At 65.1% G+C, this 94,670-nt stretch carries 81 protein-coding genes and 1 pseudogene; 34 read left to right on the plus strand and 48 right to left on the minus strand.

Translation table 11 applies throughout. From position 1 onward, the window contains the following. Nucleotides 1-206 precede the first annotated feature (206 nt). The 3 genes from ACIBJI_RS29610 to ACIBJI_RS29620 form a co-directional block, all read right to left on the minus strand. A complete protein-coding gene (locus ACIBJI_RS29610) occupies nt 207-1,214 on the minus strand; it encodes an alpha/beta hydrolase (RefSeq protein WP_364348920.1) in 1,008 nt (335 codons plus the stop codon). Between the two features lie 411 nt (nt 1,215-1,625). Next, a complete protein-coding gene (locus ACIBJI_RS29615; RefSeq protein ID WP_364348917.1) occupies nt 1,626-3,581 on the minus strand; it encodes an acyl-CoA dehydrogenase family protein in 1,956 nt (651 codons plus the stop codon). 274 nt (nt 3,582-3,855) lie between these two features. Further along, the gene (locus ACIBJI_RS29620) at nt 3,856-5,037 is read right to left on the minus strand and encodes an ATP-binding protein (protein ID WP_364348914.1); all 1,182 of its coding nucleotides are present in this window, start codon (nt 5,035-5,037) and stop codon (nt 3,856-3,858) included. A gap of 93 nt (nt 5,038-5,130) precedes the next feature. Here ACIBJI_RS29620 and ACIBJI_RS29625 point away from each other — a divergent pair, with 93 nt between their 5' ends. The 3 genes from ACIBJI_RS29625 (at nt 5,131) to ACIBJI_RS29635 (ending at nt 6,927) form a co-directional block, all read left to right on the plus strand. Next, a complete protein-coding gene (locus ACIBJI_RS29625; RefSeq protein ID WP_364348911.1) occupies nt 5,131-5,397 on the plus strand; it encodes a hypothetical protein in 267 nt (88 codons plus the stop codon). Nucleotides 5,398-5,851: 454 nt separating this feature from the next. Continuing rightward, nucleotides 5,852-6,454, plus strand: a complete 603-nt coding sequence (locus tag ACIBJI_RS29630) for an NlpC/P60 family protein (RefSeq protein ID WP_364349097.1) — start codon at nt 5,852-5,854, stop codon at nt 6,452-6,454. Between the two features lie 53 nt (nt 6,455-6,507). Next, complete coding sequence (locus ACIBJI_RS29635) at nt 6,508-6,927, plus strand: RNA-binding S4 domain-containing protein (RefSeq protein WP_364349094.1); 420 nt, start codon at nt 6,508-6,510, stop codon at nt 6,925-6,927. A 65-nt stretch (nt 6,928-6,992) separates the two neighbouring features. Here ACIBJI_RS29635 and ACIBJI_RS29640 read toward each other — a convergent pair whose 3' ends face one another. From ACIBJI_RS29640 to ACIBJI_RS29655, 4 genes are all read right to left on the minus strand, one after another. Beyond that, a complete protein-coding gene (locus tag ACIBJI_RS29640; RefSeq protein ID WP_364348908.1) occupies nt 6,993-8,141 on the minus strand; it encodes a cation:proton antiporter in 1,149 nt (382 codons plus the stop codon). A gap of 97 nt (nt 8,142-8,238) precedes the next feature. Further along, nucleotides 8,239-9,918 (minus strand): fatty acyl-AMP ligase, encoded by a 1,680-nt coding sequence (locus ACIBJI_RS29645; protein WP_397086779.1) that lies wholly within the window; start codon nt 9,916-9,918, stop codon nt 8,239-8,241. Further along, a complete protein-coding gene (locus ACIBJI_RS29650) occupies nt 9,915-16,562 on the minus strand; it encodes an SDR family NAD(P)-dependent oxidoreductase (protein ID WP_397086781.1) in 6,648 nt (2,215 codons plus the stop codon). The genes ACIBJI_RS29645 and ACIBJI_RS29650 overlap by 4 nt, the downstream gene beginning before the upstream one ends. Then, on the minus strand, nt 16,559-16,876 hold the full coding sequence (locus ACIBJI_RS29655) for an acyl carrier protein (RefSeq protein ID WP_364348899.1): 318 nt from the start codon (nt 16,874-16,876) through the stop codon (nt 16,559-16,561). The genes ACIBJI_RS29650 and ACIBJI_RS29655 overlap by 4 nt, the downstream gene beginning before the upstream one ends. Before the next feature lie 168 nt (nt 16,877-17,044). Here ACIBJI_RS29655 and ACIBJI_RS29660 point away from each other — a divergent pair, with 168 nt between their 5' ends. After that, complete coding sequence (locus ACIBJI_RS29660; RefSeq protein WP_364348896.1) at nt 17,045-17,998, plus strand: MBL fold metallo-hydrolase; 954 nt, start codon at nt 17,045-17,047, stop codon at nt 17,996-17,998. 19 nt (nt 17,999-18,017) lie between these two features. Here the strand turns inward: ACIBJI_RS29660 and ACIBJI_RS29665 are convergent, their stop codons facing one another. Both ACIBJI_RS29665 and ACIBJI_RS29670 read right to left on the minus strand, forming a co-directional pair. After that, the gene (locus tag ACIBJI_RS29665; RefSeq protein WP_364348893.1) at nt 18,018-18,656 is read right to left on the minus strand and encodes a Uma2 family endonuclease; all 639 of its coding nucleotides are present in this window, start codon (nt 18,654-18,656) and stop codon (nt 18,018-18,020) included. 149 nt (nt 18,657-18,805) lie between these two features. After that, on the minus strand, nt 18,806-19,780 hold the full coding sequence (locus ACIBJI_RS29670) for a nitronate monooxygenase (protein WP_364348890.1): 975 nt from the start codon (nt 19,778-19,780) through the stop codon (nt 18,806-18,808). Nucleotides 19,781-20,116: 336 nt separating this feature from the next. Between ACIBJI_RS29670 and fadD5 the strand changes: the two genes are divergently transcribed. Further along, entirely contained in the window at nt 20,117-21,688 is a 1,572-nt protein-coding gene (gene fadD5, locus ACIBJI_RS29675) for a fatty-acid--CoA ligase FadD5 (protein WP_364348887.1), read from the plus strand. A gap of 267 nt (nt 21,689-21,955) precedes the next feature. Here the strand turns inward: fadD5 and ACIBJI_RS29680 are convergent, their stop codons facing one another. Beyond that, nucleotides 21,956-22,564 (minus strand): TetR/AcrR family transcriptional regulator, encoded by a 609-nt coding sequence (locus ACIBJI_RS29680; RefSeq protein WP_364348884.1) that lies wholly within the window; start codon nt 22,562-22,564, stop codon nt 21,956-21,958. A 120-nt stretch (nt 22,565-22,684) separates the two neighbouring features. On the opposite strand from ACIBJI_RS29680, the gene ACIBJI_RS29685 reads away from it, so the two are divergent. Further along, entirely contained in the window at nt 22,685-23,389 is a 705-nt protein-coding gene (locus ACIBJI_RS29685) for a methyltransferase domain-containing protein (RefSeq protein WP_396958777.1), read from the plus strand. On the opposite strand, the gene ACIBJI_RS29690 is transcribed toward ACIBJI_RS29685, so the two are convergent. Then, nucleotides 23,390-25,762, minus strand: a complete 2,373-nt coding sequence (locus ACIBJI_RS29690; RefSeq protein WP_364348878.1) for a lysylphosphatidylglycerol synthase transmembrane domain-containing protein — start codon at nt 25,760-25,762, stop codon at nt 23,390-23,392. Between the two features lie 266 nt (nt 25,763-26,028). On the opposite strand from ACIBJI_RS29690, the gene ACIBJI_RS29695 reads away from it, so the two are divergent. Next, nucleotides 26,029-26,865 carry an SDR family NAD(P)-dependent oxidoreductase gene (locus tag ACIBJI_RS29695; RefSeq protein ID WP_364348875.1) on the plus strand — a complete coding sequence of 279 codons (837 nt, stop codon included), beginning with the start codon at nt 26,029-26,031 and terminating at the stop codon, nt 26,863-26,865. 1 nt (nt 26,866) lies between these two features. Here the strand turns inward: ACIBJI_RS29695 and ACIBJI_RS29700 are convergent, their stop codons facing one another. After that, nucleotides 26,867-27,634 carry an SDR family oxidoreductase gene (locus ACIBJI_RS29700; protein WP_364348872.1) on the minus strand — a complete coding sequence of 256 codons (768 nt, stop codon included), beginning with the start codon at nt 27,632-27,634 and terminating at the stop codon, nt 26,867-26,869. After that, nucleotides 27,618-28,430, minus strand: a complete 813-nt coding sequence (locus ACIBJI_RS29705; RefSeq protein WP_396958781.1) for a 2OG-Fe(II) oxygenase family protein — start codon at nt 28,428-28,430, stop codon at nt 27,618-27,620. The genes ACIBJI_RS29700 and ACIBJI_RS29705 overlap by 17 nt, the downstream gene beginning before the upstream one ends. Before the next feature lie 82 nt (nt 28,431-28,512). Between ACIBJI_RS29705 and ACIBJI_RS29710 the strand changes: the two genes are divergently transcribed. Then, nucleotides 28,513-29,106: a GDSL-type esterase/lipase family protein gene (locus ACIBJI_RS29710; RefSeq protein WP_364348866.1), complete on the plus strand. Its 594-nt coding sequence runs from the start codon at nt 28,513-28,515 to the stop codon at nt 29,104-29,106. 191 nt (nt 29,107-29,297) lie between these two features. On the opposite strand, the gene ACIBJI_RS29715 is transcribed toward ACIBJI_RS29710, so the two are convergent. Next, complete coding sequence (locus ACIBJI_RS29715) at nt 29,298-30,662, minus strand: AarF/ABC1/UbiB kinase family protein (RefSeq protein WP_364348863.1); 1,365 nt, start codon at nt 30,660-30,662, stop codon at nt 29,298-29,300. Nucleotides 30,663-30,891: 229 nt separating this feature from the next. Between ACIBJI_RS29715 and ACIBJI_RS29720 the strand changes: the two genes are divergently transcribed. Then, nucleotides 30,892-31,671: a GntR family transcriptional regulator gene (locus ACIBJI_RS29720; protein WP_396958782.1), complete on the plus strand. Its 780-nt coding sequence runs from the start codon at nt 30,892-30,894 to the stop codon at nt 31,669-31,671. Nucleotides 31,672-32,071: 400 nt separating this feature from the next. Next, nucleotides 32,072-33,022, plus strand: a complete 951-nt coding sequence (locus tag ACIBJI_RS29725; protein ID WP_364348857.1) for an oxidoreductase — start codon at nt 32,072-32,074, stop codon at nt 33,020-33,022. A gap of 327 nt (nt 33,023-33,349) precedes the next feature. On the opposite strand, the gene ACIBJI_RS29730 is transcribed toward ACIBJI_RS29725, so the two are convergent. From ACIBJI_RS29730 to ACIBJI_RS29750, 5 genes are all read right to left on the minus strand, one after another. Then, the gene (locus tag ACIBJI_RS29730; RefSeq protein ID WP_364348854.1) at nt 33,350-34,474 is read right to left on the minus strand and encodes a nitronate monooxygenase family protein; all 1,125 of its coding nucleotides are present in this window, start codon (nt 34,472-34,474) and stop codon (nt 33,350-33,352) included. A gap of 217 nt (nt 34,475-34,691) precedes the next feature. After that, nucleotides 34,692-35,432, minus strand: coding sequence for a methyltransferase domain-containing protein (locus tag ACIBJI_RS29735; protein ID WP_364348851.1), 741 nt, complete (start codon nt 35,430-35,432; stop codon nt 34,692-34,694). Between the two features lie 49 nt (nt 35,433-35,481). After that, complete coding sequence (locus tag ACIBJI_RS29740) at nt 35,482-36,831, minus strand: wax ester/triacylglycerol synthase family O-acyltransferase (protein ID WP_396958784.1); 1,350 nt, start codon at nt 36,829-36,831, stop codon at nt 35,482-35,484. Nucleotides 36,832-36,973: 142 nt separating this feature from the next. Continuing rightward, nucleotides 36,974-37,624: a class I SAM-dependent methyltransferase gene (locus tag ACIBJI_RS29745; RefSeq protein WP_397086785.1), complete on the minus strand. Its 651-nt coding sequence runs from the start codon at nt 37,622-37,624 to the stop codon at nt 36,974-36,976. A gap of 19 nt (nt 37,625-37,643) precedes the next feature. Then, complete coding sequence (locus tag ACIBJI_RS29750; RefSeq protein WP_397086787.1) at nt 37,644-38,267, minus strand: hypothetical protein; 624 nt, start codon at nt 38,265-38,267, stop codon at nt 37,644-37,646. A 55-nt stretch (nt 38,268-38,322) separates the two neighbouring features. Here ACIBJI_RS29750 and ACIBJI_RS29755 point away from each other — a divergent pair, with 55 nt between their 5' ends. Further along, nucleotides 38,323-38,799: a MarR family winged helix-turn-helix transcriptional regulator gene (locus tag ACIBJI_RS29755; protein ID WP_397086789.1), complete on the plus strand. Its 477-nt coding sequence runs from the start codon at nt 38,323-38,325 to the stop codon at nt 38,797-38,799. A 6-nt stretch (nt 38,800-38,805) separates the two neighbouring features. Here ACIBJI_RS29755 and ACIBJI_RS29760 read toward each other — a convergent pair whose 3' ends face one another. Further along, on the minus strand, nt 38,806-39,693 hold the full coding sequence (locus ACIBJI_RS29760; protein WP_397086791.1) for a DMT family transporter: 888 nt from the start codon (nt 39,691-39,693) through the stop codon (nt 38,806-38,808). A gap of 154 nt (nt 39,694-39,847) precedes the next feature. On the opposite strand from ACIBJI_RS29760, the gene ACIBJI_RS29765 reads away from it, so the two are divergent. Beyond that, a complete protein-coding gene (locus ACIBJI_RS29765; RefSeq protein WP_397086793.1) occupies nt 39,848-40,264 on the plus strand; it encodes a DoxX family protein in 417 nt (138 codons plus the stop codon). A 132-nt stretch (nt 40,265-40,396) separates the two neighbouring features. Here ACIBJI_RS29765 and ACIBJI_RS29770 read toward each other — a convergent pair whose 3' ends face one another. The 4 genes from ACIBJI_RS29770 to ACIBJI_RS29785 form a co-directional block, all read right to left on the minus strand. Further along, nucleotides 40,397-42,055: a cutinase family protein gene (locus ACIBJI_RS29770; protein ID WP_364348830.1), complete on the minus strand. Its 1,659-nt coding sequence runs from the start codon at nt 42,053-42,055 to the stop codon at nt 40,397-40,399. A gap of 477 nt (nt 42,056-42,532) precedes the next feature. Next, nucleotides 42,533-44,311 (minus strand): alpha/beta fold hydrolase, encoded by a 1,779-nt coding sequence (locus tag ACIBJI_RS29775; protein ID WP_364348827.1) that lies wholly within the window; start codon nt 44,309-44,311, stop codon nt 42,533-42,535. Next, a complete protein-coding gene (locus ACIBJI_RS29780) occupies nt 44,311-44,901 on the minus strand; it encodes a TetR/AcrR family transcriptional regulator (RefSeq protein ID WP_396958786.1) in 591 nt (196 codons plus the stop codon). The genes ACIBJI_RS29775 and ACIBJI_RS29780 overlap by 1 nt, the downstream gene beginning before the upstream one ends. A 239-nt stretch (nt 44,902-45,140) precedes the next feature. Further along, nucleotides 45,141-46,406 carry an MFS transporter gene (locus tag ACIBJI_RS29785; protein WP_397086795.1) on the minus strand — a complete coding sequence of 422 codons (1,266 nt, stop codon included), beginning with the start codon at nt 46,404-46,406 and terminating at the stop codon, nt 45,141-45,143. Between the two features lie 112 nt (nt 46,407-46,518). Here ACIBJI_RS29785 and ACIBJI_RS29790 point away from each other — a divergent pair, with 112 nt between their 5' ends. After that, a complete protein-coding gene (locus ACIBJI_RS29790; RefSeq protein WP_364348818.1) occupies nt 46,519-47,466 on the plus strand; it encodes a LysR family transcriptional regulator in 948 nt (315 codons plus the stop codon). Here ACIBJI_RS29790 and ACIBJI_RS29795 read toward each other — a convergent pair. Continuing rightward, nucleotides 47,442-47,873 carry an alpha/beta fold hydrolase gene (locus tag ACIBJI_RS29795; RefSeq protein WP_397086843.1) on the minus strand — a complete coding sequence of 144 codons (432 nt, stop codon included), beginning with the start codon at nt 47,871-47,873 and terminating at the stop codon, nt 47,442-47,444. The two genes, ACIBJI_RS29790 and ACIBJI_RS29795, sit on opposite strands and share 25 nt — an antisense overlap. Nucleotides 47,874-47,931: 58 nt before the next feature. On the opposite strand from ACIBJI_RS29795, the pseudogene ACIBJI_RS29800 reads away from it, so the two are divergent. Continuing rightward, a pseudogene (locus ACIBJI_RS29800) lies at nt 47,932-48,033 on the plus strand (CGNR zinc finger domain-containing protein); the annotation flags it as partial. Between the two features lie 185 nt (nt 48,034-48,218). Here ACIBJI_RS29800 and ACIBJI_RS29805 read toward each other — a convergent pair. Continuing rightward, nucleotides 48,219-48,812: a TetR/AcrR family transcriptional regulator gene (locus ACIBJI_RS29805; RefSeq protein ID WP_364348812.1), complete on the minus strand. Its 594-nt coding sequence runs from the start codon at nt 48,810-48,812 to the stop codon at nt 48,219-48,221. A gap of 67 nt (nt 48,813-48,879) precedes the next feature. Here ACIBJI_RS29805 and ACIBJI_RS29810 point away from each other — a divergent pair, with 67 nt between their 5' ends. Beyond that, entirely contained in the window at nt 48,880-49,719 is an 840-nt protein-coding gene (locus ACIBJI_RS29810; protein ID WP_364348809.1) for an SDR family NAD(P)-dependent oxidoreductase, read from the plus strand. A gap of 59 nt (nt 49,720-49,778) precedes the next feature. Here ACIBJI_RS29810 and dnaB read toward each other — a convergent pair whose 3' ends face one another. The 5 genes from dnaB to rpsF form a co-directional block, all read right to left on the minus strand. Then, complete coding sequence (gene dnaB, locus ACIBJI_RS29815; RefSeq protein WP_397086836.1) at nt 49,779-51,518, minus strand: replicative DNA helicase; 1,740 nt, start codon at nt 51,516-51,518, stop codon at nt 49,779-49,781. Nucleotides 51,519-52,299: 781 nt separating this feature from the next. Continuing rightward, complete coding sequence (gene rplI / locus ACIBJI_RS29820; RefSeq protein ID WP_364348803.1) at nt 52,300-52,752, minus strand: 50S ribosomal protein L9; 453 nt, start codon at nt 52,750-52,752, stop codon at nt 52,300-52,302. Between the two features lie 16 nt (nt 52,753-52,768). Next, nucleotides 52,769-53,020 (minus strand): 30S ribosomal protein S18, encoded by a 252-nt coding sequence (rpsR, locus tag ACIBJI_RS29825; RefSeq protein WP_040697505.1) that lies wholly within the window; start codon nt 53,018-53,020, stop codon nt 52,769-52,771. An 89-nt stretch (nt 53,021-53,109) separates the two neighbouring features. Beyond that, the gene (locus ACIBJI_RS29830) at nt 53,110-53,652 is read right to left on the minus strand and encodes a single-stranded DNA-binding protein (protein ID WP_364348799.1); all 543 of its coding nucleotides are present in this window, start codon (nt 53,650-53,652) and stop codon (nt 53,110-53,112) included. A gap of 83 nt (nt 53,653-53,735) precedes the next feature. Beyond that, a complete protein-coding gene (gene rpsF, locus ACIBJI_RS29835; RefSeq protein ID WP_040697500.1) occupies nt 53,736-54,023 on the minus strand; it encodes a 30S ribosomal protein S6 in 288 nt (95 codons plus the stop codon). Between the two features lie 304 nt (nt 54,024-54,327). Between rpsF and ACIBJI_RS29840 the strand changes: the two genes are divergently transcribed. Next, nucleotides 54,328-55,719: a hypothetical protein gene (locus tag ACIBJI_RS29840; protein WP_364348795.1), complete on the plus strand. Its 1,392-nt coding sequence runs from the start codon at nt 54,328-54,330 to the stop codon at nt 55,717-55,719. 140 nt (nt 55,720-55,859) lie between these two features. Here the strand turns inward: ACIBJI_RS29840 and ACIBJI_RS29845 are convergent, their stop codons facing one another. Then, nucleotides 55,860-56,396: a CGNR zinc finger domain-containing protein gene (locus ACIBJI_RS29845; RefSeq protein ID WP_364348792.1), complete on the minus strand. Its 537-nt coding sequence runs from the start codon at nt 56,394-56,396 to the stop codon at nt 55,860-55,862. Nucleotides 56,397-56,485: 89 nt separating this feature from the next. Here ACIBJI_RS29845 and ACIBJI_RS29850 point away from each other — a divergent pair, with 89 nt between their 5' ends. Beyond that, on the plus strand, nt 56,486-57,406 hold the full coding sequence (locus tag ACIBJI_RS29850) for a DMT family transporter (RefSeq protein WP_364348789.1): 921 nt from the start codon (nt 56,486-56,488) through the stop codon (nt 57,404-57,406). A gap of 97 nt (nt 57,407-57,503) precedes the next feature. On the opposite strand, the gene ACIBJI_RS29855 is transcribed toward ACIBJI_RS29850, so the two are convergent. Together ACIBJI_RS29855 and ACIBJI_RS29860 are read right to left on the minus strand one after the other, a co-directional pair. Beyond that, nucleotides 57,504-58,613, minus strand: coding sequence for a DUF475 domain-containing protein (locus tag ACIBJI_RS29855; RefSeq protein WP_364348786.1), 1,110 nt, complete (start codon nt 58,611-58,613; stop codon nt 57,504-57,506). Nucleotides 58,614-58,821: 208 nt separating this feature from the next. Next, nucleotides 58,822-59,397 carry a TerD family protein gene (locus ACIBJI_RS29860; RefSeq protein ID WP_063042648.1) on the minus strand — a complete coding sequence of 192 codons (576 nt, stop codon included), beginning with the start codon at nt 59,395-59,397 and terminating at the stop codon, nt 58,822-58,824. Nucleotides 59,398-59,575: 178 nt separating this feature from the next. On the opposite strand from ACIBJI_RS29860, the gene ACIBJI_RS29865 reads away from it, so the two are divergent. The 7 genes from ACIBJI_RS29865 (at nt 59,576) to ACIBJI_RS29895 (ending at nt 66,892) form a co-directional block, all read left to right on the plus strand. Further along, entirely contained in the window at nt 59,576-60,793 is a 1,218-nt protein-coding gene (locus tag ACIBJI_RS29865) for a hypothetical protein (protein ID WP_364348782.1), read from the plus strand. A gap of 48 nt (nt 60,794-60,841) precedes the next feature. Next, the gene (locus ACIBJI_RS29870) at nt 60,842-62,053 is read left to right on the plus strand and encodes an HpcH/HpaI aldolase/citrate lyase family protein (RefSeq protein WP_364348779.1); all 1,212 of its coding nucleotides are present in this window, start codon (nt 60,842-60,844) and stop codon (nt 62,051-62,053) included. Further along, the gene (locus ACIBJI_RS29875; protein WP_397086798.1) at nt 62,050-63,606 is read left to right on the plus strand and encodes a phosphoribosyltransferase family protein; all 1,557 of its coding nucleotides are present in this window, start codon (nt 62,050-62,052) and stop codon (nt 63,604-63,606) included. Before ACIBJI_RS29870 ends, ACIBJI_RS29875 begins: the two co-directional genes overlap by 4 nt. A gap of 50 nt (nt 63,607-63,656) precedes the next feature. After that, complete coding sequence (locus ACIBJI_RS29880) at nt 63,657-64,766, plus strand: cysteine protease StiP family protein (RefSeq protein WP_397086839.1); 1,110 nt, start codon at nt 63,657-63,659, stop codon at nt 64,764-64,766. A gap of 56 nt (nt 64,767-64,822) precedes the next feature. Beyond that, nucleotides 64,823-65,614: an HAD family hydrolase gene (locus ACIBJI_RS29885; protein WP_397086800.1), complete on the plus strand. Its 792-nt coding sequence runs from the start codon at nt 64,823-64,825 to the stop codon at nt 65,612-65,614. 61 nt (nt 65,615-65,675) lie between these two features. Continuing rightward, on the plus strand, nt 65,676-66,032 hold the full coding sequence (locus ACIBJI_RS29890; RefSeq protein WP_364348770.1) for a MerR family transcriptional regulator: 357 nt from the start codon (nt 65,676-65,678) through the stop codon (nt 66,030-66,032). Further along, nucleotides 66,029-66,892, plus strand: a complete 864-nt coding sequence (locus ACIBJI_RS29895) for a TIGR03619 family F420-dependent LLM class oxidoreductase (protein WP_364348767.1) — start codon at nt 66,029-66,031, stop codon at nt 66,890-66,892. The genes ACIBJI_RS29890 and ACIBJI_RS29895 overlap by 4 nt, the downstream gene beginning before the upstream one ends. Before the next feature lie 44 nt (nt 66,893-66,936). Here the strand turns inward: ACIBJI_RS29895 and ACIBJI_RS29900 are convergent, their stop codons facing one another. From ACIBJI_RS29900 to ACIBJI_RS29915, 4 genes are all read right to left on the minus strand, one after another. Then, entirely contained in the window at nt 66,937-67,683 is a 747-nt protein-coding gene (locus ACIBJI_RS29900) for a hypothetical protein (RefSeq protein ID WP_397086802.1), read from the minus strand. Between the two features lie 106 nt (nt 67,684-67,789). Beyond that, complete coding sequence (locus tag ACIBJI_RS29905; protein WP_364348761.1) at nt 67,790-68,557, minus strand: AIM24 family protein; 768 nt, start codon at nt 68,555-68,557, stop codon at nt 67,790-67,792. Nucleotides 68,558-68,561: 4 nt separating this feature from the next. Next, a complete protein-coding gene (locus ACIBJI_RS29910) occupies nt 68,562-69,257 on the minus strand; it encodes an AIM24 family protein (RefSeq protein WP_364348758.1) in 696 nt (231 codons plus the stop codon). An 11-nt stretch (nt 69,258-69,268) separates the two neighbouring features. Beyond that, nucleotides 69,269-69,892, minus strand: a complete 624-nt coding sequence (locus tag ACIBJI_RS29915; protein WP_364348755.1) for an AIM24 family protein — start codon at nt 69,890-69,892, stop codon at nt 69,269-69,271. A gap of 184 nt (nt 69,893-70,076) precedes the next feature. Here ACIBJI_RS29915 and ACIBJI_RS29920 point away from each other — a divergent pair, with 184 nt between their 5' ends. Together ACIBJI_RS29920 and ACIBJI_RS29925 are read left to right on the plus strand one after the other, a co-directional pair. After that, nucleotides 70,077-71,462, plus strand: coding sequence for a TerD family protein (locus ACIBJI_RS29920; RefSeq protein WP_364348752.1), 1,386 nt, complete (start codon nt 70,077-70,079; stop codon nt 71,460-71,462). A gap of 33 nt (nt 71,463-71,495) precedes the next feature. Next, nucleotides 71,496-73,109: a TerD family protein gene (locus tag ACIBJI_RS29925; protein ID WP_364348743.1), complete on the plus strand. Its 1,614-nt coding sequence runs from the start codon at nt 71,496-71,498 to the stop codon at nt 73,107-73,109. On the opposite strand, the gene ACIBJI_RS29930 is transcribed toward ACIBJI_RS29925, so the two are convergent. From ACIBJI_RS29930 to ACIBJI_RS29940, 3 genes are all read right to left on the minus strand, one after another. Then, a complete protein-coding gene (locus ACIBJI_RS29930; RefSeq protein ID WP_364349088.1) occupies nt 73,106-74,797 on the minus strand; it encodes a glycosyltransferase 87 family protein in 1,692 nt (563 codons plus the stop codon). The genes ACIBJI_RS29925 and ACIBJI_RS29930 overlap by 4 nt on opposite strands. Nucleotides 74,798-74,868: 71 nt before the next feature. Beyond that, nucleotides 74,869-77,013: a transglycosylase domain-containing protein gene (locus tag ACIBJI_RS29935; protein WP_396958824.1), complete on the minus strand. Its 2,145-nt coding sequence runs from the start codon at nt 77,011-77,013 to the stop codon at nt 74,869-74,871. A gap of 733 nt (nt 77,014-77,746) precedes the next feature. Continuing rightward, entirely contained in the window at nt 77,747-78,166 is a 420-nt protein-coding gene (locus ACIBJI_RS29940) for a DUF5318 domain-containing protein (protein WP_364348740.1), read from the minus strand. Nucleotides 78,167-78,325: 159 nt separating this feature from the next. Here ACIBJI_RS29940 and ACIBJI_RS29945 point away from each other — a divergent pair, with 159 nt between their 5' ends. The 6 genes from ACIBJI_RS29945 to ACIBJI_RS29970 all read left to right on the plus strand — a co-directional run bounded on the left by ACIBJI_RS29945 (nt 78,326) and on the right by ACIBJI_RS29970 (nt 83,952). Then, nucleotides 78,326-79,414, plus strand: coding sequence for a DUF1707 domain-containing protein (locus tag ACIBJI_RS29945; RefSeq protein ID WP_397086805.1), 1,089 nt, complete (start codon nt 78,326-78,328; stop codon nt 79,412-79,414). Between the two features lie 7 nt (nt 79,415-79,421). Then, nucleotides 79,422-80,222, plus strand: coding sequence for a DUF1707 domain-containing protein (locus ACIBJI_RS29950; protein WP_397086807.1), 801 nt, complete (start codon nt 79,422-79,424; stop codon nt 80,220-80,222). Nucleotides 80,223-80,840: 618 nt separating this feature from the next. Continuing rightward, a complete protein-coding gene (locus ACIBJI_RS29955) occupies nt 80,841-81,800 on the plus strand; it encodes a DUF6924 domain-containing protein (RefSeq protein ID WP_364348728.1) in 960 nt (319 codons plus the stop codon). A gap of 66 nt (nt 81,801-81,866) precedes the next feature. Continuing rightward, nucleotides 81,867-81,959: a DUF397 domain-containing protein gene (locus ACIBJI_RS29960; protein WP_396958825.1), complete on the plus strand. Its 93-nt coding sequence runs from the start codon at nt 81,867-81,869 to the stop codon at nt 81,957-81,959. A gap of 345 nt (nt 81,960-82,304) precedes the next feature. Then, complete coding sequence (locus tag ACIBJI_RS29965) at nt 82,305-82,859, plus strand: PadR family transcriptional regulator (RefSeq protein ID WP_327094951.1); 555 nt, start codon at nt 82,305-82,307, stop codon at nt 82,857-82,859. Continuing rightward, on the plus strand, nt 82,852-83,952 hold the full coding sequence (locus ACIBJI_RS29970) for an inositol-3-phosphate synthase (RefSeq protein WP_364348720.1): 1,101 nt from the start codon (nt 82,852-82,854) through the stop codon (nt 83,950-83,952). The genes ACIBJI_RS29965 and ACIBJI_RS29970 overlap by 8 nt, the downstream gene beginning before the upstream one ends. Before the next feature lie 621 nt (nt 83,953-84,573). On the opposite strand, the gene ACIBJI_RS29975 is transcribed toward ACIBJI_RS29970, so the two are convergent. From ACIBJI_RS29975 to ACIBJI_RS30000, 6 genes are all read right to left on the minus strand, one after another. Further along, complete coding sequence (locus ACIBJI_RS29975; protein ID WP_364348717.1) at nt 84,574-84,999, minus strand: GyrI-like domain-containing protein; 426 nt, start codon at nt 84,997-84,999, stop codon at nt 84,574-84,576. An 8-nt stretch (nt 85,000-85,007) separates the two neighbouring features. Then, nucleotides 85,008-85,466 carry an effector binding domain-containing protein gene (locus ACIBJI_RS29980; RefSeq protein WP_364348714.1) on the minus strand — a complete coding sequence of 153 codons (459 nt, stop codon included), beginning with the start codon at nt 85,464-85,466 and terminating at the stop codon, nt 85,008-85,010. Between the two features lie 446 nt (nt 85,467-85,912). Then, nucleotides 85,913-88,174, minus strand: coding sequence for a transglycosylase domain-containing protein (locus ACIBJI_RS29985; RefSeq protein WP_396958796.1), 2,262 nt, complete (start codon nt 88,172-88,174; stop codon nt 85,913-85,915). 112 nt (nt 88,175-88,286) lie between these two features. Next, nucleotides 88,287-89,162 (minus strand): carbohydrate ABC transporter permease, encoded by an 876-nt coding sequence (locus ACIBJI_RS29990; protein ID WP_364348709.1) that lies wholly within the window; start codon nt 89,160-89,162, stop codon nt 88,287-88,289. After that, nucleotides 89,162-90,106, minus strand: a complete 945-nt coding sequence (locus ACIBJI_RS29995; protein ID WP_364349082.1) for a sugar ABC transporter permease — start codon at nt 90,104-90,106, stop codon at nt 89,162-89,164. Before ACIBJI_RS29995 ends, ACIBJI_RS29990 begins: the two co-directional genes overlap by 1 nt. Nucleotides 90,107-90,228: 122 nt before the next feature. Further along, on the minus strand, nt 90,229-91,530 hold the full coding sequence (locus ACIBJI_RS30000) for an ABC transporter substrate-binding protein (protein WP_364348706.1): 1,302 nt from the start codon (nt 91,528-91,530) through the stop codon (nt 90,229-90,231). 200 nt (nt 91,531-91,730) lie between these two features. Between ACIBJI_RS30000 and ACIBJI_RS30005 the strand changes: the two genes are divergently transcribed. Together ACIBJI_RS30005 and ACIBJI_RS30010 are read left to right on the plus strand one after the other, a co-directional pair. Next, nucleotides 91,731-92,570, plus strand: coding sequence for a DUF2786 domain-containing protein (locus ACIBJI_RS30005; protein WP_364348703.1), 840 nt, complete (start codon nt 91,731-91,733; stop codon nt 92,568-92,570). A gap of 82 nt (nt 92,571-92,652) precedes the next feature. Further along, the gene (locus tag ACIBJI_RS30010) at nt 92,653-93,165 is read left to right on the plus strand and encodes a TIGR04338 family metallohydrolase (RefSeq protein WP_396958798.1); all 513 of its coding nucleotides are present in this window, start codon (nt 92,653-92,655) and stop codon (nt 93,163-93,165) included. A gap of 188 nt (nt 93,166-93,353) precedes the next feature. On the opposite strand, the gene ACIBJI_RS30015 is transcribed toward ACIBJI_RS30010, so the two are convergent. Then, entirely contained in the window at nt 93,354-94,316 is a 963-nt protein-coding gene (locus ACIBJI_RS30015; RefSeq protein WP_396958799.1) for an o-succinylbenzoate synthase, read from the minus strand. Nucleotides 94,317-94,670 lie beyond the last annotated feature (354 nt).

The following is a 94,670-nucleotide window of genomic DNA, read 5'->3' on the forward strand; positions in this document are numbered from 1 at the left end:
CAGACGAACTCGATGGGTGGCGGTTGGTTCCATGGTTTGCCTGGTGAACGCGCTCTATCGAGTCGTGTGACTCACCACACAACGTGATCTTTAACACAGTACGTGAGGAATTCGATTTTGGCTCGTCGCGCCACAATTTTGGTGATCCGCCCAAGGATTGCCGTGGGTTGCCTACCTGGCCGTTGTGGATTCCGACAAGTGTCCGGTCAGCTGGCGGTGGCGTACCCGGGGCCATGACCTTGCATGGCTGTGATGACCCGGTCGACCAGCGCGACGATGGACAATGCCACCTCCTCGGCCCGCTCCAGATGCACGCTGTGTCCCGCGCCGTCGAGCCGCACCAACTCCGAGCCCGCCAGTTGCGAGGCCAGTACCACCGAATGCACGAAGGGCACAACGATGTCGGCCGAACCGGCCAGGACCAGCGCCGGAATGCCGCCGAGTCGATGCAGCGACGCGGTCTCGTCGAAGGTCATCAGCGAGGTCAGGAAGCTGGACATGGTGAGCAGCGGGGTGTCGTTCATCATCGCCGCGGCCACCGCGACCATGCGCGGGTTGGTCCGCTTGGTGCCCATATTCGCCTCGCGGGTGAGCGGCTCGAGGATCCGGCGGGACAACCGCTTGGAGGCCTGCATGAACCGGGGCGCGCGCTGCACCACGAGCTGCAACGAGTTCACCGCACGCCGATTCAGGAAACGGCCGAGTCCGACCTCGGTGATGCCATTGGCCGCACCGGCGATCAGGCCGACGCCGACCACCCGGGTGCCGATGGTCGCGGGGAACAGCCGGGCGTAGGCGAGGGTGACCATCGCGCCCATCGAATGTCCGATGAGGATGATCGGGCCGGTCGGTGCGACCGAGCGCAGCACCGCGTCGAGGTCGTGGCCGAGTTGATCGATGGTGTAGGTCGAGTGATGGGCGACGCCCGACTCGCCGTGTCCACGGTGGTCGTAAAAGACCATCCGTACATCCGAACCGCTGTACTTATCCGCCTCGCCGACTTCGTCGGCTGCCATTCCCAATTGGCGCAGCAGTTGATCGCGCAGAAATGACCAGGACTCGGCGCGCAGGCAGTGACCGTGCACGAAGACGACGGTCAGCTGGGCATCGTCGGCGCCGAAGGTGCGGACCGAGATCGGGGTGCCGTCGTCGGCCGATACCGTGATCCGATGGCCGTCGTGGTCGGCGGCTCGGCGGGCAGTCGTCGTGGACATGACGATTCTCCTGTGTCTGGTAGGACACCCGGTTCGGAGCGTTCTTGCCCGGTTGTCGGGCAGAATTCCCGCGCCGTTAGCGCGCCATACCGTCCGTTATGTACGCGTTGTCCAACTGACGCCGCCGATCGACCTGACCCCGGGCACGCGAGCCCGTGGATTGGTGAATCTATGAATGGGTAGGTCAGGCGCTAGATTCCGGTAGACATCCATGATCGACCCGCCGGCATTGCCGTCCATCGGGCATTCGATCGGATCTCCTAGAGTCCGCTAGAAATTGTTATGGAACGGTAACCATACGCTGATTATCGGAAATATGTCTATATCTAGAAACTTCCCGAGATATCCGAATACTCATCACGCAACGAGCCGTCACCCAACCATGGGTGACGGCTCGTAGCGGCTTCGTGCCTAGGTGCCCACGTGGCCACGCGTCGACGGCAGGAACGGTCGCAGCAGGTTGGCCTCGGTAGAGGGACCCATCTGCCATTCCGCGATCCACGGTCCGGTGCCCTCGCTCGGATCGAAGATGCCCTCCTCCAGCCACTCGTAGCGGCCGTCGAGGACGTTGCGGGTGAGGGTGCGATCGTCGTCATCGGTGTTGTCCCACAGCGCGTCGAACAACTTCTTCACCCGAATCCGCGACTGCCTGCTGAAGGTATCGGCCAATTCCTCGGCGGCCTTGGCCTCCGGCGCGCCCGCGGTCCGCAGCGCCTGCGCGCGCACGCAGGCGGCCGAGATCGCGAACAGTTCGGCGCCGATATCGACGATGCGTCCGAGGAAGTTCTGCCGGTACTCCAGGCCCGCCTGCCATCGCGCCATCGCGTACATCAGCGATCTGGCCTGCTTGCGGGCATTGCGCTCGACGAAACGCAGATGCCGTGCCAGCGGCCCGAATTCGGCATAGGTCGCGGGCACCGTACCCGCGCCGACCGCGAGCTGCGGGAACCACTTGGCATAGAAACCACCCGCGCCGACCGCGGCCTTGGCTTTGTCCTTGAGCTCGGAATTCCGATCTACCAGCGCGCCGGCGGCGGCCATATGGGCATCGGCCATCTCCCTGGCGACCAGCAGCCGCATGATTTCGCTGGAGCCCTCGAAGATGCGGTTGATCCGCAGATCGCGGACCAGCTGTTCGGCCCCGACGGCGCGCTCACCGCGGGCCCGTAGCGAGGCCGCCGTCTCGTAACCGCGCCCGCCGCGGATCTGTACGAGTTCGTCGGCGATCTGGCAGCTCATTTCACTGGCCCAGAGCTTGGCCAGGGCCGCCTCGATGCGGATATCGTTGCGGGCCTCGTCGCACATGGTGGCCGAAAGGTCGAGCGCGGCCTCGAGTGCGTAGGTGGTGGCCGCGATGAAGGAGATCTTCTCCCCGACCGCCGCGTGCTCGCCGACCGGCCGACCCCACTGCACCCGCTGCGTGCACCACTGCCTGGCGATCTTCAGCGACCACTTCGAGGCGGCCGTGCACAGTGCCGGGATGGCGAGGCGACCCGCATTCAGCGTGGTCAACGCGATTTTGAGGCCGTCGCCCTCGCGACCGACCAGATTGCGCTTGGGCACACGGACGTTGTGCAGGCGCGTGACCCCGTTCTCGATGCCGCGCAGTCCCATGAACGAATTGCGCCGCTCCACCGTGATGCCGGGCGAATCGGCCTCGACGATGAAGGCCGAGATGCCGCCCCGGTGTCCCTCGCTCTTGGGAATCCGGGCCATGACCACCAGCAGTTCGGCGACCACGCCGTTGGTGGTCCACAGCTTCACGCCGTTGATCTCGTAGGCCTCGCCGTCCGCGGTCGGGGTGGCGGTGCTGGCCATGCGGGCCGGATCGGAGCCGACATCGGGCTCGGTGAGCAGGAACGCGCTGACCGCGCCCGCCGCACAGCGGGGCAGGAATTCGGCCTTCTGTTCCGGGGTACCCGCGAGCTTCAGCGGTTCGGGCACGCCGATCGACTGGTGCGCCGAAAGCAGGACCCCGAGGCTGGGGTGCGCGGAGCCGACCAGCATCAGGGCCCGGTTGTAGCCGACCTGGGACAGGCCTTGGCCGCCGTACTCTTGCGGGATCTTCAGGCCGAAGCAGCCGAGTTCGGCCAGACCTTTGACGTACTCGTCCGGAATCTTGGATTCCGCCTCGATGACGCTGCCGTCGAGCGATTCGCAGAACGGCCGCAGCCTGGCCAGATAGGCCTCGGTGCGCGCGGCGTCCTCATCGCTGGGCTGGGGACAGGGGTGGATCAGATCGAGCCGGAATCGTCCCAGAAACATCTCCTTGGCGAACGATGGTTTGGCCCAACTGGTTTCCCGGGATTCCTCGACCAGTGCGCGGGCCTGCTCTTCGGTGGCGTCGACTTTCGCGGTAGTCGCCATGATGTCCTCCTCGGACGTGATCAGGATCACATAAGAGTGTAGGAGGGTTTGTTACTGGCCGGTAGATGTCGAGGTAGAGCGTTATCAATCAATTGGTGGTCAGGGATACCCAACGCTGGCCGCACAGGTTGGCGCGAGTGGTCCGGGCGCCGCGTCGTCTTGCCGCGTTGACGGCTGTCACGGCCCCAGTTGTGGCTGCACTCGCGGCCTCAGCACATGCCGAGGTCGGAGTACCTGGCGTCGATCGAGCAGTGTCCGGCGGCCGAGCCGACACTTACACGCTGCGCAGATAGCGACCGAAGTGCGGCACCGTGAACCCGATGGTGCCGCGCTCGGCCGAATAGATCAGACCCTTCTTGATCAAACCGTCGCGGGCGGGGGAGAGGGAAGCGGGTTTGCGGCCGAGTTCATTGGCCACCGCCGCAGTCGGCACCGGACCGTCGTCGCCCGCCAAATCGGCCATGGCACGCATATATTCGCGTTCGGCGGGGGTGGCGCGCTCGTACCGGGAACCGAAGAATCCGACGGCCAGTTCCTCTTCGGCGCTCGGTGCCGCCACCTCGACATCCTCGGCGGTGATCGGGCTCTCCGGCGCCTGATCCCAGGCGGCCTTGCCGTAGGCCTGCACGAAGTACGGATAGCCATCTGCCCTCTGGTATAGAGCATCCAGCGCTTCCTCGGTGAACTTCACCTCTTCGCGCTCGGCCGGTGCGATGAGGGCTTGATCCGCCGATTCGCGGTCCAATCGGTCGATCCGGTGGTAGCTGAACAGTCGCTCGGAGTAGCTCTTCGAGGCGGACAGCACCGCGGGTAGGTGCGGCAGTCCGGCTCCGACCACGATCAAAGGCGCGGTGTCCTGGCTCAATTCGTGACAGGCCCCGCAGATCGCAGAGATATCGTCGGGGCCGAGATCCTGCATCTCGTCGATGAAGACCGCGATGCCGACACCGATATCGCTGGCGAGTGCGGCCGCCTCCTTGAGCAATTCGATCATATCGATCTCGATATCGCCGGAATCCGCACGACCGGTGACCGCTGGCACGTCGATACCGGGCTGCCAGCGCTCCCGCATCCCCTTATCGGCGGTGGAGCGCAGCGCGAAAGCCTTGAGTATGCCGAGGAAGTCGTCGACGCGCTCCTGGTTGCGGTGCGCCATCGCGATCGCGCGCACGGCCATATGCAGTGCGGACGACAGTGGACGGCGCAGTTCCTGATCCGGGCGGGCCTCGATTTTGCCTGTGCCCCAACCGCGTGAGCCAGCGGCCGAGCGAAGTTGGTTGAGCAGCACGGTCTTTCCGACACCGCGCAATCCGGTGAGCATGACGCTGCGTTCCGGCCGACCACGCGCGATTCGCTCCAACACAATGTCGAAGGCTTTGAGTTGCTTGTCGCGCCCGGCCAATTCGGGTGGGCGCTGTCCGGCTCCGGGAGCATACGGATTCCGCACGGGGTCCATGCCCACAAACCGTAGCGTGTTTCGTCAGCTAAATCTGGCCATATATAAGGCGCGTCCTAGATATTGCTAGCGAACTATCGCATGCTGAGGGGCATGCCCACCGAACCACTTCCCACCCTCGCCGAGTTGGTCGAATCCTGGAAAGTTCCCGCCGAAGCCCCTGTGGCCGGCCACATCCGGTCCAACATCCTGCAGGCGATCGAAGGCGGTCTCGACGATCCGCAACTCGTCGCGGATATAGCGGTGGGGCCGCTGGTGGTGGCGCTCGGACGGCTGGAGGTTGGCCTGGCCGATGCACGGCGGCGGATCGATGAGCTGGAGCGGGCACTTGGTCAGCGCATCGGCGGAACTGATGGGTAGGAGTCGTGAATCCGGTGGGCGCAGTGTCACTTCCGGTCGGGACCTCGGTTCGATAACGCACGGCCGGACATCGATACCGTGTCGTGACCAACTGGGCGTGTCGCAATTGCGCCGCTCGTCCTGGGATTTTTCGATTATCCGCGAAGAGGCTGGTCTGTGGGCTGGACAACACCGCGTCCTGGCCGTAATCTCTTCGTGACCCAGTGGAGTCTGTCGGTTCGGAAGAGAAGCGGCGCCACTGAGTTACCGCCAAAACGGCTGTCGGGGCCACCAAATCCGGCTGCCGTACCGGGACCCAGAGATTCAACTGGGAGTTCGGGCCGTTCTGCCGGTCCGAATTCGACAGCTGACCCGGTCGGCGGAAGAGCAGAAAGATCGGAGACTCGGCTCGGTGGGTAAACACAGCTTGCAGCGGGAATCGCGGCTACCGAATTCCGTCAAGGGTGCGCTCGTCATGGGCGCGGTTGCCGCCACTACTGGTGCGATGCCCGCGATCCCCGCGATGGCAGCCACCATCAACGTTCCGGGGATCGGCGACTTCGACGTCCCGGTTCCACCGGAATTCGATCAGCAGGCCCAGGATTTGGGTAAGCAGCTCACCCAGGCGCTCGCCTCGATGCCCGCCGCGCCCGCCCCGGAGGCCGTCGCCCCGCAGGCCGCGCCGTCGCTCCCCGGCTTGTTCGCCCCGGCCATGCCGCAGATGTTCCACAACACCGCCAGTGACGTCGCGCTGGACGCCGCCAAGAGCAAGGTCGGCGCGCAGTACTCCTGGGGTGCCTCCGGCCCGTTCAGCTTCGACTGCTCGGGTCTGGTCCAGTGGGCCTACAAGCAGGCAGGTATCGAACTGCCGCGCACCAGCTTCGAGCAGTCGCACGTCGGCGCTCCGGTCGCGTTCGAGGACCTGCAGCCCGGCGATATCGTGGTGACCAACGGCGGCGGCCACGTCGGCCTGTACGCGGGCGACGGCAAGCTGCTCAATGCGGTCCAGTCCGGTCAGCCGGTGTCCTACACCACCCTGCGCCCCGACATGGTTGTGACGGCACGCCGTATGGTCTAGGGGTGGCACCCGCCCAACCGACCACCAAGAACACCGCCCCGACCCAGGCCCGAGTGGACTCCTGGACGTGGGCGGTGCGTCTTTTCAAGACCAGGTCCGCGGCCGCGGAAGCCTGCCGCGGCGGCCACGTCCGCGTGAATGGTGTTGCGGCCAAACCGGCCCAGCATGTTCGCCCCGGTGACGAGGTCCGCATCCGAGCCGGTGGCATCGAACGCATCGTCATCGTGGAGCGCGTCATCACCAAGCGCGTCGCCCCTCCGATCGCCGCACAGTGTTTGATCGATCGCAGCCCGCCACCGCCGCCGCGCGAGATTGTCGTATCCATGCCGCGCCGCGATCGCGGCTCCGGTCGACCCACCAAACGAGAACGTCGCGAGACGGATCGCCTGCGCTCCCCCGCCTCCCCGAATATTTTTCCGGTCGTCGGTGTCGAGCAACCGCCGTCGCGGTCTGACCGTTGGGGTTCTGGCTGAGTTTTGAGCGTGCCCGACGAGTCCGAACCAAGGCTTGATCCGGCAGAAGCTATCTGGACACGGCACTAGCTTGCGCGCTTATCGGGCCGCGCGCCGACGGTTGCGATTCGGCTGGCTGCGAGTGCGGCGGCGGCGATGGTGCACAGGGCGCCGAGCATCATCGCGGATGCTTCGCCGGGCACCAGGACGTGTAGTTGTGAGCCGACGGTGACGGCGGCGACCGGGACACCGACCTGGGCCGCGGCGAGGGCGCCGAAGGCGATTGGCTGTCGCGTGACACGGGCGCTCAGGTGTACCAGCACCGCGCCGATACCGAGTGCGAAACCGAGCCCGATCAGCCGCGGGTGGTCGCCGAATTCGCGCAGGTCGAGTCGGGCGCCCAGCCAGATGAAGAACAGTGGGCCGAGGAAGCCGTCATTGATGGCGAAGAGTTGGCGGGCCACCCGCCGCGGCTCCCCGATTCCGGCGACCGCGAGTCCGGCCGCGAATCCGGCGAGCATGATCGACACCCGAGTCTGGGTTGCCAACGTGCACAGGGCGAACAGCACCGCGAGACTGACCCGCAGTTCCAGGGCGAATGCGCGCTTCTCGGACAGCCGATGCACCCGCCGCCGCCGACCCGACAGCTCCAGCTTGCGCAGCACCAGGAACAACACCATGGCGGCCGCCGCCACCGCGACGGCGCCGACTGCCGCGCGTCCCGCATTCGCCGGATCGATTACCAGCGGCAGCGCCACCACGCAGGCGGTATCGGCGATCGCGACCTGGGCGGTGAGGGCGAGTACCGGTTTACCCCGCAGGTCGAGCGAGTCGATGATCGGCAATACCAGTGCCGCCGAGGAGGACGCCATGAGCACCGCATAGACCGCACCGTGGCCGGTACCGAACCAGCGGGCCAGCCCGAATCCGGCTGCCACTGCCAATAATCCGACCAGGACGGCCCGTATCGCGCCCTTCCCGAGCGCGGAGCGTACGGCCGGATCACGCACTGGAACATGGGTTCCCGCGACGAACATGACGACCGCGAAACCCATATCGGCGAGAAAGGTGAAGATCGGGTCGGCGGTGTGCAGGACGCCGAATCCGGTGGTGCCGAAGACGATGCCCGCGAGCAGTTCACCCACGATCACCGGTATGTGCGAGTTCTGCCGCAGCGTGAGCAGCGGTCCGCACAGTCCGAGCGCGATGACCAGGGCGAGGGTGGCGAAGGTCATCGCAGATCTTTCCATCTCACGGGAATGCTTGCGCTCGCCATTGGCACATCATCGCGCCCGGTGTGGGCGAGCAGGGGGAGGTCGGCGGGTATTTCCGCTACGGCTGGGACAGGTGGCCCGCGCGGTAGAGCGCTCGGCATTCGCCGCGGCGCAGTTTGCCGCTGGAGGTCTTCGGAATCCGGCCCGGCTCGACCAGGACGACGGCTCCCGGTGTCACCTCGTGGGCGGCCGCGATGGCATTGCGGATGCGGTGGGCTAATTCCGCTGATCCGGTGGCCGCCGTGTCGGCGAGTTCGGCGACGACGACCAGATCCTCGCGATGGCCGTCATCGTCGCCGAAAGCGGCTACGTGGCCGACACGTACTTCGGGTGCGCAGTCCGAAACCGTGGATTCGATATCGGCCGGATAGTGGTTACGGCCGTCGATGACGATGAGATCCTTCAGCCTGCCAGCGATATAGAGCTGGTCTTGGTTCCGGAATCCGAGATCGCCTGTGCGCAGCCATGATTCGTCACTTCCGACCAAGGTGGCGCTGAACGCCGCTGCGGTGGCGATCGGGTTGTTGTAGTAACCGGCGCAGACATTGGGGCCGCAGACCCAGATCTCGCCGACGGTGCCCGTCGCGACCTCGGTGTGCTCATTGGGCTCTACCACCGCAACCCGCTGGCCTGCGGGTACGCCGCAGCCGACGAGTGGCACACCTTCTTGTGCGGTTTGTGCGCGGCCCTGTGCCAAGGCCGTCCGGTCGAATCGATGGGTGACGGGGTCGTTCGACTGATCGCATACGGTGACAGAGAGCGTGGCCTCGGCCAAGCCGAAGCCCGGTGTGTGGGCGTGGTGCCGGAATCCGTAGGGGGCGAAGGTTTCGGTGAAGTCGGTCAAGGCTTGGGCACGGATCGGTTCGGCACCGTTGAGCAGTGCGTCGAGGTGGGATAGGTCCAGGCCTGCCCGTTCTTCGGGCGTGGTTGCCGCGACGGATAGGGCCAGGCCGAAATTGGGGCTGCCGGTGGTTCCGGCGCGGTAGTCGCTGAGGGCGCGCAGCCAGCGGATGGGGCGTTTCACGAATTCGGCTGGCGCCATGGTGATCCCGTGTACGCCGGAGTAGAGCGGTAGTGAAAGGGCCAGGATCAAGCCCATATCGTGGAAGAACGGGAGCCAGGAAACGATGGGTTCGGTGCGCACCGCGGGTACTGCGGTCCACAATTGATCCAGTGCCGCAGCGAGATTCGCGTGGGTTACTTGGACGCCTGCCGGGGTCCTTGTCGATCCGGAGGTGTACTGGAGATAGGCCGTCTGGGTCCGATCGATGATCGGGTCGGTTGCTGTGGTGGTGGTGTGCGGTGAGAGTTTCAGCACTGGGCCTAGTTCTGGTCCGAGGATCTCGCTGGTAGTCGTGTCGGTCGGCGAGATCAGGCTCAATGCGGGTCGGGCATCGGTGAGTACACCCTCGAGCCGGGGCCGATTTCTATTGCTCGTCGGCGGAAACAGAGGCACTGCGATGCGATTGCTGTAGAGGCAGGCGAGAAAGGCTATGGCGTAGTCGATTCCGTGCGTGCATAGAATCGCCACCCGGTCGCCGGGATCGGTTGTTGCCCTGAGTCTTCGGGCCTGTGCACCTGCCGCGTGGTGCAGTTGTTCATAGGTGAGCGTGACAGGAACGCAATCCCGTCCGCGATAACGCAATTCGGTGTACGCACTGTCACTGGGCTTGGTTTGCGCCCACTCGGCAACCCGGGCGGCCAGAACGTTGGTCTGCCCCGTATACGGCGAAGTCACCGCACCCCGTCGGGTCTGACGGCGGCGACTCGGTCGGCCAAGGCGGCACCGAGTGCGGTGATGGTCGGGTGTTGGAACAGTTCGGCGGTCGAGATGCGGATATTGAGAAGGGTTTCGAGGCGGCGGCGCATTTCTATGCCGAGCAGTGAGCTCAGGCCCAATTCGTTGAAATCGGCTTCCGGGTCGAGATGGTCCGAGGTCAGGTCGAGAGTGGCGGCGAGAGCGGTGCGAATGGTCGTGGTGAGTGGTTCTATCGGATGTTGCTGCTGGGGTGCCGGATTCGGCGGTGCGGTGTCTGCTGTGGACGGTTGGTCGGTGAGCAGATTTCGCAGGCGGGTGGCGACTGGTTCGGGATCAGTGCTCGGCGTGTAGTCCAAGGCGAGCAGGTAGGGCTCGTTGTAATACATGGTCTGGGTGAGTAATTCGGTGCCGCGCGAAATATCGAATGCGGAGATTCCGGCGCGTCGCAGATGTTGTGCACCCCCCGCGCCCGCTGCGAGGCCTGAATTCCATACGCCCCAACCGATGCTCAACACGCGCCGCCCTGGATGGGATTGGGCGAGCGCGTCCATTGCGGCATTCGCGCTGGCGTAGGCCGCCTGTCCGGGTGCGCCGAGCGCCCCGGTGGCGGAGGAGAACAGCAGCACGAAGTCGGTTGGATCGGCGGCGGTGAGATCGATGAGATTGCCTGCGGCGATGGGTTTCGGTGCGAACATGCGGGCGAGTTGGCGGGTGGTGACGGCTTCGAATGCAGCGTCTTCGAGTGCGCCCGCGGCGTGGACGACGCCGCGGATGGTGGAGCCGCATTCGCGAACATCGTCGAGCGCATTGGCGAGGTCGCTGCGGTCCGCGGCGTCGCAGCGCACTACGACTATCCGGTCTTCCAGTCCGTCCAGGAGTGCGGGCACTGGTCTGGGTGCGCGAGTGAGCACCACGACGTCGTGTGCACCCGCATCGAGTAGCCAACGCACCGCGACCGAGCCGAGCGCACCCAAACCGCCGGTGACCACATAGGTGCCGTTGGGGTCGATCGAAGTTGGGGTGGTTGACCGCGGGCGGGAATGCACGAAACGGCGGGTGGTAATGGTGTCGGCGGAGATTCGCAGCTCATCGGGGAGTGGGGTGGCGATGAGTTCTTGCAGTCGGGACAGCGCGGTCGGAGACCTGTCGGTCCACACGAGTCGCACTTCGCGGCCCGATTCGAGCTGCATCGATCGCACCAAGCCGGCGATCGCCATCGGCATGTCCTGTCGGCTCCGGGCGGACGGTTGCCGACCGGTCGCGCTGGGGGTTGGGAGGATGATCGTCAAAGATGCTGTGGCGTGTTCGGATTGGACGCGTTGCAGCAGATCCAGCACTCGCCCAGTGGTGGCGATGACACTGTTCGCGGGCTCGGTCGCGTGATGTGTCGCGCCGGATTCGGCGGGCCAGATCACCACAACTGCCGTAGTCGCGGTGCCGGTGCGTCCGGCGAGTACAGCGGAGACGATCGGGCCGGCGGCATCCGGTTCGCGGGCGACGCGTTCGGTGGGCAGGGTGCGGTCGAGTTCTCTGGCCAGTCGGATGGCGAGTTGAGATTCGCCGATAACCAAGGCGCGTTGCGGTTTGGTCCTGATTCCGCGCTGGGGACTGTGCTGGAACGGTATCCACGTTTCATGGCGGAAAGGGCCGACCTGCGTTGTGGATTCGACCGTGGCGAAACGGATGCGGACACCCGAGAGCGCGAGCACCGGGACGCCGTGCTGATCGGTGCCGATGACGTCACCGGTCAGTCCAGTCGTCGATCGATCACGCACCAGCGCATGGGCTTCCAGCAGCACCAGGTCCGGTTCGGCGGACAGCCAGGCGGACTCGATGCCGATCGGCAATGCAATGGCATCGGCGGGCAGGTGGTCCCAGCTCGCGGCGGCGAGCAGATGCAGACAGCTATCGAGGGTCGCCGAGCGCTGTAGCGGGGCGGCATCGAACGATCCCACCGCACAATCGGGCCCGGCCTCGATATTGTGCAGCACGCGGAAACCGGGACCGTAGTCGAGTTGCCGTGCGCGCAACGAGTCGTAGAAAACATCTGGCGCGAGCACTCGCATCCGCCGACGCACGGCCCGATTTGCATCGACCACCCGCATCCATGCGACGATATCCCCGGGTGTGGGGTCACCGGCCAACCGTGCCGAAGCCAGCGTCCCGGCGCCTGTGACCTCCGCCTGCAACCTTCCAGCACCACCGGCCCGATAGGTGACAGCGGACAGCGCGGCGAGCCCGGTCCGCTCGTGCACCACGAAATCGGTGATCGTCCGCCCGTTTTCAGCCAGTTCGAGCAGCCTGAGCAGCCAGAACACCGCGGGGACGGTTGGTACGCCCTGCACCACGTGATCGTGGAGATCGTCTGCGGGGAACTCGGATTCAAAGACTCCGGCCGCGCTCGAATCGGTGGCATCTCGTCCGCGGCTGATCCTGGGACCGGTGGTTGTGTTCGTGTCGTAGTCGTCGCGGCCGCCACCGATGTCGAAACCTGCAGCTGCGCCCTGGCCCTGGGCATTTCGGCCGCGAGGAGCATCGAGCTGGGTGGTTGTATTCGGGTCGCGCGTATCTCGACCGTGAATGGAGTCGTGTTCGGTCGTGTCCGGGCCGTAGGCATTTCGACTGCGGACGGCATCATCTCCGATGGCTGCGCCGAAATCGGAGACCGAAGAATCGTTGACGGTGCGGCCGTTGATAGCGCGTTCGGTGGCACTGCGATGGGCGGTACCGGGCGCATTCGCAGCGACATGGCTTTCGCTGGGCCCGGTTGCGGCGTCGTGGATGATGCCGCAATTGGTGGCGGTGTCGCATGCGGTGCGGGGCTCTATGGGAGTGGTGGTCGAGGTGCCAGGCTCGGTGGCGGCGTCTCTGATGGTGTCGGATTCGGTGGTGCGGGTGTCGTCGGTGGTGTCGGGCCTGGTGGCGGTGTCGCATGCGGTGCGGGGCTCTGAGGGAGCGACGTACGAGGTACGTGGCTTGGTGGCGGCGACATGGATGGTGCCAGGCTTGGGGGCGGCGTCCCGGTCGGTGGGTCGCTTGATGGTGTCCGGTTCGGCGGTGGCGCCGGGATCGAGGCTGGTGATCAGTGGGAACCGTCGGTGGATCCATTGACGGGGTGGGGGTGGGGCGGTGAAGGGGCCGTTGGCAGCCCAATTCAGCGGGCGCCCTTCGAGGTAGAGGTTGCCGAGGCAGGTCAGGAAGGTTTTGGCCTCGTCGTCGCGGGTGGTGACCGGGTGGGTGGCGTCGGCGAATTCGGGGAACTCGCGGATTGCGGGTGTCAGTACGGGATGGGGTGTGAGTTCCAGTACCGTTGCGAATCCATCGTCGGCTGCTTGTCGCAGTGCGGCAGCCAGTTCGACGGTCCTCGAGGCATTTTCGGCCCAGTAGTCGGCATCCATCGCGGCCGTGGTTATCGTTTCGCCTCGACGCGCCGTCGAGTACACCGGGACGCGCGGCACCTGCGTGGTGAGTCCGTCGAGTGCGTCGACGAATTCGGGCAGGAGTGCGCCGACTTGCGAGCTGTGGGCGGCGAAGTCGACGGCGATCCGCTGCGCGAATATCTGCCTGCGCTTGGCACGGCGGACCAGTGCGTCGATGTAGCGTGGCGCACCGGAGATCACCACCGAACGCGGTCCATTGACAGCAGCGATCGCTACCGTCGCGTGCAGTGGCTCGACCAGCCGCGCCGCCTCATCCGCTGTCGCCTCCAGCAGCGCCATCGCACCGTGTCCGTCGAGGCGCGCCAGAATCCGGCTGCGCTGCACCACGACTCGGGCCGCATCCGAAAGCGATAACGCGCCGCTCACCGCGGCCCCGGCCACTTCGCCGAGACTGTGCCCCACCACCGCATCCGGTTCGATGCCCCACGCGGCGAGCAGTTCGGCGAGCGCCACCTGGAATGCGAATATCGCCGGTTGCACGAGTTCCGTCGCGCTGGTCCCGTTCGTCGCACCACTGAGCGCGAACCCGTTGCGCGGCGTCCACACTCGCCGGCCGCCCGCCACCGCAATCGCATCCGCGGCAGCGGTCACCGCATTCGCGAAGACCGGATAGCGAGCCGCAAGACCTCGCCCCATCTTGGAATACTGCCCACCCTGCCCAGAGAACAGGAAAAGCAGGCCACCCCGCCGCCGCACCGAACCAGCGCCGATCACCCCACCCCCGGACTGCCCACTTGCCACCGCACGCAACTGGTCCACGGCATCATCCAGATCCCGCGCAACCACTGCCGCCCGGGCATTCTCGGGTATCAACCGCGCCGCAGCAGCCGCGAAATGCCGAAGAATTTCGCGATCGCCACTCCCTGCGCCCAAGTAGCTCGTCACAATCGCCTCGGCCGCCGCACCCATGCCTTCGTTTGAGCTGCTGCTTGCGTGCTCGTGTGGGCTGCTGTTTGTGGGTTCGTGTGGGCGGCTGCTTGCGTGCTCGTGTGGGCCGCTGTTTGTGGGTTCGTGTGGGCGGCTGCTCGCGTGCTCGTGTGAATCGCTGTTTGCATGCTCGCGTGAATCGCCGCTAGTGCCCTCGCGGGAACCACTGCTTGTGCCGTCGTGCGAGTCGCTCGTGCGCTCGAGCAAAGTGCGAAACGTGCCCTCGGCCCTGCGGTTGCTGGTTTCGTCATGCGAGGCGCTGCTTGCGCCTATACCTGAGGCGGTGCTCATGTGATCGTGCGTGGCGTTGCTGGGTGAGTCGCCGCTCATGTCCTCGCCCGCGCCGCTCGTGTCCTCGCCCGAAATGCGCTTGATAGCCGCGCGCCGCGGGGTAGTGGTGTTGTCTCGCGACGCGCTGCTTGCGCCGTTGTAGGGAAGGACGCTGGTGTTGTCGCGTGATGCGCAGCTGGTGCTGTTGCCCGAAGCGGTGTTCACGCGATCGTGCGTGGCGTTGCTGGGTGAGTCGCCGCTCGTGTTCTCGCCCGCTCCGCTCATGTCCTCCCCTGACATGCGCCTGGTAGCCGCACGCTGTGAGGTAGGGGCGTCGTCTCGCGATGCGCGGCTGGTGCCGTTGTCCAAGGCGGTGTTCATGTGATTGTGCGTGGCGTTGTTGGGTGAGTCGCCTCTCGCGTTCTCCCCCGCACTGCTCATGCTCTCGCGCGACATGCGCCTGGTGGCCGCAGGCTGTGGGGTAGGGGTGTTGTCGCGCGACGAGCTGCTGGTGCCGTGGTCCGAAGCGGTGTTGTCGCGCGATGCGCTGCTGGGCATGCCACGTGAAACGTCGCTTGTGCCGCCTGACGACAGATTGCTTGCGCCGACACGCTCGAGCAGCTCGCCCCACCGCAACGCGTGCGAGCGCAGCTCCGCCATGTCGCGACCGGTGACTGGAAGCAGCACGGGCGGTTCATAACTCCGGTGACGCGCTGCCTCGAGACCGCGCAGCACCACGTGCGCATTCGTCCCGCCGAATCCGAATGAGCTGACTCCGGCAAGCCGCGCTTCCAGCGGTTTGTCGGTCCAGTCGATAGGTTCGATCGGCACGCGCAGCCCATGCTCGGCGAGTTTCAGCAGCGGATTCTCGGTGTGGAAATTGATGGTCGGCGGGATTACCCCGTGCCGGATGGACAGCGCCGCCTTGACCATTCCGGTGACTCCGGCGGCCGCCTCCAGATGCCCGATATTGGATTTGAGCGAGCCGATCCAGGTCGGTTCGGCCTCGCTTCCGACTACCGCGGCGAGCGCGCCCACCTCGACTGCATCACCCAATGGTGTTCCGGTGCCGTGACATTCGATGTACCCGATCGCACGCGGATCGAGACCTGCCAAGGCAGTACGAATAACCTCCTGCTGGGCCCGTCCGTTCGGCGCGTACAGCCCGTTGGACCGCCCGTCCGAACCGACTGCCGTGCCGAGGATTTCGGCATATACCCGATGTCCGTCCCGCAGCGCATCGGCGGTGCGCCGCAGCACCACTACGGTGCATCCATCACCGCGGGTATATCCGTCGGCCGCGGCATCGAACGGTTTGCACCGTCCATCGGGCGCGAGGAACCCGCCTTCGGCCAGGTACGCCGAAGTATGCGGCAGCAGTGGGAGATTCACCCCGCCGACGATCGCGAACGGCACGGAGTCATCGGCCAGCAGGCGCACCGCGAGATCCACGGCGGCCAGCGAGGACGAGCAGGCGCTGTCCACTACCAGACTCGGTCCGTGCAGGTCGAGGACATAGGACAGCCGGTTGGCGATGATGCTGAGCGCCGATCCGGTGACCGCATACGGCGCATCGTGCCCATCGCGGCCGAGCACCGCGATGCCGTGATCGTAAGCGCACGCACCGAACACCACCGCAGCCCCGGAACCCCTGGTGTGATAGCCGATTCCGGCATCGTCGAGCGCCTCGATCGCGACCTCGAGCGCCAGCCGCTGCTGCGGATCCATCAGCGCGGCCTCGCGACCGGAGATGGCGAACCAGTCGTTGTCGAATGCATCGATATCGGCGAGATATCCGGCGTGCCGTGTGCCCGGTCGACCGGGCGGCGGCGCTCCGGTGGCATCCCGGCCATCGCACAGCATCCGCCAGAACTCGGGCACGCTCGAAGCTCCCGGCACCCGGCAGCCGATGCCCACGATGGATACCGGCGGATACGGCCGGACGGAGGCGGGCTGGCCTGTCCGATTTGTGGGCAAGCTGTTCATCGCATCGCGAGATACTCGACAAGCTGCTCGATGTCCGGATGGTCGTATAGCGCGGTGAGCGAAACCTCGACTCCCATGGCATCTTCCAGATGCGCTGTCAGCCGCGCCAATTGCAGCGAGCTGAGGCCGAGATCGCTGAACGGTGCATCGGTCGAGACCGCTGCGGCATCGACATTCAGCAGGTCGGCGATGGCGGCGGTGGCAGCGCTCAGTAGCGCGGCACGTCGCGAACCGAATATGTTCGAAACACCGTCGGCGACTGTTCGCAGGTCGCTCGAGACAACACCCTGCCCGTCCGGAAGATCAGGCCCCATCCGTCCTCCTCCCGTCGCCGGAGGGCTGCTGCCCCCACGCCGGTACCCCTGCCGATTATGCCGTAGATATCGGCGCGATCAAGGTGTCCCTCAGGCGGGTGTATTGTCCGGAATTGTCCTGCATACCCGGCTCTTTCGCCGTCTACCATGATCGCCTACGGTGGCACTGTGCCCGAATCCGGAACCGAGCGGACGCCCACCCTGCCGACCGTGCTGCGCTGCTGCGCCGCCCTGGCGGCCACACCTGGTCGACTGCTGCGCCCGCGTCGCCCCGATAGCGTGTTGCTGGCCGGTCTGGAGCCGGTCCCGCTGCCGCAGACCAAGGTGACTGTCGGACTCACCGTCCTGATGCAGGCCCGTATGGCCGCCCCCGCCACGATTGTCGCTGAGGGCGTGCGCAGCCTGCGCGAATTGCCGATGACCATGTCGGCCTATCTGATCGAACATCCGAAGGCGCGATTCCTGGTCGATCCGGCCCTGTGCGCGGGGGTGCACGATCGGGTGCTGCCCGAGCTGCCGTTCCCGATTCCACTGTTGGTCGCACCCGATAAGCCGGTGCTCGGCCTCTCGGACGCACTGGCCGCCCGCGATATCGCCGTCGATGCAATCGATTTCGTACTGCCGACCCACCTGCATTGGGATCACGTCTCCGGCCTGCTGGAGCTGCCCGATTCCGTGTCCATCCGACTACCCGCCGTCGAACGCGCGTGGGCACTCGACGGCCCGCATGCCCCCGTCGGCGTTGCCCGAGGCCCGCTGCGCGGGCGCACCTTCGACACCTTCGAACTAGACGGACCGCCGGTGCTCACCTTCCCGCGCAGTCTGGACCTGTTCGGCGACGGTTCGGTGCTGCTCGTCGACCTCGCCGGACATACCCCGGGCAGTATCGGCGTCCTGCTCGCGGTCGACGACGGCACCCGGGTGCTGCTCGCGGGCGACGCGGTGTGGAACAAACTCCAGGTCGAGCTGATCCGCGAAAAGGCTCCCATGCCCGGCCAACTCTTCGATGCCGACCGCGATGCCACCTTCGCCACCATCCATCGCCTACACGCCCTACCCGACGGCATCGAAATCGTCGCCGCCCACGACTACTCCGCGGTCGAGGCACTGGCGGCGAGATAGGACCTGGTCTGCGCGAAATTCAGTCGATGCCCTCGTCGAGTTGCTGCCAAGTGGCGTGCACCTCGAACGGCACCAGCGAATCGATCGCGCTGGCAGAACGGTCCGATCGGGTGTGATGTCCAGCCGAAACGTACTCCCCGGCCGAGTTGAGCGTCAGCATCTCGATCGAAACCGCGGGACCGTCCTCATTGGCCATCCGGACGATCCAGTAGTGCTGTATCTCGAACCGGGCATATTCGGCACGATTGTCGACCAAGTCAGCAGTGATCGTGGTCGGCGAGACCACCTCGACCACCAGCACGGCGTCCGCGGCTGTCGGCTTCATCCGCCACTTCGGTCGAGGCTCATCGATGCAGCGGTAGACGATGACGTCCGGCCGCTTGTAATGGAAGGGGACCTCCGAGACCAACATGTCCACATCCCGGTTGACCCGCAAGCACGGCTCCGCTGAACCGCGCTTGGCATGGCCGTCCAGCAGTGCCCGTTCGATATTTCGGGCTATCGCATTGTGATTCGGCGAGGCGGATTCACAGTGGATGATCATCCCGTCTCTGATCTCGACATTGCGCGCCATGTCCTCTGGCATGGACAGGTAACCGTCTATATCCACCGGCAGGATGTAGGTCTTCGGCAGAGACCAGTCGAACGCTTCCGACACGGATGACCGTCCTTTGGCTGGTAGTCAACGTCATCGTAGGTCAGCTTGTCGACTGACCTCGGTCGCGGTAACCCCCGATGGAGTGCGACGGGCCTGGTTCGACTATGGGACGAGCCCTGGCGCTCGGTCCAGGGTTTCGCAACGAGTCCCTAGGCGACTACCTTCTCCGCGAGGCGCGCGGTGATCAGCTCCTCCGCCTCGGCGACCATCCGGCTGATCAGTTCGGCGCAGGACGGGATGTCGTGGATGAGACCCTGGGCCAGGCCCGCCGACCAGATGCCCGCATCGAGATCGCCCTCGTCGAAGACGCGGCGTCCGCGCGCACCCGCGACCAGATCGCGGACATCGTCGAAAGTGCCACCGGCCTTTTCGATTTCGACGACCTTGCGGCTGATTTCGTTATCCGCGACGCGCGCGGTGTTGCGCATGGTCCGGAAGATCAGCTGGGTGTCGAGTTCGGAGTTGGCGACGATCTGTTCCTTGACCTTCTGGTCGATCGCCGATTCCTGCGTGCACAGGAAGCGCGTGCCCATGTTGACGCCGTCGGCACCGAGCGCGAGGGCCGCGACCAGTCCTCGGGCATCGGCGATACCGCCGGAGGCGATCATCGGAATGTCGAGCACCCGTGCGGCTGCCGGGATCAGGATCAGTCCGGGAATATCGTCCTCACCCGGATGTCCGGCACATTCGAAACCGTCGATGCTGACACCGTCGACGCCGATCTTCTGTGCCTTCAACGCATGCCGGACGCTGGTGCACTTGTGCAGCACCTTGATACCGGCCTCCCGGTAGTACGGCAGGAAGGGCTCCGGATTGCTGCCCGCGGTCTCGACGATCTCGATGCCGCTCTCGATGATCGCCTGCACGTATTCGGCGTACGGCGGCGGATTGATCGACGGCAGGATCGTGACGTTCACGCCGAACGGCTTATCGGTCAACGCCCTGGTCCGCGCAATCTCCTTGCGCAGGTCGTCGGGGGTGGGCTGGGTCAGCGCGGTGATGAAGCCGAGCCCGCCCGCGTTGGCGACGGCCGCGACGAGGCCGGCGCGGCCGACATGCATCATGCCGCCCTGCACGATCGGGTGTTCGACGCCGAATGTCTCGGTGAACCTGGTACGCAGCATTGCGCTTCTCCTATGCGTTGCGGGGCGTGCCAGTGGCGCCCTTACGCAGTGATGGTGACACGGGAATCGTCTGCTGTTCAACTCATAAGTGAGTCGGGATTCGCATAGTATTGCCGTCGGAACGGGTGTGTAGGTGGGCAGCAACTATCGAGATAGTCGGCGAATATGCAGCTAGGAGCGATTTTCGCTGTGCAAACCCGACCTCGGAACGATTAACAGCGATTCGTGACCTAGTGTCTTGCTGCCTGAATAAGTTAGTTGTTATTCTGCTCTCAGTTCAGCCCGTCGACGCCGTCGGATACACCGGCGTCCGTTCGACGGTCCGAGAGGAGTGGCATGACCACCGGTGCACAGGCGCTCGACGAGCCGATCAGGTCGCGGCGCAACCACTGGAACAACCAGATCGCATCGCATGCGCAGATGCGCCCGGACGCGGTGGCCGTGCGGTTCCGTGGTGTGGACACCACCTGGCGGCAGCTGCACGAGCGTTCGCTGAAGTTCGCCGACGCGCTCGCCCGCCGCGACATCGGCTTCGGTGACCGGGTACTGATACTGGCGCTGAACTATCCCGAATATCTCGAGGCCGTCTTCGGCATCAACGCACTCGGCGCCATCGCGGTCCCGGTGAACTTCCGGCTCACCCCGCCCGAGGTCGCCTATATCGTCAGCGATTCCCGCGCCAAGGCGATCGTCACCGACACCATGCTGCAGCCGTTGGCCACCGCCGTGCAGGGCGAGGCGACCGAGCTCGCGACCTGCATCGTGATCGGTGGCCAGACCACCGATTCGGTGCTCGGCTACGACGAAGTGCTGGCCGAGGGCGGCGAACCGCATACACCGCTGGACATTCCCGAGGACACCCCCTCGCTGATCATGTACACCTCGGGCACCACCGGCAGCCCGAAGGGTGCGGTGCTCTCCCACGCGAACATGAATGCCCAAGCGCTGACCAGTATTCGGGCCACGGATATCGGTCCCGACTCGGTCGGCTTCTGCACGTCACCGCTGTTCCATATCGCCGGACTCGGCAGTCTCGCACCGTATTTCATGCTCGGCGGCAAGATCGTGCTGCATCCACTCGGTGCCTTCGATCCCACCGAATTCCTCGAGGCCGTCGAACGTGAGCAGGCCACCACCGCCTTCTGCGTGCCCGCGCAATGGCAGATGATCTGCGAGGAGCCGACGGTCAAGCAACGCAAGCTCGCGCTGAAGGTGCTCAGCTGGGGTGCTGCCCCGGCCTCCGATACCGTGCTGCGGGCCATGGCCGACTGTTTCCCGGACGCGGTCAATGTCGCGGTCTTCGGTCAGACCGAGATGTCGCCCATCACCTGTGTGCTGGAGGGTAAGGACGCGATCCGCAAGCTCGGTTCGGTAGGCAAGCCCATTCCGACCATCCAGGCCCGCGTCGTCGACGACGAGATGAACGATGTCGCGCCCGGCGAAATCGGCGAAATCGTCTATCGCGGACCGACTCTCATGCAGGGCTACTGGAATAAGCCGGAGGCGACCGCCGATGCCTTCGCCGGTGGCTGGTTCCACTCCGGTGACCTGGTCCGTGCGGACGAGGAGGGCTTCCTCTGGGTGGTGGACCGCAAAAAGGACATGATCATCTCCGGCGGCGAGAACATCTACTGCGCCGAGGTGGAGAACGTGCTCTTCGCACATCCGAAGATCCGCGAGGCCGCGGTGGTCGGACGGGTGCACGAGAAGTGGGGAGAGGTGCCGGTTGCCGTTGTCGCCCTTGCCGATCCGGATGCCGAGCTCACGCTCGATGACCTGGCGCCGTTCCTCAACGAGAACCTGGCGCGCTACAAGCATCCCAAGGATCTGGTGATCGTGGCCGAGTTGCCGCGCAATGCCAGCGGCAAGGTTGTGAAAGTTCAGCTGCGCAAGGACTACTCGTCCTGAGCTTTTGCCGAATCGAAGACATCGGCGGTGCCGACGCCTCACGATCCCGCATGGTGATCCGACGCATCCGGGCCGCCGTACTCGCGGTGCACAGGCAGGTGAATGTCATTGGACCTGGAGGGTTCCTCGGGCCGATGCCGGCCGGTCCGGTGGCGAAGGGCGGGGCGGTGGCGCGGTCCCGCCGAGCAGGCGCTCGAGCTGATCGGGCACATCGGTATTAACGGGAGGTGGTCAGGCAGACTCAGATCTGTTTCGAGGAGTACCCGATCAGTGGCCGGCGCGGCTGACCCGTCCGGTATGTGACACCCGGCTCGTCAGGCCTGGTCCGACCAGAACTTCGAGGCGACGGTAGGTTTCGGCCGCGGGCAGCGGCGGTTCCGCGTCCGCGATCGAGCCGAGCAGGCCGACGACACCCCAGGACAGGAAGGTCATCGTCACCGCGAATTCGTCGTCGTCCATCTCGAGTCGACCCGAAAGTTGTTCGGTGAGAATTTCTTCCACCATGCGTCGGGTCGAGCGCAACAGCACTCCGGTCGCCCGGCGACCCAGTAGCGCGCGGTAGACCTCCGGATTCGCCGACGCCAGCCGGAACAGCGTGTACAGCGGTGCGAGCGGTTCCGAATGTTGCGGTGCATCAGGATCATTCGCGGCCGATTCGACATCTGCCACCGCCGCGCGCAGGTACTCGGTACTGCTGACCAGCAGCAGATCGTCCTTGTCCCGGAAGTGCGCATAAAAGGTGGAGCGTCCGACATCGGCGCGATTCAGGATGTCCTGCAACGTGATCCGGTCATAGCCGCATTCGATCATCAGCTCGATCAGCGCCCGGTGCAGCAGGCTCTTGGTGCGGCGCACCCGACGATCGGTGCTGGTCATCGGCATCCTCCGAACGCGAAGACCGCGTTGTCGTACAGATAGTGCGAATCCGTTCGTAACGGCACGATATCCGCACTTTTGCTTCTGGTCTATCCGGTCATCTGGTCCGATTATGAACTCATGACCGGAAACGCACAACAGTCCACTAACACACATGCTGACCGGAACTCCGAGATCGGCATTCTCATCACCAAACCACGCGGCTATCTCGCTGTGAAATCGGCCTTCTTGCTCGGCCGGGTCGGCAGCCTGAACGCTCGCCTCGTCGAGCTGACCGGTGCCGCCGCGGGCGATCATGCGGTCGATATCGGTTGCGGCCCGGGCCAACTCGTTCGGGCCCTCGCCGATCGAGTCGGGCCGTCCGGTCGAGTGATCGGTATCGACCCGTCCCGGGAGATGATCGATTACGCGAGCGGTCGCGCCGCCCCCCACTGCCGTTTCGAAGTCGGCGCCGCCCAGTCGCTGACCCTGCCCGATGCCTCGGTCGATGTGGTCACCTCGACCTTTGTCATGCATCACATTCCGGAGGCCCAGCGCATCGCGGCACTGGGACAGATGTTCCGGGTGCTCCGCCCGGGTGGCCGACTGCTGCTCGCCGATACCCACCCGACCGGAAAAGTCCTTCCCGCGGCGGTTCGCATCATGTCCCGATTCGCCGCCCGTCGCACCGACGACCCGCACGCGCCCGGACACCACGCGGACCCGCTGGCGGCCATCGATATCCGCCGCTATCGAGAAGCCTTGCGGACGGCCGGATTCGGGACGGTGGACTTCACCGCGATCCCACCGACGACCGGCGTGCTGGTGGCAACCAAGGACGCCTGATCAGATCAGGTCCTTCGATGTCATCCAGCGCATGCAGAACCAGCCGCAGAACACTGGCAGCCAGCAGGTGAGCACGCGGTAGAGCAGCACCGACGGCACGGCGATGGTCGCGGGCAGGCCGAAGGCGGCAAGGCCACCGATCAGTGCGGCTTCGACCGCGCCGACGCCACCGGGTGTCGGCGCGGCCGCGGCCAGGGTGCCGCCGATCATGGTGACGATGGTGAGGGTGATGAACGACGCGCCACCACCGAACGCCTCGACGCTGGCCCACAGCGCGAGCGCCAGGCCGAGTGTGATCGCACCACAGCCGAGCACGATCACCAGGAAGCGCTTGGGATCCCGGGCCAGATCGCCGAGTTCACCGAGCACCTCCTGCAACTGTGGGCGCACCGAATTGTTCAGCCAGCGACGCAGTTTCGGCACGAACATGAAGGCGCCGATAATGCCGACGCCCACACCGGCCGCTAGATAGAGCACGGTGGCGTCGGGCACGAAATGCGACAGATTCGCCGAAGTGCCCGCCGCGACACTGAACAGGATCAACAGGCTGATGTGTGTGATCACCTGTACGGCCTGCTGCAGTGCGACGGCGGCGGTGGCCCGCACCGCGCCGAGTCCGGCCTGCTGCAAGAAGCGCACGCTCAAGGCCAATCCACCGACACCCGCGGGTGTTGTCGTGGCGGCAAAGGTATTTGCGATCTGCATGATCACCAGATTGCGGAAGCTGACCAGGCGCGTGGCGCAGGCCCACAGTGCCGCCGCCGCACCGATATACGTCAGCCCCGAGAATGCGAGCCCGAGCAGCGCCCACCACCAGTTGGCGCTCCACAACTGCGAGAAGAAGGTCGGCACCGCGCTGATGAACGGATAGGCGACATAGACCAATCCGATCAGCAACACCAACTGGATGATCTGATTGCGGCTGAACCGGGTGATCTGCTCGGCCTCGATTTTGTCCTGGCCGGTCTGCTTGCGCACCTCATCGCGGGCCGAGGAGACCACCTCGCCCCAGTCCGGAATCGACTTCTTGATCCCGGCGGGCATGGCGGACTTGGTGAGTCGGCTCGCCGCGGTCAGCACCGTCTGCTCGCCGAGCGTCTCGATGGCGGTGCGCACCGCCGCTTCCTTGCCGAAGACCGCCGTGGTCGAGACCAGCAACTGCGCGACATCGGACTGCCGCTGGTTATCGGACGCGCCGAATTCCGCATTGATGAATCCGCTGAACAGCGTGGTGCCGTTCTCGATTCGGATCTCGGCGGGTCGCAGATCGCCGTGCGAGATCTGGCCGCAGTGCAATGCGGACAGCGATCGCCATACCCCGGCGAGCTCGTGATCGGAGGTTTCGTCGAGCGGCCTACCCCGAGGCATGGTGTGCGCGTACAGCATCCAGCCGCGCTCGAGTGCCGCGACGGCGACCTGCTGCACGGCGGCCAGACCCATTTCGCCGGCGGCGATGGCCACCAGCGCGCGGTGCTCGACGGCGCGGTGCATCGAGCCGTGCAGTGCCGCCGTTTCGCTGGTGCGGAAGGTGAGCCAGCGCCACAGCTGGCGCAGCGCACCGAAGCTGCGCTGGTTCTTGCCGAACAGCTCTACGGTCAACTCGCGCTCCGGACCGTCGATGGTCGCGGCGAGCACCAGCGGACCACGCCCGGCGGGATGCAGCACGGTGAATGCGGTGACGGTATGTCCGCGCCTGGCCAGCACCCGCACCGCCGCCTCCAACGGCACCTCCAGCGCCGGTGTGCCGACCACCAGCATGATCACCGCGCCGACCAACCAGCCGACCGCGAGTCCGAACATGGCCCGCGCGGGCACCACCGTGCTGACCACCAGGTGGATCGGTGCGAACGCCAGCAGCAGGAACCACAGCCAGCGCCGCGGTCGGGTCGGCAGCCATGGACTGGATAGGGTCAGCACGGCGGCGAGCATGGCGATCCAGCGCGGATCGTCCAGGAACTGCGAAAGGAAGGTATCGAGCCGGTCCGGCACCTGCAGATGCCATTGCGGCGCGGACAATCCTGTTCCGGTGATCGATAGCAGCAGGCCCGCGACCAATCCCGCGGCCGCGTAGCCCGCGAGCAGCTTCCACTGCCTGCTGATGATCAATTCGATGAGGATCGCGAACGGCAGCGCCAGAATCGCCGTGCCGTAGACCAGGTACACCAGATTGGACTGGTCCGGATTGAGGAATCCGACGATATTCGAGACCGAACGCTCCAGTGCCAGCCACTCCGGCCGGGTGATCAGCGAGGCGGCGACGATCACGCCGACCCACAGTGCCGCGAGTACGACACGGATGATGTCACTGGTCCGCCGGATCAGCGGTTGCAGCAGGCTCCCCGTGACCGGGATATCCCGCCCGTCAACTCGCATCTCATGGCCCTCCGCTCCTCCGCCTCCCCGGGCCTTTTGCCGGTCGTAGGTGAGTCCTAACGTACCGTCGCGGGCCGACGGTTCCCGGAGTGGCTGAGTTCTGGGCGTCCCCGGCGAGCTACCCATGTTCGTACTAGATCAACTGTTGCGTTGGCAGCACGATACACAGCAGTCGGTTCCCACCGACCTACCGGTTGGTAGACGGTCTTGCCGAATCCGTTCCGGCCGATGAGGATCAGCACGAATCAGCCGACGGAAGGCAGGACATGGCAGCACAGGATCTATCCGGGAAGACGGTGGTGGTGACCGGCGCCAGCTCCGGCATCGGCGCCGAGGCGGCGGCGAAGCTGGTGGCGCACGGCGCGACCGTCGCGGTGGTCGGGCGCTCGCCGGAGCGCACCGCCGCGGTGGCGGCGCGGATCGGCGCGGAGTCGTTCATAGCCGATTTCGCCCGCTTCGACGAGGTGCGCAAACTCGCCGATCAGCTGCTAGATCGCTATCCGCGCATCGATGTGCTCGCCAATAACGCCGGCGGCGCGTGGGCCGAACGCACCGTCACCGATGACGGCAATGAGCTGACCTTCCAGGTAAATCACCTGTCGCCGTTCCTGCTGACCGCCCTGCTGCTGGATCGGCTGGTGCAGTCGCAGGCCAGGGTCGTCAATACCGCGAGCATGACCTACCGGATGGCGAAGCTGGACCTCGACACCGTCAACGCATCGACCGGCTCGTTCAACCAGCTGGGCGCCTACGGCACTTCCAAGCTCGCCAACATCATCTTCACCAGGGAGCTGGCCCGCCGCACCGAGGGCAGCGGGCTGGTCACCGCCGCATTCCATCCGGGCGCGGTCGCCACCCATGTCTACGACAATGCTCCGCTCGGACTCGGCGCGTTCATCCGTTCGCCGCTGTCACGGCCCTTCTTCATCCGGGCAGATAAGGGCGCGGATCCACTGGTGCACTTGGCGACTACGTCGGAGGAGATGAACGGCAAGTACTTCCACCGGTTCAAGGAGGAACAGCCGCGGAACAGGCGGGCCGTGGATGCGGAACTCGCGCAACGGCTTTGGACCATGTCCGAGGAGATCACCGCAACGGCGTAGGTCAATGGGCGTCCGCACCGAGTGCGTGACGCCCAACCTCGGCCGCCACCGCGACGGTGAAGATTTCGCCGGTCATCTCGCCTCGATCGAGTTCGACAATGGCCCGCACCACCTGTTCGGTGGACACCGTCGCGGGAAAATCGTTGGGCGCGATGGCATTAGCCCGCACCCCGAACTCCTCGAATTCGGCCGCGATATGCCGGGTCAGGTGGTTGAGCGCCGCCTTGGACGCCGCGTAGAGCGCCTGTCCGCCGGGGTACACCCGCGAACCCGCAATGCTGGAGACATTCACGATATTGCGATTACGGGCCCGGTTCTCGTCTCCGGCGTGCACCCAGCTGCGCTGCGCCAAGCGCGCCGACAAACGCAGCGGCACACCGACATTGACCGCGAAATGCGGATCGAATTCGTCGAGCGCGGCGTCACCGTCGACGATACCGCGCGGCTGAAATCGGCTGTGCGCGGCATTGTTGACCAGCAGATCGATATGCCCGAAGCGGGCAAGTGCGATATCGATGACGCGCTCGACTTCACCCGCTTCGGTGAGATCGGCCTTGATCACGAATATCCGCGAAGCATTCTCCGGCACGGGCATTTCCGGTTCGAAGGGATCGACGAACCATTCGAGCTGTGACGGTGCCGCCGGGGTGCGATTGCGACAGACCGCGATGATGTCGTAGTCGGTGTACAGGCCGCGGCAGAAGGTATCACCCAGGACGCCACCCGCCCCGGTGAGCAGGCACACCCGGCGTTCAGTGCCACTGCGCAATGCTGTCTCCTCCCCAGCGCCGCACCACGTCTTCCTTCGGCCGGTGCAGCCACATCACCACGCTATTGCGCGCGGCGGCGTTATTGCCGACGAACGTATGCCAGGAGCGCGGTGTGCACTCGAACAGCAGCAGCGAGTTGTTCAGGGGCGGAATCGTCAGTGCGGGAACCGGGTTCGCGCCGATATGCGCATACAGCGCGGTCTCGCCGCCATCGCCCGGCTGCCAATCCGGATTGCCGAAATAGAACAGCACCGCGACGGCGCGCACCGTCTCCCGCGCGAAGACCTCCGGCGTCCGCGGGCCGATCTTCAGATCCACCTCCGGATCCACGGTCCTGACCTCGCCCGGCCCAGGCGCCACCCCCTTGAACCAGGCCGGATTCAAATCATTGTGCGGTGACCCCGACGGGCTCCCCGGCCGATGATGGTGCACCGACCCCTCGACATCACCGGTGGTAGCCACCCCAGCTACCCGCGCGATCAGGTCATGCCATTCCCGCGAGAGAAACAGCGCCAACGGCCCGTCCCGCAGTCCGGCCAGTGAGGCCCCGACCGCACCGTAATCGGCCGCCACCGTTCCGAACGACTCCGGCCGCTCGCGGCGCACCCGCGCCAACTCATCGGCCAACCGCCCATAGAACTCGGGCACGAAAACATCCCGGGCATATACATGCGGAAACGGCTCGACCCGGCGAATCCAGCGGCGATGCGCGAACAAACCCGTGAACCACGGCGGCGCCGCGGCCACTGTGGATTCGGCTACCCCTGTCAACTTCAATCCCTCCCGAATGACCACAGCGATCCTAACGGGCACGACCGGAGTCCGTGCGGCGGTAGCCGGGCCCTGCTCCGCGGCGAGCAGTTGCGAAGATCGCCGGATGTGGAACGACCTTCGCGTGTGCTGCATCGGTGATTCTTTCGTCGCGGGTGTCGGCGACGCGCAGTGCCTCGGGTGGGTCGGTCGCCTGGCCGCCCAGACCTACGCGAATGGCCAGCCGCTCACCACCTACAACCTGGGTGTGCGGATGCAGACTTCGACCGAGATCCTCGGCCGCTGGCAGACCGAATGCGCCCCACGATTTCCCGACGGCTGCGATGCCCGCCTGGTTGTCTCGTTCGGCGTCAACGACACCACCATCATCGACGGACAGCCCCGAGTGGCTCCCGAACAATCGGCGGCCAACCTGTCCGAGCTGCTCACACAGGCCGCCGAGCTGCCGGTCCTGGTCGTCGCGCCGCCGCCCATCGATGACATCGACCACAACGCCCGGACCGCCGCGCTCGACGAACATTTCGCCGAGATCTGTGCTGCCGCAGCGGTCCCGTACGTGCGCGTCCATCGACCGCTGCGCGACAGCGCGGTATGGATGCGCGAGGTGCGCGCGGGCGACGGCGCGCATCCCGGCGCGGGCGGTTACGACGAATTGGCCGCCCTCATCCGGCCGCACTGGCGAGAGTGGTTGGCACGCTGACCAATCCGGGCGCGTGGCCGTGAGCCTGGCGGCGATGAGCCGATCGAGGGCCGCGATGATCGGTATCCACCCATCGCCGAGAAGTCGGAATCGTCGGTGGCGGGAAGTTCGGCGCGCGAATCGCTCTGTCTGAGACGCAATGTCTCGGGTTGGTGTCTCGGCGGCGTCGGGGCAGGTCAGCGCGGTTGGGCTCAGCCCACAGACATGCGCCGCGCATCCGCTTCGGCCCGCTTGCGCCGAGCCACCGCTAGATCGACCGGCACTGCGTCCTGCTCCGCGGGGCGAGTCACCAACTCGTGCAACGTCGGATGCCACCGCCCGACTTCGTCGCGGAACGAACCTTCGGTCTCCAACTGACCGATCGCACCGATCAGCGTGAGCATCGATCGCGCGAACGGCGTGAAGCGCGCGGGCATAGTGCCTTGACGCAGGGCATTCGTCAACCGCGGATTCGTCACCCGCAGTACCTGTTTGCGCAGCCAGCGCATGGTGAACCGGTAGTTCGCGTGCCGGAAAGGTTCGACGCACGGCGCGACCACATGGAACAGATCCTCGGCATCGAGTACCCGGCCCGGTTCGCAGAAACCGTGCCGTCGTACCGCCGCCTCCAATTCGGCAGGCCCGCCGTTGAACAGCGCATCGCAGTAGTCGAAGGCGAATTCCTCGAAACCCTCGGTCGGCCACGGTGTGCAGGCTCCGAAGTCCACGACGCCGAGTCGCCCATCCGGCAGCACCCGGAAATTGCCCGGATGCGGGTCGCCGTAGAGCAGACCGCTGCGGATCCAACTCGATGCCATGAACCGCACCAGCTGCATACCGACCCGATCCCGCTCGGCGCGCGTACCGGAGGCGATGACGCGCGGCAGCGGCGTACCGTCCAGCCATTCGGTGACGAGCACGTCGCCGCGTTGTTCGATCACCCGCGGAATATAGAAATCCGGATCGTCGGCATAGGCCGCCGCGAAGATCCGCTGGGATTGCGCCTCGGCCGCATAGTCGAGTTCGTCGAGCACACAGGCGCAGACCGCCTCGGTCACCCCCTTGACATCCGCACCGGGCACGAAAACCGTTGCCAGCATGGAGATCCGGCGCAGCTGATCCAAGTCGTTCGCGACCGCCTGCTTACCGCCGGGATACATGATCTTCACCGCGACGGGCGTACCGTCACGCCATACCGCGCGATGCACTTGGCCGAGCGAGGCCGCGGCCGCGCGCCGATCGTCGAATTCCCGGAAATGCCAACGCCAGTCCTCCCCCATGCTGGCGGCCATCGCCGCGTGCACCGAACGCGGCAGCATCGTCGGCGCGGAATCCTGCAACCGGCTCAGCGCGACTTTGTATGGCTCGGCGAGTTCCGGCGGCAGTGCGAGTTCGTAAATGGCAAGCAGCTGACCGAGTTTCGCGGCACAGCCTTTCAGTTCGCCGAACACCTCGAAGATGTGCTGTGCGGTGCGCATTTGGATTTCACGATTGACCTCGGCGGCCGGTCGGCCGAGTGCGCGCTTACCCACACCTGCGGCCTGACGGCCGGCGAAGGCGACCGGCAGCGCCGCCAATTTCGCATTGCGAACTGCCGTACGAACTGGAGGTTTACCGTTCGACCTCATCGCGAAAATGCGTGCATGTCTAGTTGTCGAACTCTCGGCCGATCGACCGTCGCCACGCTGAATTGTCATGACTCACCTCGCACCGCACACTGACCAGTGTTACACAGGTGCAGTCTCGCACAGGAGAGCATAGACTGTCTGGGACGTATTCGGAACCGAGTCGAAAGGTGGCATCTCGATGGGATCCCAAACGGTAGTCGCCGACGTTGCCGATGAGCTGGCACGCCGGGTTGCCGCGGGGGAATATCAGCCGGGGGATTTGATGCCGTCGGTCCGTCAGGTCGCGGAGGAGTTCGATATGAACCGCGCGACCGCGCAGTTGACCCTCGGTCGGCTGGAATCGTACGGATTCGTCGAGGCGCGACGCGGTAAGGGGTTCACGATCCGCGATGTCCGTGAGGCGGGCGGTCTCGATGTGTATCGGCACCTGTTCAGGTTCTCGGTTCCGATGCCGGATGTGGCCGTCGAGATGTTCCACGACATCGTCGAGGTGGAGCGCGGCATCGTCATGGAGGCGCTGCTCGCCTACACCAGCAGCGAACAGGAGATCGATCCGGCCGAACTCAAGGCCGCGATCGATCAACTGGAATCGCTTGCCCGACAGGAGGTCCCCGACTTCCAGCAGATCCTCGCCATCGAGATCGGTCTGGTCCGCCGGTTGCTCACCGCACTCGGGCTGAGCATGCAGCGCGCGATCATGAATTCCATCGGCGAGATGGTGCTCGAGGTGCCCGAGGCCGTCGAGGCCTTCTTCGCGGGCGCGGCCGATCTGCATGTATTGGTATGGCGTGCGCTGGTCGCGGTGTGGGATTCCGGTTCCGGCCCGTCCGACGCCCAGCTGGCGCTGTTCGAGGATCTGTTCGGGCTGTATCACAACAAGGTGATCGCCCGATTCGAGGAATTGCTCGACGTCGGGGCCGAGGACCAAGAGGATGCGGAGCAAGCGGCGACCGCCTGATCCTGCTCGGTCCTTCCGAATTCACTGTCTGAGTCATCAATTGGTCCGTGCCGCTCAACGCCGTCCGAGAGGCGTACGGTTGCCGCTGTCCGGCAAGATCGTCGCATTTGAATCTCTGTCTGGGACGGCTCGGGATTTTTGTCCTCGACCAGGCCGCCGATGGGGTGTTCGCGGCGAACTCGAGGCCAGCGCCATGCAGCTCGGGCAGGCGCTGATCGTGGCCGAGTCGAGCATGAAGCCCGACGGAGCTCCCAGAGCTGGCCATGCTCGGCCGGGTCTTCGGTGGCATCGTCGGGGTCTGCGCGCAGCTCGATGGAAGGTCCGTTCGTCGAGTTGGTCGAGCGATGGCTGCCCGGCTGCACGCGACGACGAAGCGGTCTAGATCAACCAGGAGTTCTCTGTGACATCGGTACCAATCCTGCCGCGCCGCTGGACCATTGCGGATATCGCGGACCAATCCGGAAAGACAGCCGTGGTCACCGGCGCCAATAGCGGCCTCGGCCTGCGCACCGCCGAGGCATTGGCGAGCAAGGGCGCGCATGTGCTGCTGGCCTGCCGAAATCCGCAGAAGGCCGCGACCGCACTGGATGCGGTAACGGCAGTGTCAATCGGGCCGAAACCTGAAGTGCTGCAGCTGGATCTGGCCGATCTCGCCTCGGTCGGACGCGCCGCCGAGCAGATCAACGACACCGTCGGGCGGATCGATCTGCTGATCAATAATGCGGGTGTGATGGCGGTGCCGCGCTCACGAACGGCCGATGGGTTCGACGCCCAGTTCGGCACAAATCATCTCGGGCACTTCGCATTCACCGGCGGCGTACTGCCCGCTCTCTTACGCGCCGAACAGCCCCGGGTGGTGACCGTATCGTCGGTGGCCGCGTGGGTCGGCGTGATCAACTGGCTCGACCCGAATTGGCAGCGGTTCTATCTGCGCTGGCCCGCCTACAGCCAGTCCAAATTGGCGAATCTGCTGTTCACCGCGGAACTCGAGCGCCGCGCCCGCGCGGCCGGATCCGACCTGCGTGCGGTGGCCGCGCATCCCGGAGTGTCGGCGACCCATCTCTACGACCGCGACGGTGAGAAGGGTGTGAACGGTATCTTGGCGGCGATCCCGCAGGCGATCCTGTTCGCGCTGGCCCAGTCCGACCGCATGGGCGCACTGCCGCAGCTGTATGCCGCCACGGTGCCGGCGGTACGCGGAAACTCCTATGTGGGACCGGGTTTCGAGTTCGCCGGATATCCGCGGCGGGCGCTGCGCAATCCGCTTGCCTATCGTCGCGCGACCGCGCGCAAACTGTGGGAGCTCAGCGAGCAGTTGACCGGTGTGCGTTACGACTTCTCAGTGACCTAGGTTGATATCAATGCGGTGCCGCGGCGAAGGCGGCGAGCACGAGCGAGCTGACGATCGTGACGGCAAGTACAGCCAGCACCACCAGATTTCGCCGTTGCGGCAGATCGGCATGCATCAGATTCGGACACTCCGGCTCATTATGTCCGCGACTTCCGCACCGAGGGTTGGTGCAGGGATACATGCCTACCTCCCGAAACTGACGCGAGCGCTCGCACTGCAGCAGTGCGAATCACTTGTATACCGCGTGCGCCGCCGGACGGCTACCCAGCCACGGGAGTACGACGACGCCGCCCCAACAGGTCGGTCGAGGCGGCGTCGAAGAGTTTGCTACAGCGCGCTATTGAGCTTGTTCAGGCGGTCGCATGCCTCCACGTACTCATTGATCAGCCGGGCGATCACATCGGCGGAACGCTCCACCTTGTTCATCATGCCGACGACCTGACCGACCGGATTGAAGTTCACATCCTTGGCGGCTTCGGGATAGCGGTGCCCGCGCTTGACGCCGTCCAAGGCCACCATCATCTGCAGCGGCATGGGCAGCGGATCCGGGTTCTCCGGCGCCTCCCAGGCCTCGGTCCAGTCGTTCTTCAGCATGCGGCACGGCTTACCGGTCCAGGATCGCGAGCGCACGGTGTCGTGGCTGGAGGCTTCGATATAGGTCTGCATCTGCGCGGGCGGCACATTCGCCTCCTCGACAGTCAGCCACAGCGAGCCGGTCCACGCACCCGCCGCACCCATCGCCATGGCCGCGGCGACCTGGCGACCGTTGCCGATACCGCCGGCGGCCAGCAGCGGCATATCGCCGATGGCGTCGACCACCTGCGGCCACAGCACCATCGAGGAGATCTCACCGCAGTGCCCGCCGCCCTCGGTGCCCTGGCAGACAACGAAATCCAGACCGGCGCGCTTGTGGTTGAGCGCATGCTTCACCGAACCGCACAGCGCCCCGATGAGCCGTCCCGAACCCTGGATCTGCTCGACCACATCCGGCGGCGGAGTGCCGAGGGCATTGGCGACCAGCTTGGCCTTGGGATGGCGCAGGATCACCTCGATCTGCGGCGCGACGGTGGTCGCGGTCCAGCCGAGCAGCTGATTGTGGTGTTCACCGTCGGGCAGACGCGGGACATTGTGCTCGTTGAGGAGTTTCTCCGCGAAGTCGCGGTGCCTCTGGGGAACCAGTTCCGCCAGTTTGGCTTCCAGCTGTTCGGGGGTCAGATCATCGATCCCCTTGCCCTCGTACTTCGACGGGATGACGAGGTCGACGCCGTACACACCGTGTACATGGTCGTCCAGCCAGGCCAGTTCGACCTCCAATTCCTCGGCGGTGAAGCCCACCGCACCGAGCACGCCGAGTCCGCCGGCATTGCTGACCGCGGCCGCCACATCGCGGCAATGGGTGAAGGCGAAGATGGGGAATTCGATCCCCAGCCGGTCGCAGATTTCGGTACGCATGGCGTGCTGGTCTCCCTACTTGCTCAGCAGCCGGATCGCAACGGCTGACGAGTGCTGGAACGGGTTGCATATTTGGTCACCGGCCCGCGCTGCCGATTCGGCCGACTGTCGCAGATATCGCCATGACGCGGCGGTAGCTTCGTCGACAGGCGCGGACGCCTGACTTCGAATGTAACACGTTCTAGTTTTCTCGGGGTAGCTGTTCTCCTCGACTGGATCAGAGTTCCGCGGTGAGGAGCCGGTAGCCCAGGTCGAGGTGGGATTTCCCGAGTAGCTCGGCATTACGCCTGGCCCACCTATCGGTGGTGAGATCGTCGTGGAGCCGGTTCAGTCCGTCCTGCAGTAGCGCGGCCGGGGTCAGCGCAAGCATCGACATGCCCGCGCGCACGGTTTCGTCCAGGTACGCCTCGGGTCGCCGCCAGTAAGCGCCGCCGAACCCGTCTACGCAATCGTGTGGGATCGGGATCGACGTGATCGATACTTCGCCGAGTAGGGCGGTCAGGCGCGGGAGTGCGACCGCCAAGCGCGCATCGGTTTCGGCCGCGGCGGGCAGATAGTCACGGACCAGCCAGAATTCGCGGAAGACGGTGTGGTCCCAGGTCAGGATGATGATCCGGCGGCGGGCGATCCGTTTCAGTTCGGCGATGCCGCGATCGAGGTCGGTCCAGTGGTGCACGGTCAGGACGGCCAAGGCGGCATCGACCGCGTCTGTGCGGATCGGCAGCTGCTCGGCGACCGCCTTGACCGCTGGTGCGGCAGTCGGTGGGCGTTGGGCGATCATCACCTGGCTCGGCTCGACCGCGATCACGGTGCCCGTCGGTTCATAGGATCCGCTGCCCGCTCCGACATCGGCGATCGATTCCATGCCACGCACCGCGTCATCGACAACTGCGGCGAAACGCGGATCCGGTTGCCGGGTCCGCGTATACGTCCGTCCGGTGTGGTCGTAAAGAGTCATGGTCGCCAGCTTCAGCCTTATTTACTGGCGACGTAGGCGATTCGACGGTTCAGGAGGCCGCTTGCTCCAGTTCGGCCAGCGAATTCTCCAGGTGGTCGAGCAGGCTGTGCAGTCGCGGCACACTACGGCGGCAGCCGACGAGCCCGAAGTCCAGACTGTCCACATTGGTGGTGAGGGTGATGTTTACGGCTTGGCCGTCGAACGGAATCGACATCGGGTACGAGGCGTCCAGACGGGCCCCGTTCCAGTACTGCGGTTCCTTCGGGCCCGGCACATTCGAGATGACGATATTGAACGGCGGGTTCGTGAACGACAGCATGCCAGGCAGCAGAGTCAGGGCGAGCGGGCTGAGCATCAATCCGGATAGCGCCATGGTCTGGATGGGGGAGAGCGAGTTGTAGACCTCTTTGCTGCGGCGCATCGATTCGCTCACCACACGCAACCGTTCGATCGGATCGGCGATATCGGTGCCGAGATTGCACAGGATCGCGCCGACCTTGACGCCACCGACCTCGTCCTCATCGTCCCGCAGCGACACCGGAACCATGGCGATCAACGGCTTGTCGGGCAGGGCATGCTGTTCGATCAGATATGCGCGCAACGCACCGGCCGACATCGCCAGCACCACATCGTTGACGGTCGTGCCGGTGGCCTTCTTGACCTGCTTGACGCGTTCCAGCGGCCAGGACCGGACCGCGCACCGCCGAGCGCCGCCGATCGGCACATTGAACATCGAGCGCGGTGCCTCGAACGGCATCGTCAACTGCTGCTGCACCAGTGCCGCCCGTGCCACCCGCAGCGCGGCGGGCCCGGAATTGACCGCCGACCGGAGATTTCGTGCGAGCCCGCCGAGCAGCGAGCCCGACGGTTCGCTCTTGCGAGGCGAACGGGGCAGGTTCCACGGCACGCGCGTTTCGGTCGCGGTCGGATCGTTGGTGAGCGTTCGCTGCAGCACTCGCTGCGCGGTGACGCCATCGATCAGCGCGTGATGCATCTTCGAGTACAACGCGAAGCGGCCGTCGTTCAGCCCTTCCACCAAGTGGATCTCCCACAGCGGGCGGTGGCGATCGAGTAGAGCGCCGTGCAGGTGGGAGGCCAGTGCTAGCAGTTGATCGAAGTTACCCGGACTCGGCAGCGCCGATCGGCGCAGGTGATAGGCGAGTTCTACCTCCTCGGCCTGGGTCCACGCCAGCTGGGGCGCGCCGAGCCAGGTTGCCGGGCGCTTGCGGAAGGTGGGGTGGAATTCGTTGTCCGCCAACAACTTCTCATGGGTCAGCCGAGCGAAATCGGGCCCGGCGTCTTCCGGCGCCTCGAATAGTTGTAGCGAACCGACATGCATCGGGTGCTCGCGGGATTCGGCGAGCAGGAATACGGCATCGATCGGAGAAATGAGCTCCATGGTCTGTCGCCCCCTGACGACGGTGTGGTGCTGAGGTCTTTGGTGAAAGGAAAACGACCACGATGTCGATAAGGGTTCGCACAGCCATGTCCCCTGTGCTGTCCCCAACCTTACTGAAAGGTGCGGATTCGCGTTCGCCGAATCAGCGATCCTTGACCAGGAGCAGGTAGGCCTGGCGGCCGCGCTCACCGGGATCCGGTTCTCGGATCAACCGGGCGGTCGGTGTGAAACCGGCCTGTTCGGCCAGCGTGGCGAGCCGATCCGCTGACCATCGGTACGCGGTTATCACCTTGTGGTCGAACGGTTCCACATCCTGGACCTCCGGTGCCTGGAAGAACGCGAGCAGTGCGTGCCCTCCTGACTCGAGTATCCGATGAAACTCTGCCAACACAGCGGGCATTCGTTCGGGCGGCAGATGGATGATCGAGTACCACACGAGAATTCCCGCGAGAGCGGCGTCACCGATATCGAGGTGCTCGATGGAGCCCTCGTCGAATTCGAGTGTCGGATACTGTGCTCGCGCCAATTCGAGCAGTTGGGGAGACAAGTCGATCCCGAAGATATCGAGCCCGAGCCCGGCCAGGTGTGCGGTCATTCGACCCTCACCACAGCCGAGATCGGCCACCCGACCGCCGGCCCGCACCAGTTCCGCGAATGTGCCGAGCATGGCGCGGTCGAATGGCTGGGTTGCGAGGTGATCCTTGACGAATTCGGCATAGCGGATGGCGATATCGTCGTAGGCGGCACGGGTGTGCGCCACATCCGCGGGATCGGTTCGACTGTTCGTTGTCACTCGGACATCATGCCCTCCGTCACCGCTCATCGAGTCGCGCCGCGACGCTGGATTTCATTGCGAAGCCCGTGACAGGCATGCGGCGCAACAGTTTGTCGAGGTTCAGGGCGGTATCGCAGATGCCGAGAAGCGCGGCGCCGCCCGTCACGACAAGGACGCCGTACGAACACATTTCGTCGAAGCCGACCGATGTCGACATGGCCGCCGCGAAGACGATCAATACCGCGGTGGCGGCGCGTGCGGTGAGTTTCGCGGCGACGCCGAGGATCAAGCCGATGGCCAGCAGGGTTTCCGATGCGGTCGCGATGACGGCGAGGGCCGGCACCGACCAATCCAAGGCCTGTGGTGTGAGCGTGCGGGTGTAGTCGGTGAACGCGGAGTAGTCGCCCCAGGAGACACCGTCCGCGCCCGATGCACCGAGCAGGCCGAATCGGTCCGCGACCGAACCAGCGAACAACGCGCCCAGCAGGATTCGCACCGTCGTATTGACGACCACGGACCGGCCAGCGGTCACCGTGAGCACCGCGACGCTCGCGAGCACCACCGCGGTGATCGCCCCGACCGATCCGTCCGCGAAGGCCAGCCAGCCGAGTTCGATCATCAAGGCCAGCGCTGCTAGTCCGACCACAACCTGTCTAGTCATGTGCACCATCCAAAAGTAGTAAGGTTCCTGACTAAAGGTACGAAGGAGCTCCGGAATGGTCAAGAGCCTGACTAATCCATTGGCTGATCGGCCGCCGCCGCTCGGGAATCTGCTAGGCGCCGCGGCGCGAACGCTTGCGGCCGAACTGGACGCGGGCCTAGCGGCGGCCGGATTCACCGATCTGCGGGCCGCGCATGCGCCGGTATTCCAGGTCATCGATCCCCAAGGCACGCGACTGATCGATCTCGCCGGACGCGCGGGCATGACCAAGCAGGCGATGGGTGAGCTCGTGCGGCACCTGGATTCGCGCGGCTATGTCGAGGTGACGCCCGATCCAACCGATCGACGGGCGCGGCTGGTTCGCCTCACGGCGCTGGGCTGGTCCGTGGTCGAGGCGGGGCGGGATGTGGTCGAGCGATTCGATGCGCACCTCGACGCGATCATCGGAGCGGCCGAGGTGGATCGGCTGCGTGCGGTGCTGCTGAAAATTATCGGCGGCGCCGGTCTGACCTTCAGCGCCGCCGCAGACTGAGCGCGCTCAGGACTGGGTGACGGGCGCCGCCGCCGGTTTCTCGGCGGTGCGTGCACGCGCGGTGCCGAGGATCGAGCCGAGAATGACCAGCGGGAAGCCGATGCCCATGCCGATGGTCAGCGGCTCGTCCAGCAGGGTCACGCCGAGCAGGATCGCCACCGCGGGATTTATGTAGGTGATGACCGTGGCGCGGGCCGGGCCGACCTCGCTGATCAGCGCGAAGAACACCAGGAATGCTGCGGCCGTGCAGATTACAGCCAGTCCGAGCACCGACCACGACGCGTCGGCGGTGAAATGTGTCGGCCAGCGGAGCGCGGCGAACGGGGTGTAGATCACCGCCGCGAGAACCAGTGATCCAGCGACCACGCCGAGCGGCGGCAGATCGGCCAGTGCGCGATTGATGATGATCGGGCCGACGGCGTAACCGATGGTGGTCAACCCGATGGCGCCGATAGCGGCGGGCTGGGTCAGGTCGATATCGAAGCCGACCAGTGCCGCCACACCCGCGAATCCGATGATCAGGCCGATGGTGCGGCGGGCATCGAAGCGATCGTGGCCGAGTTTGGTCACGATGACCACGGCGATCAGCGGAACGGCGGCGATCAGCAGCCCGACCGTCGAACTGTTCAGCGTGGTCTCGGCGTACCCGATCAGAAACCACGGTCCGGTGATCTCGACCAGGGTGTACAGCAGCAGCGGACGCCAACGCCGGAACACCGGTGCGAGGGCTTTGGTGTAGAGCGCGATCGGCAGCAGGATCAGCGCGCCGAGGAAGGTCCGGCCGAATGCCACCACGATCGGGTCGAAATCCTCGACCGCTATCCGGATCATCGCGTAGGGCACACCCCAGATGACACCCATCGCCAAGAACAGCACCCACCCGCGCTGCGTCATCGCTTCACCATCTCGCCCTGCTCGCTTCCGATCGAATCGGAGCCTATACGAATACATCCCATCACGGGATGGCTGAAGGCCCGATGAATTCGGTGATCGGGTCTCGTCTGTATGGGTGCAACATCCGATACACGTCCTTGGAAGGACTCGAACCATGACCGCTGAGAACACCGCTGAGGTCGGCGCGGGGCCCGGTCGTTCCCTCGATATCACCCTGTGGGTGCTGCAAGGCCTGCTCGCCGCGTTCTTCGCATTCGCCTCCGCTGCGCCGAAGCTCCTCGGCGAGTCCAGCGCTGTCGAAGGCTTCGACTTGATCGGCGCTGGCGGCTGGTTCCGCTACTTCGTCGGCGCCGTCGAGTTGGCCGGTGCGATCGGCCTGGTCATCCCGCGCCTGTCGGGACTGGCCGCGATCGGCCTGAGCCTCACAATGATCGGCGCGTCCTACACCAATGCCTTCGTCGTCGACGGCTACTGGCCGGTCTACACCCCGCTTATCCTGCTGGTGCTGTTCGTTTTCATCGCCTGGGGCCGCTGGTATGAGACCGAGCGGTTGTTCGGTCGAGGCGTCTAGACGTCTCAACCGCTGAAACCGCGGCCGACATGTGGAGCGATTCCGCACCTGTGTCCTACAAAGGATGTAGGCGCAGGCCCGCGACGGCGCCAGCCGTGCGGGCCTGCGTGCGCCAGCCGCGATGGCGCCGGGTCAGGGCTGAGTCGACTTGGTTGTGGTCGGTGTCGCCGGTGGCGCTGTCGTGGTGGTTGGTTCGGTGGTGGTCGGCTTCGGGGGCTGAGTGGTTGTGGTGGTCGAAGCCGGTGGTGTAGTTACCGCCGGTGTGCTCATCGGCGGCGCGGTTGTCGTGGGCGGCGCAGTGGTCGTCGGCTGGCCGCTGACCTCCGTCTTCGCCGGGGCGGCGGTGGTGGTCGTCGGAGCCGCGGTCGTGGTCTTGCTCGGTTCGGGCGTCTTGGTCGTCGAGGTCGCTGCCTGGTAGGCGGCGGCGAGATCGGCCGACTCCGGCTTGGCGGTCGTGTCGACCGGCTGACCCGCCTGTGCCTGTTGGGCCAGATGGGTGAGCCAGGCGGCGGCGTACTCGGCGGATGTCAGCGGCTTACCGTTGTTCGGGTCGGCGTCGCGCCAGTAGTCGAAGTGGTGACCGCTCGCATTGGGGCCGAGCGTCTGCTGGTAGGGGTCACTCAGAATCACCGGGATGGTGTTCTGGTTCGTCACGATGAGACCGATGATCTCGTTGAACACCTTCTGCGGCAGATAGGCCAACGGCGACATCTCATTGGTCGAGATCGACTCGGCCTTGGTCGGAGTCGTCGGCGTCTGCCCCGGCTTGTATTCCGGATCCGAAACCCTCAGCAGCACTTGGAGAAACGTCTCATCGCTTTGCATCCAGTTCGGCTGTGACTGGATATCCGCGAACGCCGCCAACGCGATCCGGCCGAGGACAACGGCAACATCCTGCCCGGTCGCGGGGGTGAGCCCGTCGCGTTCGAGCGCGTCGACATTCAACTGCCGCCCCACATTCACCGCCAATTGCAGCAGTGAAATGTTCTGCGGCGCCGAGCACGTGAGATCGCCATCGGAGCAGAACGAGGCGATCTTGCCGTTCAGCGCACCGAAGTCACCGCTGGTACCGGGTAGTGCGCCCTGGCCGGACGCGGTTTTCGTGCCGTTCTGATACTTCTGGTCGAAGCCGTCGGGATTGCTGTACGGATCCTTGGCGCCCGGGAACGGACCGTCACCCGCCGAACGTCCGGCATCGGCGAGGATGACGACACCGACGACATCGGCTGGATCCACGATGCCATAGCCACCATCTTGATCGGCGGTCTGATGTCCGACCGTCATGGCGACGCGGCGTACCACATCGGCGCCCTCGCTGTAGCCCACGATCGAGAACTTGGTGTCCGGGCAGGCCTGTGCGATTTCGCGCATCACCTGTTCGGTATTCGCGACGCCCGCGTTGACGGCATCCTCGTAGCTGTCCATATTCGCCGGGTACGCGATGTAGACAGCGGCATATGAGCCGGGATCGACATTGTCGGCCGGTGCGTTGACGACCGGATCGACCCATTGGCTGCTGTAATCACCGGACAGCGCGGCGGGCAACTCTTCACCGTTGGCCCCGACCAGCAACTTCGTGGTGGCGGCATCCGGTGTATCCCGACGACCGGCGACTGAAATGGTCACCATGTCGTGGCATTCGGTAACCGATGCCCGCAGGCGTGTATCGACGGTTTCGTGCGTCGATGTCATCGCCACCGAGGCAGTGACGATCGCCACCACCCCCAGCGACGCGGGCGCCACGATGGCCGAAGCCATTCGATGGCGCGCGAAGAACTCCCGAAGAGCCATGTCCCGTTCCCCATTCATAACCGACAAGTGGACGGACAGGCCCCCCGACAGGCCATGTGTCTTGAAGGACGTCGGGTTCGACGGCCGAATCGTTACCACGGGGGAGAAATGGTTACGCTCGAGTCGAGGTATATCGCTGTTCCACGGCACGCTTGATCTAGTTCCGCTAGTTAACGGCATGATGTGGCGGTCCTGCGGTGTCAGCGCCTCGCTCATCGGGAATCTGTAGGTGAGCGATGCGTGTGGAACTCAGGGGCCCGAGAACCGTCCGCCGGAATGGGTGCCGCTCACGGCCACGAGCGCGGAGGTCGCCGTATCCGGCCGATGGCTGGAGACCATGGACCATTTGCTGCCGGGGGCAGCCGCGCTGGCTGATCGGCGATGTCGATGGCAGCCGCAGGTCGGATTGCCCGCCCGACTGTTCGAAACCGCGCCCCGCGCGGTGGAGCACAAGAACTCCCTGCTCATCGCGCGTCCTTATCCGCCGATAGCACGCACCAATTCGTCGGGGTGTGTCAGTTGTGGATGATGGGCGGCTCGGTCGATGGTGCTGAATTCGATTCGGGGCAAGAGTGATTCGTGCAGGCCAGGACCGAGCGCGTCCTCGCTTCCGGTGATCACATGGATCGGTCCGGGATATTGCGCGAGCTTGGCGGTGAGTTCACGGCGCCAGCGTGCATTCGTCGTTGCGGCGAACAGTGTGGCGACATTGCCCGCGACATTCGCGCGACGCAGATCCTGCACGCTCGATTGCAGCACCGACGCGTGCTCGGGTGAGCCGGTGAGCTTGTCGGACAGGGCATTCGGACTCAGTCGACGCAGATACCACCGCGTCAGAGGTGTGGCCAGTGCCGAAATCCCAGCGCTCGGCTGGAGAAAGAATGGGGCGACTAGCGTGATCGATCCGACCTTGTCCGGATGCGCGGCCGCGGCCTCGACCACTGCGGCGGCACCTACCGAGTGACCGACAAGATGCGCGCCAGGTGTCCGTTCGAGCAGCGTCTCGAGCCATGCCTGCCAGTCACCTCGACCGCCTGCGGACATCCCGAGGCCGGGCAGGTCCAGAACCTGGGCGTGGCCGATGGCTGCCGCGACCGGAGCCCAGGTGTCGGCATTGACCGGCAGGCCGGGCAGTATCACAGTGGGTGCTTCGGGCTCGCCGATCCGGAACGTTCGGACTCCAGCGAAATTATCGAAAGTCCTTGCCGCACTTTTTGTTTGCGCATTTCCGAAGCGGTGCGCCGCGAGATGGTCGGCCCATCGCAGGATCGTGCGTGTGGTGTCGGGCAAGTCGAGTCCATGCTTGCGGGCGAGTTCGTGTGCCGAGTCTGTGGGATAGCGGTCGGTGGACAGGAAGGTCAGGGTTTCGGGATCGGCCTTCGTCAACCACTGCGGTAGCCGCTTCACCAGTGCGACCGGGATGCGTGTGCGCGGTACCGGTACCCGATAGTGCCGACCGACCTGCGACAGTAGCGTCGGCAGTGCGGGCGTCGCGTCGTCGAGCACCCAGTACGCCACACCGGCTGTGACGGGATCCGTTGGGAGCAGGGTCATGAAGCGAGTCAGATAGTCGACCGGGATCACCGGCACGAAGGTGCGGGAGTCGCCTGGCAATGCAGTGACCGTCCCCTGCCAAAGCTCTTTCAAACTCGCCGCGAGGCCCAGTTGCTGATCGGATTCACCGGTGCTGCTGAGCCCGATTACCGTGGGCGGGTTGACGATCGACCACGGCACGCCGAGTTCATCGGCGACGGCCTGAAATACCGCATCCCCCTCCACCTTCGACGCCTCATAAGCGCCCAGACCGCGATGGGTTCGTTCCACCCGCTCCGGGCTCCACGGAACGGTAGTCGGGTCCTGACCGCCTACTCGGTAGCCGGAGACATAAACAAGCCGGGACAGCTGAGGCAGTTGCGCGGCGAAGGACACCACCGAGCGGACGCTGTCGACATTGCCGTGCCGCGCCTCGTCCTTCGTCATACCGAATCGGTAAGCGCCGGCGCAGTTGTAGACCTCGGTGACATCCGTGCACGCCGAATCCCCGCCCTGGACAATGGGTTCGGTGTCGAAATCGACGATCAACTCCGCCGGAGTCGTCCGGCACCCGTGATCTCCCAACCATGCGCCCAGCCGCGCGAACGATTCGCGGCTGCGGACCGCGGCGGTGACGCGGACTCCGGCCTGGTCCAGGGTGAGAATCAGATTGCGGCCGATGAAGCCGGTGGCTCCGAATACGAGCGCGTGGCGGGTGGTCATCACACCACCGTCCCGGGCTGGTCGAGCAGAGCTGCCAGCATCTGTGCCGTGCTGTGCAGCGGTTCCACATCGCGTTTGGCGCGCGCCACGATCACCGCGCCCTCGACCGCACTCACCGTCGCCGTCGCCAGCGTGCGCGCCGCCGCCTCCGAATGCCCTGCTGCGACCAGGTATTCACGCACCGGCACGATCCACGATTCGAACGCCGCCGCACACACCTCACGCAGTCGTTCGCTGTGCGCACCCATCTCGAGCGTGACTACCGAAACCGGGCACCCGAGCTGAAAATCGCTGTCCGCGACCAACCCGGCCAGCACCTGCACAACCCGCCGAATCACCTCCCCCGGTGACGCCCCGGCCACCGCCGTTTCGTCCAGCAAGGTCCGAAACCGCTCGGCTGCCAACTCGATCGCCTTCTGCCCGAGCTGCTCCTTTCCCTCCGGAAAGTGAAAGTACAGCGACCCTTTCGGCGCCCCCGCATGCTCCACAACCGTGTTCAATCCCGTCCCGCTATACCCCCGCGCCTGGATCAACTCCAGCATCGACTCCACCAACTGCCCACTCGTCTGAGCGCCCTTGGACGTAACCATGGTCCCAGAATAGACCGGTCTATAGATTTTGCAACCACGTCCGAGTCGCGCTCGACGGCCGCCAGCCCTGAAGCGACCGACCAGTGCCGCGTCCAGATACCTTCTGCCGTACCGAGCCTTCGTTCGGAGGGTTCCGTCGAACGCAGTCGAACGGTGGACGCCCATGCCGCATCGACCGCTGAATGACTACGCTCGGCGAGCAGCAAGCTATCTGGACGAGGCACTGATATGTGGGCGGGTCACGCTCCCGCGCTCTCACGGGAGAGAACCGGCTCTTCATTCGACGGGATCGGTTCGGGCGTGGCGATTCGGCGCGGCAGCAGCAACGGCGTGGCAAGCAGGAGGATCCCGGCCAACGCGATAGCCGCACGAGGGCTGGTGAGTTGTGCCAGCAGACCCCACGTCACGGTGATTGCCGCGATGCTGATGCTGCTGGTGATCGACCACGCGGCGAGGACTCGGGCATGGCGATCGATCTCGGTGTTGTTCAACCGATAAGCGGCGAAGACGGCGTTGAAGATGCTTATGCAGATGATCAGCCCGAACTCGGTGACCATCACGATCACAAGCCCGGCCGGGCCCGGCCGAATGAACGCCAGTCCGAGGGGCCAGCAGGCGCGCAATGTGCCGAAGACCCGCAGCACCGTCTGTTCGCCGAAGCGGGAAGCGACGCGGCGGGCAAGTCGTGACCCGATCAGGCCGCCGATACACGGAACAGCGAATGCCAGCCCGTACTCCCAGAGCGGGAACCGCAAATGGGCGAGCATCAGCACCGATAACAGCGGCTCCCCGGCCATGATCAGCCCGTTGACCAGCATGGTGTTGACGAAGAACCGACGCAGCGTGTGGTGGGTGAGGATGTAGCGCCACCCTTCGACGATGTCGCTGCACCGATGCGCTCGGGCCTTCCGTGGGGGCGCGGGCTGTTCGGGTTCCCTGATCGCGAGAATGCCGAGTGCCGAGAGGAGGTAGCTCACCGCATCGGCGACAACGGTGGTCACCGGTCCGAGCAGCCCGATGACAGCGCCACCCACGGGCGGTCCGATGACCGTGGCCGACCAGGTGGTGGACTCGAAACGACTGGTGGCCACCAGCAGGCTGTCGGCCGGAACGATGGTCTTGAGGTAAGCGCCGCTGGCGGCGGTGAAAGCGATCTTCGCCGCCGCGGTGACGATGCAGACCACCAAGAGCTGCGCGAAGGACAACCCACCCATGCAGTAGGCGAGCGGTATGGATGCCAGCGCCGCGAAGCGGATCAGGTCCGTGGCTATCATGACCGGTCGCTTGGCACGAAACTCCATCCACGGCCCGAGCGGAATCGCAAGCAGCGCCCCGATCGCCAGCCCGGATGCCGACAAAGTCGCCACTTTGACCGAACTAGCGTTCAGAACAGTGATGGCGACCACCGAAAATGCCCCGAACCCGAGTCCGGTCCCGTAGGCGCTGACCGCGTAGGCGGCCCACAACCACCCGAACGCCCGATCCGGCTTCGCTCTCCGCCACATATCGGCACTCCCTCTGTTGTCAGGGAGATTGAAGCCGGACGATGGATGCTGACACCAACAACGAATCGAGCGGAGTGTCACAACTTTTCGTTGTGAGAGTAGGTTTCGGCTCGTGGATCTCGATGCGGTTCGTACCTTCGTCGCGGTTGCCGAGACCGGCCAGTTCCAAGCCGCTGCCGACGATCTGCGAATCACCCAGCAGGCAGCGTCGAAACGAGTAGCCACGCTCGAGCGAGAACTCGGAGTTCAACTGTTCGCGCGGGTTGCCAGAGGGGTGCGGCTGACCGTCGACGGGCAAGCACTGCTCCCGCATGCCCGAGAGCTCCTACGTGCCGCAGAACGCGCCACCGCGGCCGTGACACCGGGGCGCCGGGCCCTCCGGATCGATGTGGTGGCCCGCAGGATTGCGCCCTCCACCATCCTTCATGCCTTCTACCAGCAGAATCCGGATATCGAGCTCGATGTTGTCACCCTGACCAACTTCGACGCGGAGTCGGCGCTGGCCGAGATCAGTGCGGGCACCATCGACGCCACCTTCAGATCCCTACGACACCTGGAGGTCCCGAGCGGAGTCCGGGCATCGCGCGTCATCGACGACCGACACGAACTGCTCGTCGGCCCACGGCATCCACTGGCGAACGCCAAGACGGTAACGCCAGCCGAACTCACCGATCACCCCATCTGGATGCCGGGCATGTCCGACGCCGAACCGATCGGCTACTACAAGGATCTGGCGACAGCGTTCGGACTCACCATCGACACGATCGGCCCGAGTTTCGGCATCGAGGCGCTCCTCGCCGAACTCGCGGATTCCACCCAACTCGCCACCTTCGTCGGCGAAGGCTCCCGATACCTCTGGCCGGAAAGCTACGACCTGCGCCGAATCCCCGTCGTCGACCCGACCCCGGTCTATCCACTTTCGGTGATCTGGCGAACAGACAATGCACACCCCGTCCTCGCAAACTTCCTCGAGTACCTGCACGCCAGATACAAAGCGACATCCAGCGACGACATATGGACCCCGGACTGGGCGCACTATCCGAAGAAGTCGCACAGGTGAGCCGCGACGAGCTCGGGCTGTTCCTCGGCGAGATAGTGGCCGCTATCGGGGATCTCGATGGCGAGCACGTCGGTTGCTCGCTCGGCGAGACTGTCGAGGATGTCGGTGTGGTCCGGAAAGTGCAGTGCGGCAACGGGTATCGTCAGTTTCGCGTACGTCCGGCCGTCCTCGATGTCCTGGGTGAAACTCTGATACCAACCGTTGGCGGCGCGGATCGACTCGGGACGGGAATAGGCGCGTGCGTACACCGCGTGGGACTGTTCGTCGATGGCGTTGGGATTGCGCAGATTTCGATGGCACAGGTAGTCGACGAGTCTCGACCGGCGCGGGGAATTGCAGTGGACCGCGCCCGACCCGATCGCGGCGGTCCTGGCGACGGTCGCCCGGGATGCGCTAGATCTGGTCACCTCGCCGACCGCCGCGCGCATACGGCGATGCGCGGGCGACAGCTGCCGGGCCTACTTCGTCGATCTGTCCCGCCCGGGAAACCGACGCTGGTGCTCGATGGATACCTGCGGCAATCGGGCCAAGAAGCGAAACCTGCGGGCCCGGGAGATGTCGGCGTAGCAGCGGCGCCGCTCGAGTCGGGTGGCACGCTTGTTGTGCCGGTTCGTGTCGCCGCGGGTGTGGTCGATATCGCGGTCCGTCAGGGCTGGGTGATCCTTCCAGAGTTCAATCACGATTACGCGGATTGAACGTAGGCCACCTCGATTTCGTGATCTTGCTTCATCCGCACCGCGCTCCGCTGGGGTTCAGGTTCGGAGGATGGGGGACAGTGCCTCGATGAGCTGGTCGGCGTAGGCCGGGTCGACTGGTGCGCCGCTGATCAGGAGCCGGTAGTAGAGGGCTCCGTAGATGAGGTCGATGAGGATGTCGGCGTCGAGATCGGTGGGGAGCTGACCGTCGACGATTCCGGTGGCGATGAGTTCTCTGACGCCGGCTCGGCGGGTGTCGATGAACCGTTCGCGTAGGGCCGCAGCCAGTTCGGGATCGTGCTGGGCCGCTGCGACGAGTGCGACGAACGGGAGGCGGGCCTCGGGGGTGTTCATCAACTGTGCGACGCGCCGGAGCTGAGTTTGCAGCCGGGTCAAGGAGTCGCCGTCGTCCGGAGCTTCCATCTGCTCGGCGAAGGTGTCGGTGAAGGCGTCCATCAACACTGCCGCCTTGGTCGGCCACCAGCGGTAGATCGTGTTCTTGCTCACGCCGGCGCGGGCAGCGATGTCGTCCATGTTCAATCCAGGCAGCCCCCGGTCGGTCAGTAGTTCTCGGGCTGCGGACAGCACTGCTCGGCGTGATCGTTCGCTGCGCGGTCGTCCTGGTCCGCGCGCCTGTGTGGACTCAGCCATGGCATAAGTCTACATGTTTCGATACGATACGGTCAGTATTAGAATTATGGCCTGCTGAGGAGTTGAGATGCAGAACGAACGGGTGTGGCTGGTGACAGGTGCGTCGTCGGGATTCGGTTACGCGATGAGCCGGGCGGTAGCGGCGGCCGGTGGTCGGGTGGTTGCAACAGTTCGCCAACCCGAACGGGCACAGTCCTTGCAGGATTTGGCCGCGACCCATCCCGGTCGTGTCCTCGTTCTGCCCTTGGATGTCACCGACAGCGGGCAGGCCGAGCAGGCGATGGCACAGACCATGCAAACGTTCGGCCGGTTGGATGTGGTGGTGAACAACGCCGGTTACGGAATTTTCGGTGCGCTGGAGGAGATTCCGGACGATGCGGTGCGGAAGGTGTTCGAGACGAACGTGTTCGGCTCGCTCAATGTCATTCGCGCGGCACTGCCGGTGTTGCGTGAGCAGCGGCACGGGCACATCGTGCAGATCTCGTCAGTGGCTGGTGTCGCCGCCCCGTCACCGGGATTGGGGCTCTATGCGGCTACTAAGTTCACGGTCGAGGGCATGTGCGAGGGTCTGGCCAAGGAGGTCGCCCATCTCGGTATCGGCGTCACCATCGTCGAGCCGGGTATGTTCGGCACGAATTTCGTTGCAGCACTGGATATCACGCCGGTACAGCACGCTGATTACACCGCTAGTGTCGAGGCCGCGCACGAGCGCCTGAACCAGCTCGATCCGAGCGTCTACGGCGACCCGGATCAGGCCGCGCAGCAGATCATCGCCGTCGTCGAATCCGCCGCGCCCCCACTGCGGCTGCCGCTCGGACGCGACGCCGTCACCGCGATCCGAGCCAAACTGACCAGCGAACTCGCCGCGCTCGACGCCCGGGAGCCCGGTGTCGCCGCCGCGGAATGATTGCTTCGTATACGAAGTGGACACGAAATCATTCGTGAGGTTCGAAACACGCCGACCAGCTAGCCGCGGGCCATATCCACGAACCGACTCAAATGCAGTTGGTGCGCAACGGTAATCGTGGCAGTTGGACCATTACGGTGTTTACCGACGATCAGGTCGGCTTCACCACCACGCGGGTCGTCCCGCTCGAATGCATCGGGCCGATGCAGCAGGATGACCATGTCCGCATCCTGTTCGAGCGAACCAGATTCGCGCAGGTCAGACACCATGGGCCGCTTATCTGTTCGCTGTTCGGGACCACGGTTCAGCTGACTGATGGCGATGACCGGAACTTCCAACTCCTTAGCCAACAGCTTCAGATTTCGCGAGAAATCCGAGACTTCTTGCTGTCGGGATTCGACCTTCTTGCCCGAGGTCATCAGCTGGAGGTAGTCCACCACAACGAGTTTCAGGTCGTGGCGTTGCTTCAACCGCCGCGCCTTGGCGCGAATCTCCATCATGGTCAGGTTCGGCGAGTCGTCGACGAACAGTGGTGCCTCGCTGATCTCGCTCATACGGCGAGCCAGTTTGGTCCAGTCGTCGTCGCTCATGCGGCCCGAACGCATATCGCCCAACTTGATTTTCGCCTCTGCGGAGAGCAGGCGCATCACGATTTCCGTGCGGCTCATCTCCAGCGAGAAGATGACGCTCGCCAGACCGTGTTTGATCGAGCAGCTTCGCATGAAATCCATACCGAGCGTCGAGTTGTGCGTGGGCACCATCGACTCGCCGGCGAGGTACAGATGCTCGGCGTTGTCCACCTCGACGCATCGCACGGGGACGGTGTCGATCTTTCGCACGTCCACGATGTGCCTGGCGGCCGAACGAGCGGTCGTCGGCACGAGATGGTTCGGGCTGTCGTCCGCGAGATGCACGCTGTGGACGATTTCGCCAGTTGTGCGTACGGCAGCGACACGAGCACCCGCTGCCCCGGCAATGGTGAGCCACTGATGTTGCTCGTCGGCGACGATCACTGTGCCGTCGGAGAATTCGACCTCGTAGCACGGCCGTTCGGTCAGCACCTCGGTCGCGGCGAGGACACGAGTGGGACGGCCCTCGGCGTCGAGAAGTTCGTCACCGCGGCGGACCTCGCCCATGGTGGTCCAGCCGGTGGGGGTGGGTAGGGGCGTGGCCAGGGCCAGGGCCTTGCCAACACCGGGGCGCGCCGCGACGATGATCATTTGGCCGGGGTGCAGGCCGTTGGTGAGTTCGTCGAGTTCGGTGAAGCCGGTGGGGACGCCGAGGGAGATGCCGCCGCGGGAGGCGATGGAGTCGATTTCGTCCATCGTCGGCTGCAGCAGTTCCTCGAGCGGGAGGAAGTCTTCGGTGGTGCGGCGTTCGGTGACCTCGTAGACCTCGGCTTGGGCGCGGTCTACGACCTCGGCGATGTCCTGGCCGTCGGCGCCCGCGTAGCCGTACTGAACGATGCGGGTGCCCGCTTCGACGAGGCGGCGCAGAATCGCCTTCTCGGCAACGATTTCGGCGTAGTAGCCCGCATTGGCGGCGGTGGGGACGGTCTGGGTGAGGGTGACCAGATAGGGCGGGCCACCGATGCGCTTGAGTTCGCCGCGGCGGTCCAGGCCCGCGGAGACGGTGACCGGGTCGGCGGGTTCGCCGCGGCCGTATAGATCGAGGATGGTGTCGTAGACCGCTTGGTGGGCCGGGCGGTAGAAATCGCCGGGGCGCAGCACCTCGACGACGTCGGCGATCGCATCCTTGCTCAGCAGCATGCCGCCGAGCACGGACTGTTCGGCCGCCATATCGTGCGGGGGCTGCCTGCCGAAGTCCTCACCGGGCGGTTCGGGCGGATAGTCCGTATGCCCGCGGCCATCGGTGGTGGTCACCAGACTCGACCGTCCTCTCTCGCCACTTGCAGGCCGCTCGAAAATGCCTACCCGCCGACCCTATTGATCACTCGTTGTACTCCCGGGCTACGACACATTCGGCAGCGCACCGCGGCTGAGGGACCTCACTAATGGGGCCTCACCTGCGGTTCCAGCAAACCGCCGTGGCGGGTGCCGAACCATGCCGTTCCGGGTGGTGCGTGCATGATGTTGCGATGAACCTAGGCGACCCGATAGGCAGTCGCCAAACCGCAATGTGCACACGCCTGTGGATAAGTTGGGGACTGTTTACCTAGCGTTGTGCACCCCCTGTGTACAACTTGGGGAAAACCCAGGTCGCGCCGCTCAAACACGCTGATAGATATCGATTTCTTAAGCTATCCACGTGTGGATGAATGAGTGTCGGCGTGTCGGTCTAGATGAACAGCCGGGCGTGTTGAGGGTAAACAGCACGTTTGGTGTCTATGGCGTAGATCACATGGCGTCCGGTTGGTTTTCTCGACGATCCACAAGGCGAATAACTGGCGGTAGAGCCGATAGCGGCAGGTTGCCGAGAATGACCCAGATCACCGCTTCGGCTAGCTCGCAAATATTTGGCTATTTTCCCGAACGGTATAGCTCAGCCAGCACATGGATCGATTCGGCACAGTCGAAGGCCACCCTCGTGCCGAAACACAAGAGTGGCCTTCGAATGAACTCAGTTCGCGGCGACCTGCAAGTCGAACTTCGCGACCACATCGGGGTGCAGGTGCACCACGACGTTGTGCTTGCCGACCGTCTTGATGTGCGACTTCGGCAGCTCGATGCTGCGCTTGTCGACGACTGGCCCACCGGCCGACTTGATCGCGGCAGCGACGTCGGACTGGGTGACCGAGCCGAACAGCTTGCCGGTGCCGGCGGTCTTGACCGACAGCGAAACCGCCGCCAAGCCCTCGATGGCCTGCTTCAGCTCATTGGCATGATCCAGGTCGCGCACCTTGCGCGCGTCCTGTGCCCGACGGATGCCCTCGACCTGCTTCTGCGCGCCACGGCTGGCCACGATCGCCAGGCCGCGCGGCAGCAGGTAGTTGCGGCCGTAGCCGTCCTTGACCTCCACGGTGTCACCGGGGGTACCGAGGTTGTCCACATCAGCAGTAAGAATCAACTTCATTGCGATGTCTCCCTTCTCAGCGAGCCGTCGACACGTAGGGCAGCAGGGCCACCTCACGCGAGTTCTTCACGGCAACGGCGACGTCGCGCTGGTGCTGCACGCAGTTGCCGGTGACCCGGCGAGCGCGGATCTTGCCGCGATCACTGACGTACTTCCGCAGCAGGGCGGTGTCCTTGTAATCGATATTGACGGTGCCGGACTTGGCTTCCTTGCAGAAGGTGCAAGCCTTCTTCTTCAGCACCTTTTCGCGCGCGGGCGCTTTAGGCATGGTTACTCCGTAATCAATGATGGGCTGATCGTTTCGAGCGACCTACAAGCAGTCGCTACGGAATCAATTCAGGCCGATGTGAGCCGTTCTCAGAACGGCGGTTCGTCGTCTGCGCGGCCGCCCCCGAAGGAGCCTGCCGCGGGTGCGCTGCCCCACGGGTCGTCGTCGGCGCCGCCGGAACGGCTGCCGCCACCACCACCGGCAGGAGCGAAGTTGCCACCGCCGCCACCGGAACCGGAACCGAAGCCGCCGCCACCCCCGCCGCCGCGGCTGGCCTTGGCGACCTTCGCGGTGGCGTAACGCAGCGAGGGACCGACCTCGTCGACCTCGAGCTCGACGACCGTGCGCTTCTCACCCTCGCGGGTTTCGTAGGAGCGCTGCTTCAGTCGTCCGCTCACGATCACGCGGGCACCTCGGGTCAGGCTTTCTGCGACATTCTCCGCAGCTTCACGCCAGATGTTGCAGCGCAGGAAAAGCGCTTCGCCGTCTTTCCATTCGTTCGAATTACGGTCGAACACGCGGGGAGTCGATGCGACGGTGAAATTCGCCACCGCAGCGCCCGCGGGCGTGAATCGAAGTTCGGGATCGGCCGTCAAGTTTCCGATGACGGTGATGACCGTGTCGCCTGCCATGTGGTTCCTCCTGCTCGGTATGCAGTCCGCAGTGCACTCGCTTTGCGCTAGAGCCTAGAGACAGGCACCGACGCAATCGAGTGTCACTTGCCGTGGCGCAGAACCTTGGTGCGCAGCACCGACTCGTTGAGACCCAGCTGGCGGTCGAGCTCGCTCACGGTGGCGGGCTCGGCGGTCAGATCGACCACGGCGTAGATGCCTTCGGCTTGCTTGGCGATCTCGTAGGCGAGCCGGCGGCGGCCCCAGATGTCGACCTTGTCGACCTTGCCGCCATCGGTCTTGACGACGCTCAGCATGTTGTCCAGCGACGGACCAACAGTGCGCTCGTCCAGGCTCGGATCGAGGATGACCATCACTTCGTAATGACGCACGGACCAATCACCTCCTGTGGACTAGGAAACGGCCACGGACGGTCCGTGGCAGGAGGGTCGTTGCGTCAGCAACCCGACAAGGCTACATGAACGCCCGCTGAGCAGCGAAAGCTGCCCCGTGATTACCTTCGCAACATCTGATTTCGTACGCATATGGGTAACTCACCGGGTACGTCCAGCACTCGATCCAGCGACCGACCGCCGGTCCGCGACGCGACCAGCAAAGCTCCTACGACCGGCAAAAGGCTCGCGGAGGCGGGGGAGCCGCGGGCGCGGTCTGCGTCGGCCACCTAGGCTGGTCGACATGCCGACCGGACTGGCCGCCAGCGACTCGATCGCGGGCCGCGTGCAGCGCAGCACAGCGCTGGCCGCGGTGGTGGTGTTGCTGTGCGGGCTCACGCTGGCGTTCGCGTATGCCAACAAGGCGCGGTGTGCCGGTGCGCCGTTCGCCGAGAACGGTCGCAGTGCGATCTTCGATGTGATCAAGGATTCGGATGTCTGTTATTCCGATATCCAATTCCTCTGGCTCGGGCGCGATATCGATCAGCACGTCTTTCCGTATATCGATGGCGGCATTACCGGTGACGGCATGCTGACGGGTGGCGCGGTCGAGTATCCGGTGCTCAGTGGTGTGCTGATGTGGCTCGGCGCGGTCGGCGCCGATAACGACGCGGAATTCCTGCTGCATTCGGCATTGCTGTTGGCGCCGTTCGCCTTGTTGACCGCCTGGCTGCTGGTCCGGCTCGCGGGGCGGGCGGCACTGTTGTGGGCGGCCGGGCCGCCGCTGGTGCTCTACGCATTCCACAACTGGGAGCTACCCGTGGTCTGCATGGCGGTCGCCGCGGTGTACGTGGTGACCGCGCTGACCCGATATTCATTGCGTACCAGGGGAATTCTGGCCGCCGTGCTGCTCGGTATCGGGTTCTGTCTCAAGTTGTATCCGGGCATTTTCGTGCTGCCGTTGCTCGCTTATGTGCTCACCGGTGGTCAGCGCGATATGGATGATCCGACGCCGACCCGGTTCGATGTGCGCGGTGCGCTGCTTACCGCCGCCGCGGCCGTCGGCACGGTGGTCGTGGTGAATCTGCCGTTCGCGCTCGCTGGTTACGACGGCTGGCGCGCATCGATCACCTTTCAGCAATTGCGCCAGGCCGATATCACCACGAATTCCATTTGGTACTGGGGACTTCGACCGCTGTTCGCTCAGGATGCCGAGGGCGAGAGCGCATTTCAGCACGCCGTCTCGGTCGCCTCGCCGACGTTGGTGCTGGCCTCCTTCGCGCTGGCGATGTGGCTGGGCTGGAAGCGGTTCACGATGACCGGCACCTTCCCGTGGATCGGGGTCAGCGGCGCGATGCTGTGCGGATTCCTGCTGTTCCACAAGGTGCATTCGCCGCAGTACACGCTGTGGTTGGTGCCGTTCATGGTCTTGCTCGAGGTGCCGTGGGCGGCGATCGGTGCGTATCTGATCGCCGATGCGGCGATCGGGATCGGCGTATTCCGGTATTTCTATTCGATCGGATCCGGTAACTCGGTGGATTCGATGGAGAATGTCGTGCAATTCGGTGTGTGGGGACGAGCAGCGCTGCTGGTGGTGTTCTTCTTCCTATTCGTGCGTGCGATACCGCGCGGAACCCGACTCGTGCCCCCGCCGATACCGCGGTTCGCCCCCGGCAGCCTCGTTCCGGTCGCCTAGTACGGGCCCGCCGCCTCGGCCTCGGCGGTTAGCAACCCACGCCGGCGCACCGGCTCCGGGATCGGCCCGCGCAACTCGCACGCTGTCGCGCCGCCGCCACGGAGCAACCGCCATCGCTGACCGCCGGCGATACCGCCGGATCAGTCGGCATGTCTGGCACGGAATGCCGCGCTCTTGGCGCGGTTACCGCAGATGGTCATATCGCACCAGCGCCGCGACTTCCCGCGTGAGGTATCGAGATACAGCCGAGTGCACTCGTCGCGCCCGCATTCCTTGATCAACCCCCGCTCGGGACCACCGAGCATTTCGATTGCGGACCGGGCGATCGCGGCGAGTGCCGCATCCGGACCGCCGTGGCGAGTGATCGTCGCATCGGATCGCAATGTCAGCCTGGGCAATTCACCGCCCGCCAGCTCGTTGACGATCTTGCGGTCCGCATCCGCGAACGGTTCGTCGCCGGCCGCGGCCAGGGCCAGTCGGTAGGCCGCCTCGCGCAGTCGCACCGCGCGGTCGAGTGTCGCGGCATCGCAGTGCGGCGCGGTGTCGAGGAGGTAGGCGGCGAGCAGCCACTCGTCCAGATCCGCCGGAGTGGTGAGGAAGTCGTCGAACGTCGTGGCACGGGCCTTGACCGTGCCTGCGAAGTCCAGGGCGAGGTTACCGCTCACGAAGGCGAACACACCTCGATAATAACCGCCTTGACAGGTTACTTACGAAAATGCGAACGTAGTAACCGTCTTAGGCGGTTATCCGTTATCGAGGAGGGCACGTGAACTTGGACCCGCTGTTTCGAGCGACCGGCAAGCCATCCCTGGCGGCGGGCATGCAACCACTGTTCGTCGTGCTGTGGAGCAGCGCCTTTATCGCCGGAGTCATCGGCGTCGGCGCGGCACCGCCGATGACGGTGCTGTTCGCGCGCTTCGGCATCGCAGCGATACTGCTCGCGGTGTACGCCGTCGTGATTCGCGCGAGTTGGCCGAGCGCGGGCCAGCTCAAACATGTCGTCATCGCGGGTCTGCTGATGCAGATCGTGCAGTTCGGCGCGTTCTACACCGCGATGAGCCTGCACGTCTCGGCCGCCATCATCGCCCTGGTCCAGGGACTCAATCCGGTCGTCATCGCCTTGCTGGCCGGGTTCATCGGCGAAACCGTCACCGCGCGACAGTGGTTCGGCTTCGGCATCGGCGGTATCGGCGTCGGCTTGGCGGTACTCGACCAATCGAGCATGTCACCGGTCGGCCTGCTGCTGTGCGTGGTCGGCTTGCTTGGTCTCAGTGTCGGCACGATCTATCAGAAACGTTATGTGCCGCAGGTCGATTCGCGTGCCACCACCGCCATTCACATGGCCGCGAGCGCGCCGGTCGCGGGTGTATTGGCTTGGAGCACCGGCCAATTGCATATCTGGGATGGGACGCGGTTCGCGGAATCGCTCACCTGGATGGTGCTGGTCAATTCGATGGTCGCATTCCTACTATTGAATGCGATGCTGAAGCGTTGGGAGGCAACGCGAGTCGGGCGTTTGTTCTTCGCGACTCCCGCGGTCACCGCCGTGCTGGCCTGGCTGTTCATCGATCAGCCGCTGCGGCCCCTCGCCGCGGCCGGACTCGGCGTCGGACTGATCGGCATGGTGTTCGCCTCGCGCCGCCCGACGCCCGCAATCGATCAGCGGCAACCGGTGCCCGTCCGCTGAAAAGAGAAGCGGCAGCGGCTGGAAGCCGCCGCTAGCGACTGCTTGCAGGTCGCTCGAAAAGATCGGCCGCTCGAATTCTTCGGCTACTCGCCGGAATTCAGGCCACCGGGGTGACCTCTCGTTCGCTCTCCACTTCGTCGGCGTCATCGCGCCGATTCCGAATGATGCTGGTGATGAATGCCGCGCCGATGAAGGCCACGCCGACGAGACCGGTGACGATTTCGTTGATGTGTACGCCGATCGAGACGAACAGGATGACCGCCAGCGCGCCGATCGCCCAGTGCGCGCCGTGCTCCAGGTACACGTACTCCGACAGCGTGCCCTTGCGCACCAGGTACACGGTGATCGAACGGACGAACATGGCGCCGATCAGACCGAGGCCGAGCGCGATGATGATCGGGTCGGAGGTGATGGCGAAGGCGCCGATGACACCGTCGAAGGAGAACGACGCGTCGAGCACCTCGAGGTACAAGAACAGGAAGAACGCCGCCTTGCCCGCGGCCTTGACCAGCTGGGACGGACCGCCGTCCGCGGATTCCTCGAACTCCTCGGTATGGAACAGCGAGCCGAGTCCGTCGACCACGATGTAGGTGATCATGCCGAGCAGACCGGCGACCAGGACGGTGGCGCGCTCTTCGTCGGTCGCGATCAATTCGGCGGTGAGCACCAGGCCGACGCTCGCGACGACCACGGAGAGCATATCGAGCTTGCCGAGCTGGGCAAGCGGCTTCTCCAGCCAGGACAGCCAGGTGGTTTCGCGTTCCTCGAAGATGAAGTTCAGGAACAGCAGCAGCAGGAACATGCCGCCGAACGCGGCGATCTGCGGATGTGCGTCGGTGAGCAGCTTCTCGTAGCTGGGGCTGCCGTCCGGGAATACCAGCGCGTCATCTGCGGGCGGGTTCAGCGCAAGGTCGAAAGCCTTCACCGGGTTCAGGCCCGCGGTGATCCAGACGATCGCCAACGGGAAGACCAACCGCATGCCGAATACTGCGATGATCACACCGACGGTGAGAAAGATCCGCTGCCAGAACTCGTTCATGCGTTCGAGCACGGTGGCGTTGATGACCGCATTGTCGAACGACAGCGAGACCTCGAGGACGCCGAGGATGGCGGCTAACGCCAGCGCCGTCGGTCCGCCGTACAGGAATGCCGCGACGAGCGATATCACCGTGACGACGATGGACATGCCGAATATGCGCAGGACCACGCGGAGACCCTTTCCGTGCGGCGGTCGAATGTCTTTCCGAGCGCGCCTTTGCCGATGTAACCCGAGGGCCGAACCAACCCGCGGTCGCGATGATGGTTCCAGCGTGGCCGCCGAACCGTCGATTGTCCAACGGAGCGGCGAGGCGAATCGTTCCGGGACATGCGTACAGGGGGCCCGTCGCCGAGCCCCCTGTACAGATCAGTACGTCTTAGACGTTCACACCGTAGTCACGGGCGATACCCGCCAGGCCCGATGCGTAGCCCTGGCCGATGGCGCGGAACTTCCACTCGGCGCCGTTGCGGTACAGCTCGCCGAAGACCATGGCCGTCTCGGTCGAGGCGTCCTCGGACAGGTCGTAGCGGGCCAGCTCGGTGCCGTTGGCCTGGTCGACAACGCGGATGTAGGCGTTGCGTACCTGGCCGAAGGACTGCTGCCGGGTGTCCGCGTCGTAGATCGAGACCGGGAAGAAGATGCTCTCGATGGTCGGCGGGGTGTTGGCCAGGTCGACCTTGATTACCTCGTCGTCGCCCTCACCCTCACCGGTCAGGTTGTCACCGAGGTGCTCGATGGAGCCCTCCGGCGACTTGAGGTTGTTGAAGAAGATGAAGTGCTTGTCGGACACGACCTTCTTGTCCCCACCGGTCGCGATCGCACTGGCATCCAGATCGAAGTCGGTGCCGGTGGTCGTACGAATATCCCACCCGAGCCCGACGGAGACAGCGGTAAGGTTCGGCGCCGCCTTCGTCAGCGAGACATTGCCGCCCTTGGACAAACTGACACCCATGCGGGGTTCCCTTTCAATAGACGTCTGTGGTTCCCAGCATTGTCCGAATCGCCGGGTACGCCCTACGACAGTAGTAGGTTTCGGCAGTCTTGCGTAGGAACTGGTGTATCCCCCGGTGAACTGGAACATCTCGTCCGCTCGGCCGAGCCGAGGCGAGTACACCGCTTAACATCGGGGCGTGACAGGCCGTAGGCGTGGATGGTTCCGGTCGTCCGGGAACAATGAATGGATTGCACAGGCCCGGTCGACGCTGGCTGCCGCATTCCTGGATATGGATCGGCGCCAGAGTGCGGCCGAGGCGGCGGTGCACGCCTGCGAACAGGTCTTCCCGGAGCGACGGATGGGCGCGAAATGGGAACCCGTGCGCAGCAGATGCTATGACGCCGCAGGCGCATATCTGACGTTCACCGAGGAACTGGATAACGTCGAGCGCGACGACACGCCGATGCCGCAGCGGCAGCCGCGGGTGGACACCCTGGTGCGGCAATTGACCGACGCGGCCCGTGCCGTCGACGAGTTCTATCGCGGTAATCAGTCCCAGCTCGAACATGCCGTCGCGGTGGCGGGCACGGTGCCACAATTCGCGCAGCAGGTGAAGGTCGCGGCGGCGGGTGTGCGCAGGCAGGCCGCCGAATCCGAATACGCTGGCTACCCCTCTGTGCGCCAGCACGCGACGGCGGTGGATGAGTCGCTGCTCACACTCGAGTCGCTCGGTTCCGAGGTGCCCGCCGCGAGTATCCGCGAGGCCGCCGGACGCTTGGAATCGGCGACGAAAGCGCTGGCAGAAGCATTGACGCAGGCGCCTTCTCGGGCCGCGGCGGCGGCCAATGCGATCGCCTCGGTTGCCACCAGGTTGGCCGCGGTACGCACTCGTGGCGAGCGGCTGGCACCGGCCTACTCGGAGATGCTGCGCGAGTTCAATGCTGCGAGTTCAGCGGATCTGGCTAACAATGGGCAGGAAAGCAAGAAGGCCATCGAGGCCGCGGATGCCGCCCTGGTGCGGGCGCGAGCGGCAGCGGCCGAAAACAATCCGGAGTCTGCGCTTGATCTGACTACATCCGCACGCGGGTACCTCACCGAGGCCGAGCATTTGATCGATGCCGTCACCAAACGGCTGACATTGCTGCGCGAGGTCCGTGAGAATCCGCAAGAGAAGGCCAAGGCCGTACGATTTCGGCTGCGGGACGCACAAATGCTCGCGGTGAGCCGCGGGCTCGTCGGCGAATGGGGATCTGTGCTCGACGCACAGGTGGACCGGATCGATCGAATCACCGAAAACCTGTCGGGGCGCCATCCCGACTACTGGGCCTATGTGGCCGAATTGGATACCGTCGCGGAGTTCGTAGCCGGGGTAGTGGATCGAATGAGAAAACAAGCAGGACCACGACGAGAATGAGGCCAGGGTTATGCGGCCACCGCCATTAGGGATGAGGACAGCGAAGCGATGACCGCGGGCATCGTCGTCCAGCAACAGGTCTCCCTGCGAAAGCAATTGCCGCTGCGCCATTTTCGCCAGTTGCACGGCCCGGAGGCGCGGCACCTGTTCCATCGACAACCGGAACCGTTCGGCGATGAGGCCGACCGGGAAATTCTGGCGATCGCGCTCGGCGCCACGCTGTACGCGCCGGCGACTCGCCATGACCTCGCCTCGACGATAAGTAAGCGGGCCGCGCGCGGCGTGTGCTCGATGGTCATCGATCTCGAGGATGCGGTCGCCGATCACGAGGTGGAATCGGCCAAACGCCAGACCGTCGCGACGCTGAATCTGCTTGCCGAAAGCGAGGATCCGAATCCGCTGCTGTTCGTCCGGGTTCGTGATGCGGATACCGTGTCCGAAATCGTCGAACAGCTCGGCAGCGGGACAGCGGCACTGAGCGGCTTCGTCTTTCCGAAATTCGACAGTGCGAGCGGTCCGAAATATCTCGCCGCACTCGAGGCGGCCGCCGAGCGTTTGAGCAGGCCGGTGTACGGCATGCCGGTCCTCGAATCGCCCGCGCTGGTACATCGCCAGACCCGGGATCAGGAGCTGACCCAAATCGCGACGCTATTGGGCGAGCACCGCGAGCGGGTACTCGCGGTACGCATCGGCGCGACGGATATGTGCTCGACCTTCGGCATTCGGCGGGACCGGGATCTGACCATTTACGACGTGCGGGTGGTCGCGGATGTCATCGCCGATATCGTGAATTACCTGGGGCGTTCCGACGGCACGGGTTTCGTGATCACCGGACCGGTCTGGGAATACTTCGCCGACCATGAGCGGATGTTCCGGCCGCTGCTGCGGACCGCGCCGTTCGAGGAATCCGATGCGGTACCGTTCCGGCGCTATCTGGTCAGTCGCGATCTGGACGGGCTACTACGTGAGATCACGCTCGATCGGGCCAATGGGATCCAGGGCAAGACGGTGATCCATCCGTCGCATGTCGCGGCCGTGCATGCACTGTCGGTGGTGACCCACGAAGAGTATTCGGATGCGCTGGACATCCTGCAGGTCGATGTCGGCGGGGTCGCGGCATCCGGATATCGGAACAAGATGAACGAGATGCGGCCGCATCGCAGTTGGGCGCGTCAGACGCTGCTGCGGGCCCGGGTTTTCGGTGTCGCCAATAAGGGTGTTTCGTTCGTGGATCTATTGACAGCGTTGGTAACTGAATGAATATCGACCCCTGGGCGACAACGAATTTGGGTATCGAGTTGCGGCACGAGCGCTCGCATGGGGGCGGGGCGGTTGACGTGCTGCCCGCCGAATTGCCCATCGCAACTTTGATTCAGCCCGGGTTGCGACGCAATCCGCGTCGCGCGCACCTGCTGGTTTCGACGGTGCTCGGGAAACATCTGCCGACGGATCCGCGGGTTGTGCTCGGTGCGGGCAATCGACTGGGTGATCTGGTGCGTGACGTGCTGGGGGATCGCGAGGCAGTGGTGCTCGGATTCGCCGAGACCGCAACGGGTTTGGGACATTGTGTGGCGGCGCGGATCGGAGCCGGATGCTATCTGCATTCGACCCGTCGCGAGGTGCCCGATGCGACTACCTTGACCGGCTTCGAGGAGGGACATTCGCACGCCACCTCGCATCTGCTGCAGCCCGCACCCGCGGATATCTTCGTCAACGATCTGCCGCTGGTGCTCGTCGACGACGAAATCTCCACCGGTGATACGGCGATCGATGCGGTTCGGGCGTTGCACGCGTTTTCGCCGCGTGCGCATTATGTACTGGCGTCGCTGGTGGATATGCGGACCGAGAGCGATCGGACGCGGTTCGAGGTGGCGGCCGACGAGCTGGGGGCGCGGATCGACACCGTGTGTTTGGCTGCCGGGCGGACCTTGCTGCCCGATGATCTGGTCGAGACGGTGTCTTCGATGCCGGATCCTGTATTGAATCCGACCGCAGCGCAGCGTGGTTCGTTCGATCGGATCGAGTTGCCCTGGCCTGCTTCGGTTCCCGAGGGCGGTAGGCATGGGATTTTGCGGTCCGATACGGATGCGTTCGAGGCGGCGCTTGTGCAGGCCGCCGAGGCGTTGCGGGTTCGGCTCGCCGATGATTTCGCTGGTCGACCCGCGATTGTGCTCGGGCACGAAGAGTTGATGTATTTGCCGTTGCGGTTGGCGGCCGAACTTGCCGATGCCGGGATCGCGACGCGATTTCAGACGACGACTCGCTCGCCCGCGTATGTGCTGGATGAGCCGGGGTATCCGTTACGGCGTGGCTTCCGGTTCGTTGCGCCTGAGGCTGGTGAGGTGGAACCACGTTATTTGTACAACGCGCACTGGATCGAGGACGCGCTTTCCGAAGTTGCGGCATTGGACGATGGGGTGGCATTGGACGATGGGGTGGCGTTGGACGATGGGGTGGCGCTGGGCAATGGGGCGCTGGGCAATGGGGCGCTGGGCAATGGGGCGCTGGGCAATGGGGCGCTGGGCAATGGGGCGCTGGGCAATGGGGCGCTGGGCGATCATGCTCCCGGGGGCGAGGGGGCGGTGGATTATCCAGGGCTGACGAGGTCCGCTGGTGGGCGGTCGGTCGGCGTCGAGCCGGTTCTGGTCGTCGTCATAGATGCACCTGCCGACACCGCTGAACTGCGCGCCGCAGGCGGCCTGATCGATGTGCTGACCGCATCCGGGGACGATGTCGTCCTGGCGGTGCTTCCAGGTGCGGATCCGCGGCTTTTGCATGCGGAACGGACCGTTGCCGAACCGAGGATGTTATGAGGTCGAACGCTGTGCCGGAATCGAATATCTCACCGCAATCGGCCTTGGCCCTGCCCGTTGCGCTGCACGGACCGGCCTTCGGATCGTATGCGGCCGAGGAGGTTTCCTGGCTACTGAAGGATCTGTCCGAGGTCGACCTCGAGGCCGATGTGGCCGAGCGGGAACACCGGATCCAGTCCGGTGCCGCACATTATGCGGAATCGCTGCCGATCGAATATCAGCCCGATGCGGCATACCGCTCGCTGTTCGACGAGGTGTTGGCCGAGAGTGCCGAGCGACTCGCGCTCGCCGTTGCGACGGTATCGGAACTCGTTGTCACCGAACGCGGTACCGATATCGTGCTGGTTTCACTGGCCCGGGCGGGTACGCCGATCGGAATTCTCATGCGCCGCTGGCTGCGGTCGCGAAGTCTCGATGTGCCGCACTATGCGGTATCCATCGTGCGCGATCGTGGTATCGACGCCGTCGCACTGGATTATCTCGCCCGGCATCATGATCCGGCCTCGGTGGTGTTCGTCGACGGCTGGACCGGTAAAGGTGCCATTACTCGGGAGCTCACCGAAGCGCTGAACGCCTATCACGCCGCGGGCGGCGCCCGATTCAATGACGAGCTCGCCGTGCTCGCCGACCCGGGACATTGCGTGCGCACCTATGGCACCCGAGACGATTTCCTGATCGCCTCCGCATGCCTGAATTCGACAGTCTCCGGGCTGATTTCGCGCACCGTGCTCAATGACATGCTGATCGGTCCGGGCGATTTCCATGGTGCGAAGTTCTATCGCGAACTGGCGGCCGACGATGTCTCCGGACGCCTGCTCGACACGGTGACCGCAGCCTTCGACGCGATCCGGGATCGCGTGCCCGCCGAACTGTCCGCCGTGCGCGCCGCGGACCGGACACCGACCTGGACCGGCTGGGCCTCGGTCGACAAGGTGCGCGAGGAATACGGTGTCGCCAGTGTGAATTTCGTGAAACCCGGTGTCGGCGAGACGACTCGGGTGTTGCTGCGGCGGCTGCCGTGGCGGGTGCTGGTGCGTGCGGCGGACGCACCGGAGCACGCGCATATCCGTCTGCTCGCCGCGGCCCGCGGTGTTCCGGTCGAGGTCGTGCCCGACCTGGCCTATTCGTGCATGGGATTGATCAAGGACGTACAGCAGTAATGCATTTGCGAAAACTACGAAGACACGCTCTGATTGCTACCGATCTAGATCGGACGATGATCTATTCGCGCAACGCTTTCCACGCCACCGGCGAAGTGCCGATGGTTTGTGTGGAACACCTCGAGGGCGCGCCACTGTCGTTCATGACGACCACCGCCGCGCTGCGTATGCAGACCCTGACTGGACCCGCCGCCGTCATCCCCACCACCACTCGGACCATCAAGCAGTTCGAACGTATCCAATTGCCCGGCGCACCCTGGCGATACGCGATCACGAGCAATGGCGGGAACATCCTGGTCGACGGCGTGCCGGATATGCGCTGGCGCATCGACATCGACGCGCAGATGCGGGCAAGTGGCGCCACATTGTCGGAGGTGAATACCGAACTGCGTGCGCGAATCGACGATTCCTGGGTCACCAAATTCCGGGTCGCCGATCATCTGTTCACCTACCTGGTGGTGAAACCCAAGGAAGTTCCGGACGGCTTCCTCGCCGAATGGGATGCCTGGTGCCGCCCGCGCGGCTGGTCCGTCTCCCAGCAGGGCCGCAAGATCTACACGATGCCCCTGGTCGTCTGTAAGAGTCATGCGGTGCGCGAAGTCCGTCGCCGGCTGGTCGAAAATGGTGAACTCACCGATGCGGCCACGACTCTCGCCGCAGGTGACGGTGCCCTGGACGCCGAGATGCTGCGCACTGCGGACTCCGCCATCCGTCCACGCCACGGCGAACTCGAACAACTCAACTGGACCCACCCCAATCTCACCATCACCCGCGCCTCCGGAATTCTCGCGGGCGAGGAGATCATCAACTGGTTTATCAAGGCCGCACCGGAAAGGCCACGTAGCTGACCTTGCGTTGACACCGGCGACAAGGTTTAGCGTTGCCCCGACGGGTCGTGAAGGAGGTCGAATGCTGATCGGTGAGCTGGCCGAGCGCGTCGGGACGAGCACCAGGACGCTGCGCTACTACGAGGAGCACGGCTTGGTGCGGGCGCGGCGCTCGACCAATGGGTATCGCATCTATGACGAGTCGGAACTGCAGGTCGTCCACAAGATCCGGAGGCTGCTCGACGTGGGCTTCGATCTCGACGATATCCGCCCGTTCGTCGCGTGCATCCGCGCCGGAAATACCTCCGGGGATGTCTGCCCGGATTCGGTGGCGACATTGCGGCGCAAGCTCGACGAAGTCGAGGTGGCAATCGATCGGTTGCATGCGGTGCGATCGCAACTGCGCGACCAGCTCGATTCGGCGGCGGTGTCCCGATGAAGTTCGGAATCAATTACAGCACACCGTATTACGGTACCGATCCGGACCGGCTGATGGCGTTCGCGCAACATGCCGAGGCGTGCGGTTTCGAGTCGATCTACCTGCCGGACCATATCGCTCTCTATCCGGGTGCGGTGGTCGGCGAGTACGAAATGCCACCGACACTGCCGTTTCCCGATCCGCTCGATTGTCTGAGTTTCGTCGCCGCGGCAACGGACCGGATCCTGTTGGGCACCGGTGTGCTGCTGCTGCCGTATCGGCATCCGGTGGTACTGGCCAAGCGGCTGGCGACCATCGATGTGCTGTCCAAGGGCCGAATGCGTTTGCTGACAGTCGGACTCGGCACCTTGCCGGGTGAGGCCGCCGCGGTGGGGGTGGACTTCGCATCCCGTGGTCGTCGAACCGAAGAGGCGATCGATGTGCTGCGCCTGCTGTGGGGCGGCGGTGCGGATGGTGTCGACTTCCACGGCGAATTCTTTTCGTTCGACAAGCTGTGCGTATACCCGAAACCCCATGGCGGAGACCAGTTGCCGATCCATATCGGCGGATCGAGTCGGGCGGCGGCGCGGCGGGTGGGACGACGCGGCGATGGATACTTCCCGGGCGGGATGCTGATGCCCGCCGAACGTGCGCACCAGTGGGATCTGGCGAAGTCCACCGCCGTTGCGGCGGGCCGAGATCCGGCCACATTGGAATACACCCGATGGGGCTCGATCGATATGCCGCAGGATCGGGTCGACGGATTCGTTGCACAAGGCGTGACCCGGATCATTGTCGGCGCTACCGCCACTGACCAGGCCGTGCAGTTCGACGAAATGTCGGCGTTCGCGGCGCGTTTCGGGCTGGCGCGGAAGGACTGACGGGCAAGCCCGCCAGTCCTTCCGGTCGCGTGATGATAACGAGGTCAGCGGTTTCGGGTGCGGTTGAGCCAGTCGAGGGCTTCGCGGAGGGTCGGGGAGTGATCGAGGCGGGGCGGTTGGTAGGGGTGGTTTGAAGCGGACGGGTTGGCCGCGGCGTCGGGTTCGGGGTGAGACGGGTTGGAATACAGATGTTTCGGTGCCGCGGGATGGCCCTCCGTCGCGGGGCGGTCCGGGCGAGGGTACGAGGGATTCGTCGGGAAGGGGAGTTCCGGCGCGGATTTCGGCGTTGCCTGTGGCGCGATGCGGTCGAGTAGGGAGCTGGACGAGGCCTTGTCCGGGGCGAACGGGACTCCGGTGGAGAAGGCGCGCACACCGAGGGTGAGCATTTCACCGACCATACTGATGCCGATGGACAGGGTGGTGGGGCGGGCGTCGTGGTGCATGCCCATAGTGGTGCCTAGGGCGCTGATGGCGAAGCCCGCGGTCATCGATACGGCCCAGACGATCACGGTGCGCACGGTGTAGCGCTGCCACAGGTGGCCGTCGCGGGTGAAGATGCCGACGGTGGTGCCGCGTAGGGCGCCGAAGGCGAGACCGACGGCGCCGCCGATGATCAGCCAGGTGATATCGGTACCGTTGAGGTCGGCGATCTTGGTGAGGCTGTATATGCCGATCGCCAAGAGGATGACCGGTAGTCCGAAAGTATCGCGGGCATTCATCGGTTCGCCGTAGAACCGCTTCACCACCAGCGCGATGACCGCGACGATCGCGATCACGAGTCCGATACCCATGAGTGCCTCCCAACACTATGCCTACTGTTGGGAAGCTATTCGCCGGTCCGGGCTTGCCGAGTCCGCCGAAGGAAGGACCCCGGGGATGATCCTCAGGTCATCCGGATCAGTAATTTTGCTGTTGAGCACCCAATTGCTGGGCGATGATGCCCTGCAATCGCTGTAGGCCGCCGACGGTCACACCGCTCTGCAATTGCCCCTCGATGGTGCGGACCAGCGCGGAATCGCTGAGGATCTTCTCACTGGACTGGATGAGAACCGTTCCGGCACCGGTGAAGTCGAACTGGCGCTCCTCACCGGAGTTCACCCCGAACCGCGCCGCACCGGCGGCCAGGAAGCTGGAGACCCAGCGCTGGTCGTAGTGGTGGCTGGGGGACGGGCAATCCGCCCAGCCGACGAGGGCTTCCGGATCCACGCGCAGCGGCGGTTCGGCGAACATGACCGGGCCATTGGAGGAGGCCAGGAACTTACCGGTGCCGATGAGGGTGAGAAATCCGGGAACGATGGACTGATTCAGCGACAGCCCCGGCTCGAAGGCGAGCAGATTGGCGGCGCGGATGGTCAGGTTGCCATTGTCCTCGAGGTCATAGGAATTGATGTCGTATCCGCGGTCACCGATGATCAGCTTGCCGTGGCCCTCGGCGATCACGTAATCGCCGGTGAACAGCGGTGCGGAGAACTGCTGCGAGACCATATGCAGCAGCCCGCCCTGCAATCCGTGGGTGAGCATCTGGAACCGCATATCGCCGTAGTAGGCGATCATCGCGCCCTTGCGCATGAACCACGGCTTGTTCAGATCGATGCAATAGGCATAGCTGTTGCCCGGAAGGTTGTCGCTCTCACCGAGTTTCAGTGGATTCAAGATGTCGGTCATAGGTTCACAACTTCTCTTCCGAGGCCTGCACATACACGACACCCTGTCCGACGCAATGCAATTGCATCGCCTCACCGGAACCGCGCCCTACCGCATCGCGCCAGCTCAATGCCGTCTTCAACTCGGTCTGCACATTGCCGTAGGCGGCGACGAAGGCCTGCGGATCCACCACGATAGGATTCGGCCCGCCCACCGGCAGTTCCAAGAATCCGCCATGTGCCAGCAGCACCGCCGCGCCCTGTCCGGACAGCTGCGTGGTGAACATCCCTTGACCGGTCAGCGCACCACTGGCCGCTCCGCGCAACGCACCCATCAGCCCGCCGCCGCCACCACCGCCCGAACTCATCACGGACACAATCGAACTCTGCAGCGCGGCGGTATTGGCCAGCAGCCGCGAGGCCTCGACGCGCAGCACCGCGCCCGGCTGCATCTGCACCACATGCACTTCCAGCCCGGCGAACCCGTAGTGCACCTCGCCATTACCGGTGGCCAGCATGGTGCGCTCGTGCTCGCCGGCCATCATCCGACCCGCCATCCGCATGACGCCGCCACCGCCCATTCCGGGTGCGGCTCCTGGAATCTGATGCGGCGCAAAGGAAATATCGCCGGTGTAGAACAGCATCGCGCCGTTGCGCGCGACCACACCGCCCGCCATTCCGACGTCGACCTTGACGACCTTGCCGTTGACCTTCTCGAACATCGTCGGCCCCCTTACCGTTCCGCCGGTTGGATCAAAACGAGGCCCTGACCGTCGAAGCGGAGCGAAAACGCCTCCCCGGCGTCCTGGCCGACGAAGGTACGCCACGAAACATCGGTGACGAACGACTGATTGAGATTGCCCTGGCAGGCGACGAAGGCATCCGGATCCACGATCAGCGGATACTGCGGCGAAACCTCCAGGTGGATCAGCGGACCGCCCGCCGAGAGCAGTGCCACCTGTCCCTGTCCGGTCACCGTGGTGGTGAACAGGCCGGCACCCGAGGAGGCACCGCGCAGACCGGCGAAACGCACATCGGTGCGCAGGTTTCCGGCGAAGCACAGCAACTGCTGCGATTCGACCTGCAGCGTCTCGTTATTCAGATTCACGACGGTGACGTGCTGACCGTTGACCGCGAAGAAGACCCGGCCGTTGCCGCTGCATTCCATCAGCGACAGCTTCTCGCCGGTGGCGCGCCGCTTGAGCCCGGCGAGTACGCCGTCGCCGCCGCCGAAACCGGCCGATTTGAACTGTACATTTCCTTCGTAGGCGACCATCGAGCCGGAAATCGCGCGGATACTCGATCCCGCGAGGTGTGCCTCGATCACCTTTTTCGACTGCTCGAACAGTTGCGCCATAGGGAGTTTGCCTGCTGTCTGGTAGGGGGAACACGGGTATATCGCCCGCCATTCCGACCGCGTTTCGCCACCCTAACCGATCTTGGAGTACCCGTATGGGCCACGGCGAGGAGTTACTTCGGATCGTGTTCGGCACGTTTCTCGTAGAGTGGCACCGTACGCACCGACAAGCGAAGGGTCGAACTTGTCCGCAACACTCGCCAAGGGTCAGAATGGCCCGCTGGCCGCCAATGACGTGGTGATCTCCGTCCAGCTGACCGCACCCGCGGACCTGTCCGCGCTATTGGTCACCGAGTCGGGGAAGGTCCGTTCCGACGCGGACTTCGTCTTCTTCAATCAGCCCAATGGCCCCGGGGTGAATCTCCAGCCCGCGCCGGCCGGGCAGCCCGCGTCGCTGGCGGTCGCGCTGAATGCGGTGCCCGCGGATATCGCGCAGATCCGCGCGGTGATCACTCTGGACGACGCGACCAGCAATTTCGGCCGGTTCCCCGCGCCGACGGCGATCGTGTCGGATTCAGCGGGTAATCGGCTGTACGAGTACCGCATCGACGGTTTGAACACCGAGTCGATCGTGATCGCGCTCGAGCTGTACCGGCGCCAGAGTGAGTGGAAGGTGCGCGCGGTCGGCCAGGGCTACGCGGGTGGTTTCGCGGCATTGGTCACCGATCACGGTGTCACCGTCGACGAGTCCCCGGCCGCGACGCAGGTCCCGCCGCCTCCGTCCTACCAGCCTGCCCAGCCCGCACCGGGCTACCCGCCACCGCCCGAGCCCGCGTACCCGACGCAGCAGCAGCCGCAGTACCCACCGACACAGCAGGGCTACCCGCAAGGCGGACCCGGCTACCCGCCGCCCGGACAGGGCTACCCGCCGCCGCCCGGACCCGGTGGTTACCCGCCGCCCGGACAGCCCGGACCGGGCCAGGGCTATCCGCCGCCCGCCCAGCCCGCCGCGCAGCAGCAGCCGCCCGGTGAGATCAGCCTGAGCAAGGATCGTCCGGTCAGCCTGCTCAAGGGCCAGCGGGTCACCCTGCGCAAGGAGGGCGGCTCCGCGCTGACCTTCGTGAAGATGGGTCTGGGCTGGGATCCGGTGCGCAGCCGCGGCATGTTCGGCAACCGGACCGTCGATATCGACCTCGACGCGTCGGTGGTGATGTTCGCCGATATGAATGTGGTGGATGTGGCCTACTACGGACAGTTGACCTCCAAGGACGGTTCGGTCCGACACCAGGGCGACAACCTCACCGGTGAGGGCGAGGGCGACGACGAGGTCATTCTGGTCGACCTGACCCGTATCCCGGCGCATGTCAGCACGCTGGTGTTCATCGTGACCTCCTATAAGGGCCATACCTTCGAACAAGTCCAGAATGCGTTCTGCCGCTTGGTCGATGGCGCCAACAACGGCGAGCTGGCCAGGTACACCATGGCAGGCGGTATGGCGTTCACCGCGATGGCGATGGCCAAGCTGTTCCGGGTGGGCAGCGATTGGAAGTTACAGGCGCTCGGCGAGGGCTTCCAGGCCAAACATCCCGGTGAAGCGGTGCCACAGCTGGGCCGGTTCCTGGGTAATTGAGCGACAACTGCACGAAATAACGGGGCGGACAACGTGATTCAGCTGAAGGCCGGTCAGAATATGGTGCTGACCGGCGATATCGTTCGATTCAGCGCGAAAGCCGGGGCTGCCCTGGATGTTTCGGCGCTAGTGGTGGCGCAGAACCTGCGGGTCTTCGATACCGGCGATTTCGTGTTCTACAACCAGACCGAGACCGCGGGGGTGACGCTGTCCGAGGGCGGCGTCACCATCCGGCTCGGCGAGGTGCGCGCCGACGCCGAAGCGGTGCTACTGGTGGTCAGCGCCGATCCGGCCGCGCCCGCGCAGGCGGATGGACTCGGTGCGGTCACCGCTGAACTCGCCGTGAACGATGTCGCTACAGCGGAATTCGCGATCACTCCATCGGCGGGAGAGACCGCGCTGATCTGCCTGGAGGTGTATCGGCGCGGAACCGACTGGAAGTTGCGCGCAGTCGGTCAGGGCTATGCCGGTGGTCTTGCTGTGCTGCTCACCGCGCACGGCGTCGAGGTCGACGAAGCGGCGACACCGCAGTCCGGCCAACACAGCGCGGCCGACCTGCGGGGAGCCGAACCGGTCCGCAATCCGGGCCGGACCAGCGGTCAGGACACCATCAGCGGTCCCGACTCCCTGGGCGCCGGTCCGGCGCCGCTCGAGGTCGCGCACGGACTCGAACGCCTGTGGATGATCTTCGAGGATGCCGCGCGCTCGGCCGCCGCACTCATCTCCGCGCGTGACTACGCCATGCAGAGGCTGGATCAGGAACTGTCCGCGGCGGTTTCGGATCCGGCGACCAGGAACACCCCGGCCGCCGAGGAGGCCAGGCAGGCGGCACAGCGTCGCTGTGACGATCTGATTGCCACCGCGGAGGGGAACCACCTGGGCGATAGCGAAGCGCTCATACGCGAACTCGCCGAAGCCGATCGGCAATTGCCGCCGTCACTCGCGTCCTGGGATTCGCCCGCCTGGGACGGTGCGCCGACGCCGAGCGACGGCATTCGACTCGGCGAACTCTACGCGAATGAGCGCGGGCCGCTGCGCATTCCGTACTGTGTGCCGGTGCCGCTGACCCGCCCGCTGTGGATCGATACCGAATCTTCGGCCGCGGCGACCCCGGTCGTCGGTGCGGTGCTCGCGCGACTGCTCGCGGCCGATCCCGGTCGGCGCACCCTGGTCGACATGATCGATCTGACGGGAGCGTTCAGCCAGCTCGTCGGTCCGCTTACCCCGGTGCTGAACGGCCCGCCGATCACCGATTTCGGCGATATCTCGGCGCGGCTGCAGACCCTGGTAGAGGCCGCTGACCTGGCCGAATTGGCTTATTCCAGTGGGAATTTCACGCCACCGACCGAGCACAGGGTCCTGCTCGCCGCGGACTTCCCGCACGGATACCAGAGCGCGGACGCCCACCGCATCGCGACGTTGCTGGTGCGCGGTGATTTGATCGGGCTGTCCACGGTGATCGTTGGCACCGACGAATCCGAGTCCAGCGATGGGACGGTGGCGATGCTGTCGCAGTCCTGCCGTCATCTGCCGACGGTCGACGGCACCCCGCTGTTCGATCCGTGGACCGGCAGCGCGTGGCAGCTGGATCTGGATCTGCTGCCACACGAACCCGCCAGGCAGGCGCGCTTCCTGCGCACCAGCTAAGCGCGTACCAGAGCCGTCCTCGGCCGCAGCGCCTCCGGCAGCCAGGGCAGCAGCGGGTCCGGTGCGCGATCGACGACGCCGCCGACCGGATCGTCGACGAAATCGCGCCGGACCAGATCCTCCTCCGGTCGGTAGATCTGTCGAATGATCAAGGCGCACAGCGCGAGTACCGCGATATCGCGCAGCCCGACAGTGCCCGTGAACCACTGCTCGGGCAGGCCCTTGCGGTCCAGGCCGAGGTAGTAGAACATTCGCGGCACCCAGACCAGCGCGTCGATGGTCATCCAGGCCAACAGAATTCGGCGATGCGGCAGCGCGAGCACGGCCAGCGGCACCAGCCACAGCGAATACTGCGGGCTCCACACTTTATTGGTGATCAGGAAGGCGGCGACGACCAGGAAGCACAGCTGGGCCAGGCGCGGCCGGCGCGGGGCGGTGAGCGCGATATAGGCGATCGCCGCGCAGGCGGCGACGAATACCAGCAGCGACACCAGATTCAGGATGGTCGGCTGTTCGACATGTCCGATCTCGCCGTCGAATCCGGCCCAGCCGGTGAACGAGGTGATGACGTTGTAGATGGAATCCGGATCGGCGTGCCGAGTGGTGTTGAGCCGGAAGAACTCCCGCCAGCCATCGGGATACAGCAGTGCGATCGGCAGGTTCACCACCAGCCAGGTGCCCGCCGCGGCCGCAACGGTCAAGGCGGCCGCGCCGAGCGGCCGGGCGCTGAGAAATTGCGTGCGATACGGGGTTTCGCGCAGCCAGGTCATCGCGGTACGCCAGCTGTCGATATCGCTCAACCGGAGCCCGAGCCGTGCGCTCGGCACCCGCTGCAGTGGGTCGGCGCGCAGGCACAACACCACGATCGGCCCGAGTAGTAGCAGCGGGTAGAGCTTGGCCGCACCGCCGAGTCCGAGCAGCAGACCCGCGAGCAACGGTCGTCGGCGGGCCCAGGCGAGCAGGCCGGTGGCGGCGAAAGCCGTCGCGAGCGCGTCGAAGTTGGTGAACGCGTGCACGATAACCAGCGGCGAACAGGCGACCAGCGCGGCATCCCAAACCCGCCGCCCCGCCAGTTGTGCCGAGCCCCATACCGTGACCAGCCAGGCGAAGGCCAGACCCACCGCGACCACATTGAAGTAGATGACCACCTGCAGCGCACCGGGCAGCGGGGAGGCATCCCAGGTCTTGGCGACCTGCATCGCCGCGTACTGATAGAGCCCGGACAGCACCGGATACTCCATGTACCTGGTCTCTCGGCCGCCGTCCGCGGTCTGCTCGGTCCATTCCTTCTTGTATGGGAAGGCGCCCTCGTTCAGCCGTTCCGCGCCGTAGAGCGGCACGGTATCCGAGTAGCACATGGCGATGTACTGGCGGCCGTTGTTCCAGTCGAGGGTGAGCGAACCGTCGGAGGTGGTCGTCTGCTGGATGCAGCCCGCCTTGCTCGCCCAGCCGAGCGCGAGGAACACCAGTGCGAAGGCGAGCAACACCCGCATCGGGGTCCAGAACCGGACCCGGCCGATGAGCGCGTGGTCACCGACCGGGCCGCCGACGACCGTGCTCAGCTGCGCGGTCAGGGAATCATTGCGGCTGGGGCGATCTCGGCCGTCGGCCGAGCGCAGATCCGGTGCCAGCGGCGCGGGCGCGACATAGTGCGTCGCGCCGCCGGACTGTGTTGCACCGGACGGCATCCCGTCGGTCTGCGGCGCTCTTGCGTTCGTCCGCTCGTCCACGAGTTGCGGTTCGGTCACGGCACCCGAGGCTACCGGGTGCGGGTCGGTTGACTGCCGTTGCCGTTACCGGTGCCACCGGATTGTGGCGATCCGGTGGTCGTCGGCATCGAACCGTCGGAGTTCGCCGTCGGCTGTCCCGGCATCGGCGTCGACTCCGGCTGCTGCTGTTGTTGTTGCGGCTGGCGCTGCTGCGTCTGCGGTTGCACGCCGGGGATCTGGATCGGTCCGAACGGGGTGTCGATCGTATTCGGGACGATCTGGATCGGCGGGATCAGCGGCGACTCCGTGGTCGACGGCGGGGTGAACGGTGCGGACCACGCGGGCACACCAGCTTGGCCCTTGATCGGGGGCGGCTTCGGGAAGTTTTCCTTGGGGGTGCCGTCCAGAGCACCGTCCATGGTGGCCTTCCAGATATCCGAGGGCAGACCGGAGCCGTAGACCATGCCGCCGCTGTAGTTGCGCAGCGCCGAGTTATCGATGGAGCCGACCCACACCGCGGTGGACAGCGACGGGGTGTAGCCGACCATCCAGGCGTCCTTGTTCTCGCCGGTGTCGCCGAGCTGGGCGGTACCGGTCTTGGTCGCCGACTCGCGGCCGTTGGCCAGGTTGTGATTGCGCGACCACGCCGCGATCGGCTTCATCGCGTCGGTGACGTTGTCCGCGACCGCCGCCGAGACTCGCTGTTCACCGGCGACATCACCGCGGTCGAGCAGCACCTGCCCGTCGGCGCTCACCACCTTGGTGACGAAGTGCGGTGCGCGGTAGACGCCGGAGGCGGCCAGCGTCGCGTAGGCCGAGGCCATATCCAGCACCCTGGCCTGGTACTGACCGAGCACGATGCCGTTGTTCGGCGGGGAACCGTCCGGCTCGACCAGGCTCTTGCCGACGCCCGGAATGGTCTCCGGAATGCCGAGCTTGTGCGCCATATCGGCGATCTTCGCCGGACCGTTCTGCATATCCAGCTCCATGCGGTAGAAGCTGGTGTTCAGCGAGCGCTTGAGCGCCTCGGCGATGGTGCAGGTGCCGCACTGCTCGCCTTCGACATTCGTGATCTTGATGCCGTTCACAGTGATCGGCGAACTGTCATACATCTCCGACAGCGGTTTGCCCAATTCCAGGTTCTCCGCGAGACCGAAGACCTTGAACGAGGATCCCGGCTGCAGACCGGCATTGGCGAAGTCGTAGCCCTGACCGTCGTCGCCGCCGTAGTAGGCGCGCACCGCACCGGTCTTCGGATCCACTGAAACCACTGCGGCGCGCAGCTTTTCCGGTTCGCCCTGCATCTTCTTCTGCGCGGCGTCGACGGCGGCCTGCTGTGCCTTCGGATCGATCGTTGTGGTGATCGACAGGCCAGCGGTATTGAGCTGCTGTTCGCTGATGCCCGCGGCCGCCAGCTCCTTGAGCACCTGGGTCTTGATCAGACCTTCGGGCCCGGCGTCCAGGCCTTTGTCCTTGTTGGAGGTCACGGGGACCACCTGCGGGAACTGCTGGGTCTGGCGCTCTTCGGCCTTCAGATTGCCGCCGGAGACCATGCCGTCGAGCACATAATTCCAGCGGAACTTCGCGCCCTCGGGATTCTTCTCCGGATCCAGGCCGGAGGGCTGCTGGATGGTGGCGGCGAGCACCGCGCCCTCGGCCACGGTGAGCTCCGAGACCGGCTTGGCGAAGTAGGCCTTGGCGGCGGCATCGATGCCGTACGCACCGCGACCGAAGTAGATGGTGTTCAGGTAGGCGGCGAGGATTTCGTCCTTGCTCCACTGCCGCGCCATCTTCGCCGAGATGACCAGCTCGTGCATCTTGCGGGTCAGTGAGTGTTCGTCACCGACGAGCGCGTTCTTCACGTATTGCTGGGTAATGGTCGAGCCACCGCCCGCGCTCTCCCTGTTGAGGGCTTGATCCCGGGCGGCGCGCATGAAGCCGGAAACCGAGAAGCCCGGGTTGGTGTAGAAGTCCCGGTCCTCGGCCGCGATCACGGCATTGCGCACATGCGGCGGAATCTGGTCGATGGTGACGTCGGTGCGGTTGCCCTCCGGCGGTACGACCTTGCTGATCACCGTGGTGCCGTCGCTGGCGAGGATATTCGCGACCTGGTTGGTTTTGAGGTCACCCGGCTGGGGTACCGAAACCGTGGTGTAGGCGATCAGGAAGACCGTGCTCGGCAAAATGATGGACAGGGCTAGCAGGACGTAGATGACCCGGCGCACGATCCGCCACGGCGACTTCTTCTTCGCACCGGGACGACGACCGCCCGGTCCGCCCGAACCACCGTTACCGCCATTGCGGCGCGGCGGCGGCCCTGAGGGCGGCGCGCCCGCGGTCGCGCGGCGCTCGCCGGTGGTGGGGCCGGAGCCGTTGGGGCGCCGGGCCCCGGGCCGATCCTGGCCGGGGCGATCCTGACCGGGCCGCGGGCTGGCCGGTCGGGGACCGGTGGGCGGGGCCGTGCGGCGGTTGCGTTCGGCGACGGCGTCGGTCAGCGAACCGGGCTGCCGATTCGGGCGTTCGATCTTCTGCGTGGACTGCGCGCCGGGCGGGGCGTTATCGGGTAGCGGTCGCCCTTGCGGCGGACGGCCCTGCGGCGGCGGAACCGGTCGACGCGGCGGCGGCTGCGGACCGCGCGGCGGTTCACCGGGATACCCGCCCTGCGGGGGCCGCGGACCACCGGGACCCGGCCGACCGGGTGGGGGACCAGCCGGTCGCTGCCCGGGATACGGGTTCGGAGGCTGTGGTGAACTTCGCTGAGTCCGGCCGCCGTGCGGTTCATCGCCGTAGGGGGAAGTCTCGTAGGGCGAATTCACTGACAAGATCTCCATAACTCGTAACGGTCTGCGGGGCGCGGTGCGGCGATTATCGCCGCGGCGGACGCGTCGAGGCTCCGCGGGTCACCCGACGGGCAGATGACCTGGCACATCATTCGGCTGCGGTGCGCCGGTTGGCCCTGGTGCCCGTGCGCCGCCGCGTCGGCGACGGAGCGGTACCGAGCACATAGGACTGCACCAGATGATTCCAGCTGCAGCTCCGGCATACCTCGACGACATGGACCGAGAACTCCTCGCGAGTCTCGGCGAGGCGTATCAATTCCTCTGGTGTGCGAGCCGATCCCGCCATCGGGCCGAGGCCGTCGCCGTAGACCCAGGATACGAGCGTCAACTGCTCTTTCCGGCAGATCGGGCATGTCACCTCGCTCCCCCGACCGTGGAACTTCGCCGCACGTAAGAGGTAGGGATTGGCATCACAAACCTCGCCGACATCGACACGGCCCGCATAGACGTCAGCGAGCAGCGACCGACGCTTGAGAGCGTAGTCGACCACCTGTCGCTGAATTCGCACGAGAACCAGAGTAGCGGGGCCGGGCGCGGGCCGCGCTGGGCTGTGTGGGATCGACCGACCGGTATTCATTGTTGAACTGGGGCGTTACCGGCATCGGCGGATTACGATTCTCCCGTGTCCCCCGCCACATCCGGGCGGTCAACGGCAGCATCCGGACGTATGCGCGCGCGTGACCTCGACCGTGCCAACGCGTCCAGTGTGCTGGATGCGGCCTATGCGGAAGGGCAGCTCGGCGCCGATGAATATCGCGACCGTACCGCGCAGGCCGAGACCGCGAGGACGGTCGGTGAGCTCGAACGCCTCGTCGGTGATCTGCAAGTACCGTCCGCCGTAGCTGATCTGGTGTCGAGCGAATCGCCGCCTCCCCGAAACCTGTTGCGTCGAGCCGGAACCGGTGGACGTTATCCCGATCACACCCGGGCACGCGATGTCGATCGTGACACCACCCGCCAACTGATCGACAATGCGCGCGGCGACGGTCAGCTGAGCGAGGATGAGCATCAGGCCCTCACCGAACTGGCCGGCGAGGCGAAAACCCTTGGCGAACTGGCGCAATTGGTCGACGATCTGCAACGACCCAGCGGCGCCGCGCCGCCACCGCAGCCGCCTCGATCGAATCGTCGGCGCTGGTATCGGATTGCGGTCGGGGCCGGCGCTGTCTGTGCCGCGGTCGCCGCCTTCGTACTGACCAGCGGTGTATCGGATACCGAACCCGCCCCTGCTGCAGCACCGGTTGTCGTGGATCTGGGATCGGTGCAACCGAGCGTGATCGCGACGCCGAATCTGCTTACCCCAGAAGGGCTCACGCTGTTCCTGGGGAAATACCGCGACAAATTCGGCGATCTGAAGATCGATCAGCTGACGTTGTATCCGGAATACGCCATCGTGTCGCGTGCGGTGCCGGGCGAGCCGAATCGGTTGATCGGCTACGACTACCGCGGCGGCTTCCAGCAGTCGAGCAGCGTGACCAGCCGCAAGGCCGATAAAGCCGCCGTTGATCTCGCGCAGCTGAATGTCGCCGCGATCAGTGATGCGCTCGCGAGCGCGCCGAGCACCCTGCGGGTGGCCAACGGCTTTGTCACGCATATGGATGTCGAGATCAACGATGCCGGTGCGTACAACAGTTTCGGCATACCGAAGAACGGCCCGTACGTAACCATTTACGCGGGCAACAAGTTCAACGAGTCCGGATATCTACTGCTGACTCCAGCGGGCGCGGTCGCGCGCGCGGTGCCTTTCGAGAACTGAGGCGTTGATGGCGACGACGCGCTATGGCGGCATCCGGGCCCGCGACACCGACCGTGCCGACGTGTGCGGCCTGCTCGACGCGGCACTGACCGATGGTCAGATCACCGAGGACGAACACGCCGCCCGCACCGCAAAGGCCATGTCCGCCAAATCCTTCGGCGAACTCGATGCCATCGTCGGCGATCTGCAGATCCCGGACAACCTGGTGGACGCGCCGGTGGTCCGGGTGGATCGCAGGCGGCCACGGCGTTGGCTCGCACCGGTAGCGGTCATCGGCGCGGCCGCGGTGCTCGGTGCCGCGGTGGGCGGTATCGCGAGCTGCGCGGGCGGACCATTCGGCCCATCCGAACACGTGCCGACGCTCACCACGGGTGCCGGGCTCGCGTATTTCCTCGCCGAGTATCGTGCTGAATTCGGCGACACCAAGGCCGACGAGGTCTCGTTGTATCCGGGGTATGTGCTCTTCGAACGCGCGGCGGTCGGCAATCCGGCTGCGACTGCGCGCTACTCCTACAACGGAACCTTCCGAGAGCCCGATATTCGCACCGGCCGAAAACCCGATGCGCCGATCGTCGATCTCGCCGCCATAGACCTGCGTGCAATCGCCGGCCTGCTTGCTGGCGCACCGCAGTCGATCAAAGTGCCCAACGGCACAGTGACCTACTGCGCATTCCGCCACGCCACCAACGGCCCCGTCGACTCAGGCCCCGCCGTCGAGATCTACGCGAGAAACCCAGCCGGAGCTTCAGGCAATATGACGGCGACCTTCACCGGTGAACCCTTGAGAGTCTCCCCGCCCAGCCCGTGATCCCACCACATACCTCTGCACGTCTCGCATACTTTCGTAATCGGCGCACGGTGTTTCGCGCGGTGAGTCGGTGTGCGAGGTGGGGCAAAGGTGTGCGAGGCCTGGTAGTGGCGGTCCTTTTTCATAGGCTCGGGGTCGTCGTGCTCGGTGGGCCAGCCGTCGGTATCGATTTCGCAGACCGAACCATCGGCGCGCTCGCACACTGGGCGGCTGCAGCTGTCGGGTCTCAGAACTCGTGGCGGCATCTCAGAATGGATCGCGGTGACATGGCGGATCCGCCATGTTTTTGAGATTCCGCTTCCTCTTGCTGATTGGTTGGGTGATGATCTTCGCCAGTTACTTTGCGCAGCAGGGGGATTCGAGTTGGCGAGCGTGGTGGTATCGAAAGCACCCCGATCTCGAGGGTCGGCTACTGTCGCTGCTGTGCAGGTCAGCTTTCGACGTGTTGCCGATGATGTCGAGAGGTCGGCTCGCTTGCGGCGGTGCGTAATCGGTCGGCTACCGAGTCCGGGCACGTCATCTACGAGTCGCGGCTGACCGGGATGTCCTGCAGGACGCAGCCCCACGGCCAGGACCAATTACGACGAGGCGACGGCCGCAGTCTTTCGGAGGAGAGTCATGTCCTTTCCTAGGCTTCCCCAGCCGGAGCCCGGTGAAGTGTTGTTGGTCTGTACCTGCTACGAGGACGGCACGGCACTGTGGGGCGGGCTACTTGACGAGATCGGGGGCCGCCGGGAAGGCGATGTGCTCGTCGTCGGGGGCGGCGGAGTGCGGCTGCGATCGATCGAGGACTGCGGGTGGGACTTCATGCACGGCGGAAATGTCCCGGCGCTTCTCGTGGAAGGTGGCCCAGTGCCGCCGGTTGCCGTCTTGGCGGACATTCCGGTGGTGTACGGCGGGGACGGGCCGTTGCTGGTGGATCTGGCGGCGATACCCGGGCGCGGTGTCCGGGTTCCGTCGGCCCGACTCGGTGAGATCCTGGCCGACCTGCTGGGCGGCGCACTCACGTTCGACCACCTGGTGCGCGACATGGACGTGTGCGGCATGTACCAGGGGGACGGCGGCCGTCCGGCCTTCCCCGCGCCGACGGCGCTGCGGCACCGGTCCTTCCCGGCACTGCCCTCCACCGCTGACGTACTGCTGGTCCGTACCTTCTTCGACGACGAGGAGAGCTGGCACGTCCTGCTCGACGAGTTGGGCGGGGTCGACGAGGATGGCTGGGTCGGCGCAGACCTGGACCTGGACGAGATCGACGTGGAGCACTATCCGCTGTCGGCGTTGGTCGTCGACGACCGAGCCTTCGAGGGTCTGCTGCCGGGTCAGGTCCCGGCGCTGGTCCCGCCGTCCAAGGCGCATACCGAGGAGTACACCACGCTGGTCGTTCTCGCCGATTCCAAGACCTTTGCTGAGCCTGACCGACCGCTGACCGCTGTCGACCTGTACGACACCCCAGGGCAGCCCGCCGTCCTTCCCTGCCGCATGGTCGGATCGCTTGCGAGCAACCTGGCGATCAGCAACATGGACTTTTTCGAGTTCGTCGCCGTGGAGGACACGGAGCCGTGGTGGGAGGGCTCCTGAAAGGGCACGCGATGCTGCCCTCCTACCGTGAGCTTGGACAGCAGGGGGACATGGGGCCAAGAATGTGTGGAGGTCGCCCACCTGAACGGTGGCATGGTCGGCGTTCGTGACTCCAAGAACCCAACCGCCCCGACACTGGCCTCCACCCCAGCCGAATAGTCCGCCTTCACCACTACCGTGCACACCGGCGACTTCGATCCGCCCTAACACCGCATCCAGATAGCTCGCCTCGCTAGCGGTATGCGCTCCCGCGCACCTTTTGTCACGCCGCGCACGAAATCGCCGGGCGAAACCGAGCGCGGCGCGCGAATCGGTGCGCGTGACCGTCCCGAGGCGAGCGCCGTTGGTGGCCGGGTGGTCTGGCGGGGGTGGGGCAAATCGATGTCTAGCTGCGTCGACGGCTCTATGTATCGGCGTTGACTATGCACGTTTATATCGGTCCGATATAGTGGGGAGTCGCATCCATCGGTTAGGTCTGAATAGACAGTCAGGGGGTGAAGCCCGATGCTCGAGTTGGCAATCCTCGGGCTGCTCCTCGAAGCGCCCATGCACGGATACGAGCTGCGCAAGCGGCTGACCGGATTGCTCGGGCCGTTTCGGGCCTTCTCCTACGGATCGCTCTATCCGACGCTGCGTCGCATGCAGACCGATGGGCTGATCGCCGAGGAGAACGTCGCGGGCGTCACCCGTCGTGCGCGACGGGTCTATCAACTGACTGCGACCGGGCGGGAGCGGTTCACCGAACTGCTCGCCGACACCGGACCGCAGAACTACACCGACGACGGCTTCGGCGTCCACCTGGCGTTTTTCAGCCGCACCCCCGCGGAAGCGCGGATGCGGATTCTGGAAGGCAGGCGACGGCAGGTCGAGGAGCGCCGAGAGGGTCTGCGGGAAGCGATCAAGAAGGCCAGTGGCTCGCTGGATCGCTACACCCGCCAGCTCCACCAGCTCGGTCTGGAATCAAGCGAGCGCGAAGTGCGCTGGCTCAACGAGTTGATTGCGGCGGAGCAATCGACGAAGGCGGCACCACAGAAAGAGGGAAATATCGGCCATGAGTGAAGACAAGAAGGCTGAAACTGCCACCGAAGTTCGCGTCGCCATCGTCGGCGTTGGTAACTGCGCTTCCTCGCTGGTCCAGGGCGTGCAGTACTACAAGGACGCGGACGAGACCGCGACCGTGCCCGGTTTGATGCACGTCAAGTTCGGCAAGTACCACGTCCGCGACGTCAAATTCGTCGCCGCGTTCGACGTCGACGCCAAGAAGGTCGGCTTCGACCTGGCCGAGGCGATCTTCGCCAGCGAGAACAACACCATCAAGATCTCCGACGTGCCGCCCAGCGACGTTGTCGTGCAGCGCGGTCCGACGCTGGACGGTATCGGCAAGTACTACGCCGAGACCATCGAGCTGTCCGAGGCGCAGCCGGTCGACGTCGTGAAGGTGCTGAAGGACAACAAGGTCGACGTCCTGGTCTCCTACCTGCCCGTCGGCTCGGAAGAGGCGGACAAGTTCTACGCCCAGTGCGCCATCGACGCCGGCGTCGCCTTCGTCAACGCGCTGCCGGTGTTCATCGCCTCCGATCCGGTGTGGGCCGAAAAGTTCACCAAGGCAGGCGTTCCCATCGTCGGTGACGACATCAAGAGCCAGGTCGGCGCAACCATCACCCACCGCGTGATGGCCAAGCTGTTCGAGGACCGCGGCGTGCAGCTCGACCGCACCATGCAGCTGAACGTCGGCGGCAATATGGACTTCAAGAACATGCTCGAGCGCGAGCGCCTGGAGTCGAAGAAGATCTCCAAGACCCAGGCCGTCACCAGCAACCTCAAGAAGGAGCTGGGCGCCAACGATGTGCACATCGGCCCGTCCGATCACGTCGGCTGGCTCGACGACCGCAAGTGGGCATACGTGCGTCTCGAGGGCCGCGCCTTCGGTGATGTGCCGCTGAACCTGGAGTACAAGCTCGAGGTGTGGGATTCGCCGAACTCGGCCGGCATCATCATCGATGCGGTGCGCGCGGCGAAGATCGCCAAGGACCGCGGCATCGGCGGCCCCGTCCTGCCAGCCTCGGCCTACCTGATGAAGTCCCCGCCGAAGCAGCTGGCCGACGACATCGCACGTCAGCAGCTGGAAGCGTTCATCATCGGCGCTGAGTAGTCACCCGCCTCATCCGAGGTAAGCCGGGCCGGAGAACTCTTCGGCCCGGCTTTGCGGTATCCGGGCGCGGTTGAGTATCGAGTTCGCCCGGAAGATCGTCGTCGGAGCGCGAGGCGGGACACGGGTTGGTCCCGTACGGGTTGCTCCGATCGCCTCGGACACATCTGTGGCCGTAAACGGTGCTCGATCTCGGTTCGCTCGAAAGCTGATGCTGTGAGTGGGAACGTCCGAGAGCTGGGTTCATGGCCGTACTCAGTGGTCATGTCTCGATCTCGATGTGGTCGATGTCGATTGCGACGAGAATCGGATGGGGGAGGGTTCGGCCGCCGGGCACTTGTGGGCGCACCCCGTCGCAGTGTGGGAAAGACGAGTCCAGCGAAGCGTCGGTGGCCGTTGCAGTAGCGGGCAGCGTGCGCCCACCGACCGATCGGGCCGGCTACATAGTCGTGCCGACGGATGAGGCCTGCAGCGTCGACAATCGAGCAGGATCCGAGGCGGTCCGGACGTGACGACCCAGCAGCCCGAAGGGTATACGCCCACTCGAGTGGACGATAGCTTGTTTCCCTTCGAGAGCCGCTTCGTGGAGCTGGACCGTCACGTCGTCCACTACACCTTGAAAACTCAGTCCAGCGAGACGTAGACCTCGACGGACGTCGGTCCCGTGTAGCGCTCGATTTCCGCGGTGTGTGAGCGGGTGATGGTGCCCGCGCTTTCGGCCTTGCGGACCTGCGCCCATGCGGTGCGCAGCAGATCGTAGGGCTTATCGGAGACAACGAATTTCGCGTAGCGCCCAGTTGGGACGCGGGTCAGCACATCACCGGCATCCATATCGTCCATCTCGGCGATCTCGTAGCCCAGGATCGCGACGGCGTGATCGTTCTGGCCGATATAGGCCGCGACCCGCGGCACATTCTTCTCCCGCGCCAGATACCGATCCCAGGTGAAGTTCACCAGGTCCAGGTCGCGGGCGGTCACCTCGCGTCCGGCCAGCGGGACGGTGAGTCCGGCGACCAGGCTTTCGTCCAATGTGACAATTTCGAAGTCCACAGCTGTTCCTAACCGTCGACCGGTTCGTCTGCCAGCGCCACGAATACTTCAGCCGTGCGCGCGTCCGGATAATGTTCCACGTCGCCGGTATAGGCGCGCACCAATCGGCCGCCGGCCTCGGCATCCCATACCGCGCGCCAGATGGTCACGATGGTGTCGCCGAGATTGTCGCCGCTGAGCGTGAATCGGGCGAACCGGCCCGCGGGCACCCGCGCCAACACATCGCCCGGCAGCAGATCCCCGATGGTGTGGCAGCGGTAGCCGACGATATGCGTGAGGTAGGAGTTGATCTCCGGCGCGTGGTCCACATACGCGGTCGTCGGCGGGCCGGGCAGCTTGCGGGCCAGATTGCGTTTCCACGCCTCCTCGACCTTGGCGCGGCGCGGTCCCTCGACCGCGAGCGCCGGGCTGCGCAGCACTGTGCCCGCCACGAGCGTCTCGGGACGTTCAACGACATTGAAATCCACCGGCGTGCCCCTATATGTCTAGTCTGTCTCCAATTGGCGGCGCTCCCGGGCCCCCGTGGCCGCGGAAGCTACTTCCGGGCTTGACGCTCGCGCCGCGTGTCGTCGCTCGAGCGCATATCCTTCCTCATCGATCTCACGACGTCGGCGTCGGCCTGGTTTGGTTCCGGCGCGCCGTGCTCACTTCACTCTGGCAAACGATGCTGCCACGTCATCCGTTCCCATGGCTCCGGTCGACATACATTCATAGCGAGCTAGGCGAGCTGGCAGCTCTGCGTAACCGCGGCGGAGCGAGTCTTACGAGCGGCCCGTCCCGCGTCCGCGCCGCAGGTGCGGCTATTGAACACAGCCGAGTCGCCGAAGCGCATGCGACGCAGTCGCGAGTCTCGACGGCTCGGACGCGAGACACCGGGGGGCCGCGAACACGCCGCGCCCGCGCGGCCAATGATTCAGCGGGGCATCGGAATGCTCAGTCCGGGGAAGATCTCGACTTCCGTCGGGGGCTCCGGGGCGGGTGGGATGATGATCATCGGTGCGGTGGAAGTGCTCGACGGCGGGTTGAGGATGTCGTAGCCGCCGCCGGAGGGTTTGCTCGTACTCGGCTGACTGCCTTGTGTTGCCGATGCCGGGAACTGCTCGATCGGAGTGCCGTCGAGTGCGCCGTCCATCACCTGCTTCCAGATGTCGGCAGGCAGGCCGGAGCCGTAGATGTCGGTGCCGCGCGCGGTCTCGATCGGCTGGGATTGTTCGGTACCGACCCACACCGCCGTGGACAGCGACGGGGTGAAGCCGATCATCCACGCGTCCTTGTTCTCTTTGGACGCACCGAGTTGGGTGGTTCCGGTCTTGGCGGCGGAGGGCCGACCGCCGGACAGGCTGTGCCCGTTGGAATATTCGGCGATCGGGAGCATCGCCTCGGCGGTGCTGTCGGCGATGCCGCGCGGAATGCGCTGCTGGCCGGGCGGGGGTTGCTTGCCGACCTGGTGGGCGGGTTCGCCGCGATCCAGCAGGACGCGGCCGTCGCCCGTGACCACCCGCTGCACGAAGTACGGCTGATGGTAGACACCGGAATTGGCGATCGTCGCATAGGCCGATGCCATATCGATGGGGCGAACCAGATACTGGCCCAACACGATTCCGTTGAGCGGCGGCCCGCCGTCCTCGGTGAGAGCTTTACCGGCCACGCCCGGAATCTCTTCCGGGATTCCGGCCTCATGGGCAGCATCGGCAATTGCCTTGGGGCCGTTGAACATCGACATCGTGAGTCGATAGAAGCTGGTGTTCAGCGAGCGTTTCAGCGCCTCGGCCATGGTGCATTTGCCACACGATTCGCCGTCCACATTGGTGATTTTGGTGCCGCGATCGGTCACCGGTGAACTGTCGAGCATCCGGGTGAGCGGAATGTCCTGCTGCAGCGCCGCGATCACCGCGAAGACCTTGAATGCCGAGCCGGTCTGCAATGGCGCCTGCGCGAAATCGAAGCCGATACCGTCGGCGCCGCCGTAGTAGGCGCGCACCGCGCCGGAACGCGGGTCGATCGAAACCACCGCGCCACGCAGTTCCGGCGGCTGCGGGTCGAGTCGATCGTGTATCGCATCGCGTGCGGACTGCTGGGCCCTGGCGTCGATGGTGGTGGTGATCTGCAATGCCCCGGTCTTGAGTTCCCGCTCGCTGACGCCGGCATCGCGCAGTTCCCGCAGCACCTGGCTGCGGATCAGGCCCTCCGGGCCGCGCGCCGCATTGACGTCCGGGATTTCGGTGATCGGGACGATCTGCGGGAATGCCGTCGCATCACGGTTGCCGGGTGCCAGCGTATCCATCTCGACCATGCCGTTGAGCACGTACTTCCAGCGCGTCTTCAGCTCGGTGAGATGGGTCTCCGGGTCCAGGATCGACGGCGTGCGGATGACCGAGGCCAGCACCGCGCCTTCGGCGAGCGTCAAATCCGGTACCGGCTTGTTGAAGTAGGCCTTCGCGGCCGCCGAGATCCCGTACGCGCCGCGCCCGTAGTAGATGGTGTTGAGGTAGGCGGCGAGGATGTCGTCCTTACTCCATTGCCGCGCCATTTTGGATGCGATGATCAGTTCGCGCATCTTCCTGGTCAGGGTGCGTTCGGAGCCGAGGAAGGCATTCTTCACATACTGCTGAGTGATGGTGGAGCCGCCGCCAGCATCCTCTTCGCCGAGGATATTGTCCCGGGCGGCCCGCAGGAATCCGCTGGCCGAGTAGCCGGGATTGGTATAGAAGTTGCGATCCTCGGCCGAGAGCACCGCATCGCGCACCGGCTTCGGCACATCCGACAGGGGCACCGGAATCCGATTGCCGTCCGGCGGAACGACCTTCGCGATCACCGTGGTCGCGTCGGAGGCGAGGATGGTGGCGATCTGATTGGTCTGCACCGAATCGGGGTCCGGGATTTCGGCGCTCCAGTAGACCAGCACGAACAGCAGCGACGGCACCGCGACGAAGATGATGAACAGGGCCAGCAGTAGCCGTCGGAAGCGTTCGCCTCGGGTGCGCTGTGGTCGATTGGCGGGTGTCGGTTGTGGCCGGGGCGATTTCGTAGCGCCGGGCGGTCGGGGCTTGTCCTTGCGTGGTGACGTGCCGGTGTTGTGTTCGCTGAAACCCGCGACGGAGGCATAGGGTGCCGCCACCGGTTTGCCCCGACGACCGCCGCCGCGTCGCCGCTTGCCGAACGAGCTCACGATCATCTCCTCCCGGAGCGTCGGTAAAACTCACCTGCACGGACACGATCGGAAATGACCCGAGATCCTACACCGAGTATTACCGCCGCAACGGGATTCAAGCCATGCGGCAGGCGTACTAGCTCTTCACACCACCCGCGGTGAGACCGGAGATGATGCGGCGCTGGAACAGCAGCACCATGATGACCAGCGGAATCGTGACCATCGTGCCCGCCGCCATAATCGCGGCGTACGGCTGCACGAGCGGGTTGTTACCGGAGAAGCGCGCGATCGCGACGGTCACCGGTTCGGTCTTATCGCTGGAGAGCAGCCGGGCCAGCAGATATTCGTTGACCGAGGCGATGAACGCCAGGATCGCCGTGGTGAATACCGCTGGCGCCGCCAACGGCAGCATGACCAGCCGGAAGGCCTGCATCTTGGTCGCGCCATCGATGCGGGCGGCCTCCTCGAGTTCCCATGGCAGTTCGGCGAAGAACGAGGCCAGGATGTAGACGGTCATCGGCAGCACGAACGAGATGTTCGGAATGATCATCGCCTGGTATTCACCGATCCAGCCGAGGTTGGTGAACAGCTGGAACAGCGGGGTGACCAGCACGACCACCGGGAACATCGATGCCGAAAGGATGAGCCCGGAGACCAGGTACTTGCCTTTGAAGGTCAGCCGCGCCAGCGCGTAGGCGGCGAGCACGCCGAGCACCAGCGCGACCGCCGTGGTCACCGCGCCGATGATGACGCTGTTGAGCAGTGCCTTGCCGAAGTCGTTGCCGCGGCTGGTATCGAAGGCGTTGCGGAAGTTCTCCAGGGTGACGTGGGTGGGCCACGGGGTGTTGTCGAAGGTGTAGACCGGATCGCGGAATGCGGTGACGGCCATCCAGTAGAACGGGGCCAGACCCCACACCAGCACGATCAGCGCACCCGAATACAGCCGCACCGAACCCAGGCGCTTGGTCCAAGGAGCCTGCGCCGCAGACTTTTTCGTGGTCACGGTGGTCATCAGTGCGCCTCCCGCTGTTCTTCCTGGGTCCGAACGGCATTGGCGCCCAAAACCTTTACCAGCAGGAAGGCCACCGCGAAGATCAGCAGGAAGGTGATCGTCGACAGTGCCGCCGCGCTATTGGGACCTTGGCGGACCTGTTCGACCACCAGCGCCGAAATGGGGCGGGTGGACGGGTTGCCGAGCGTCATGATCGCGGGCAGGTCGTAGAGGCGCAGTCCGTCCATGGTGCGGAACAGCACCGCGACCAGCAGCGCGGGCTTGAGCAGCGGCAGCGTGATCTGGGTGAAGCGCTGCCAGGCCGAGGCCCCGTCGACCTTCGCGGCCTCGTACACATCGGCCGGAATCACCTGCAGACCGGCCAGCAGCAGCAACGCCATGAACGGCGTGGTCTTCCAGACATCGGCGGCGATGACCGCGAACCGCGCGGGCCAGGCCTCCGAAGTCCACAGGATGTGGGTGCCGAAGACCCGGTTCACCACGCCGTCGTACTGGAACATGAACTCCCACAACCGGGCGGTGACCGCGGTCGGAATCGCCCACGGCACCAGCACCGCCGCGCGCAGCAGGGCACGGCCCTTGAAGGTCTTGCCCATGACCATGGCCATGCCGAGGCCGAGGGTGGCCTCCAGCGTCACCGTGATCACCGTGAAGAACAGCGTCACGCCGATGGCCAGCCAGAACTGCGAGCCGAGATTACCGGTCGGGCAGGAGACGGTTTCGCCGGCTGCCTGACACTGCTGCAGCAGCCAGTGCGTGTAGTTCGAGAAGCCCGCGTTGCCGCCCTCGACGAACATGCCGGTCGAGGGGTCGAGTCCAGGATCCTTCTGGAACGACATGTACAACGCGCGGAAGACCGGATAGCCCACGACCACCGCCAGGGTGATCAGTACGGGCGTGACGAACAACCACGCCTTACCGGAACGCCGCAACTCCAACACCAAGGTGCCACCGAATCCGCGCTTTGTCGGCTGATCGCCGTCGCTCGACACGCGAGTGGCCGTTCCCGAAGGATCCGACACCGTTTCTCTCTCCTACGGGGTGGTCGGGTCCGCTCTTGTACTCGCTACGATCCGGCTGTCTCGATGCCCTTTTGCATACCGGTGATCGCGTCGTCGACGGACTTGGTTCCGTTCAACGCAGCATAAGCGTTGTCCTGGATGGCCTTCGACACCGCCGGGTAGAACGGGGTGACCGGACGCGGCACCGCGTTGGCGATCGAATCCTTCAGCGCGGGCAGGTACGGCATCTTCGCGATCAGCGCCGGATCGTCGTACATCGACGCGCGCACCGAGGGCAGCGCCCCGGCCGCGACGATGTGCTGGGCGTCCTCGCTGATCAGGTAGCGCAGGAAGTCCAGCGCGGTGGCCTTGTTCTTGGAGAACGCGCTGATTGCCGCGTTGTAGCCACCGAGGGTCGAGGCACCGACGCCGTTCTCGCCGGGCAGCGGCGCGACGGCGAACTTGTCCTTGACCGCGGAGGATTCCGCGCCCGCGTCACCGAAGGTGGACGGCCAGTTGCGCATGAACAGCAGCTTGCCGGTATTGAAGGCGTTGGCGCTCTCCGGCTCCTTGAAGGTGATGGCTTCCTTCGGGATATCGCCGTTGCGGTAGGCGTCGACGAGCACCTCGAGTCCGGCGCGCGCCTGCGGGGTGTTCACGGTCGGGGTCTTGCCGTCCGCACCGACGAAGGTGCCGCCGTAGGCGTTGATGGCCTCGGCCGCGTTCACCGTCAGGCCCTCGTACGGTGCCAGCTGGCCCGCGTAGCAACCCATATTGTTCTGCTTGGCGATCGGGCACTGCGCCAACATCTCGCTCCAGGTCTTGGGCGGATTCGGTACCAGATCCTTGCGGTAGAACAGCAAGCCGCCGTTGGTGTTTCGCGGCGCGGCGTAGAGGGTGTTGTTGTACGTGGCGCTGGCGACCGTCGGGGACAGCAGCGCCGAGGTGTCGATGGAGAAGGTGTCCTTCAGCGGCTGGATCCAGCCCTTCGCGGCGAATTCCGCGGTCCACGGCACGTCCAGGGCGACCACATCGTAGGTGGACTGCTTGGAGCGCATGTGCTCGACCAGATCGTCGTACTGCTGCGAGGCGTCGTTGGACTGCTCTTTGAAGGTGACCTGCTCATCCGGGTGCGAGGCGTTCCAGCGCTCGATCAGCTGCTTGACCGCGCCGGTTTCGGTGGTGTCCTTGCCCTCCACGTAGGTGATCGGGCCGCGGCCGGTCAGGTTCTGGCTGGATGGATTGCCGCCGTTATCGCCGGAGCAGGCACTGGTGAACGTCGCCGTGAGCAGCGCAACAGAGGCGGCCGCCAACGCCGCTCGTGGTACGAGCGACGAACGTAGGGACATCACCTTTTTCAAAGCCATCGCGAACACTCCAAGGTCGAGACGTGAGCAGCAGCACACCCTGCAGGTGCACAAGGCAAGATACATGGTTGTTATATGTGACGCAGCGATTGTGCCCGCAACAGGGGCACTGTCCAGCCGGGGCGGACGCTACCGCTGCAATGTCATAGTCGCTCGTAGCCCGGTCGTGGTCACTCGCGATGCGGTTAGGCTGGCTGTCGATGACTTCGCCGAATGCGGTTCCGGACCGGATGCTCACCCGGATCGGTGGGTTGCTGCGCCAAGCCGAATCGACCGATAACGAGCACGAGGCCGAGGCGTTTCTGGCCGCGGCCCAGCGGTTGGCGACCAGGTCCTCGATCGACTTGACGGTCGCCCGCGCGCATATCGCCGGACGTGAGCGCAGGCCGACGCCGGTGCAGCGGATGATTCCGATCGGTGAACCAGGTAAGAAAGGGCTGCGCACCTACGTGCAGTTGTTCGTGGCGATCGCCTCGGCCAATGATGTGCGCTGCGATGTTGCGCGCACTTCGACGCAGCTCTACGCGTATGGCTTCGATTCCGATATCGATACCTGTGAAGCCCTATACGCCAGTCTGCTGGTGCAGATGGTGCGTGCGTCGGATCAGTACATCAAATCAGGGCAGTATCGGTCGGCCACCGTTGAGAAGATCGTCACGGAGAAACGCTGGGGCCGAAGAGTGCAGCAGCGCGTGCAAGCGCCGGTTGCGGCGGTTACCGCGCGGCTGAACTTTCAGATGGCATTCGCCGCGCGGATCGGTCGCCGTTTGGCCGAGGTCAAGGCGGAGGTGGAGGCCGAGGTAGTGCCCGAAACCGTCGCGACAGGTACGGCGTTGGCCCTGCGTAATAAGGAAATCGAGCTCACGGACTTTTATAAGAAGACCTCCGATGCCCGTGGGACCTGGCGCGGTCCACAGGCGTCGGCCGGGCATTCCGCTGCGGCCCGGCGTGCGGGGGATCGGGCCGGAAAGGCGGCGCGGCTCGGGACGTCTCCCGAACTCGGTGCCGCGCGTGGGCAATTGCCCGGTGGGTCGAAATGAGCGAATTCGTTGCGTGACATGCGAATTGCCCGGCTCGGCGTGAGCGGGCTCGACCATGGGTGTGAACGGTGAGCTGGGCCCGGTGAGTGCGCGAGATACCCAGCGCGCCAAGGTGTATGACGCCGAGCAGTTGGTGCGGGGTGTATTCGATCGAGCGGATGAAAACGGAGTCCGCACGGTAGAGCTCTACGGTTCGCACCTCACGCTGCCGATCGAGCGTCGCTTCGCCTCGGTCGAATCGGTGCAGGCCTATGCGGATAAGGTGCTGACCCTCAATTGGGTTCGGGCGCAATGGGACCGCGCCGCGACACCCATCCGGGTCCGCTCTCGCGCCGGAACCGCCGCCGCTCACTACGAGGCCGCTGACGCGGTGCTAGCTGTTCCGCTGCACACCGGTGCGACCGCATGGGCCCTGCGCGAATTGGTGATTCTGCACGAACTGGCCCATCACCTCGAGCCCGCCGCCGGCTCGGTTGCTCCGCACGGACCCGAGTTCTGTAGCCGCTACCTCGAACTCGTCGACGGCATTATCGGGCCCGAGGCCGGGTTGGTTTTGCGGTCGAGCATGCTCGGCTGCGGTGTCCGCCTGAGCTGAGGCTGTCGCGATGCTCGATCGAGGCTCGGGGTTTACGAACTTGCGGTGCCGGGCTGTGGTGCGCCCGTCTCCCCGGTGTCCAGCGCCGTCGAATTCGCGCGAACACGGTTGCGCAACGCCGATCTGCTGGGAATGCCGCGTGCGACAGGGTTTACTGCTTGCCGTGGCCAACTACCTTCGCGACACGGTCACTCGGGCGGGGTCAGTGCGCGGACCCGGGTAAGGCGGTCTTCCCACCAGCGTATTCGTGCTGGGTCAGGGTGGCGGTAGCGCTCCAGCAGGGCGGGGTCCGGTGTGGGCGGAGTCTTCGGGACCGGCAGGTAGCCGTCGACCGGACGGAGTGAATCGTGTACGAGGTCGCCTTCCAGAAGTGACAAAGTGCCTAGGCCGCAGGCGAATTCGAGTTCGGGTAGGGCGGCGGCGAGGGCGAGTTGGGCGGCCAGACCGATGCTGGTTTCCAGGGCGGAGGAGACGACGCACGGCAGTCCGGCGGCCTCGGCGACCTGGAGTGCACGGCGCACACCGCCCAATGGGGTGCACTTGAGGACCGCGATATCTGCGGCCCCCGCTACTGCGACACGCAGGGGATCCTCAGCGCGGCGGATGGATTCGTCGGCCGCGATTCGCACATCGACACGGCGACGCACCGCGGCCAACTCCTCGATGGTGCGGCACGGTTGCTCGACGTACTCCAAACCACCTGCGGCACGGTCGATCTGCTTTATGTGCGTGACAGCCGTCTCGACGTCCCAGACCGCATTGGCATCCACCCGAACCGAGCCCTGCGGCCCCAGCGCATCCCGGACCGCCTCGACGCGCGCCAGATCCTCACCCAGCGAATCAGGATGATCGGCAATCTTCACCTTCGCCGTGCGGCATCCGGACCCGGCGACGATCGCATGCGCCCGCTCCGGATCGACCGCGGGAACCGTGCAATTGATCGGAATCCGCTCCCGCACCGGCTCCGGCCAGCCAACCGACACCTGCTCGACCGCGGTCGCCAGCCATCCAGCGGCCTCGCGATCGTCGTACTCGGGAAACGGACAGAATTCGCCCCAGCCGAGCGGTCCACTGATCAACATCCCCTCGCGCACCGTGATGCCGCGGAACCGGGTCCGCATCGGAATGGCGTAGACGAAGGTTTCGGTCATCACTCTGCAGCCTATCGAGCGCGGTGTCCCCGCCCGCGCTGTGCGCCCGCGGTAACTGGCGGGGCCGTCGGAATCGGTGGATCACGTGCGCGCGGAGTCGGTCCGCGCGCGGCCGGTTCCTCGTCGGCCGCGTTCGGTACCCCTACTGCCGAGGCGGACGGTGTGGCCCGCCGCAATGAGTTCGGTGGGTCACGTACCCGGGATCCCGTTTTCGCTCCAGTATCGCTGCTGTGCGCGTCGGCGAACTCAGGCCCAAGTACGGTGCCTCGGTGCCTCGGTGCCTCGGTGCCTCGGTGCCTCGGTGCCTCGGTGCCTCGGTGCCTCGGTGCCTCGGTGCCTCGGTGCCTCGGTGCC

This window comes from Nocardia sp. NPDC050408 (genome assembly GCF_044458905.1).
In the GTDB taxonomy this organism is placed as follows: Bacteria; Actinomycetota; Actinomycetes; order Mycobacteriales; family Mycobacteriaceae; genus Nocardia.

Excerpts from the sequence above, each read along its gene's own strand:
- ACIBJI_RS29710 (WP_364348866.1), top strand. The coding sequence starts at position 28,513 with ATGTGGAACGACCTTCGCGTGTGCTGCATCGGTGATTCTTTCGTCGCG.
- ACIBJI_RS29625 (WP_364348911.1), top strand. The coding sequence starts at position 5,131 with ATGCCCACCGAACCACTTCCCACCCTCGCCGAGTTGGTCGAATCCTGG.
- ACIBJI_RS29770 (WP_364348830.1), bottom strand. The coding sequence starts at position 42,055 with ATGGCTCTTCGGGAGTTCTTCGCGCGCCATCGAATGGCTTCGGCCATC.
- ACIBJI_RS29735 (WP_364348851.1), bottom strand. The coding sequence starts at position 35,432 with ATGACTCTTTACGACCACACCGGACGGACGTATACGCGGACCCGGCAA.
- ACIBJI_RS29650 (WP_397086781.1), bottom strand. The coding sequence starts at position 16,562 with ATGAACAGCTTGCCCACAAATCGGACAGGCCAGCCCGCCTCCGTCCGG.
- ACIBJI_RS29630 (WP_364349097.1), top strand. The coding sequence starts at position 5,852 with ATGGGCGCGGTTGCCGCCACTACTGGTGCGATGCCCGCGATCCCCGCG.
- ACIBJI_RS29810 (WP_364348809.1), top strand. The coding sequence starts at position 48,880 with ATGCAGAACGAACGGGTGTGGCTGGTGACAGGTGCGTCGTCGGGATTC.
- ACIBJI_RS29915 (WP_364348755.1), bottom strand. The coding sequence starts at position 69,892 with ATGGCGCAACTGTTCGAGCAGTCGAAAAAGGTGATCGAGGCACACCTC.
- rplI (WP_364348803.1), bottom strand. The coding sequence starts at position 52,752 with ATGAAGTTGATTCTTACTGCTGATGTGGACAACCTCGGTACCCCCGGT.
- ACIBJI_RS29950 (WP_397086807.1), top strand. The coding sequence starts at position 79,422 with ATGGCGACGACGCGCTATGGCGGCATCCGGGCCCGCGACACCGACCGT.
- ACIBJI_RS29785 (WP_397086795.1), bottom strand. The coding sequence starts at position 46,406 with ATGTGGCGGAGAGCGAAGCCGGATCGGGCGTTCGGGTGGTTGTGGGCC.
- ACIBJI_RS29750 (WP_397086787.1), bottom strand. The coding sequence starts at position 38,267 with ATGACTAGACAGGTTGTGGTCGGACTAGCAGCGCTGGCCTTGATGATC.
- ACIBJI_RS29860 (WP_063042648.1), bottom strand. The coding sequence starts at position 59,397 with ATGGGTGTCAGTTTGTCCAAGGGCGGCAATGTCTCGCTGACGAAGGCG.
- ACIBJI_RS29955 (WP_364348728.1), top strand. The coding sequence starts at position 80,841 with ATGTCCTTTCCTAGGCTTCCCCAGCCGGAGCCCGGTGAAGTGTTGTTG.
- ACIBJI_RS29875 (WP_397086798.1), top strand. The coding sequence starts at position 62,050 with ATGAATATCGACCCCTGGGCGACAACGAATTTGGGTATCGAGTTGCGG.
- ACIBJI_RS29680 (WP_364348884.1), bottom strand. The coding sequence starts at position 22,564 with ATGACCAGCACCGATCGTCGGGTGCGCCGCACCAAGAGCCTGCTGCAC.
- ACIBJI_RS29830 (WP_364348799.1), bottom strand. The coding sequence starts at position 53,652 with ATGGCAGGCGACACGGTCATCACCGTCATCGGAAACTTGACGGCCGAT.
- ACIBJI_RS29945 (WP_397086805.1), top strand. The coding sequence starts at position 78,326 with ATGCGCGCGCGTGACCTCGACCGTGCCAACGCGTCCAGTGTGCTGGAT.
- ACIBJI_RS29840 (WP_364348795.1), top strand. The coding sequence starts at position 54,328 with ATGCCGACCGGACTGGCCGCCAGCGACTCGATCGCGGGCCGCGTGCAG.
- ACIBJI_RS29895 (WP_364348767.1), top strand. The coding sequence starts at position 66,029 with ATGAAGTTCGGAATCAATTACAGCACACCGTATTACGGTACCGATCCG.
- ACIBJI_RS29730 (WP_364348854.1), bottom strand. The coding sequence starts at position 34,474 with ATGCGTACCGAAATCTGCGACCGGCTGGGGATCGAATTCCCCATCTTC.
- ACIBJI_RS29965 (WP_327094951.1), top strand. The coding sequence starts at position 82,305 with ATGCTCGAGTTGGCAATCCTCGGGCTGCTCCTCGAAGCGCCCATGCAC.
- ACIBJI_RS29620 (WP_364348914.1), bottom strand. The coding sequence starts at position 5,037 with ATGGACCCCGTGCGGAATCCGTATGCTCCCGGAGCCGGACAGCGCCCA.
- ACIBJI_RS29870 (WP_364348779.1), top strand. The coding sequence starts at position 60,842 with ATGACCGCGGGCATCGTCGTCCAGCAACAGGTCTCCCTGCGAAAGCAA.
- ACIBJI_RS29690 (WP_364348878.1), bottom strand. The coding sequence starts at position 25,762 with ATGCGAGTTGACGGGCGGGATATCCCGGTCACGGGGAGCCTGCTGCAA.
- ACIBJI_RS29780 (WP_396958786.1), bottom strand. The coding sequence starts at position 44,901 with ATGGTTACGTCCAAGGGCGCTCAGACGAGTGGGCAGTTGGTGGAGTCG.
- ACIBJI_RS29615 (WP_364348917.1), bottom strand. The coding sequence starts at position 3,581 with ATGGCGACTACCGCGAAAGTCGACGCCACCGAAGAGCAGGCCCGCGCA.
- ACIBJI_RS29930 (WP_364349088.1), bottom strand. The coding sequence starts at position 74,797 with ATGCCGTCCGGTGCAACACAGTCCGGCGGCGCGACGCACTATGTCGCG.
- ACIBJI_RS29910 (WP_364348758.1), bottom strand. The coding sequence starts at position 69,257 with ATGTTCGAGAAGGTCAACGGCAAGGTCGTCAAGGTCGACGTCGGAATG.
- ACIBJI_RS29900 (WP_397086802.1), bottom strand. The coding sequence starts at position 67,683 with ATGGGTATCGGACTCGTGATCGCGATCGTCGCGGTCATCGCGCTGGTG.
- ACIBJI_RS29695 (WP_364348875.1), top strand. The coding sequence starts at position 26,029 with ATGGCAGCACAGGATCTATCCGGGAAGACGGTGGTGGTGACCGGCGCC.
- ACIBJI_RS30000 (WP_364348706.1), bottom strand. The coding sequence starts at position 91,530 with ATGGCTTTGAAAAAGGTGATGTCCCTACGTTCGTCGCTCGTACCACGA.
- ACIBJI_RS29990 (WP_364348709.1), bottom strand. The coding sequence starts at position 89,162 with ATGACCACCGTGACCACGAAAAAGTCTGCGGCGCAGGCTCCTTGGACC.
- ACIBJI_RS29740 (WP_396958784.1), bottom strand. The coding sequence starts at position 36,831 with ATGGAGCTCATTTCTCCGATCGATGCCGTATTCCTGCTCGCCGAATCC.
- ACIBJI_RS29670 (WP_364348890.1), bottom strand. The coding sequence starts at position 19,780 with ATGCTGCGTACCAGGTTCACCGAGACATTCGGCGTCGAACACCCGATC.
- ACIBJI_RS29685 (WP_396958777.1), top strand. The coding sequence starts at position 22,685 with ATGACCGGAAACGCACAACAGTCCACTAACACACATGCTGACCGGAAC.
- ACIBJI_RS29885 (WP_397086800.1), top strand. The coding sequence starts at position 64,823 with ATGATCTATTCGCGCAACGCTTTCCACGCCACCGGCGAAGTGCCGATG.
- ACIBJI_RS29755 (WP_397086789.1), top strand. The coding sequence starts at position 38,323 with ATGGTCAAGAGCCTGACTAATCCATTGGCTGATCGGCCGCCGCCGCTC.
- ACIBJI_RS30005 (WP_364348703.1), top strand. The coding sequence starts at position 91,731 with ATGACTTCGCCGAATGCGGTTCCGGACCGGATGCTCACCCGGATCGGT.
- ACIBJI_RS29760 (WP_397086791.1), bottom strand. The coding sequence starts at position 39,693 with ATGACGCAGCGCGGGTGGGTGCTGTTCTTGGCGATGGGTGTCATCTGG.
- ACIBJI_RS30015 (WP_396958799.1), bottom strand. The coding sequence starts at position 94,316 with ATGACCGAAACCTTCGTCTACGCCATTCCGATGCGGACCCGGTTCCGC.
- fadD5 (WP_364348887.1), top strand. The coding sequence starts at position 20,117 with ATGACCACCGGTGCACAGGCGCTCGACGAGCCGATCAGGTCGCGGCGC.
- ACIBJI_RS29720 (WP_396958782.1), top strand. The coding sequence starts at position 30,892 with ATGGGATCCCAAACGGTAGTCGCCGACGTTGCCGATGAGCTGGCACGC.
- ACIBJI_RS29640 (WP_364348908.1), bottom strand. The coding sequence starts at position 8,141 with ATGACCTTCGCCACCCTCGCCCTGGTCATCGCGCTCGGACTGTGCGGA.
- ACIBJI_RS29765 (WP_397086793.1), top strand. The coding sequence starts at position 39,848 with ATGACCGCTGAGAACACCGCTGAGGTCGGCGCGGGGCCCGGTCGTTCC.
- ACIBJI_RS29805 (WP_364348812.1), bottom strand. The coding sequence starts at position 48,812 with ATGGCTGAGTCCACACAGGCGCGCGGACCAGGACGACCGCGCAGCGAA.
- dnaB (WP_397086836.1), bottom strand. The coding sequence starts at position 51,518 with ATGGCGGCCGAACAGTCCGTGCTCGGCGGCATGCTGCTGAGCAAGGAT.
- ACIBJI_RS29655 (WP_364348899.1), bottom strand. The coding sequence starts at position 16,876 with ATGGGGCCTGATCTTCCGGACGGGCAGGGTGTTGTCTCGAGCGACCTG.
- ACIBJI_RS29775 (WP_364348827.1), bottom strand. The coding sequence starts at position 44,311 with ATGACCACCCGCCACGCGCTCGTATTCGGAGCCACCGGCTTCATCGGC.
- ACIBJI_RS29610 (WP_364348920.1), bottom strand. The coding sequence starts at position 1,214 with ATGTCCACGACGACTGCCCGCCGAGCCGCCGACCACGACGGCCATCGG.
- rpsR (WP_040697505.1), bottom strand. The coding sequence starts at position 53,020 with ATGCCTAAAGCGCCCGCGCGCGAAAAGGTGCTGAAGAAGAAGGCTTGC.
- ACIBJI_RS29890 (WP_364348770.1), top strand. The coding sequence starts at position 65,676 with ATGCTGATCGGTGAGCTGGCCGAGCGCGTCGGGACGAGCACCAGGACG.
- ACIBJI_RS29905 (WP_364348761.1), bottom strand. The coding sequence starts at position 68,557 with ATGACCGACATCTTGAATCCACTGAAACTCGGTGAGAGCGACAACCTT.
- ACIBJI_RS29970 (WP_364348720.1), top strand. The coding sequence starts at position 82,852 with ATGAGTGAAGACAAGAAGGCTGAAACTGCCACCGAAGTTCGCGTCGCC.
- ACIBJI_RS29985 (WP_396958796.1), bottom strand. The coding sequence starts at position 88,174 with ATGATCGTGAGCTCGTTCGGCAAGCGGCGACGCGGCGGCGGTCGTCGG.